The sequence below is a fragment of the Phenylobacterium sp. genome, assembly GCF_004299445.1.
Lineage (GTDB): Bacteria > Pseudomonadota > Alphaproteobacteria > Caulobacterales > Caulobacteraceae > Phenylobacterium.
On sequence record NZ_SCTC01000043.1, the window covers coordinates 1 to 109,258 of the forward strand.

Sequence of the window (109,258 nt, forward strand, 5' to 3'; positions counted from 1 at the left end):
CGCGGGCGCAATGCGTTCGAGGGATTCTCCACCGAGCGGATCTACACGCTGGTGGCCCGCGGCAAGGTGTTCGAGGACCTGACGGAGGAGCCGCGCGTCCTGGCGATCCTGGATCGGTTCCTGCAGCCCGGCTATCTGCTGACCGCCAGCCAGTCGATCCAGATCCTGCCGGGCGAAGCGGCCCAGGACCTCCACACCGACGACGGCTTCTACCGCCAGCCCCGCCCGCGGCCGCCGATCAGCATGACCGTGATCGCCGCGGTGGACGCCTTCACCGCCGAGAACGGGGCCACCGAAGTCATCCCGGGCAGCCACCTGTGGGGCGACCTGGGCGACTGCGTGCGGGCGAAGGGGGCCGAGACCATGGAGTCCCAGCTGGTTCCGATGGAGATGCCGGCCGGGGCGTGCCTGGTCATGGCCGGAACCTGTGTCCATCGCGGCGGCGCCAACCGCACCGAGCGACCGCGGCTGGCCTTCACCAATCAGTATTGCGAGCCGTGGGGGCGGACACAGGAGAACTTCTTCCTGGGGGTGCCTCCCGAGCGGGCGCGGGCGATGTCTCCCCGGCTTCAGACCCTGCTGGGCTACGACATCCATCCGCCGTTCATGGGCATGGTGAGCTCTGTCCATCCGCGCAAGGCGCTGGAGCCGAACTGGCTTGCCCCCGTGGTGGCGCAGGACCCTCGCTCGGCCTGACGCGCGGTCAGGCTTTACTGCCGCTGCGGCGCCGGCGCTGCCATGCGGGCCAGGAGGAACCCTCATGGCAGACCAACCGATCCTGCTTACCGACAGCCCCGCCCCCGGCGTGCGGCGGCTCACGCTGAACCGCCCGGAGAAGCGCAATGCGCTCTCGAACCAGCTGCGCGGCGAACTGTTCGCGGCGCTGGAGGCCGCCGACAAGGATCCCGAGGTGCGGGTGATAGTCCTGCGCGGCGCCGGGACGTGCTTTTCGTCGGGCTACGACCTCGCGGGCCTGGGCGAGCTGCCGTTCCACACGGCCGGGGCGCAGGGCCAGTGGGCCCGCCACGTGGTCGAGGGTTGCTTCCGGATGTGGGACCTGGCCAAGCCGATCATCGGCCAGGTGCACGGCTGGTGCCTGGCCGGCGGTTCCGAACTCGCGTTCGCCTGCGACCTCGTCTACATCGCCGAGGACGCACAGGTGGGCTACCCGGCCGTGCGTACGATGAGCTCGCCAGACAACCAATTCTATCCCTGGCTGATGGGGATGCGCGCCGGCATGGAGCTGATGCTGACGGGCGACTCGATCTCCGGCGTCGAGGCGGCCCGGCTGGGCTTCGCGAACCGCGCCTATCCGCTCGACGAGCTGGAGCCCGCGGTCACCGCCATGGCCGAACGTATCGCCAAGGTCGACCCGGAGCTTGCCCAGCTCAACAAGCGTCTGGTCCACCGTCAGATGGAGGCGATGGGCCTTCGCGCGGGGCTGCGGGCCGGCACCGACCTGCACGCTCTGGGTTGGCACACCAAGGCCAGCCGCGAATTCATGGCCCAGATGCGGCAGGGCGTGAAGCAGGCGCTGAACACCCGGGATTCAACCTTCGGCGACTACCGCACGAAGGAGGAGTGACGCCTAACCCAGATTCCGCTGGAAGAGGGCGAACAATCGCTCCCAGTGCCGCTCGGCCGCGGGCTTGTCGTAGACCGCGCCGCGCTGCGGGAAGGCGAAGCCGTGGTGGACGCCGGGATAGAGCTCGACCTCGGCGTTGACCTTGGCCTGCTTCAGCGAGGCGTCGAGGGCCTCCACCATCTCCAGGGGCGCGTAGGTGTCGTGCTCGGCGCAGGCGAAGTAGAGTTCGGCCTTGGCCTTCTGCGCCGCCAGGTGCGGGCTGTCGGGACGGTCGGTGACCAGTTGGACGCCGTAGAGCGAGGCGGCGCAGGCGATGCGCTCGGGATGGCGGGCCGCCGCGTTGATCGCGTACTGGCCGCTCATGCAATAGCCGATGGCCCCCGCCTTGCCGGGGCTGGCCGCCGGGTCACGATCGGCGAACGCCAGGAGCGCGTCGGCGTCGTCCATGACCATCGGAATGTTGATCGAACCCATCAGCTCGAACATCCGCGCCCGCGCCTCGGCCTCGGGCAGCGGCGGCAGGTCGGCGAGTTCCAGCACGCCCTTCCGGTAATAGAGGTTGGGCAGCATCACGTAGTAGCCCGCGGTGGCGATCCGCCGGGCCATGTCGCGCAGCTCCTCGCGGATCGCCGGCGCATCCATGAAGAACAGGATGATGGGATGGGGCCCGTTCCGCTCGGGATGGACGATGAAGGTCGTGGTCTTTCCATCGCGCGTGGCGATGTCGACGGTCTGTTCGATCATGAGGTCTGCTCGATCAACGGGGGCTCAAACCAGCTCGGACGGCTTGATCCCCAACTCTTGCAGCATCGGGGCCGCGTGGTCGATGCGGCCTGTCATGGTCTTCGGGTCGCCGACCGAGAGCTGGTAGACGGCCTCGGCGATGTATTCGATCGGCGTGACCCGGTCCTTGGTGGCCTCGGTGATCAGGCCATGGACCGCGACCCCGGGGGTGTCGACGAGGCCGGGCGAGATGACGTTGACCGCGACGTTGTCGTCGTAGACCTCGGAGGCCAGGCCGGTGGAGAAGCGCTCCAGCGCGGCCTTGCACATGCCGTAGATCGTGCCGCCGCCGCGGCGGTTGTAGGGCTGCTTCGGGTGGATGGCGGCGCCGGACGAGATGTTGGTGATCCAGCCCTGCTTGCGCTCGCGCATCGACGGCAGGACCAGCTGGGTCAGGTGGAGCGGCGCCCAGACCTGGACCTCGAACATCAGGTCGAAGCGCTTCTTGGGGAAGGTCTCCACGGGGATGAAGAACGTGACGGCGGCGTCGTTGACCAGGATGTCGACGGGCCCGTAGGCGGCGACCGTCTCCTCGACCAGACGGATGCGGTCGGCTTCAAGCGACAGGTCGGCCTTGACCGCCGTCGCCTCGCCTCCGGCGGCCCGGATCCGCTCGACGGTGGCGGCCAGCGTGCCCGGAAGCTTGCTCTCACCGGGCTCCGCCGTGCGGGCCGAGGCCACGACCTTGGCGCCTTCCATGGCCAGGCGCACGGCGATGGCTTCGCCGATGCCGCGGCTGGCGCCCGTCACCAGCGCCACCTTGCCCTTCAGAGTCCCGTTCGGATTCACGCCCGCCATCGTCGTCCTCCCATACCGCGTTTTCTGATTGGCGGCAGGGTCGCGCGGCTGGCGCGCGGGCGCAAGGGGTCGGCGCTCAGTCCTGTTCGCGCACGGTGAGCCGGCCGACCGTCAGTTCGTCCACGTCCAGGCGGCGGAGATGCACGCGCCGGACCGTCAGCCGACCGATCGCGAGCCGGCCGATCGCCAGCGCGCCGACGGCGATGGCGCCGAAGGCGAGCGCGCCGAGCAAGGCCGAGCCCAGGGCCGCCGTCCCCACGGCGGTTGCGCCAGTGGCCGAGGCCGGGACCGTCGCTGACGACTTGGATGCGGACATCTAGGCGGCCTTCTGCAGTTCCTGCTTCACCCGCTCGGCCAGGGTCTTGATATCGATGGGCTTGGGCAGGAACGACACGTTGCGCTCGCCCTCCAGCAGGTCGGAGAACTCGCTCTCGGCGTAGCCCGAGATGAACATCACAGGGGCGGCGCCCAGATACTGGCGCGCCTGTTTCAAGAGGTCGGGCCCCTGCATGCCCGGCATGACCACGTCCGAGATCATCAGGTCGATCTCGCCGGCATGGGTCTCGGCGTACTCCAGGGCCTCTTCGCCGCTGGCGGCTTCGATGACCTCGTAGCCGCGGGCGCGCAGCAGCTTGGCGGCGACGCCGCGCACGGCGTCCTCGTCCTCGACGAACAGGATCCGGCCGGCGCCCGACAGGTCGCGGGCGGCGGGGCGCTTGGGCGCGACCGGCTCGACGGCCGGAGCCGCAGCCTCCTGGGCCGGCGCCACGTGGACCGGCAGGAAGATGCGGAAGGCCGCACCCTGGCCCGGCTTGGAGTCGACCGCGATCCAGCCGTCCGACTGCTTGACGATGCCGTAGACCGTGGCCAGGCCCAGACCCGTCCCCTCGCCCACCGCCTTGGTGGTGAAGAAAGGCTCGAAGATCTTTTCCTTCACCTCGGGCGGGATACCGGGACCGTCGTCGCTGACGTCGATCAGCGCGTGATCGCCCTGGGCGGTCGGATAGCCCAGGCTGCGGGCCTCCTCCTGGGTGACCCGGGCGGTTCGGATGTTGATCACCCCGCCGCCATGGCTGCGGATGGCGTCGCGGGCGTTGACCACCAGGTTCATCACCGCGGTGTCCAGCTGGCCGCGGTCGGCGCGGACGTGCGGCAGGTTGCGGCCATAGTCGGTGACCAGCTTGATGTCCTCGTGCAGCAGCCGGCGCAGCAGCACTTCGGATTCCGAGATCATCTCGCCCACGTCCAGGATCTCGCGCTGGACCGTCTGCTTGCGCGAGAACGCCAGCAGCTTGCGCACCAGGTCGGCGGCCCGCATCGACGTCTGCTTGATCTCGTTAAGGCCTTCGTAGGAGGGATCCCCGACGGGGTGGCGGGTGGACAGCACGTCCAGCTGCATGAGGATGGCGGTCAGCAGGTTGTTGAAGTCGTGCGCCACGCCGCCGGCCAGCTGGCCGATGGCCTGCATCTTCTGGCTCTGGGAGAGCTGCAGCTCGACCTGCTTCTGCTCGGAGACGTCCACCAGGTAGGCCACCCAGCGATCGCCGGTCTGGGTCAGGTAGAGGTGGGCGATGCGGGCCGGGTCGTGGGCCAGGCGCACTTCGAGCGGAGCATGGCCGTCGCGGTGGTCGGCCAGCCGCAGGCCGGCGTCGAGGCGGCTGGCGGGCTCGATCAGCGCGCCGAACACCTGCCCCGCCTCGCCACCCTTGGCGAGGGCGGCCAGCGCGGGGTTGGCCTCGATGATGCGGGCCTCGAAGGGGTCGTCGCCCTCCAGCAACGCCGCGCCGAACGGCGAGGCGGCGGCGAACGCGTCCAGCACCTTGGGCGGCGGGGCCTTGGCGGTGGCCACGGCGTTCAGGACTTCCAGGGCCGACGACGGCAACGCCAGCGGACCGCCGCCGCGGCCGGCCAGCCGCACCAGGAAGCGGCGGGGACCGATGGGCGAGACCATGGCCTCGCGCTCCTGGCCGCCGGCCTTGATGGGCGCGCGGCCAAGTTCTCCACGACGGGCTGCGGCCAGGGCGCCGAACAGGCTCGAGGCGGCCGCGCCGCTCTTGGGCAGGCGCGGGTGCGCGCCCATCGTCTCGCGCCAGGCCGAGTTGGTGGTGAGCAGCCGCCCGTCGGGCGCGACCACGGCGGCGGGCTCCTCCAGCGCGGCCAGGAACGCCTCGGCGCCGGCCTCGGCCTCCTGCGGGGCCTCGGGCGAGCCGCGCAGCACGAACAGGCCGATGCAGGCGACGCCGGCCAGGCCGATCAGCAGCAGCGAACTGCCCAGCGCCTCCAGCGGCGCATTCAGCAGGGGCGCGCCGGCGAAGATCACGGCCAGCAGGAAAAACAGCACCGCGAACGCGGTGAAGACGTCGGCCTTACGGGTCTTGGACGGCGGCTCGGCCATGTGAGGGCTCAGCGCTTCCGGCGATTCGATGCTCTGCATTCTGTCACAAGGCCAACAACTTAGTGAGAAATGGGCGCCGGGGGCGGCCGACGGTCTAGAGAGGCCTGGCCGCCGGGCGGCGACGCTGGGCCGAATTCAGGATGAAGCCGATGATCTTGGCGACGGCTTCATAGTGGGCCGCCGGGATCATATCGTCGATGTCCACCGAGGCGTAGAGCGCCCGCGCCAGGGGCGGATCCTCGATCACCGGCACCCCGGCCTCCTCGGCGACGCCCCTGATCTTGAGGGCGAGGGAGTCGAGGCCCTTGGCGACGCAGGTGGGCGCGGCGCTCTCGCCCTGCTCGTACTTCAGCGCCACCGCGTAGTGGGTCGGGTTCATGATCACGACCGTCGCGTTGGGCACAGCCTGCATCATGCGCTGGCGTGCGCGGGTGTAGCGGATCTGCTTCTGGCGCGCCTTCACGTGAGGGTCGCCTTCGCTGTTCTTGTAGTCTTCCTTGACCTCTTCCTTGGTCATCCGCTGGCGGACCATGAAGCGCTGGCGCTGCCACAGATAGTCGCCGGCCGCCACGACCAGGGTCAGCGCCAGGACCGCGAAGACCAGCCGGCGGAGAATCTCGAGGCACAGCGGCAAGATGGCCGACGGGTCCAGCGCCGCGAGCGAGGCGAACTGCGGCATGTAGGGCTTCAGCACCCACCACACGAGGATGCCGATGACGATGACCTTCACCGTCGACTTGGCGAACTGCATCAGGCTGTCGGGGCCGAACAGCCGCTCGAAGCCCTTTCCCAGCGAGACCTTGGAGAAGTCGGGCTTCACCTTGTCGGGCGTGAAATGCAGGCCGGTCTGGATCAGGTTGGCGCCGGCGCCCGAGATGGCGGCCGCCGCCATCACCGCGACCAGGATCGGCGCACTGGCCATCATCGCATAGCGGAAGATCTCGACGCCCCCGTTCCCGTGCAGCGACATGGCGTCGGGCCGGGCGATGAAGGGCAGAAGCTGGGCGGCCAGGTTGCGCGACAGCCAGCCGCCGGCCAGCAGCACCACGCCCGACACCGCCGCCAGGGTGGCGAAATGCGCCAGATCCATGGTCTTGGGGATGTCGCCCTTTTCCCGAGCCTTCTCAAGCTTCTGGGGTGTCGCCTCTTCTGTTTTTGAGTCTTTTTCCGGAGCTTCGCTCATGTGCCGAGGAACGTCCCCAGCAGGCCGCGGTAGCGGTCGATCCAGATGATGCCGATCGAGCCCAGGCTAAGGGCGAAGACCGACAGGCCCAGAAGCACGATCAGCGGGGTGGCGGCGAAGAACACCTGAAACTGCGGCATCACCCGCCCGACAAGGCCGGCGGCGACGTTGAACACCAGCGAGAAGACGATCACCGGCGCCGAGAGCTGGAGCCCGAGCGCGAACGAGCTTCCAAGGGTCTGGACGGCGAGCTGCCCCGCATCGGCGACCGGAACGTCGCGGCCGAACGGGAACAGGTCGAACGACCGGACGATGGCGGCGATGAACAGATGGTCCAGGTCGGTGGCGAAGATCAGCACGATGCCGATGAGGCCCAGGAACGTGCCCAGCGTGGTGGACGGCGCCGCCTGCATCGGGTTGGCGGTCTGGGCGAACGAGAGGGTGGTCTGCAGCGACACGATCTCGCCCGCGGTCGCCAGCGACGTCATGAAGAGACGCAGGATGGCACCGATCAAGAGGCCGATCACGACCTCGCGGATCACCGCCAACCCGAAGTCGCCCGCGCCGGTCGCCAGCAGCGGGACCTTGCCCGCCAGCAGCGGGAACAGCATCAGCGACAGGGCCAGCGCGAACGACAGGCGGATGCGCGCCGGAATGAACGTCTCGCCCAGGCCGGGCATGAGCATGACGATGGCGCCCAGCCGCGCGAAGATGAGGCCGGCGGCGTAGACCTGTTGGGCCGTGGCGTAGGATTCCACTCGCCCGGCCGCCTACATGCCCGCGATGCGGGCCGCGATATTGCGCATGAAACTGCTCATCAGCGCGCCCATCAGCGGCAGGAAGACCAGCAGCGACACGAAGATGGCGACGATCTTGGGGGCATAGACCAGGGTCTGTTCCTGGATCTGGGTCAGGGCCTGCAGCAGGCCGATGCCGACGCCCACGATCAGGCCCACCAGCAGCACCGGCGCGCACAGTTGAATGGTCAGCCAGATGGCGTCTCGCCCGACGTCCAGAACCTCGGCGCCGCTCATCGAAAACCTCATGCGGAAGACAGGGACTCGGCGGTCGCCCCGCCGGTGCCCCAATCTCGCCGGTCATGGTTAACGAAAGGCTAGAGGGGGTTAACCATGACCCAAACGACTCGCTCCCTCCCTCCTTGCGGGGAGAGGGCCCTCAAGGGAGGGCGAGGGCGCGCGCCGCCTCGGCCGGGGTCACCTTCCCCGCGTCGCGGTCGACGCTGTAGTTGGCCGCGCGCATCGCCTCGACGGAGACGGCGCCGACCAGAGGCTGCAGGGCGTCGAGCAGCCGCCGATCCTGCGCACGCCTGGGCGAGACCAGGATGACCGCATCGTAGGGCGGGATGGCGCCCCGGGGGTCGCTCAGCACCACCAGCCTGTCGGCGGCGATGCGGCCATCGGACGAGAAGGCGCTGATGACGTCGGCCTCGCCTGAGCCGAGGGCCCGGTACATGAAGGTGGGCTGGAACGAGCGCTCGGCCTTGAAGGTCAGGTTGTAGGCCGCGTCGACCGCCTTCCATTCGGGCCGCGAGAGGAACTCGACGTCCGTCCCCAGGGTGAGGTTGCGCGCCTCGCGGGCCAGGTCGTCCAGGGAGGTCACGCCCAGGGCCTTGGCCCGGTCGGCGCGCATGGCGAAGGCGTAGGCGTTCTCGAAGCCCAGCGAGCCCAGGACGACCACGCCGTCGCGCTTCTTCAGCTCGGCGGTCAGCTGGGTCAGGATGGCGGCGCGGCCGGGGTTGTCGGTTCGGCCCAGGACGCTGGTCCAGAGGGTGCCGGTGTAGTCGACGTAGACGTCGATCTCGCCGGCGGCCAGGGCGCGGTAGGCCACGCTGGAGCCCAGGTTCTCCTTGCGCTCGACCTGGGCGCCGGTGCGTTGGAGGCGATCGGCCATCAGCGCGGCCAGGATGTACTGCTCGGAGAAGTTCTTGGCGCCGACCACATAGGCCGCGGGCCGCCCGAAACTGGCCAGCGGCAACAGGGCCGCCGCGGCGCCGACCAGCAGGGCGACGAGGCCCCCGAGGACCATGCCGCGCCGCCGGGTGCGCAGACCCGTCTCAACGAGGCCCAGCAACTGATCGGTCGTCATGGCCAGGACCGCCGCCGCGGCGCAGCCGAACAGCACCGAGACCCAGTTCTCGGTCTGCAGGCCGGCGAAGATGTAGTTTCCCAGGCTGGTCTGGCCCACGGGGGTGGAGAGCGTGGCGGCGCCGATGGTCCACACGGCGGCGGTGCGCACGCCGGCCATGATCACCGGCGCGGCCAGCGGCAGCTCGACCTGGATCAGCTTCTGGCGGCGGGTCATGCCCACGCCGTCGGCGGCCTGTGAGATCGCCGGATCGACGCCCGTGATCCCGGTCACCCCGTTCCGCAGGATCGGCAGGATCGAATAGAGCGTCAGCGCCAGCAGCGACGGCAGGAAGCCCAGGGCCGAGAACCCCTGCCCCAGCAACGCCTGGGACGCAGCCGAGAGGGCGAGGAGCAGCGGATAGAACAGCGCCAGCAGGGCCAGGCTGGGGATCGTCTGGATCAGGCTGGCCAGCGCCAGCACCGGCCAGCGCAGGCGCGGGCTCCGGCTGGCCGCCACCGCCAGCGGAAGGCTGATCACCAGGCCCAGGGCCAGCGCGCTGACGCTGAGCAGCACATGCCAGCCCAGGTATTCCGGCAGAAGCTCGAAGGCGGCGGCCAGTTGCGGGCTCATGCGCCAAGCCTCTCGCGCAGCCGCTCGGCCTGGCGCTTGGGAGCCTCCAGCAGGGCCAGCACCTGGGGATCCTTCGACGAGGCGAGCAGTTCGGCCGGCGCCCCATCGGCCAGGATGCGCCCGCCCGCCAGCACCACGATGCGGTCAGCCAGCAGCACCGCCTCGGCCATGTCGTGGGTGACCATCAGGGTGGTCAGGCCCAGGCGTTCGTGGAGGGCGCGGTAGTCGGCCCCCAAAGCGTCGCGGGTGACGGGGTCGAGCGCCCCGAAAGGCTCGTCCATCAGCATGAGGCGAGGCTCGGCCGCGAGTGCGCGCGCCACCCCCACCCGCTGGCGCTGGCCGCCCGACAGCGCCGCCGGCGCGCGGCCGGCCACGTCCGCCGGCAACGCGACCAGCTCCAGCAGCTCGGCCACGCGGGCGGCCATCCTGGATGCGTCCCAGCCCAGCAGCCTGGGCGTGATGGCGATGTTCTCGGCGACCGTCAGGTGCGGGAAGAGGCCCACCTCCTGGAAGACGTAGCCAATGCGCCGACGCAGCAGATGGGGCTCGGCCGTCGCCACGTCCTCGCCGGCCACGCTGACCCGCCCCGCGTCGGGGGCGATGAGGCCGTTCACGGTCTTGAGAAGGGTCGTCTTGCCTGAGCCGGATCCGCCCACCAGCGCCACGAACTGTCCGGCCGAGACCGCGAGGTCGACGCTGTCGAGGGCGGCGTGGGCGCCGTAGCGCTTGGAGACGCCTGTGAGTTCGATCAGCGCATCGGCCATAACCCCGCGTAGCACTCCCTCGGCGCTTGGGGGAGCCATCGCGCGCGGCTACACGTTGCAGATCGGTTCGAAACGGAGTTGTCCCCCATGCGCCGCCCCATCGCCCTCGCCGCCGCACTCGCCTTCGCCGCCACCAGCGCGATGGCCGCCCCCGTGACCGTGTCGCTGAAGACCGGCGCAGGCGCCGACGCCGGCAAGGCGACCCTGACCGAGGCGCCGAACGGCGTGCTCCTGCGGATCGAGGCCAAGGGCCTGACTCCCGGCTGGCATGGCCTGCATTTCCACGAAAAGGCGGACTGCTCGAAGGCCGACTTCACCTCGGCCGGCGCCCACACCCACGGCGCCGAGAAGGCCGTGCATGGACTTCTGAATCCCGCGGCCAACGAGACCGGAGACCTGCCGAACCTCTACGCCGCGGCCGACGGGACCGCGAACGCCGAGATGTTCAAGCGCGTCGTCACCCTGAAGGCGCTGCAGGACGCGGACGGCTCGGCCCTGGTGATTCATGCCAACGCCGACGACCACATGACCCAGCCGATCGGCGGCGCGGGGCCGCGCGTGGCCTGCGGCGAGATCAAATAGGCTAGATCGGCATCCGCATGATTTCCTGGTACGCCGAGATCACCTGATCGCGGACGGCGATGACCGTCTCCAGGCTGGCCTCGGCGGCCGAAATCGCGGTGACCACGTCGACCAGTTCGGTGCGGCCGGCCACCTGGGCGGCCATCTGGTGCTCGGCGTGTTTCGAGGCGGCCATCGCGTCGGTCATCGCCGACTTCAGGATCGCGCCGAACCCGCCCGGCGGGCCCGCGGCAGGGCTCGACAGCGACGGCATGCCGTCGGCCTCGCCGGGGCCTCCGACCCCGATCCCCTTCTGGGCGGACGCATAGGCCTTGGCGGCGGCAAGCGGGGTGATCATCGGCTAGCCCCTACTTCTTCAACAGATCGAGCGTGCGCTGTTCCATGCTGCGCGCGGTCTCGATGACGTTGAGGTTGGCCTCGTAAGCCTTCTGCGCCTGGCGCATGTCCATCGCCTCGACGAGAGAGCTGACATTGGGCAGTTTCACATAGCCCTTGGCGTCGGCCGAAGGGTGGCCGGGGTCGTACTCCTGCCGGAACTCGGTCTGGTCGGCCTCGACCTTCGACATCCTCACGCCGCGCGCGCCCGAGATGCGGGTCGGCTCGAACACCGGGGCCTGACGCCGGTAGGGGTCGCCGCCGGGGGTCTTGGACGTGGAGTCGGCGTTGGCCAGGTTCTCGGCGATGATCCGCATGCGCGCCTGCTGGGCGCGGAGCGCTGAGGCCGCGATCGCCTGGGTGACGCCGCCAACGGGCAGTCTGGAGTCGGCCATCTAGCTCTCCTGCCTCACGCGCCCGGCCGCTTGGTGGCCAGGCGCAGCATGCCCATGGACTTCTGATAGAAACTGATCGCCGCGTCGTAGTTCATCCGGGACTCGGCCATCTTGATCATCTCTTCCTCGAGCACGACCGAGTTGCCGTTGAGCGTGGTCTCGGAGTCGGGAGACCGCACCGTCTTGAACTGGCCGCCGAGGCGCGACTGAGGGCCTTTAGGCGCGATGTGGCCCGGCTGGGTCACCGACATGGCGCCCGACTGACCCGCCCGCTGCGCCTGGACCCGCGCGTCAAAGCTGAAGGGCTTCATGTCCTCGGGGATGTAGCGGGCGGTGTCCGTGTTGGCGACGTTCTGCGCGATGACCTTCTGGCGCTCGCTGAGATACCCCAGCCGGCTGCGCAGCATCGAGAAGAGAGGGATGTCGGCCAGGTTCATGCCCGGCGACTCTGAACAAACAGGGTTAATCCGCGCTTAAGGGATTCAGCGGCGAATGGGCCTCCTCAGGGACCCCGCCGCATGGACCTCGCCACCTTCGCCCGCGCCATATTCGCCCTCGTGCTCACGCTGGGCCTCATCGGGCTGGCCGCCGTGGCGCTGCGCAAGTACGGCCCCGATGCGATGGCCCGCTTCCAGGGCGTGCGCAAGGACCGCCGCATGCGGGTGGTCGAGACCCTGGTGCTGGACCCGTCCCGCCGGCTGCTCATCGTCGAGTGCGACGGGCAGGAACGCCTGGTCTTGCTGGGCGAGGGCCGCGTCGTCGACCTTAAGCCGCGGGACGCCGCCTGATGCGCGCACTGTTCGCCGCGATCCGCACCCTGCCGGCCGAGGACTGGCGCCGCGCGGCGCTGATCGCGCTGGTCACCACCTTCGCGGCCATGATCGTCCCGGCCGCCGCGGTGGCCCAGACGCTGAACGTCAACCTGGGCACCGGTGCGGGCCTGACCGAGCGCGTGGTCCAGCTGGTCGGCCTGATGACGGTGCTATCGCTGGCGCCGTCGATCGTGATCATGACCACCTCGTTCGTCCGCATCGTGGTGGTGCTCTCTCTGCTGCGCACCGCGCTCGGCCTTCAGCAGAGCCCGCCGAACGCCGTGCTGATCTCGCTCAGCCTGTTCCTGACCGCCATCGTCATGGGCCCCACCTTCGACCGCTCGTACAACGAAGGCGTCCGTCCCCTGCTGGAGCAGCAGATGGAGCTGCCGGCGGCGTTCGACGCGGCGGGCGGGCCGGTGAAGCAGTTCATGCTCAGCCAAGTGGACCAGGAGGACCTCGCCCTCTTCGTGCGCCTGTCGAAGGTGCCGCGGCCGGCCAACCTGCAGGAGCTGCCGATCCGCGTGGTCACGCCGGCCTTCATGATCTCGGAGCTGAAGCGGGCGTTCGAGATCGGCTTTCTGCTGTTCGTGCCTTTCCTGGTCATCGACCTGGTCGTCGCCAGCGTGCTGATGAGCATGGGCATGATGATGCTGCCGCCGGTGGTCATCAGCCTGCCCTTCAAGCTGATCTTCTTCGTCCTGGTGGACGGGTGGCGGCTGGTGGCCGGCAGCCTCGTCGAGAGCTTCCAGCGCGGCGCGCCGGGCGGATAGCGGCGACGCGGCCAAGCTCGCCTTCCCCGTGCAGTCGATCAGCGTGCGGGGGAATTCGCTCGCACGATTCACGTACCAGGGTTCAGTTAACTCGAACCTTGGGGAGAAAACTGTGCGCAACACCTTTGCGGCCGCGGCCGCCATCATCGCCTTCGCAGCCGCCGGCGCGGCTTCGGCCGATACCATCTACACAACTCGGGCTGCGTTCGACGGCGCCACGTCCGGGCAGTCGATCGCCGACTTCGACGGGGTCGCGGGCGCTGGCAGCTTCGCCAGCTATGGCAACGGACCCTATGTCGAGAGCGGCATGACCTTCACGGGCAACGGCAGCATGTTCGTGATCGATCCGGGCTACTACGGCTCCAGCTATGCGGGCGGCGGCTTCCTGAATTCGGACTACGCGAACCCCAACGTCATCACCGTCAACTTCGCGGCCAGCCAAGCGTTCGGCTTCGACTTCGGCGCGCTGACCGCCGGCGCTGTGCAGTTCTCGCTGGCGTTCTCGAATGGCTCGAACGTGGTGACCCAGGTGTCGCTGAACAGCATCGGCACTACGAACGCGCTCGACTTCTTCGGGATCGTCACCAATACGGCCTTCACGTCGGTGTCGATCACCATGAACGACGCGCCGCAGTACAACGCCCTCGACAACGTCACGATCGGCGGCGCGGTGCCGGAACCGGCGACGTGGGCGCTGATGATCGGCGGCTTCGGGCTGGCCGGTTCGGCGCTGCGCCGTCGCCGCGCAGTGACCGCCTAGATCATCCCTTGGCGGCGGGCTTGGGCGGCGAAGCCTGAGCCTGCCGTGCGGGCGGGGCGGCGGGCTTGCCGGTTCCGACCGGCGCGGCGCGGGTCTTGAAGCGGCCCTTCATCTTCTCGACCCAGCCGGCGAAGACCTCGTTGTCGGCCGAGACACGGCCGAAATCGCCCACGCTCAGGCGCCCGGTCGGCGCGCCGGACAGCGCGACACGCAGGGCCTCGGGGTTGTTGGCCTTCTCGTAGAAGCCCTGGTAGCGGCTCTGAAGGCGATCCAGCGAACCCTCGTCGCCCGCCAGGCTGTAGGCGACCCCGGCGCGCAGCAGGCGGCCTTCCTCATCCGACGAGAGCGGGGTCGCGGTCTTCCAGCGATCACCCAGGCTCTTCTCGAACAAGGGGGCGGCGGCGGCCCAGTTCTTCTGTTTCCAGAGGATTTCCGCGCGCAGGTCCTGGGCTTCCTTGCCCGTGTCGCGCTCGATGATCTCCAGGGCGCTGTCGTGACGTCCGAGGCTGCTCCAGGCGCGCGCTTCGACCAGGCGGCGTTCCGCGCTGAGCGCGAGGGGCAGCACCGTCGTGCGTGAGGCGTTGATCGCCTCCAGCGCCAGCTCGGGCTTGCGATCCATCAGGTATATCACGGCGAGGTCCGTGGAGACCTGGGCCTTGGGCACGCCGTCGAGACGGTTCTCGGCCTGATACTTCAGAAGGTCGGCGGCCTGGGGCAGCAGGTCCACGTCCACCAGGCGGCGAACGATCTTGCGGACCATCAGGTCGCCGTCGGCCCCCAGCGGGGCCAGCTCGCGGAAGTCGAAGAACAGCGCCAGCGCCTGGGTCGGCTCCAGGCCGTCGGCATGGCCATCCAGGAAGAGCCCGCGGAAGGCGGCGTTCAGGTCCGCCTGCAGCTGCAGCGCCTCGGGCAGATCGGGCAGGCGCACGCCGGCCGACCGAAGCGCCTCCAGCGCTTCGCGGTAGCGGCCCTGCGCCAGGTAAAGCTGGCCCAGCGCGCGAATGGTCTCGAGCTCGGTCGCGTCGCCGCGCCAGCGGTAGCGCAGGTTGTCGAAGACGAGCGCCGCCTGCGCGGGCTTGATCTGGCCCAGTTCGAGGCGGATCTGGGTCGAGCGCAGCACCGCCGGCGCCGAGAGCGACTCCACGGGCGCCGTGGCGATCGCGTTGTAGACCTTCAGCGCGCGGTCCTTGTAGCCCTGCAGCTCGATGATCCGGGCCTGGACCAGCCGGGCGCGCAGCTGTTCCTCGGGATCGACCTTTTCCTCCAGCGCCATGCGGATACGGGTGTCGGCGCCGATCAGGTCGCCCTGGGCCAGCGCGGCCTGGGCGTCGGCGCGGGCGAAGCGCGCCTTCCAAAGGGGCGACATCAGACCGTAGGCCTCGACGCCCTTCACGAAGAGGGCGCGCGCCTCGCCGTACTGGGCGAGCTGGGTGGCCACGTAGGCGCGCCAGAGGGCGGTCGACGGATCGTCCGCCAGCGACGGCGCCGAGAAGTCGGTGTCGGCCTCGGCATAGCGGCGCGACAGCGTGCGCGCCACGCCCCGCAGGCCACGGAACTCAGGGTCGTCGAGCATCTCGGGGTGCTCGCGCGCCAGGGCGTTCAGAAGGCCGATGGCCTCGTAGCTCAGCTCGGAGCCCACAAGGAAGCGGGCCATGGCCATGCGCGCGGCGACCGGCGCCTCGGGATCCTTGTTCCCGCTCTCGGCCGCGGCGGCGGCGAACAGGCTCTCGTAGCGGCGCAGGAACCCGCCTTCGCCGGTCTTGGCCCATTCGGCGGGCACGATGGCCGGCATGATCGCCGGCTGCGGGGCGCCCAGCTTGGCGTCTTCACGCTCGCGGGTGGCCCAGGCCGGCGAGAGGGTCAGGCCCTTGGCGCGGCTGATGCGGACGATCTCGCCGTCGCGCTGGACCGTCAGGTCCTCGACCAGCGACTCGATCGCGAGCCCCTGGATCGACGGCAGCAGCGCCGCGTCGACGAAGTCGCGGCGCGTGGGGATGCCCTTGGGCGGGCCCAGCGCGGTGACCACGGTCAGGGTGTCGCCCACCACCGGATCGACCATGTTGATGACGCGCGTGGCGCCGGCCACGGGCGCCTTCAGGGTGGCCGGGCCGCCAGCGGCGTCGCGGCTGACGCGCACGATCGAAGGCTGCGACTGCGGGCCGGGGCCCAGCGAAATGGTCCAGGTGTTTCCCTGCGAGGCCACGAAGACCGGGGCGTCGGGATCGGCGTCGATGCGGAGCGCCGCGTGGTCGGCGCCCTTGAAGGCCTGCACCCCGCGCAAGGGCCGGACGCCGCGGGGCGTGGCCGTCACGTCGAGGCTGGCAGGCGCGTCGAAGACCACCCAGACGGCGTCGCCGCGACGGAAGACCGCCGCGCCCGCGGGGTTGGCCCAGGTGAAGGCGAGCTGGGTCTGGCCGCCGGCCACCTTGGCGTCCATCCGCACCACGCCGCCAGGCGGCAGCGGGTCGGGCCGCGGCGGTTCGGCCTCGGCGACGGCCACGGTCTCGGCCGCGGCCGCAGGGTCAGCCGGCGCGGCCTCGGCCTTCTCGAAGACGTTGACGTAGGTGGCGCCGTCGGCCTGGCCGATGCTGACATCGGCGTTGTCGGCCAGGGTGAGGACGAGCTGGACGCCTTTGGCCGTTCGCTTGCGCTCGGCCGACTTGACCCACCTGGGCGGCGAGGTGAGCAGGCGGGCCACGTCGGGATCGCCCGACATGCTGATCGTGACTGTCTGACCCTGACGGCTGGCGAGCGCGCCGCCGCGGATCTCGATACGCGAGAAGGTCTCCGCTGTGGCCACACGAACGTCGGGGCCGCCGCGCTGGGCGACGGCCTTGACCGCGGGTGCGACGGCCCCGGCAGGAACCGCGACGCTGGCGATGCAGGCCGCGGCGACCCCGGAGCGGAGGGCCTTCTTGAGACTCATGCGCTAGCCGGACTTGGCCGGCGGCGTGGAGGCCGGAGCCGCGGCGGGCGATGCTGCGGCCGGCGCGGGCCCCGCGGCAGGCTTCGCGGCCTGCTGGGCGGCCGGGGCCTTCTTGCGCGGCGGGGCCTTGCGGGCGGGCGCGGGCTTCTTCTCCTCGGCGGTCGGATCGACGGAGGCCGTCTTGGCCGGCGTGGCCTTCTCGTCAGCGGCGGCGGCGGCCTTGGTGGCGGCGGCCTGGGCGTCGGAGTAGCGGCGCGCCAGCATCTCGGTCAGCTTCTTGGCGTCCGCGGCCGACATCTGGGCCATGATCGCCGAGAGCGCGCGCTCCTTCATCTTGGCGGCGATCTTAATGCGCACGCCATCGTCCAGCGCCGCCAGGCGCGGGGCGGCGTCCTTGGCCTTCATGCCCTCGAAGACCTTCACCAGGCGGTCGATCTCGGCCTGTTCCTTGGTGGTGGACTGGTTGAGCAGGCCGTTGACCTCGGCCTTCAGGCCGTTCAGCGCCTTGATCTTGGCGTCGAGTTTGGCCTCGGCGGCGGCCATCAGCGCGAGCTGGGTGTTGAGGTCGTTCTCGCGGGCGTCCAGGGCGCCGCGGCGCTGGCCCAGGCTCTGCAGCACCTGCAGTTCGGCCGGCGACAGGCCCGCCTGCTTCGCGAGCTCGGCGGCCGTCGGCGCGCAGACGGCCTTGGGCGCTATGCTGGGCGCGGGCAGGCCGGCCACAGCGTCCTTGGACTCGCCGGTCGCGGCCGCCTCGCCGGTCTTCGCATCCTTGCCGCCGACCTTCGCATCGGCCTTGGCGTCGGGCTTCGCGGCCTTCGTGGCCTCTTCGGCAAAGGCCTGCGCGCCGGTCAGCAGGCCGCTGAGGTCCTGGGCGCCCGACATGGCATTGACGACCAGGACGCCGCCGATGGCGACACCGACCAGGGGAAGGATGCGGGGGACGGACTTCAACGGCGCGCTCCGGCAAAGCGGTCGAACGCCGGGGGCGCGTCCTCGAACAGGTCGTCGTCAGGGGTCACGGCGATGCGGCGGCCGGGCAGCGGAGCGCGCCCGACCCGCGGCTCGCGCTCGACGGCCGGCGCGGCCTCGGGCTGGGCCTGGGCGGCCTCCTTGGCGGCGAGGCGCGAGCGGGCCATGGCCAGCAGGTTGGACAGCCGCTGCTCGGCATTATCCTCGACACGCGGCGCCGGAGTGACCGCCGGCATCGATCGCGGCTGCAGGCGCTCGGACGACATCGCGCGGGGCAGTTCCGGCGCGGCCGCCACCAGCTTCTCCAGCTTGGCGGCCAGAGCGCGGCCCTTCTCGATGCGGTCCGACAGCATGTCGGTGGCCTCGTCGGTGGCGGCGCGAAGGTCGGCCAGCCCCTGCTCGGCGCGGACAGCGGCGACGTTCAGTTCGCGCACGGCGGCCTCGAAGCCTTCATGGCTGTCGCGCAGGGCCTTGAGGCGCTTGTTGAGGCGCAGGCCGACGACCATGGCCGCGACCAGGAGGCCGGCGAGCAACAGGTTCATGCCGATGGCGATCAGGCTCATGACAACCTCTGGACGGCTTGCCGGGCGCTGGGCGAAAGCGGGGCTTCCACGCGGACGGCGATGTGGGCGTTGCGACGGCCCATGCGGCCGCGCGTGAGGGGGATGGTCCCGGCCCGAAGCTCGATCAGGCTGTCGGGACCCGCGTTCAGCATCAGGGTGTCGCCGACCTTCAGATCCAGCACCCGGCGGAGGCTGATCTGCTGCTCGTCGAGCACGGCGCGGACCTCGGTGTTGGTGGTCCACAGCTCGGTGGCGAGGTGGCTTTCCCAGATGTTGTCGCGGCCGAACTTCTCACCCATGAACTGCTGCAGCAGCATCTTGCGGATGGGTTCGAGCGTCGCGTAGGGCAGCAGCAGCTCGATGCGGCCGCCGCGGTCTTCCATGTCGATGCGCAGCTTCACCAGGATCGCCGCGTTGGCGGGGCGCGCGATGGCCGCGAAGCGCGGGTTGGTCTCCAGGCGGTCCAGCGTGAAGTGAACCGGCGTCAGCGGCTCGAACGCCTCCTTGGCGTCGGCCAGCACCACCTCGACCATCCGCTGCACCAGCACGCGTTCGATGGTCGTGTAGGGACGGCCTTCGATCCGCATCGCCGCCGTGCCGCGACGGCCGCCCAGCAGGACGTCCACGATCGAGTAGATCAGGTTCGAGTCGACCGTCAGCAGGCCGTAATTGTTCAGCTCCTCCGCCCGGAACACCGACAGGATGGCCGGCAGCGGGATCGAGTTCAGATAGTCGCCGAAGCGGATCGAGCTGATGTTATCGAGGCTGACCTCGACGTTGTCGGAGGTGAAGTTCCGCAGGGAGGTGGTCATCAACCGCACCAGGCGGTCGAAGACGATCTCCAGCATCGGCAGGCGTTCGTAGCTGACCAGCGCCGAGTTGATGATGGCGCGGATGCCGGTCCGCTCGGCGATCTCGTCGTCGGTGAGGTCGAAGCCCAGGAGGCTGTCGATCTCGTCCTGATTCAGGATGCGCTCGGCAGAGTTGGCCTCGGCCGCAGCCGCGGCCGCCCAGTCGGTCTCGCCGCTGGCTTCGAAACCGCTTGCAGCGCCTTCAGGAGGGAGTTCGTTCTCGTCGGCCATGGTCGTGTGTGATCATCCGCGCGGGCGCTAGTTGATCAGCATCTCCTCGATCAGGACGGCGTTGGCCTTGGACGGGGCGATCACCAGGTTGACCCGGCGCAGGATCTCCATGCGCAGCTGGTAGCTGCCCTGGCTGCCCGCCAGGTCCTCGGGACGCAGTTCGCGCAGGAAGGTCTGGAACATGTCCTGGAGCCGCGGCATGTTCGGGTCGAGTTCCTCGACCGCGCCCTCGTCCGGCAGCTCCAGCGTGAGCTTCAGCTTGAGGAAGGTGGGTCGACCGTCGGCGGTCTGCATGTTCACCACGACGTCGGGCATGGTGTAGAAGACGATGCCGTCAGGGCCTTCGCGGACGACCGCCGCACCCTTCTCGCCTTCCTTGCCGCCCTTGCCCTTCTCTTCCTTCTTCTTTTCCTTCTTCTTGTCCTTGCCCTTCTCGCCCGCCTGAGCGGCCTCATCGGGCTTGGGCTTGAGGAAGACGAACGCAGCCGTGCCGCCGCCGCCCAGCACGACCAGGGCCGCGACGCCGCCGATGATCAGCATCTTCAGCGGGAGCTTCTTCTTCGCGGGAGCTTCGCCCTCCGCGCCCTCGGCGCCTTCGGGCGCTTCGCCCTCGGCCTCCTTGGGTTTCTTCTCCTTCTTCGCCACGTGCGCCCCAGTCCTTCAAGACCGTCTTTGAATTCCGGCGCGTCCTGAATGGCCCGCTTTAGTTAAGAAGCGGTTTTTAACACCTCTTAACGCGCCCATTTCCTGCCCGGCAAAATCCGCCGCGAGGCGCGCGTTAACCATCGTGTTTGTTGATTTTATTGACGTTTCAGACTGGCCCGACCTTTGCATGCCGGAAAGCCAGAAAGTCGCACCACCAGGTTGCCCGGTTAAAATGGAAAACGCGCTCTACGTCGGTCTGTCCCGCCAGATGATCCTCCGCAGGGAGATGGAGATCATCGCGAACAACATCGCCAACATGGACACCAACGGCTTCAAGGTGGAGTCGATGATCCAGAAGACCGACCCGTCGGAGCCGGCGGTCACGCTGGGCGGGCCGCGGCCGGTGAAGTTCGTCGCCCCCGACGGCGTGGCCCGCGACTTCGGCCAGGGCGTCCTGACCCGCACCGGCGGGGAACTGGACATGGCCATCGAGGGCAAGGGCTTCTTCCAGGTCCAGACGCCCCAGGGCCCCCGCTTCACCCGCGACGGCCGCTTCACCACCGACACGACCGGCCGACTGGTGACCCAGGGCGGACACGCCGTGCTGGACGCCAGCGGCGGCGAGATCGTCATCAATGCGGAGAAGGGCCAGGTCTCGGTGGGCTCGGACGGCTCGATGAGCCAGGGCAACGAGACCGTCGGCAAGGTGGGCATCTACACGTTCACCAATCCCGGCGCGCTCGAGAAGGCCGGCGACAACCTCTTCCGCAACGGATCGAACCTGGCCGCCAACCCGGCCGCCGAGGCCAAGCTGCGCCAGGGGTTCCTGGAAGGCTCCAACGTGAGACCGGTGCTCGAGATCACCCGCATGGTCGAGGTGAGCCGCGCCTACGAGAGCACCACCAAGATGATGGAATCCGAAGCCGAGCTCTCGCGCCGCTCTGTCGAGCGCCTGGGCCGGGTTCAGTAAGGGGATAGCGACCGATGCAGGCTCTACGCACTGCGGCCACCGGGATGGCCGCCCAGCAGATGAACGTCGAGGTCATCTCGAACAACATCGCCAACATGAACACCGTGGCGTTCAAGCGCCAGCGGGCCGAGTTCCAGGACCTCCTGTACCAGACCTTCCAGGCCGCCGGGACGCAGTCGTCCGACCAGGGCACGATCGTGCCGACGGGCGTGCAGGTGGGCGCGGGCGTGAAGGCGGGCGCGGTCTACCGGGTCCAGACCCAGGGCTCGCTGACCCGCACCGACAACCCGTACGATCTGGCCATCGACGGTCGGGGCTACTTCCAGGTGCTGACGCCGTCGGGGGAGACCGCCTACACGCGCGCCGGCAACTTCTCGACCAACGACCAGGGCCAGCTGGTGACGCAGGACGGCTACACGATCGAGCCGGCGATCACGATCCCGGGCGACGCGATCCGCGTGTCGGTGTCGAAGTCGGGGCAGGTCGAGGTGCTGCAGGCCGGACAGACCGCGCCCAGCGTCGTGGGGGTGATCGAGCTCTCCACCTTCGTCAACGAAGGCGGCCTCGAGGCCCTGGGCGGCAACCTCTACAAGGAAACCGCGGCCTCGGGCGCGCCGACGAACGGGACCCCGGGCTCGACCGGCATCGGCACCCTGACCCAGGGCTACACCGAAGCCTCGAATGTCGACGCGGTGGCGGAGATCACCGCGCTGATCGTCGCCCAGCGCGCCTACGAAATGAACTCCAAGGTCATCTCCACCGCCGACAACATGCTGGCCACCGCCAACCAGGTGAAGACCTAAGCTCATGAAACTGTTCGCGTCTCTCGCCGCCCTGCTGGCGATCGCAACGCCCGCCCTGGCTGGCGTGCCCGTCACGGTCAAGGCCGACATCGTCGACGCCGACGGCGTCGTGACCCTGGGCGAAATCTTCAGCGGCGCGGGCGCCGCCGGCCCCACCCCGGTGGCCAGCCGCGCCCAGGCCAGCGTGATGCTGAACGCCCAGGCGGTGCGTATCGCCGCCGCCCGCGCAGGTCTCGACTGGGCCAACGCCGAGGGCCTGCGCACCATCGTCGTGCGCGGCGAGACCACGGCGGCGGCCGGCGCGACCGCCGCCCGCGGCAACGTCGACGTGCTGACCTGGGCCCGTTCGATCCAGGCCGGCGAGATGATCCAGCCCGCCGACATGGTCTGGGGAAAGGCCGCCGCGGCCCCCGCCGACGCGCCCAACGATCCCGAGGCGGTGATCGGACTGGCCGCCCGCCGTCCCCTGCGCGCCGGCGCCGCCGTAGCCGGCCGCGATGTTTCGGCTCCGCAGGTCGTGCAGGCCAATGAAGTGGTAACCCTCACCTACGACAACGGTGGGGTCTCGCTCGCGCTCCAGGCCAAGGCCCTCTCCGGCGGCGCGGTCGGCGAGACGATCAACGTGCAGAACGTCACGTCGAAGAAGACCGTCCAGGCCGTGGTCACCGGACCCGGGCAAGCGGCGGTCGGACCCCAGGCGGAGCAGCTGAAGCTCAACCGCTCGACCCGTTACGCGCTCCGTTGAAGGAAGCTCACATGCGCCTGCGCAGCCTGGCCCTCGCCGCCCTCCTCGCCCCTCTCGCCGCCTGCTCGACCGTGAAGGAAGCCGTGCGCGGCCCCGACCTCGCGCCCGTCGGCTACCCGGCGTCGCTGGCGCCGATCACCCAGCCGATGGTGTCGGCCCGCGAAAGCGGTCCCCAGCCGGCCAGCGCCAACTCGCTGTGGCGCTCGGGCGCCCGCGCCTTCTTCAACGACCAGCGCGCCGGCCGCGTCGGCGACATCCTGACGGTGCAGATCGACATCGACGACAGCGCCAAGACCAACAACGCCACCACCAGCTCGCGGACGGCGGGCATGACGGCCGGCGTGCCGCACCTGCTGGGGCTGGAATCGAGCCTTGGGAAAATCCTGCCGGGCGGCTTCGATCCGGCGAACGCGATCGAGACCAACTCGGCCACGAACAACGCCGGCGCCGGTTCGGTGAACCGCCAGGAGAAGATCAACCTGACCATCGCCGCGGTGGTCACCGGCATCCTGCCGAACGGCAACATGGTGATCCAGGGCACCCAGGAGGTGCGCACCAACGCCGAGGTGCGCCAGCTCACCGTGGCCGGCATCGTGCGGCCCGAGGACATCTCTTCGGCCAACACCATCCGCCACACCCAGATCGCCGAGGCCCGCATCAGCTACGGCGGCCGGGGCGACATCAGCCGCGTCCAGAAGACCCCGGCCGGTCAGAGCCTGATCGAGAGATTCTCGCCGTTCTGATCGCCCCGTCCGCCTGACGCCCGTGCTGTCTGAGCCTCCGCGCAAGCGGAGGCTCTTTCATGTCAGGCGTGGGCCGGGCGGCCCCGTCGCAGGCCCGCCCCCGCGAGGCTGAAGCCCAGGATCATCAGCGCCCACGCGGCCGGCTCCGGAACGGCCCCCGGTGGAGCCGCGACCACGTCGAACGTCACATTGTCGAGGCCGGCCCCCAGATAGCTTGAGGTCAGCGCCGTGCTGGCCAGGAACGTCAGCCGCACCGAGGGTCCGGTCGCCACGAAATCGTAGGTGAAGCGCTGCCAGTCCGACCCGCCTGCGGTCAGGCCCAGGGTGTTGGTGAAGCTGCCGGCCAGGGCGTCGTCGAGCCGAAGATCCAGCGTCACGTCGCCATAGCTGCCCTGGCCGCGGATGAAGAAGGCTCCGACGTCAAAGCCGACGCGATAGGTCTTGCCGGCCACCGTATCGATCGCGTTGGATTTCACGCCCTTGCCCCGACCCACGACGCCCGTGAGCTCGAGGAAGTGGGCCCCCTCCGAACTGACCACGCCCAGGCCGCCGTAGGCCGCGCTGTTCTGGTAGGCGATCTCATCGTCGCCACCGGGCAGCGAGTCCACCACAGTCCAGCCCGGCAGGAACGTGCTGCCGTGATGGAGATAGACCACGTTGGCCGTGCCGGGCTGCTCGAAGCCCCCGTTCACCAGGCTCGCGGCCGAAGCCGGAGCCGCGATCGCGACCGCCGCGAACGCAACAAGCGCAACTCTCTTCATCAATGCACCTTTGGAGGGACAAGGCCCGCCGCCCTCCGCGCCGAGCCGCCTGTACGAGGCGGTCGGACTCTAGCCGCGACGCCCAGCGGCGCTCCTCCCCCGAAAGGGGGTCTGCGCACCGTCCAGTCCGTGGGTCATCGCGGCGATAGAGTCAGGCTGATCGCAGAGGGTGGTGGCCGGAGCGGCGACAGAACATAGCGCTCGGTGTTTAGGCCCGCCGCCCCGCGGTGCTGGCGTTGTCGACGCCGAGGGCGGAGAGCGCCGCCCGCACGATCCCGTCGGCGTCCAGGCCGGCCAGGGCGTACATGGCCTCGGGCTTGTCGTGGTCCTGGAAGATGTCGGGGAGGGTGAGCGTGCGCACCCGCAGGCCACGGTCCAGCGCGCCGTGTTCGGCGAGCGCGTGCAGCACGAAGCTGCCGAAGCCGCCGACAGCGCCCTCTTCCACCGTGATCAGCGCCTCATGCTCGCGGGCCAGCCGCAGCAGCATGTCGAGATCGAGCGGCTTGGCGAAACGGGCGTCGGCGACGGTGGCCGAGAGGCCACGGGCCGCCAGCTGGTCGGCCGCCTTCAGCGCCTCGCCCAGGCGCGTGCCGAACGACAGGATGGCGACGGCCGTCCCCTCGCGGACGATGCGGCCCTTGCCAACTTCGAAGGGGGCGGCCAGCAGCGGGATCTGAGCACCGGTGCCTTCGCCGCGCGGGTAGCGGAACGCGGACGGGCGGTCGTCGATGGCGGCGGCGGTCGCGATGGCCTGGGCCAGCTCGGCCTCGTCGGACGGCGCCATCAGCACCATGCCCGGCAGCGCGCCGAGGTAGCCGATGTCGAACGAACCGGCGTGGGTGGCCCCGTCGGCGCCGACCAGGCCCGCACGGTCGATGGCGAAGCGGACCGGCAGGCCCTGGATCGCCACATCGTGGACCACCTGGTCGTAGCCGCGCTGCAGGAACGTCGAATAGAGCGCGCAGAACGGCTTCATGCCGTCGGCGGCCAGGCCCGCGGCGAAGGTCACCGCATGCTGCTCGGCGATACCGACGTCGAAGCAGCGGTCCGGGAACTTCTGGCCGAAGAGGTCGAGGCCGGTGCCCGACGGCATCGCCGCCGTGATCGCCACGATCTTGGGGTCGCGCTCGGCCTGCTTGATCAGCTCCTGGGCGAAGACCTTGGTGTACTGCGGCGCGCCGGCCTGGGCGGGCTTGGCCTGCTGGCCGGTGACGACGTCGAACTTGACCACGCCATGGTACTTGTCGGCCGCGTTCTCGGCGGGAGCGTAGCCCTTGCCCTTGTGGGTAACCACGTGGACCAGAACGGGCTTGTCGTCGATCTTGCGGGCGTTCTGCAGGACGTGAACCAGGGCGTCCATGTCGTGCCCGTCGATGGGGCCCACGTAGTAGAAGCCCAGTTCCTCGAAGAACGTGCCGCCCGTGACCATGCCGCGGGCGTATTCCTCGGCCTTGCGGGCCGCCTCGCGCATCGGCCGCGGGAAGGCCTTGGCCACCGACTTGCCGAGGTTGCGGATCGACTGGTAGCCGCCGCCCGACACGAGGCGGGCGAAGTAGGCGCTCATCCCACCCACCGGGGGGGCGATCGACATGTCGTTGTCGTTGAGGATGACGGTGAGCTGCTTGTTGCCCCCGGCGTTGTTCATGGCCTCGTAGGCCATGCCTGCGCTCATCGAGCCGTCGCCGATGACGGCCACGACCTTGTTGTCCTCGCCCTTGGCGTCACGGGCCGCGGCGAAGCCCAGGGCGGCCGAGATCGAGGTGGCCGCATGCGCGGCGCCGAACGGGTCGTACTCGCTCTCGCTGCGCTTGGTGAAACCCGACAGGCCGCCACCCTGGCGCAAGGTGCGGATGCGGTCGCGCCGTCCGGTCAGGATCTTGTGCGGATAGGCCTGGTGGCCCACGTCCCAGATCAGGATGTCCCTGGGCGTCTCGTAGACATGGTGCAGGGCGACCGTCAGCTCGACCACGCCGAGGCCCGCGCCCAGGTGGCCGCCGGTCTGCGACACGGCGTCGATGGTTTCGGCGCGCAGTTCGTCGGCCAGCTGGCGAAGTTGCGGAATCGAGAGGCTGCGCGTGTCGGCGGGCGACGAGACCGTGTCGAGCAGAGGTGTGGCGGGTGGCAACGCGAAAAGTCCTGGTCTTACTGGCGGCGCTCTAACACGAAATCGACGCTGGCCCGCAGGAATTCGGCCCGGGGACCGAACGGATCCAGGTGGGATTTGGTCTGGGTTTTGAGCAGACCCAGGCGCTGTTTCGCCGCATCGACGCCCAGCAGCGTCACGAAGGTGGTCTTGCCGGCCTCGGCGTCCTTGCCGACCGCCTTGCCCATCAGGGCCGCGTCGCCCTCGGCGTCCAGCAGGTCGTCGACGATCTGATAGGCCAGGCCCAGGTCGTGGGCGAAGGCCATCAGGGCGTGGCGTTCAAAGTCCTGGGCATGGGCGATGGCCAGCGGCAGCTCGAACGCACAGGCGATCAGCGCGCCGGTCTTCAGCCGCTGCATGCGCGCCACCCCGCCCAGGTCCTCGCGCACGCCCAGCATGTCGATCATCTGGCCGCCCACCATGCCGCGGGCGCCCGCGGCCACCGCCAGCCGCGACACCAGCTCGGCGCGTACGCCGCCATCGGGATGGGTGTCGGGATGGGCCAGAATCTCGAAGGCGGCGGACTGCAGCGCGTCGCCCGCCAGCACCGCGGTCATCTCGTCGTACTGGATGTGGACGGTGGGCCGGCCCCGGCGCATGTCGTCGTCGTCCATGCACGGCAGGTCGTCGTGGATCAGGCTGTAGGCGTGGATGCACTCCAGCGCGCACGCCGCCCGCAGCACCGAGCGCTCATCCAGGTCGAACATCCGCCCGGTCTCGAGGGCGAAGAACGTGCGCAGGCGCTTGCCCTCGCTCAGGGCCGCATAGCGCATGGCCTCGGTCAGGCGGCTCTCGGGCCCCTCGGCCCTCGGCAGCAGCTCGTCCAACGCCACGGTGACGAGGTCGGCGGCCTCGGCCACGCGGCGGGCGAGGTCCATCAGCTGAACTCGGCGGGCTCGACGCCCGGCGCGCCGGCGGCGCCCATCACGATCTTCTCGACCCGCAGGCGGGCCGCTTCCAGGCGCGTCTCGCAGTGGGCCTTCAGGGCCGCGCCGCGCTCGTATATCCGGATGGAGTCCTCCAGGGGCGCCTGGCCGGATTCCAGCCGCGCGACGATCTGCTCGAGCTCGGACAGGGCCTGCTCGAACGTCATGGCGGAGATGTCGGCGGGTTCGGACATGGGAGGATGTCTAGCGGCGAGAAAAGTAAGGGTCCACCGGCATTTCCCGCTCCATCAAGAGACGGAGGGGCGCTCAAACCGCCGCATCGACCAGTACTTGTAGCCTTCGCTCTTGGTGAGCTTCCAGCCCAGCTTCTTGAGGGAGCGGCCGATCAGGTGGTTGAAGAAGCCGTGGGCCAGGACCACCACGTTCTCGCCGTCGGCGGCCAACTCGATCAGCATCGCCGCGGCACGATCGGCGCGAGCCTCGGCCTGGGCCCGGCTCTCCTGGCCGTCGTGGTGGTTGAAGAACCACCAGCAGAAGCGCGCCAGGAAGCCCCAGATCTTCGGCGACAGCTTGATCCAGCCGGGCAGCATCGGCGGCGGCAGGGGCGCCTCGATGAGAATCTCGTACCGCTCGAACGCGCGCGCGCCGGCCACGGTCTGGGCGCTCTCTATGGCGCGGAGACGGGTGGACGAGACCAACGTTCCGCATTCGGCGACGAAGGTCTTCAGCGCCCCGGGCGGCGTCTGGCCCGGCAGCAGGCCCATGACCTCGTAGCGGGCCCAGAAGTCGACATACTGGGTCGCCGACAGGAGCACCTTGCGCGACAGCGCCGGCTCGCCGTGTCGCGCCAGCACGATGGTGCCGGCGTGCGGATGTGATTCCGCGGTCAAGACGCTCATCGATCCTGAGAACGCACCGGCGCCCCGTCCCTCACCCTTCGCCGAGCGCTCTGACATGCGCGAGCGCGGACCGGCCTAGAGCTTGGAGGTCGTAACCGCCCTCAAGCGAGGACACAACCCGGCCCTTGGCGTGCCGGTTGGCCACCGAGGCGATGGCCCGGGTGGCCCAGGCGAAGTCGGCGTCGTCCAGGTTCTGGCCGCCGCCGCCGACCGGGTCCCATTTGTGCGCATCGAAGCCCGCCGAGATGATGATCAGGTCGGGCGCAAAGGCGTCCACGCGATCCATCAGGGTCTCGAACCCCCGCTTCCAGACCTCGACCGGCGCACCCTCAGGCGAGACGGCGTTGACGATGTTGTCGGGGACCGCCTCGTCCGGATGGCCCGTGCCCGGCCACATGGGCCACGACTGGATCGAGGTGAAGAACATGCCCGGCCGGCCGGCCAGCGCCGACTGCGTGCCGTTGCCGTGGTGGATGTCGAAGTCCACGACCGCGACCTTGGCCAGCCCCGCCGCCTGGGCCGCGTGCGCCGCCACCGCGACGTTGGAGAAGATGCAGAAGCCCATGGAAGCGCCCGGCTCGGCGTGATGACCCGGCGGGCGCACGGCGCAGAACGCCCGCTGCGCCTTGCCCGACGCCACGTCCCGCACGGCCTGCACGGTCGCGCCGGCCGCCCGGCGCGCGGCCGCAAGGCTGCCCGGCGACATCGAGGTGTCGGGATCGAGATTGACCCGACCCTCGCGCGGCGACAGGCGGACGATCTGGTCCACATAGGCGCGGTCGTGCACCTTGAGCAGGTCGGCCTCGTCCACGAACGGGGCTTCGTTGGGCGCCAGATCGAGGGTGGCGTCGGCCAGCGCATCCATCACAGAGCGCAGCCGCTCGGGGCGCTCCGGGTGCCGGTCGCCGGGACGGTGGTCGAACATGTCGTGATGGGTGTAGAGCGCGACAGTCATGAGCCATCCTAACCCAACTTCGCCCGCCGCCCAGTCGCAACCGGTGATCCGCCGGGCCGGGCCGGGCGACGCCGAGACCCTGGCGGCCCTGGGCGCCCGCACCTTCAGCGAGACCTTCGCCCACCTGTACGACCCCGAGGATCTGCGGATGTTCCTCTCTGAGGCCTATGGCCTGGAGCGCACGCGGGCCGATCTCGCAGACCCCACAAAAGCCTCATGGCTGGTCGAGGCCGACGGCCGGGCGATCGGCTATGCGCTGGCCGGACCCTGCGCCCTGCCGCACGACGAGGTCACGCCGGCCTGCGGCGAGCTCAAGCGGATCTACTTCCTGAAGTCGCATCAGGGCGGAGGTCTGGGCGGGGCGCTATTCGCCGAGACGATGGCTTGGCTGACAAGAGACGGACCGCGCGACATCTGGATCGGCGTCTGGTCCGAGAACTACGGCGCCCAGCGGTTCTACGAGCGGCATGGATTCAGCAAGGTGGGCGAGTACGGCTTCGAGGTTGGACGCACAGTCGACCGCGAGTTCATCCTGCGGCGGTCGATGGAGAATTTTTCCTCCCGAGGTCAGATTTGAAGACCATCCGACACAATTTGGCCCAAATCACGGCCCGTCGCGCCTACTTCATTGCCGAGATTTAACCTTGCGCTCTCTTGGCGGGATCGCCGCCATTTGGGACCTTAGCCGTCGTTCGGTGTGTGTTTTTCCAGGACGGCGGGTGGGGATGTTGAGGATCGGGTACGTGCGGCTGCGGGATCAGACCGCGCACGAAGACACCGCCCGTCTCAAGGCCGCCGGGTGCCAGGTCGTCCGCGCCGAGGAGCCGCATTCGGGCGGCCACACGCTGGGCTCCATTCTCGATTTCATCGGCGGCGGCGATCAGCTGGTCGTGACCCGGCTCGAGCGCCTGGCGCTCACCAGCCGCGGACTGCTGGACGCGATCGACCGGCTCGAGGCGCGAGGCGCCAGCCTGTTCGTCCTGGAGCCCGAACTCTCCAGCCAGGGCCCCGAAGGCCGCGCCCTGCGCGCGGTGCTTGAGGCGGTCGCCGATCTCGAGCCCAGCGGCCATCGCCGCCGACGGCCCGCCGCAGCCGCCCACGAGATCTTCGCCCTGCAGCGCGCGGGCGTGGGCCCGGTCGAGATCGCCCGCCGCCTCGGGGTCTCGCGCATGACGGTCTGGCGGAAGCTCAAGGCGGTGGAGGCCGAAGGCGCCGACGCCTGAGGCCACGCCGGAAAGAACCGCCCCCAAACGGGGGGAGGCGCCGCTCGATCTCTGATGAATGTTCGCACCCGCAAGCATTTTGGGGGTGTCGTTATGTCTGGCGTTTTCGTTGAGAGGCGCGTCCCTCGGGGCGCCACATGGATTGGCGCAGCTGTCGCGATGGTGACCGCGCTGGGGGCGACAACAGCGGCCGATGCGGCAACCGTGCACTATCGGTTCGACGCGACGGTGACATCGACCAATGGCGCATTCGCCTCGCCCACCTTCAGCTACTTCAACCTGTCGGACGCCGGCGTCTCGCTGAACCAGGTGCGACTCTACGGCGGTCCGCCCTGGGACTATGTGCTGAACGGCGTGAACGGCATCGTGCCGATCAACCCGAACGGCGGCGGGCGGACGCTGCTGGAGGGCGAGGAGCGGAGTTTCAACCCGAACAACGGCTGCACGGCGGGCATCACCTACGGCTATTCCAGCTTCGACACCGGCGACAGCGCGAGCTTCGTGGCCGACCCCGAGACCGCGGGCTGCGGCAACGCGGTGGTGGACGTGCAGCCCTGGTTGGACGGGACCGGCGCGCAGCTCACGCTAGACGCGCATTTCGGCGGTGGCGTCAGCCTGACCGGCGATGACTGGATCCTGGAAGCCATCAACCCGAACGTCGGTCTCTCGGTCGTATCCAACCGGCGCTACCGGCTCACGATGACGACGACTCGCACGGTCGACGATCCTCCGCCGGTAGCCGGAGTCCCCGAGCCGGCGACCTGGGCCCTGCTGATCCTGGGCTTCGCAACCGTGGGAGCGGCCCTCCGGCGGCGGACGGTCGCCGCCTAGCCGCGACGCCGCGCCTGCGCGCCCACGCCATACTGGACATCGGGGAGCCCAGACCCCATCCTTCGCGTTCAAACGATCGTTCGACGCCAAGGGGCCGCCCCCGATGTTCATGCGCTTTTTCACCGAGCTCCGCGAAGCCAAGGTTCCGGTGACTCTCAAAGAGTACCTGATCCTCATGGAGGCGATGGACAAGCAGGTCATCGACCGCACGGTCGACGACTTCTACTACCTCTCGCGCTCGGCGCTGGTGAAGGACGAGAAGAACCTCGACAAGTTCGACAAGGTCTTCTCCCACGTGTTCCAGGGCCTCGAGAAGCTGGGCGACGACGTGGCCGTCGACATCCCGGCCGAGTGGCTGAAGCGGCTGTCCGACAAGTTCCTCACCGAGGAAGAGAAGGCGCAGATCGAGGCCATGGGCGGCTTCGAGGCGCTGATGGAGGCGCTGGCCCAGCGCGCCCGGGACGCCAAGGAGGGCAAGGGCGAGGGCGAAGGCGAGCGCGGCGGCCGTCCCGACGGCTCGAACCCCTTCGGCGCCAACGGCTATCACCCTGAGGGCATCCGGGTCGGCCAGGAGAAGGGTCGCCACGGCCGGGCGATCAAGGTCTGGGACAAGCGCGAGTACAAGAACCTCGACGACTCGGTCGAGTTGGGCACCCGCAACATCAAGGTCGCCCTGCGCAGGCTGCGCAAATGGGTCCGCGACGGCTCGGTCGAAGAGCTCGACATGGACAAGACCATCAAGGGCACGGCCGAGAAGGGCTATCTCGACATCAACATGCGCCCTGAGCGCCGCAACAAGATCAGTGTCCTGCTGTTCCTGGACGTGGGCGGCTCGATGGATAGCCACATCAAGATCTGCGAGGAGCTGTTCAGCGCGGCCCGCAGCGAGTTCAAGAACATGGAGTTCTTCTACTTCCACAACTGCCTCTATGAGGGCGTCTGGAAGGACAATCGGCGTCGTCACACCGAGAAGATGAACACCTACGACATCCTCCATAAGTACCCGCACGACTACAAGGTCATCTTCGTGGGCGACGCCACGATGAGCCCCTACGAGATCACCTATCCGGGTGGCTCGGTGGAGCACTGGAACGAGGAAGCCGGCGCCGTCTGGATGGACCGGGTGAGCCAGATCTACGACTCCGTCGTGTGGCTGAACCCCACCGCCGAACGGCACTGGGACTACACGCCCTCGATCGGCCTGGTGAAGCAGCTGGTCGGCGACCGGATGTTCCCGCTGACCATCGACGGGCTGGAGAAGGCCATGAAGGAGCTCTCGCGCTGAGCGCGTTCGCGCTACGCTTTTTTGGGCTCGACACGCCGTCCGGGCTGCGAACCGGCGTCCGCTTCGCCTGACGGCGCGTTGATCAGTCGCGCATCCGTCACGATGCGCCTAAGCTGAGAGAGTGCTTTAGGGATTCGCATGACCGATCCCCTTCTTCAGGACCCGTCCGAGACCGACGAGGCCCAGGCCGCGACCAAGGCCGCGGTGTTCAACGCGGCTGAGCGACTGTTCGCGCTCCACGGCTTCCAGAACGTCTCGGTGCGCGACATCACGGCCGAGGCCGGCGTCAACCTGGCCAGCGTGAACTATCATTTCGGCTCGAAGGACGCCCTGCTGTTCGAGATCTTCCGGCGGCGCACGTCCGAGCTGAACCGCGAACGGGCGCGCATGCTGCACGAGGCGGCCACGCGAAACGGCGGCAAGCCCACGGTCCGCGACATCCTCGAAGCGTACTTCGCCCCGCCGATGCGCTGGGCGGCGCCCGACAACGACCGTCGCATTTCGATGCAGTTCATCATCCGCGCCCGGTCCGAGGGGACGGCCGACATGCGCGACGTGCTGCGCAACGATGTCTCGCACCTTGAGCGGTTCGCCGGCGCCCTGATGGCCGCGCGCCCCGACCTGCCGAAGGAAGACGTCTACTGGCGGCTGCACTTCGTGCTGGGCATGGTCCACAACAACCGCTTCGCCGAGTTCGACCGGCTGCACCACCTCTCGGGCGGGATCACCCGCGAGGGCGACACCGACGCCCTGCTGCGCCGGATGCTCGACTTCGCCGAAGCCGGCTTCACGGCCTGACGGTCGCCGATGAGCGGCCTGGTCTGGAAGGCCGCGACATACCGGTTCCTCGACACCTTCGTCCTGATCTTTCCGTTCTACACGGTCATGTTCGCCGAAAACGGCATGGGTCCGGCGCAGATCGGCATAGCGCTTGCCGCTTGGTCCTTGACGGGCGTGGCGCTGGAGATCCCGACCGGCGCGCTCGCCGACCGGGTTTCTCGCCGCTGGCTGCTGTTCGCCGCGCAGGTGTTCCGCGGCGGGGGTTTCCTGGTCTGGGCGCTGTGGCCGGGCTTTTGGGGATATCTCATCGGCTTCGTACTCTGGGGCGTGAAGAGCGCGCTCGTGTCGGGCACGTTCGAGGCGCTGCTGTTCGATGACCTCAAGGCCGAGGGCCGCGAGCAGGACTATGCCAGGGCCATCGGCCGCGCCCAGACCGGGCGATTCATGGGCCTGATGTCGGCGGCGCTGATCGCTTCGGCGATCGCCGGCGTGGGAAACTATGCGCTCACGTTGATCAGCTCGGCGTCCAGCCTCGTGGGTGCGGCCTCGGCTCTACTCTTGCCCAAGGCGCCACGAGCAGCGCGCGCTCAGCGGGCCGACTATCTGGGTGTCATGCGACGGGGCGTCGTGGAAGCGGTGCAGCGGCCCGGCGTGTTGTCGATCCTGCTGTTCATCGCGCTGATGCAGGCCCTGCTCGCCGCCTGCGACGACTACTGGCAGATCTTTGGCCGTGATGTGGGGTTGGAGCGCTCCCAGATCGCCCTGTTCGTGGCGGCTTTGGGCGCCGGTCAAGCTGGCGCGGCCGTCATCGCGCACCGGGCGCCGCTGACCAGGTCTTGGGCCCTGCCCGTCTGGGTCGCGACCGCGGGGCTGGTGCTGACAGCAGCGGCCGGGGTGTTCGAGCCCTGGGTGTCCGTTCCGCTGGCTGTTCTGTTCACCGCCATGTGCATCGTGGCCCTCGTACAGGCGGATGCGCGGTTCCAGCATGCGCTGTCAGGCGAGGCGCGGGCCACGGTGGCTTCCGTGAAAGGCTTCGCCAGTCAGTGCAGCATCACCCTGCTGATCCTGAATTTCGGCCTGGTGGCCCACGTCAGCGACTATCGAACCGCCTTCCTGGTGCAGGGAGTGGCCTTGACGCTGCTGGGTTCGGCTTATGTCTGGCTCACTCGCCGGCCTGCGGCGACGTAACGCCAGCGGCCATCGCGGCCGCCTGGCAGTCGGCGGTCTCGCGGGCGCGCCAGGCCGAGGCGCTGGCGGGGTCCCTGGCGTCCTCGTAGGCCAGCGCCACCAGCTTGGCCTTCACACAGCGGTCCAGGGGCGCGCTGGCCGAAGCCTTCTCGTAGTCGTTCATGGCGTCGCGGACCTTCAGCGCATGCGCCGACTGGGCCTGGGCGTCCAGGGCGTCGGCGCAGCCGCCGAGCAGAACCAGAGGGGGCATGAGCATCGCGACGATGAGCAGGGTTCGCATGGCGGCCAAGCATACCCGTCATGCCGCCAGCTTCCAGGCCAGCTTCAGGTCGTGGACGAAGGCCGCGTAGGCGTCGGCCTTGGCGTCCTCGTCGGGCAGCCGCAGCAGATAGGACGGATGGTAGGTGACCACCGCCTGGGCTTGATCCGAGAGCTGGAGGGCCTGGCCGCGGACCTTGCTGACGGGCGTGACCTTTCCGAAGACCGCGTGCGCGGCCGTGGCGCCCATCGCCACGATCACGCGAGGCCGCACGATCCGCCGCTCGGCGTCCAGCCACCAGCGGCAGGCGCCGACCTCGCGCGTCGTCGGCGTCTGGTGGATGCGGCGCTTGCCACGCAACACATGCTTGAAGTGCTTCACGGCGTTGGTGACGTAGGTCTCGGCGCGCGGCACGCCGGCCTCGGCCATCGCGCGGTCGAACACCTGACCGGCGGGTCCCACGAAGGGGCGGCCCGCCAGATCCTCCTGGTCGCCGGGCTGTTCGCCCACGAACATCAGCCGCGCCTTGCCCGGCCCCTCGCCCGCCACGCCCTGAGTCGCGTCCTGCCACAGGTCGCAGCGGCGGCAGTGGTCGACGCCGGCGGCCACCTCGGCCAGCGTGGTCGCCGAGAGGCCCTCCCACGGCGCATCGCGGCTGTTGCGGATGGCGGCCTTCACGACGCGGCGGCTGGGTTCGGTGGCGGGCTTGGCGACCATCTCGGCGGTCCGGCTGCGGGCGTTTGCGACCAGCTCGGGAATGAGCGCCGCCTCGGGCAGGTTCCGCCAGTAGCGCCGCGGCATCTCCTTCGTCATGGCGTCGGTGTTGAGCCGGGCCGGATTGAAGATCGAGGCGTAATAGGTCTTCCAGAACTCTTCCAACTCGTCGGCGCGGGGCGCGTCCGCGGGATCGGCGCCGGGCGTGAAGGCCAACTCGGCAAGGTTCCAGTGCACGCAGACGTCCGGCGTCAGGATCGACCAGCGGGTGTTGGCGAAGCGGGTGCGGAAGAACGGCGCCGTCAGCTCGGCCACCCGGTGGGCCGGCTCGAACCAGGCGACGAAGGCCTCGCCCAGATCGTCGTAGGCGCCGCGGAAGCGGACGAACGCCTTCATCTTGTGGGCGGCCTTGTCGACGTCGCGGCTGAGCTGACGCGCGAGAAGCACGTCGGGGTCGGAGGCCACCTGCAGCAGCTGGGGCCGATCCTGCAGTCGCCAGAGCAGCCGGTAGAGCAGTGCGAACCGCTCGTCCGAGCGATGCAGCACCACCCGCTGGGCCAGATCTACGAAGGCGCGCGGCGCGGTGAAGGACGCGGCCGACGTAGACGTCTGCGCCCCGCCATCCTCGGGTCCCGCTTCCGAGACGGCAGAGGGCGCGAAGAGCGAGGCCTGTCCATCTACGGTCCAGAGCGTGTCGGGCGGCCCGACCCCGGCCAGGCGCAGCCGCCGGGCCGCGGCGCGCCAGCCGTCGAAGTCGGTCTCATGAGCCAGCCGGACCACCTGCATCAGAAGAGGTCCAGCTGCCTGGGCTCGAGGCGGGCGCGCAGGTCGGCGCGGTCAGTGAGCGCGCCGGGCGACCAGTCGGCGCAGACCAGGAACGGCTTCAGCGTGTTGACCCTGCGCGACAGGCGGCCGACGTCTGCCAGGGTCAGGCGAGTGTGGCGGCGCGTGCCGATGATGCGGTCCACCACCTTCACGCCCAGGCCCGGTACGCGCAGCAGGGTCTCGCGCGGCGCGGTGTTCACGTCGACGGGAAAGTCCCCGCGGTTGCGCAACGCCCAGGCCAGCTTGGGGTCGATGGCGAGGTCCAGGTCGTCGGCCTCGCCCACGATCTCGGCGCGCCCGAACCCGTAGAACCGGATCAGCCAGTCGGCTTGGTAGAGCCGGTGCTCGCGCATCATGGGCGGGCGCGACAGTGGCAGGCGCGAGGTGGCGTCCGGGATCGGCGAGAAGGCGGAGTAGTACACCCGGCGCAGGCGGTAGGCGCCGTACAGGCTCTCGCTGCGCTTGAGGATCGCGCCATCGGTGGCGCTGTCGGCGCCCACGATCATCTGGGTCGACTGGCCGGCCGGCGCGAAGCGGGGCGCCCGGGTCTTTCGACCCTTGTCCTTGGAGGCGTCCTCGGACATGCACACCGCGCCCATGGCCTTGCGGATGCCGACGGCGTCCTTCTCGGGCGCCAGCGTCGCCAGACTCTCGTCCTTGGGCAGTTCGATGTTGATGGAGATGCGGTCGGCGTAGAGGCCAGCCTCGTTGACGAGCGCCGGCGAGGCCTCGGGGATCACCTTGAGGTGGATGTAGCCGCGGAAGTCGTGGTCCTGGCGCAGGGTGCGCGCCACCCGCACCATCGCCTCCATCGTGTAGTCGGCGTTCTTGATGATGCCCGACGAGAGGAACAGGCCCTCGATGTAGTTGCGCTGGTAGAAGCCCAGGGTGAGCTTGACCACCTCGTCCACCGAGAACCGCGCCCGCGGGGTGTTCGACGTCACCCGGTTCACGCAGTAGGCGCAGTCGTAGACGCAGAAGTTGGTCAGCAGGATCTTCAGCAGGCTGATGCAGCGGCCGTCTGGCGCGTAGGCGTGGCAGATGCCCATGCCGCCGTCGGTCGACCCCATCCCCTTCCCGCCCACCGAGTCGCGCTTCACCGAGCCGGACGAGGCGCAGGAGGCGTCGTACTTCGCCGCGTCCGACAGGATTTCGAGTTTGCGCTTCAGCGTGAGAGTGGCCACGCGGGGACAGTAATGTTCCTCATTTGTTCGCACAAGCGGAGCTATGGCGATTTTGCGCTGAGAGGACCCCGACCTGTCTGCACCGCCAGGTCGGGGCTCGCGTCACCTGGGTGTCGGGGGCCCGGGATGTGACACGATCTCAAAAGCTTGGTTGAAGGCCTCCGGATCAACCGGAGGCCTCCGCACACCCGAACCGATCGCTCGAGGGACAGGAACGCTCGATCGGCCCAATGGCACAATGGCGAAGCTGGCGGATGGTTCCGCAATTCCCGATATGGCGATGCGTGGTCAGTTCAGACGCCAGATCTCGAAATTGAGCAGTGAGGCGAAGGCGACCCACGCCGTGTAGGGCGCGAACATCAGACCGGCGGGACGGTCGATGCGCCAGAACGTCAGGCCCGTCAGGACGACGGCCACGAGCAGCACGGCGATCTCGGCCAGGGCGAGGCCGGGCTGGCGAAGGCCGAAGAAAAGCAGGGACCAGCCGAGGTTGAGGGCAAGTTGGACCGCGTAGAGGCCAATGGCCCGCCGGCGCACCGCCCCCGACGAGGCCTGCCAGACCCGCCAAGCGGCGATGGCCATCAGGGCGTAGAGCGTGGTCCAGACCGGCGCGAACACGCCGTTGGGCGGGTTGAAGGCCGGCTTCTGGAGCGTCGTGTACCAGGTCTCGACGCTGGACGCGGTGGCGAGGCCGCCCAGCGCCGCGACCCCGAACGCGGCCGCCAGGGACACCAGCGCGGCGATCACCGCGCCGCGCAGGGGGCCGGACTTCTGGACGTCGGTCGACATGGGGTGGCCTCGCTCGGAATTGCTGACGTCGCCAACGCCGCCCGCCGCGTTCCGATCCGGCGTCGGGTCAGGCGCGCAGAAAGCGGAGCGCAGCCTCGCGCTGCGGATCCGACCTTAGCGCAAGATCGGCCGCGCGGGTGCGTACGAGATGGTCCGGCGCGATCCCGGCGTCCGGCTGCGGCGGCGTGGGAAAGGTGGCGATCAGCGGGAGGTCCAGCGCGAGGCCGCACTGGGGCAGCCGCAGGAGCCACGCGGCGGAATCGCGCCACTCCTGATTGTATCTCTTCGCAGATGCCCGCGATCGTGTTTGACTGGCGCCTGCGGTACAGCCATCCGCGTTGGGACTTGTCACGCCATGGGTTGGTCGAGTTCGGAGTGGGCTGCGAGCCATGAGCCTAGCGGTGGGCCTGGCCCAGGACCGAAGGGTTGGCGGGCCCGGGGCGATGACCTCCTGGTGAACGCCCGCATCCTGGTGGTCGAGGACGAAATGCTGGTGGCGGCGCTGCTGGAGGACCGGCTTGCGGCGCTGGGGTGCCGGGTCATCGGTCCAGCGACCGCTGTGGCCGAGGCCCTGGAGCTGCTGAAGGCGGAAGAGATCGACGCTGCGGTGCTGGACGTGAACATCGGCGGCGAGAAGGTCTTCCCGGTCGCAGACGTGCTGGCGGCCCGCAACATCCCCTTCCTCTTCGCCACGGCTTATGGCTCGGCCGGTGTCGCCCCGCCGCACAACCGCCGCGAGGTGCTGGACAAGCCGTACCAGACGCGGGCTCTGGAACACGCCCTGCGCTCGGCCCTCCAGAGCCGGCAGCGGCACTAGACGGCCCGCTCACTTCGCGTTCCGGGGCATCGTGTATGGCGATCGCCGCGAAGTCCTTCCGCCGCAGCGCGCGCGTCCGCTAAGGTCGGCCCATGGGTAACGCGTTCCGTGACAAGCTCGAGCTCGCGCTGAAGGCGCTTTCGATCAGCCGCGGTCAGCTGGCGGCCGAGCTGGCCGTCGACAAGTCGGCGGTCGGGCGCTGGGTGACCGGGGCGGCGGTCCCCACCGGCCACAACCTGGTGCGGCTGACGGCGGCGGTCGCGCGGAGGGTCGAGGGCTTTACGGCCCTGGACTGGGACCGCGACGTGCACGATCTGGCGCAGCGGCTTGGCGCGGGCGCCGCCGTCGCCCCGGCGCCCGCAGGCCTGCCGCTGGTGGTGCTGGACGAGGCGCGCGCCAACACCGTGGTGAGGGCGGCGGCCTATGAAGGCTTTTTCCGTTCGACCAGGCCCTATCTGCTGCAGCCCGGCCGGTTCATCCACGACCATGGAATGATCCGGCTGGACCCCGCGACGGGCCTGCTGGCGCTGCGGATCGGCTCTGGCGGCAGCTTCGCCGAGGGCTGGATGCTTCCGCTGCACAACCAGCTGTTCGCGATCGCGGCCGACGCCTCGGGCGGGGCGGTCCTGACGGGCCTGTTCAACGGTGTGTCGGCGCCCAAGGTCGACGTGGTGGACGGTCTGGTGCTGGGGCCCGCCCTGGACCCCGGCCGCACGCCCACCGCCTATGCCATGGTGTTCGAGCGGATCGGCGAACTGAGCGGCGACGCGGCGGCCGACCATGCCACCTTCGAGCGCCTGGCGTCGCAGGACCCGCTGGCGCCCGAGGGTTCGGTGCCTGAGGCCGTGGCCAGGCGCCTGCTGCGGGACATCGGTCCGGCGCAGGCGCAGCTGGGCGGCGACCTGCTCCTGCGCATGCCCATCGAACGATCGATGGCCCGCGGCGCCGCCTATCGCGAAGCCTCGCAGGGCTGACAGACGAACCGATGCATCGCGATGCATCGCGGCGCAGGCCGGCGCGCCTTCCCGCGCCGCTGTGAGCACGGTCTTCTGACGACAGGATCCTTGGCCTCGGCGGCGTCAGATGCACGCCCCCCAGGCAGGACGGCGGATCGCGGTCCCCCCGCGCCCCGAGCGGGGCGAGGCGCGGCCGCCGCCCCAGGATCCGGCCAGCGCAGCCCGGGCCCGACCGCCCGGATGCGGGGCTGGGGTGGCGCGCCTTCCGGTGCAGGAGGGCGCGCCACACCTCTGCTTCGACTTGCCGCAGGCAGAGTTAACACGCCGACAACCGATCATGGCCCACATACCCCGGTCGAAGATCGAGGGCGGCATGCCGGGTAGGCTTCAGTCGTGGGCAGGCTCTGAGGCGGCGCGACTGCTCGCGCTCGCGCTGAGCGCCTGTGGACTGGCCGTCGTCTGCCTCGCCTTCACCGGCTCCCAAGACCATGTGGCCGCGATCTGGCCCGCCAACGGGCTCGCCCTCGCCGTCATCCTGCGGTCCCCGCCGCGCCTGTGGGCCGCGTACGCCGCGTCGGCCGCGGCGGGCATGATGGTCGCCAACCTGGCCGTGGGCCACTCCGAGGGCCGGGCCCTCTTACTGGCGGCCTGCAACGGCGGCGAGATCCTGATCGCCGCAGCCCTGGCAAGCCGCCTCGCCGGCCCCGACCTGGACGTGACCAAGCCGCGCCAGTTGCTGTCGCTGAGTTGCGTGGCGCTCGTCGCGCCTGTGGTTCCGGCCCTGATGGCGAGCGCCGTACTGGGCGATGCGAGCATGGGCACCCTGATCCGCTGGTACCTGGCCGACGCCCTCGGTCTGGCGGTCGTCACCCCGATGGTTCTGGCGCTGGTCACGGACGCGGGCTCGCTCAAGGCCGCGTTCTGGCGCAAGCGCAACCTCGCTCCCCTGACCGCCCTGGTCGCGGCCTGGGCGCTGGCCTTCGGTCAGGAGTCCTACCCCCTCCTGTTCCTGCTGTTCCCGCCGCTGGTGTGGTGCGCGATGACACTGCCCAGCGCCGGCAACGCCGTGGCGCTTCTGCTGACGGCGGTGGTGGCCGTGACCGCCACCCTGACCGGCCACGGCACCGCCGGGCTGATTCACGGCGACATGCAGGTGAAGCTGGCGGTCCTGCAGGGGCTGCTGGCGACCATGACGTTCGCGACCCTGCCGCTGACCGCGGTTCTGGCCGAGCGGCGCCGCCTGAACGCCTCGCTGCGCGAAGCGCTGGCCCAGGTGGGCAAGAGCGAGGAACGCTATCGTGTGCTGGCCGACAACGCCTCGGACATTGTCATCACGATCGATGACCGGGGCATCCTGACCTACGTGTCGCCATCGATCCGACATCTGGGTCATGCGCCCGAGGACATGATCGGACGGTCGCCGCTGCCGTTCATCCACCCCGACGACCGCGAGGCGGTGGGGACGCGGATGCGCGAGCGCAGGCAAAGCGGCGCGGTCGACGATATGCCCCATCAGACCTATCGGATCCTGAAGAAGGACGGCGGCTTCGTATGGGTCGAAGGAAAGCCGTCGGTGATCCGCAATGCCCAGGGCGGGATCGCGGCGGTGATCTCGCAGCTTCGCGACATCACCGGGCGCATGGAGGCCGAGGCGGCGCGGGCCGAGAGCGAAGCCCGCTACCGGATGCTGGCGGACCACTCGTCGGACATCATCCTGAAGGTCGATGCCGAGGACACGATCCTCTACGTCTCGCCGTCTGTGAGCCGCTATGGCTATACGCCCGACCAGCTGATCGGCGTCAGCGGCTATTCCCTGGTGCATCCGGACGATCTGTCGGAGGCGCAGGCCAGGATGGCCGAACTGTTCCGGGCCGGCGTGGTCGATCCCAGCCGGGACCGCACGCACCGCATCCGCACCGCCAGCGGTGACTATGTCTGGATGGAAGGCAACCCGTCGCTGGTGCGCAACGCGAAGGGCGAGGTGGAGGCGGTCATCTCGCAGATGCGCGACGTGAGCGCGCGCAAGGAACTTGAGGCCGAATTGCTGGCGGCGCGGGATGAGGCGCAGGCGGCGGCGGCCACGAAGGCCGAGTTCATGGCCAACATGAGCCACGAGATCCGCACGCCGCTGACCGCCGTCCTCGGTTTCACGAACCTGCTTTCAAGCCGCGACGACCTGGCCACGGACGCGCGCCGCCAGGTGGAACGCATCGGCGCAGCCGGCCAGGCGATGCTGGCCATCGTCAACGACGTGCTCGATTTCTCGAAGCTGGAGGCGGGGCTGATGCCGGTCACCCCCAGGCCGACCGCCCTGCTGGAGCTGCTGGAGACGGCCCTCGCACTGTTCGAGCCGCAGGCCGAGGCCAAGGGGCTGCGGCTGTCCTTCGCCGCGTCGGATCTGCCGGCCCACGTCGACATCGACCCGGACCGCACCCGCCAGGTACTGCTCAACCTGATCGGCAACGCCGTGAAGTTCACCGATGATGGCGAGGTGGCCGTCACCGCGAGCTACGCCGAGGGCCGGCTGAAGGTCGCGGTCCGCGACAGCGGGGCCGGGATGACCGAAGCCCAGCAAGCCCGGCTGTTCCAGCGCTTTTCGCAGGTCGACGGCGATGCGGCGCGGGCCGGCGGCGGCACGGGCCTGGGCCTCGCCATCTGCCGCGGGCTGGTGGACGCCATGGGCGGCGAGATCGGATTGACCAGCGCCCTGGGCGAGGGCTCGACCTTTGCATTCGAGATCCCGGCGCCGGCCTGCGCCGCGGCCGAGGGCCTCGACGCGATCTCTCCGCTGGCGGGCGTCGCGGGACTACGGGTGCTGGTGGTCGACGACAACCCCACCAACCGCGAGCTGGCGCATGCGGTCATGACGCAGTTCGGGATCGAGGTGACCGACGCCAGCGACGGCGCCGGAGCGGTCGAGCTGGCGGCGCAGCTGCCCTACGACGTGATCCTGCTGGATATCCGCATGCCGGTGATGGACGGGCCCACGGCGGCGCGCCGCATCCGCGGCGAACCGGGTCCGAACCGCGACACCCCGATCCTGGCCTTTTCGGCCGACCATCAGCTGGACGAGGCGTCGGCCGGCCTGTTCGACGGCCATGTCCGCAAGCCGATCGAAGTGGCGCCCCTCCTTGAGGCGCTGATCCAGGTGACGGCCTGGGAAGAGGCGCTGTACGCGGCCGAGGGGTAGTCGCCCCTCGCCCCGAGGGCTGGTCAGAACTTCCGGCGTCGCGCGTCCTTCAGCATCTCGGCCGCCGCGTTATGGCCAGGAGCGCCGGTGACGCCGCCTCCGGGGTGCGTGCCCGCGCCGCACAGGTAGAGGCCGCGGATGGGGCTGCGGTAGTCGCCGGCCCCCAGGACCGGACGGGCCGAGAACAGCTGATCCAGGCTGAGGCGGCCGTGCATGATGTCGCCGTTCACGAGGCCGAAGGTGCGCTCGAGGTCCAGAGGCGACAGCACCTGGCGACCCAGCACCGACTTCGCAAATCCGGGGGCATGCCGGTCGACCGTGGCGATCATCAGGTCGGCGACCTCGTCGCGATGGTCGTCCCAGGATCGGCCGCCGGGCAGGTCATGCGCGACGTGCTGGCAGAACAGGCTGGCCACATGCCGGCCGGCCGGGGCGAGGCTGTCGTCCAGCGTGGACGGAATCAACATCTCCACGATGGGTTCCCTCGACCAGCCGTGGGCGCGGGCGTCGTCGTAGGCGCGCTCCATGTAGGCGAGCGAGGGCGCGATGATGATGCCGGCGGTCAGATGGTCGCCGGGTTCGGGCTTGACCGTGAAGCGGGGGAGTTCGCTTAGCGCCACGTTCATGCGGAAGGTGCCCGAGCCGGAGCGGTAGCGGGCGACGCGTTCCTGGAAGTCGGCCGGCAGGACGGCCGGCGCCATCAGCTTCCCGAAGGTGAGCTGGGGGTGCAGGTTGGAGACCACCGCACGCGCTTTCAGCGTCTCGCCCGAGGCGGTGACCACGCCCGTGGCCCGGCCCTTCTCGGTGAGGATCTCAGCCACGGCGACGTCCGTCCGGAGATCGACCCCGCGCTCACGGCAGCAGGCGGCCATCGCCTGAGTTATCGCCCCCATGCCGCCGATGGCGTGGCCCCAGGCGCCCTTCTTGCCGTTCACCTCGCCGAACACGTGGTGCAGCAGGACGTAGGCCGAGCCCGGCGTGTAGGGGCTGGCGAAGTTGCCGACGACGCCGTCGAAGCCGTAGGCCGCCTTGATCGGCGCGCTCTCGAACCAGCCGTCGAGCCAGTCGCCGGCCGACTGCGAGAACAGGGCCAGGAGGTCGCGCTTGGCGGTGAGGTCCAGCTTGGACAGCTTGCGGCCAAGAACGGCGCTCTTCAGCAACTCGGGCAGCGCCTGGGCGAAGCCCCCCTCGACCAGGTTGGGCGGCGTGACGAGGACCAGCTCGCGCAGCACGTCGGCGATACGGTCCAGGCGGTCCCAGTAGGCGGGCAGCCGCTCAGCGTCCGCCCTCGAGAACCGCGCGGTCTCGGCCTGGGTGATGCCGTCGCCGACGCTGAAGTGGTCGCCGTCGAGGGGCAGGAAGTTGGACACCTTGCGCTCGACCACCTTCAGGCCGTGGCGGCGCAGGTCCAGGTCGGCGATCACCCGCGGGTTCAAGAGCGAGACGGTGTAGCTGGCCACGGAGTTGCGGAAGCCAGGGTGGAATTCCTCGGTCACCGCCGCGCCGCCCAGAACGCCGCGACGCTCCAGCACCGTCACCTTCAGCCCGGCCTTGGCCAGGTAGGCCGCGCAGGTGAGTCCATTGTGGCCCCCGCCGACCACGATCACATCGGTTGTCATGGCCGCCGGATGACACGGCGGCGGGCGGCGGGCAACTGGGGGCCGGTTTCGCTTGCCCGTCGGGCGGTCCGCGATATCCTGGCGACAGGTATCGGGTCGCACATCGCGACCGGGCTGGCGCCGCCGCAGCGAATCCAGGCTGTCGCAGCGAATCCAGTCAGGCGTCCGTCGATAACCTGGCGCCACGACCGCTAACCCCAACCGGGAGGCCGCCGTGGCGCGCAAACTCACGTTCGAATTCCTCCGCACCGAGGCTGCATCGGCCGGCGTGCTCGCGGCGGCCGCCGTGGCCGCGCTGATCGTGGCGAACTCGCCGCTGGCGGGGGACTACTTCGCCCTGCTGAAGAGCAAGCATGCCCTCGCCCTGGGCCCCCTGTCGCTGACTCTGTCGGTGTCGGACTGGATCAAGGAAGGGCTGATGTCGCTGTTCTTCCTTGTCGTCGGCCTGGAGATCAAGCACGAGATCCTGCGGGGCGAACTGAGCGATCCGCGCAAGCTGGCCACGCCAGTGATCGCCGCGCTCGGCGGGATGATCGGGCCGGTCGTGGTCTACCTGACCCTGTCGGGCGTCCTGGGCGCGCCCCATGCCGGCTGGCCGATCCCGGTCGCCACCGACATCGCCTTCGCCCTGGGCGTCCTGGCGCTGGTGGGTCGGGGACTGCCCCCGTCCCTGCGGATCTTCCTGCTGACCCTCGCCATCGTCGACGACCTCGGGGCCATCGTGCTGATCGGCGCCCTCTACAGCGGCGGGACCGACTGGACGATGGCCGGGGCGGCGGCGGGAATGCTGGCCGCCATCGCGCTGGCGGCCCGCCTGGGCAAGATGCCGTCGCCGTTCTGGATCATCGGATTTGCGGCCATCTGGTGGTGCACCGTCCTGTCGGGATTGAGCACCTCGCTGGCCGCCGTCGCGTTCGCCGTCATCGTGCCCCTGAAGCCCCGGCGCGAGGATCACCAGAGCCCCCTGCAGGAAGCCATGCACGACCTGCACCCCTACAACGCCTTCCTCGTGCTGCCGCTTTTCGCCTTCGCCAAGGCGGGGGTTTCGATGGCCGGGCTGGGGATGGAGCAGGCGCTGGCCCCGCTGGTCATCGCCATCGCCCTGGGGCTGTTCCTGGGGAAGCAGACCGGCGTGCTGGGCGCCGTGTGGCTGGTCACGAAGCTGAGGCTGGGCGAGCGGCCCGCCGGCGCCACCTGGCTCGAGCTCTACGGCGTGAGCCTGCTGTGCGGCATCGGGTTCACCATGAGCCTGTTCATCGGGGCGCTGGCGTTTCCCGGCCAAGCCACCGACCTGCAGACCGAGGTCAAGCTGGGCGTGCTCGGCGGCAGCGTGCTGTCGGCCATCGCCGCCGCGGTCGTACTGACCTTCGCGCGCCGGGCCAAGGCGGCGGTGCCGGCGTAGGCTGGCTAGAGTCCCGTGGTCGCAGCGGTCAATCCGCGAAGAGCGCCCGGGCCGTGAACGTCGCTGCGACGGCGCCCGCGAGCTGGGCGGCGATGAAGGCGGGGGCGGACGACGGGTCGATGCCGGCAAAGGTGTCGGAAAGGCTGCGAGCTACCGTCACCGCCGGATTGGCGAAGGACGTCGAGGCGGTGAACCAGTAGGCGGCGGTGATGTAGAGGCCGACGGCGACGGGGGTGAAGTCCGGGCGGAAACGGATCGTCCCGAGGATCGTCAGGACCAGGCCGAAGGTGGCCAAGGCCTCGGAGAAGGCCTGAGCCGGACCGTCGCGCAGCTTGGTCGACACCTGCAGGATCGGCTCTGCGAACATCACGTGGGCCGCGTAGACGCCCGCGATGGCGCCGGCGACCTGGGCGGCGAGATAGGCCGCCGCGAGCCCCCAGCCGATCTCGCGGCGCAGCGCGAACACGAGGGTGACCGCGGGGTTGAAGTGGGCGCCCGACAGCGGCCCGAAGATGGTGATCAGCACCACCAGCGCTGCGCCCGTGGCCAGGGTGTTGCCCAGCAGCGCGATGGCGACGTTTCCGCCGGCCAGCGTTTCGCCCATGATCCCGGAGCCCACGACCACCGCCAGAAGCAGCGCCGTGCCCAGCGCCTCGGCGGCGAGGCGGCGGGCGGGACCGAAGGGTTCGCGCGGCGGCTCCAGGCTGGCCGCAGTGTCGTCTGGCGTCATCCGGCAGGCTGGGTCTGCGCGCCGCCGATCTCGTCCAGCTGCTTCTGGAGCGACATCCGGTCGAGCTTGGCGAGAGGCAGGTTCACGAAGAGCGAAATCCGGTCGCTAAGCCTCCGATAGGTGTCGGCGAACGCCAGGGCGATCTCCGCCTCGTTGCCCGTGGCGCGCGCCGGATCGGGCATGCCCCAGTGCGCGGTCACCGGATGGCCCGGCCACCAGGGGCAGACCTCGCCGGCGGCGTCGTCACAGACGGTGAAGATGAAGTCGAGCTCGGGCGCGTCCGGGTTGGTCTCGCGCGAGAACTCGTCCCACGACTTGGAGCGGAAGCCGCTGGTGTCGTGATTGAACGTCTGCAGCAGCGCCAGCGCGTTGGGATTGACCTGGCCCGTCGGGAACGAGCCGGCCGACCAGGCGCGGAAGCGGCCGGCGCCCAGCTGGTTCATAAGCGCCTCGGCGATGATCGAGCGGCAGGAGTTGCCGGTGCACAGGAAGAGGACGTTGTAGGGTCGATCGTTCATCGTCGTCTCTGTCAGCAGCGAGCGCCTTCGGCGGCGCACCCGGCGCTGGCCTGGGCCGCCAGCGGCGCGCAAATCTCGGGCTTGCCGGCGCAGCAGTCCTCCATGAGGAAGGCCAGCAGGCCGCGCATCTGTTCGTAGGCGGCGCGATAGATGATCGAGCGTCCGTCGCGGCGCGAGACGATCAGGCCGGCGTTCGACAGGATCGTCAGGTTGGCCGAGAGGCTGCTCTGCGGACTGCCGGTGGTCCGCGCGATCTCGCCGGCGGCCATCCCGTCGGGCCCCGCCTGAACGAGCAGGCGGAACACGTCGAGACGACCGGGATGGGCGAGCGCGCCGAGACCGCGGATCGCTTCTTCTTTTTCCATTGTTCTGGAATATCAGAACAATTGAGTCGCAGCCCAGAGCTTTTGTGTCAGCAGCAGGCGCTGGCGGTGGCCGGGACCGACTCGGCCTTCGGGGCCGGGGCGCCGCAGCAGGCGGCCGCTGGCTTCTGGGCCTCGAGCGCCGCCAGAGCATCGCTTGCGCCGTAGGTGGTCGCCTCGCCGAACGTATAGAACGTTTCCCAGCGCAGGCCGGCCGGATCGGCGACCCAGCTCTTGTCCGACTGGGCGTAGCAGCAGGTGGTGGCTTCCTCGTCGAAGGTCTGGGCGCCGGCGGCCTTCAGGCGGCCCGCAAGCTCGGCAAGCTCGGCGTTCGAATCCACCTGGATGCCCACGTGGTCGAGGCCCGCGGCGCGGTCGCGCTGCGAGATGGCGAAGTTCACCTTCGGGTCGTCGAGCATCCACTTGGCGTAGTCGTCCTTCACCACCGTGGGCTTCGCCCCGAAAAGGGTCTCGTAGAACTGGATCGACTGGTCGAGGTCGGGGACGCTGACGTGCAGATGGAGGCGCTTCATGGTGTTGGGCTCCGGTTTCGAACTGTATCCATTCTATATTTCTAGAAGTTTGGAATAGTCAAGAGGCGCCGAGCGCGCGCCGCCGGTGAACCTGGGCTGACGACGAAGCGGAACAACGCGGCTCGTCGGCCATTCCGCGTGCATGGCCCGGCTCGCGATCCGACACGAAACCTTCTACGGCTACGACCGACCGGTCTCGTTCGGCCTGCACCGGCTGCTGGTGCGGCCGCGCGACAGCCATGCGATCCGGGTGGCCGACGCCGTGCTGACCGTCTCGCCGCCCGGCGAGACGCGGTGGGTCTACGACGCCCTGGGCAACTCGGTTTGCCGCTTCACGCCTCAGGGCCAGTCGAGCGGGCTTTCGATCGTCAGCGAACTGGTGATCGAGCGGTTCCCAGCCCAGCTGTCGGACGTGCGCATCGAGGATCCGCAGACGGCCACGCCCATCGTCTATGCGCCGACCGACCGCGCGGTCCTGGCCCCCTTCCTCGATCCGGTCACCGAGGACGCCAACGGCGACTTGCTGAAGTGGCTCCGCAACCTGGTGGGCAGCCCGTACGAGCCTGCACTGGATTCGCTGATGCGGCTGAACCAGTACATCCACAACACCTTCGAGTACGAGCCCCGCGACATGGGCGCGGCCCAGGACCCCGCCCACACCGTGCGCATGGGCTCGGGCACGTGCCGCGACTTCGCCTGGCTGATGGTCGAGTCGCTGCGCCGGCTGGGCTACGCGGCGCGGTTCGTGACAGGCTATCTCTATTGCCCGGCGAATTCGGGGATGCGCGGCGCCGGCGCCACGCATGCGTGGTGCGAGGCCTTCCTGCCCGATCTGGGGTGGACCGAATTCGACCCGACCAACGCGCTGGTCGAGAGCCCAGACCTGATCCCCGTGGCGGTGGCGCGCACACCGGCCGAGGCCGCGCCGGTGTCGGGCACGATCTATGGCGATCCGGGCGGCGCCTATCTCAGCGTTCACGTGGATGTGCAGGCCGCCGATTCGATTCCCGGAGCAGCTTCGGGCATGAATTTCAGCGGCGAAGACAGATGGAAGGACAGTCGCCATGACTCACGGCTTCCAACAACAGGCCTCCATGCTGGGACTGGCGTTCCCGAAATCGGCCGCCATGCCGCAACACGGGCAGAAGCCCCCTGAGAAGCCCCTGCCCGTCCGCGCGCCGCGCAGCTATAAGCCGCGTCCGGGACATTGATCCGTCCGTAAAGACGGCGAGCCCGAGTTGGCCGCGAAAGAGGATGACAGCATGAGCCTGGTTTTGGGTCGTCGCGAACTGCTGACAGCGGGCGTCGGTCTGCTGGTCCCCAGTGCGGCCCTGGCGGCGCCGCCGCCGCGGCTGGCCTTCGCGGTGTTCCGCAATGGGAACAAGGTGGGCGAGCACGTCATCAATTTCTCGGGCGACGACGATGCGCGCACGCTGACCACCGATGTGAACATGGTGGTCAAGGTCGGACCGGTGCCGGTCTACAAGTACAAGCACACGGCGGTCGAGAAGTGGGCCGGCGGCAAGTTCGTCAGCGTCGACACCACCACCAACGGCAACGGCAAGATCACCAAGGCCTCGGCCCGGGCCATGGGCGGGTACGTCGCGATCACCGGCCCCACCGGCGCCTCCCGCGGGCCGGCCGACGCAGCGCCGCTGAGCCACTGGAACCAGGCCAGCTTCGGACGCCCCCTGTTCAATCAGCAGGAAGGCAAGATGCTGAAGGTCACCTGCACCCGTGTGAAGCCGGGCCACTGGCAGATCCGCGGCGAGGCCGAGATCGACGACTTCTACGACGCGAACGGCAACTGGCTGGCGCTGCGGGGCAAGCTCGAGGACGGCTCGAAGCTGGAATACAAGCGCATCTGATGGCTGGGCCCGAGGCGTCGGACGCCCGGTCCCTATTGCGCCGGGCGGTGGCCTGGGTCGCCATCCTAAACCTGGCCTATTTCGGGGTCGAGTTCGCCGCAGCGCTGGCGATCGGCTCGGTGTCGCTGTTTGCGGACTCGATCGATTTCCTCGAGGACGCCTCGGTCAATCTCCTGATCCTGCTTGCGCTCGGATGGGCCGCGGCGGCTCGGGCGCGGCTGGGCATGGTTCTGGCCGCGATCCTGCTGGCGCCGGGCGTGGCCACCCTGTGGACCGCCTGGGAGAAATTCAACCAGCCCGTGGCGCCTGACCCGGTGGCGCTGTCAGTGACCGGTCTCGGGGCGCTGGCGGTGAACCTGACCTGTGCATTCCTCCTGGCGCGACACCGGGCCTCCGGCGGCAGCCTGACCAGGGCGGCGTTCCTGTCGGCGCGCAACGATGCGTTCGCCAACCTGGCGATCATCGCCGCCGGCCTCGTCACCGCCTTCCTCTGGCGCTCGGCGTGGCCGGACCTGGCGGTGGGCCTTGCCATCGCCGCCATGAACGCTGACGCGGCGCGCGAAGTTTTCCAGGCCGCCCGCGAGGAGCACCGCGCAGCCTTGCCCGGCGACCCTGGCCGTGCCTAACTCGGGCTTATGTGCACCGAGCGCCTGAGGGACTAGCTCCCACCCGTCGAACCTGATGGCCGCCGCCGCGGAACGCGGCGTTGCGCCAGTGTACATGCGCGTGCCCCGGGGGCATCTCTTTCATGAGCTTCTTCTCCAACGCGGCGGTGAACCGCCTCAATCTGCATTCCGGCATCCAGACGCTGGCCCAGGAGGCCGGCGGCATCTTCATCCTCGTCTTCCTGCTGAAGGCCGGCGTGCCGGCGCCGCTGGTGCTGTGTTCGATGGCGGCGATGACCGCCCTTCGCTTCATCCTGCGACCCTTCGTGCTGCCCTTCGCCCGGCGCTTCGGCCTGCGGACGACGCTGGTCCTCGGCACAGCCCTGGAGGCCGCCGTCTTCCCGATCCTGCCGTTTGTGAAGGGCGTGGACGGGGCGTTCCTGGCCATGGTGCTCGTGAGCCCCTTGGGCAGCGTGCTCTACTGGACCTGCTATCACGCCTACTTCGCCGCCGTGGGCGACGCGGAGCACAGGGGCGGTCAGGTCGCGATCCGTACGGCGCTGTTGGCGCTGGTGGGCATCGGAGCGCCGCTTCTGGGCGGATGGGCGCTGTTCCTGGGCGGTCCGTGGCTGGCCTTTCCCGCCGCCGGCATGGTCCAGGTGCTGGCGGCCCTGCCACTGCTGGGTGCGCCGCAGGTGGCCGTGGCCGACGACGCGCCGGGCGGCTTCCGCGCCGCGTGGCTGGGCTCGGCGCTGATGGCGTGCGACGGCGTCTTCGCCGGCGGCTACCACTACGTCTGGCAGGTCGCACTGTTTATCGCCCTGGGGGAGAGCTTCACCGCCTATGGCGGGGCGATGGCGCTCTCCGCTCTGGCGGGGACGGTCTTCACACTCTGGATCGGCAAGCACATCGACGCCGGCAAAGGGCGATCGGCCATTGTCATCGCCTTTGTCGTGGCCGCCGGCGTGCTGGCGCTGCGAGGCGTCAGCCTGGGTTCGCCCTGGCTCGCCGTAACCGCCAATGCGCTTGGGGCGCTGGTGGTGGCGGTTTGGGTCCCGGCCCTGATGGCCCCGATCTACAACCTGGCCAAGGCCTCACCCTGCCCGCTGCGGTTCAGCGTGGCGACCGAGGGCGGCTGGGACATCGGCTGCGGGCTGTCGTGCCTGGCGGGCGCGGCGATCGTGGCGAGCGGAGCGACCTACGCCGCGCCGATCCTGATCGGCCTCGTCGGCGTGACGATGGCGTCGGGGCTGCTGTGGCGGGGCTACGGCGCCTCGGGCCCCACGGCCTTGAGCACATAGGCGTCGAAGGCGGCCCGGGCGGTGGTGAGGCAGCCGTCGACCTGGGCCACCGAGACGATGCCATCGAAGCGGGTGAGATCGGCGTCGGGGCAGACCTTGCCCATGCTGGGCGCGGCGCGGCGGACGCGCGCCGGGGCCACCAGCAGCTTCAGCACCTGGACGCGGCTTTCGTTCACGCTTGCCAACTGGGTGCGGGGCGCACGAACGGGCGACGCCCCGCCGGCCAGCCGGGTCACCTGGCCCGCGGTGTCGACCAGCACGACGCTGCGGCCCTGGGCGATCTGCAGGCTCTCGCCGCTGGCCACCTCGCGGCCGCGCGCGATCGCAGGGTCGGTAGACGAGACGACGACGAAATCAGCGGCGGCGGCGCCGCCGGCAAAGCCGGCGGCCAGCGCCAGGCCGAGGATCAGACTACGCAAGGGCGCCTCCACTGGACCGGCGGCGACTCTGGCGACCGCGCGCCGCCCGTCAAGCGCTTGCCCCGGTCGGGCGACGCCGCGGAAACCGAAAACTTCGTACGGCGAGGGGCGCTCTGGGCGTTGCGCCACCGGCAAATCCCCCTAGCATTGGGACAGGGCGGCCCGCGCGCGGACCGCACCTTCGAAATTTCGCCGCTTTCAGGGAGCCGTGGGGCCGGGCGCAAGAACCCGGCGGTGCGGGCTAAGTTTTGGACGCCAAGATCGAGGAAACCGAAGATGCGGCCCAGGTGGCCGCCGACGACGATCTGGCGGTCCGCGAGGCGGCCTATGAGAAGTTCGTCTGGGACAACCTGAAGCGCAACTACATCGGCAACTACCTGCACGGCATGCTGGGGATGACCGGCTTCCGGCTGGTCAATGCGCCGACCTTCCTGCCGGCCTACCTCCACGCCGTCTCGGGCTCGAACGCCATCGTGGGCCTTGCGCTGGCGCTGCAGCAGCTGGGCGGGGTGATCTCGCCCATCGTCGGCGCCACCAAGATCGAGCACCGCACCAAGGTGATGCCCGCCGCCATCTGGATGGGCAGCCTGGGGCGCCTGGCGATTCTGGGGATGGCGCTGGCTGGCTGGTTTCTGACAGGCCAGGCGCTGGTCGGCGCTCTGCTGTTCTGCATGCTGATGTTCGGCATCTTCATGGGCGCACAGCGGGTGGTGTTCAGCCTGCTGATGTCGAAGGTGATCCCGATCAGCCGGCGGGGCCGGCTGCAGGCCTGGCGCAACGCCACCGGCGGGGCCATCGCCGCCGTGCTGGCGGGCGTCGCAGGAACATACTTCATCCAGCCGAACCTGTTCGGGAACGGCTATTCGACCACCTTCCTGTTCGCCTTCGTGCTGACCAGCTTCGGGCTGTGGGCGCTGCAGCTGCTGCTGAAGGAGCCCGCGCCGCCGACCGTGCGGGCGCAGGCGCGCATCCGCGACCGGCTGAAGGACTTCCCAGCCCTCATCGCCCAGGACAAGGCGTACGGCTTCTTCCTGGTCGTGCAGATGCTGGCCACGTCGGCGCGCATCGCGACGCCGTTCTACATCCTCTACGTCGGCAAGGTGATCGGGGCGGACGGGGCGACGCTGGGGCTGCTGTCGTTCGCCTTCCTCGGGGCGGACACGGCCTCAAACCTGGTCTGGGGTTATCTGGGCGACAAGACCGGCTTCCGGCTGGTGCTGGTGCTGTCGATCATCGGGTGGGTCGCGGCGACGCTCATGCTGCTGAACCTGCACGAGCCCACCTGGATCTTCGCGTCCTTCGCCGTGCTGGGCGCCTCGCTCAGCGGCTACATGATGGCCTCGCAGACCATGATCCTGGAGTTCGGCAACCGCGACGACCTTCCTATGCGCATCGCGGTGTCGGCCACAGCCGAGAGCATCACCGCCACCGCCGGGCCGCTGATCGGCGGCGTTGTGGCCGAGGTCTACGGCTACGACGTGGTGTTCATGGCGTCGCTGGGTTTCCTGGCGGCGGCGCTGCTGATTTTGCTGTCGGCGGTGCGAGAACCCCGCCGCCGCCTCGCGGGCTAGTCGCGGAACCGCAGCGCTGGAGCTGCATTTGGCTTTTCGGGGCAGCGGGGCCGCACAGGCCGTCACACGCCGAGGAGCAATGACCACGACTTCGGAAACGCGCGGCGACGCCAGGACAGGCATCGTCGGGCTCGACGACATTCTTGGCGGCGGGCTCAAGCGAAATCGCGTGTTCCTCTTTGAGGGCAGCCCGGGCACGGGCAAGACCACCGCCGCCCTGAGCTATCTGATGGCCGGCGCGGCGGCGGGCGAGAAGGTGCTGTACGTCACCCTGTCCGAGACCGAAGCCGAGCTGCGCGACACCGCCGCCTCGCACGGCTGGAGCCTGGAAGGCGTCGAGGTCTTCGAGCTGGTTCCGCCCGAGAACCTGCTGGACGAGCACCAGCAGCAGAGCCTGCTCTATTCGTCGGACCTGGAGCTAGGCGAGACGACCCGGATGATCCTGGACGCCGTCGAGCGGGCCGAGCCCAGTCGCGTGGTGATCGACAGCCTTTCCGAAATCCGCCTGCTGGCGCAGGGGTCGTTGCGGTATCGCCGCCAGGTCCTGGCGCTGAAGCACTACTTCGCCAAGCACGGCGCGACGGTGGTGTTGCTGGACGATCTCACGGCCGAGATCTCGGACAAGACAGTGCACAGCGTCGCCCACGGCGTGGTGCGCCTCGAGGAGCTGGCCCCCGAATATGGGGCCGAGCGCCGGCGCGTGCGGGTCACGAAGTACCGGGGCCGCAAGTTCCGGGGCGGGTACCACGACTTCACGATCAAGACCGGCGGTCTGGAGATCTACCCGCGGCTGGTCTCGTCCGAGCACCGGAGCGCGTTCGACCGAACGCCGCTCAGGAGCGGCATCTGCGGCCTGGACGAGCTTCTGGGCGGCGGCCTCGATCGCGGCTCCAGTTGCCTGATCCTGGGCCCGGCCGGCACCGGCAAGTCGCTGATGGCGCTCCACTTCGCCATCTCGGCGATCAAGCGCGGCGAGAAGGCGGCCCTGTTCATCTTCGACGAGGAGCTGGGCCTGCTGTTCCAGCGGGCCAAGGGCCTCGGCTTCGATCTGCAGACGCTCTGCGACAACGGCAGCCTCATGATCCAGCAGGTCGACGCCGCCGAACTGTCGCCCGGCGAATTCACCTCGACGGTGCGGCACTGCGTCAAGGACAAGGGCATCCGCACGGTCGTGGTCGACAGCCTGAACGGCTATCAGGCCGCGATGCCGGAGGAGCACTTCCTGCTGCTCCACATGCACGAGCTGTTGCAGTTCCTGAACCGGCAGGGCGCGACCACCTTCCTGACCGTCGCCCAGCATGGGCTGGTGGGTGAGATGAAGGCGCCGGTGGATGTCACCTACCTGGCCGACACGGTGCTGCTGCTCCGCTACTTCGAGGCCGTGGGCGAGGTGCGTCGGGCGGTGTCGGTGATCAAGAAGCGTTCGGGCCAGCACGAGAAAACGATCCGCGAGTACGAGATCGACCAGACCGGCCTGAAGGTCGGCCCGCCCCTGACCGAGTTCCAGGGCGTCCTGCGCGGCGTGCCCAACTTCGTGGGCCCGGGCTCTGGCCTGCTCGGCGAACGGTCCGCATGACCGCGGCTTCCAGCGCGGGCTCCGAAAGGACAATCGTCCTGGCGCCCATGGGGCGCGACGCCCAGATCGCGGCGGCCATCCTGGGCGAGGCGAAGATCGAGACGGCGATCTGCCCCGACATGGCGTCTCTTTTGCCGGCGGTGAACGCCGGGGCCGGGCTGGCGCTGATCGTGGAGGAGGTTCTGCACGAGCAGGACTACGGCGACTTCGCGCGCTGGGTCGAGGCCCAGCCGGCATGGTCGGACTTTCCGGTGATCGTGCTGGCCCAGCGCGGCGGCGGCATCGAGCGCAACCCGGCCGCCGGCCGGTTCATCCAGGCGCTGGGCAACGTCAGCTTCCTGGAGCGGCCCTTCCATCCGACCACCTTGGTCAGCATCGTCCAGACGGCGCTGCGTGGCCGGCGGCGGCAGTACGAGGCCCGCGAGCGCCTGGACACGCTGCGCGCGGCCGTGCGTCGCCAGCAGCAGGATCAGGCGCACCTGCGGCTCCTGATCAACGAACTGAACCACCGGGTGAAGAACACCCTGGCCACTGTGCAGTCGCTGGTCGCCCAGACCCTGCGCAGCGCCGACGTCTCCACGCGAACCCGCGACGCGCTCACTTCGCGCATCGTGGCGCTGTCGAAGGCGCACGATGTGCTGACCAACGAGCAGTGGGCGGGCGCCGATCTGGCCGAAATCGCCGGCCAGGCGGCGCAGCCGTTCCGGCTGGGCCTGGGCGAGGAACGGATCCTGATGCGCGGTCCCCACGTGCGGGTTCCCCCCAAGACGGCGATCGCCATGGCCCTGGCCCTGCACGAGCTGGCCACGAACGCGGTGAAGTACGGCGCCCTTTCGGCATCGGGGGGTCGGGTCGAGTTCACCTGGCGCCTCTCGGGCCGCGCGGCGTCGCGTGAGCTGATCGCCGTCTGGCGCGAGCTCGACGGACCGCGGGTCAGCCCGCCCACGCGCGCCGGCTTCGGCACCCGGCTCATCGCCCGCGGGCTCGCCGCAGACCTGAATGGCGAGGTCACGATCCACTACCCCGCCGAGGGTGTGGTCTGCACAATCCGCGCCCGGCTGGACGCCGCCGACCTGGACGCCGTCGAGGCCGAGCGTCCGCCCGGCCTGCGCCGTCGCCCCTCGGCGAGCTCCGGGGATCAGGCCGAAACCCCCTCTCCCGCCTAGCCGAGCCTTGGGGCTGAGCGCTCAGCCGTGCTATGGCGCGGCCATGGTCCGCCGCAACGCCAACCCGTCCGGTTGCTCGAACGCCACCCTCGCGGGGCGTCCGGCCGGTCGTGTGCGCGTGAGCGCCTAGCCTTCCAGACCCAAGCCCCGCCGGACCGGCCGGGGTTTTGGATCACATCAGGAAGGCGCATCCCCGGCCTCCGGCTCACTCGAAGAGAGAGACCCGAGATGGACGACCGAAGACCCCTGCCCCCCACACCTGTCCTCGAGACGGAACGGCTGGTGCTGCGCCCGCTGGCCGAAACCGATACGCCGACGATCCAGCGGATCTTCCCGCAGTGGGAGCTGGTGAAGCATCTCAACGCCCTGGTGCCCTGGCCTTACCCGGACGATGGCGCGGCCACCAATATGGCCGATTGCCTCGCGAAGCGGGCGCGGGGCGAGAAGTTCTTCTGGGCGATCACCTTGAAGGGCGACGACACCCTGCGCGGCCGGATCGACCTGTGGCCGCACGACGGGCAGACCCGCGACTCGCGGGGCTTCTGGCTGGACCCCGAACTGTGGGGCCAGGGGCTGATGCTCGAAGCCGCCGATGCGGTGACCGGCTACGCCTTCGAGACCCTGGGCTGGACCGAACTCTACCTGACCAACGCCCAGTCGAACGCGGCCTCGCACCGAATCAAGGAGAAGCAGGGCGCCGAGCTCGTGGACCTGACGCCGAACGTCTACGTCAGTGGCCCGGACCTGCGCGAGACCTGGATTCTGCGCCGTGACGCCTGGCTCGCCCGGAAGGGGAAATGAGTGTTTTGCCCGGTTTTTCGGCATGAATTGCCCGAAAAACCGGCGAAATCGACGTCGGACGGGTGCGCACGCGGGCGCCCGTCCGATAGGCGGTTGGCCGCACACTTGCCCACTGCCTATGCAGACCTTGCCTCGCGTCTAGGCAGATCGGCGGAGACTCGTCGGCGACGCGGGGTCGAGGGGGAGACGCCATGACCCGGGCGCGCGTGCTGGCCGGACTTTCGACGCTGATTTTCGCGGCATCCGGCGCGGGCTCGGCCCTGGCGCAGGACGCTCCGCCCACGGCCGACCCGGCCAATACGGCCTGGATCCTGGCGGCGACGGCGCTGGTGCTGTTCATGACCCTGCCGGGGCTGGCCCTGTTCTACGCTGGCCTGGTGCGGGCCAAGAATGCGCTCAGCGTGATGATGCATTGCGTGGCGATCGCCTGCCTGGCCTCGGTGCTGTGGCTGCTGGGCGGCTATAGCCTGGCCTTCTCGGGCTCGAACCCCTTCATCGGCGACCTCGCCAAGTTCGGCCTGCCCGGCGGCCGCGACACCGTCAGCGGCACGCTGCCCGAGACGGTGTTCTTCGCGTTTCAGATGACGTTCGCGATCATCACGCCGGGGCTGATCGTCGGCGCCTACGTCGAGCGCATCAAGTTCGGGGCGGTGCTGATGTTCTCGGGCCTCTGGCTGCTGCTGGTCTATGCCCCGGTCTGCCACTGGGTGTGGGGCAGCGGGTGGCTGGCCCAGATGAAGGTGATGGACTACGCGGGCGGCCTGGTGGTGCACGCCACGGCCGGCGTCTCGTCGCTGGTGGCGGTGGCGATGCTGGGGCCGCGCGACGGCTTCCCCGGCGACCTGCACCCGCCGCACAATCCCGGCATGACGATGATGGGCGCCGGCATGCTGTGGGTGGGCTGGTACGGCTTCAACGCGGGCAGCGCGCTGGCGGCCGACGCGGCGGCGGGCTCGGCCCTGGTGGCGACCCACCTGTCGGCGGCGACCGCGGGCCTGGTCTGGGCGCTGATCGAGCGCGTGAAGTTCGGCCGCACCAGCATGATCGGCGTGGTCACCGGCGTGGTGGCCGGCCTGGCCACCGTGACCCCGGCCTCGGGCTTCGTGGGCCCGGTCGGCGGCGTCGTGCTGGGCGCGCTGGGCAGCCTGATCTGCTTCCACTGCGTGGGCCCGGTGAAGTCGAAGCTGAAGCTGGACGATAGCCTGGACGTCTTCGCCGTGCACGGCGTGGGCGGCATCCTGGGGACCCTGGGCGTGGCCGTGTTGGCCTCGGCCCAGCTGGGCGGCGCGGGCTACGCCGAGGGCATGACCATGGGCAGCCAGGCCGGCGTGCAGGCGCTGGGCGTGCTCACCGTCTGCGCCTGGTCGGCGGCGGCCTCGGCCGTGATCCTGCTCCTCTGCAAGTTCACCGTGGGCCTGCGCGCCACCCCGGAAGCCATCGAGGACGGGCTCGACCTCTCGACCCATGGCGAGCGGGCGTATCAGAACTAGGCTATGGTGCGCACCCGGGGAGGGTCGTCATGCCGTCCATGCACCGTCGACAGTTGCTGGCCGCAGGGACTGCGGTCCTGGGGATGGGCTTAGCAAGCGCCAAGGCTCCGGCCGCCCAACCCTTCTTTCGGCGAACCGGGCTGCCCATCGGCCTGCAGCTCTACACGCTCGGGCCGGACGTGGCGGCCGACCTGGAAGGGACCCTCGCAGCCGTCGCAGCCATCGGCTACCGGCGCGTTCAGCCCTCGAGCTTCTTCGGCCGTTCACCCGACGAATTGCGGGCCGCGATAGATCGGGCCGGACTCACCTGCCGCAGCGTCCACGTGCAGCCCCGCACGCTGGATGGCGATCTCGGAAAGCTGGCGCAGGACGTCCTTACGCTGGGCGCGACGGAGGCCGCCCTCTCCATTCCCAACCTGCCGCCCCGGTTCGGCGGTCCGGCGTCGGGCGAGGCCCCCGGGACGTTCCTTCGGCGCGTCGTGCCGCAACTGACTGCCGACGACTGGAAAGGGAACGCGGACCTGCTCAACGCCAGGGGCGCGGCGCTGAAGCAGGCTGGGGTCAGGCTGGGCTACCACAATCACAATTTCGAATTCGCGCCCCTGGCCGGCGGCGGGACCGGCTTCGATATCCTCCTTCGCGAGACCGACCCGACGCTGGTGAATTTCGAGCTGGACGTGGGGTGGGCCGTCGCGGCCGGCATGGATCCCGTGGCTCTGCTGAACCGGTACAAGGGGCGGTTCAGCCTGATGCACGTCAAGGACGTGAAGGCCTCCACGCGGGCCAATCATGTCCTGCAGATGGACCCGACGGAGGTCGGCTCCGGCGGGATTGACTGGGCGCGGGTGTTGTCCGCGGGCTACGTCGCCGGGGTGCGCGGCTTCTACGTCGAACAGGAGCCACCGTTTGCGTTCCCGCGGCTGCAGTCGGCCAGGATCAGCTACGACTACCTGGCCCGCCTCGCCGCCTGAAGCAGCTTGACCTTGGCGCTTGCCGCGCGGGTGGGAACCCGCGATGGTCATCCCGCGAGGCGTTCGATTGGGGGATCGACATGGCCTACCTCAACACCAGGGCGCGCGGGTCGACGGGGTTCGACGCCATCGTCGTCGGCAGCGGCATCAGCGGCGGCTGGGCCGCCAAGGAACTCACGGAAAAGGGCCTTCGCACCCTTGTCCTGGAGCGGGGCCGGATGCTGCGCCACCCCGAGGACTACACCACTGCGCTCAAGCCGCCCTGGGAAGAGCGCTACCCGCGAGGCCGCCTCCCGCGTGCGGAGTTGGACGCGCACTACAAGGTGCAGAGCCGCACGGGCTACACGATCACCGAGTCCACGGCTCACCTGTTCGTGCGCGATGACCAGCACCCGTACAACGAGACGCAGCCTTACACCTGGGTGCGCGGCTACCAGGTGGGTGGCAGGTCGCTGATGTGGGCGCGCCAGAGCTATCGCCACAGTGACCTCGACTTCGAAGGCAATGCGCGCGAGGGCGTCGGCGTCGACTGGCCCATCCGCTACGCCGACCTTGCCCCCTGGTACGACTACGTCGAGCGGTTTGCCGGCGTGAGCGGCCAGAAGGAGGGGCTGGCGACGCTGCCGGACGGCATCTTCCAGCCGCCCATGGACATGAACTGTGTGGAAAAGGCGTTCAAGGCGGCGACCGAGAGCCGCTATCCTGAGCGCCGGGTCACGATCGGGCGCGTCGCCAACCTGACGGCTCCGACGGACGAGCAGCTCGCCCTTGGCCGGGGCAAGTGCCAGAACCGGAACCTGTGCATGCGCGGCTGCCCTTTCGGCGCCTATTTCAGCTCGAACAGCGCAACTCTCGTGGCCGCCGAGCGCACCGGAAACCTGACGATCCGGCCGAACTCCATCGTGGCGTCGCTGATCTACGACGAGAAGGCCGGCCGGGCGACCGGTGTGCGCGTCGTCGACGCAATCACGCGCGAGGAGCTCGAATTCCACGCCGAGGTGATCTTCCTCTGCGCCTCCAGCAACGCGACCGCTGCGATCATGCTGAACTCGACGAGCCGCCGCTTCCCGAACGGCATGGGCAACGACAGCGACCAGCTGGGCCGCAATCTCATGGACCAGCACTCTCGGGTCGGCGCCTCGGCGGACGTTCCGGGCTATCTCGACACCTACTACTCCGGACGGCGGCCGAACGGGCTCTATATTCCGCGCTTCCGCAACCTGGGGGACCGGGCCACGGCGCGGACGGACTACCTGCGCGGCTTCGGCTACCAGGGCGGCGCGGCTCGGCTGGGTTGGGAGCGCAGCCTGCCGGGCGAAGGTTTCGCGGCGGCGCGCAAGGCCGAAGGCCCGTCCGGCTTCGGCGCCGAACGCAAGGCAGCCCTCAGCCAGCCAGGGGCGTGGTCGATGCGGCTCAACGGCTACGGCGAAATCCTGCCGCATCCCGATAACCGGGTCACCCTGAACCGCGACGTCCTCGACCCCTATGGCCTACCGACACTGACATTCGACGCCCGCCTGCGGGAGAACGATCGAGCCATGCGCAAGGACATGCAGGTCGCGGCCGCCGAGATGCTGGAGGCCGCGGGCTTCAAGAACATCCAGACGTTCGACAACCCCTACGCCCCCGGCATGGCGATCCACGAGATGGGTGCGGCGCGCATGGGGCGCGATCCGAAGACCTCGGTGCTGAACGCCCACAATCAGGTGCATGCCTGCCGCAACGTGTACGTGACCGACGGAGCGGCCATGACATCGGCATCGGCCGTAAACCCATCCCTCACCTACATGGCGCTGACGGCCCGGGCCGTGGCCCACGCGGTCGAAGCCCGACGGAGGGGTGAGCTGTGAACCTCCGCTCAACCTTGGCCGGGATGGACCGGCGATTGGTCCTTGGCGGCGGGCTCGTGCTTGGATCGCTGGCGTTCACGGCCGGCCCCGTCACACCGGCGATCGCGGCCCCCGCCCCGCTGGCCTGGACGCCTCGGGCGCTGTCCCTTCAGCAAGCGCAGGTGCTGGACGCGGCCGCCGAGCTGATCATCCCGGAGACCGACACGCCGGGCGCGCGCCGCGCCGGCGTGCCGCAGTTCGTCGATCGCGCGCTCGCCGACTACTACCCGCCCCCCGAGCGTCAGCGGATCGCGCGGGGACTGGACCAACTGGATGCGGACGCGCGGGCCGCGCACGGCGCCGGATTCGCTGCGCTGAACACGGAGCAGCAGACGGCGATCCTCAATCGCCACGACGCCGCCGAGGCGGCCGCGGGACCCGGGTTCTTCGCCGCCCTGCGTGACATGGTTACCACCGGCTACTTCACGTCAGAGCCAGGCGCGACCCTGGCGCTGCGTTACGATCCCGTGCCTGGCGAGTACCGCGCCTGCGTGCCCCTTTCGGAAATCGGCCGCGCCTGGGCGACCTCCTAGAGCCGCGCCAGAATCTCGGCCACGCAGGCCGCCACACTCCGCCGCGCCGTGTCGACTACCAGGCGGTCACGCGTCCAGGGGCGATAGTCGCGGCCCACGACTTCCTCCCAGATGGGCGGGGTCAGGCCGGGCACGTCCACGGTGCGGGTCTCGACGCGGCGCCGATGTTCGGCGGGATCGCTGCAGACGACCTCTATCTCAAGCACGTCGGCGCCGGCGGCCAGGCCGGCGTCGCGCCAGGAGTCCCGAGTCTTCATCCAAGGGTTCACGCTGTCGCCGACGACGTCGAGGCCGAGGCGAAGGTTGTCCACGGCCAGGGCGCAGGCAGCGCGGTAGCCCTCGTCGGTGATCGGGGTCGCCTCGTCGGCTATGGCGGTCTCTATCGTGTCGATGCGGAGCCAGACGGCCCGTAGCTGGCGGGCCAGCTCGCGGGCGATGGTGGATTTCCCGGTTCCCGGCAGGCCGCTGAAGACGACGAGCCGGGGCAAGGGATCAGGCCGCCGCCTGCTTGCGCACGGCGCCGACGATGCGGGCCCGGGCGATTTCGTTGGCGACTTCGTGGGTGGGGCGGCGTTCGTGCTGGGCCTGGTCGAGGACTTCCTCGAGGGTCAGCATCAGGCGGTCCAGCTTGGCGTCCACCCAGGCCGGGTCGAAGGCTTCGTCGCGGTCGAGGGCGCGGATCTCGCCGGCCACGTTGATGATGCCGCCGCCGTTGATGACGTAGTCGGGGGCGTAGAGGACACCGCGGTTGAAGAGTTCGCGGCCCGCGTCGGCGGAGGCCAGCTGGTTGTTCGCGGCGCCGGCGATGATCTTCGCCCGGATGCGCGACAGGGTGTCGAGGCTGATGGCGCCGCCCAGGGCGCAGGGGGCGAAGACGTCGGCATCGACGTCGAAGATGGCGGAGGGGGCCACGACCTCGGCGTTCGTCTCGGCGGCCACGCGGCGCAGGGTCTCGCCGTTGACGTCGGTGAGGATGAGCTTGGCGCCGGCGGCGTGCAGCTTCTTCGCCAGGTATTCGCCGACGTGGCCCACGCCCTGGATGGCGACACGGACGCCGCCCAAGTCGCGCTTCAGCGCGCGCTGCACGCAGAGGCGGACGCCGCGGAACACGCCCTCGGCGGTGACCGGGCTGGGGTCGCCCGAGGCCGCGGCGTGGCCGTCGAGGCCGGCGACGTAGCGGGTCTGGGTGCGGGCATAGGCCAGGTCGACGGGCGAGACGCCGACGTCCTCGGCGGTCCAGTACTTGCCGCCCACGTCTTCGACCGCGCGGCCGAAGGCTTCGAACAGCTGGGGCGTCTTCTGGGTGCGGCTGTCGCCGATGATGACCGACTTTCCGCCGCCCAGCTCGAGGTCGGCCATGGCGTTCTTGTAGGACATGGCGCGCGAGAGACGCAGCGCATCGACCAGGGCCTCCTCCGAGGACGCGTAGGGCCACATGCGGCAGCCGCCGGCGGCGGGGCCGCGCGCGGTGGAGTGGACGGCGATGATGCACTTCAGGCCGGATTTTTCATCCGAGAAGGCGTGGACGCCTTCATGTCCCTCGAATGCCGGGGAATCGAACAAGGTCATGCCGTGAACTCTATGTCCTGGGGGAGGAATTTCGCTGCATCTACGCCTCGCCGGGTCATCTCACAACCCCGCTGCGCGGCGCGAAGCGTCGCGGCTGGCGTCCCTGGCGGCGCCGGGGATCGGCGGTGCGTCGGACGGCAGGGGCGCGTCGGGGTCGCGGATGAAGCTGAGCATGTCGGCGATCACCACCGCGCGCTGCTTGTCGCGGGTGAGCAGGTGATGGCCGGCGGCGTAGTAGGCGCTGCGGTCCGAGGGCTGGAGGCGCTTCACGGCCTTGAAGGCGGCGTTCTTGGGGATGATCTGGTCGTTGGCGCCGTAGAGGTAGAACGTGGGCACGTGGTCGTCGCCGACCCGCGTGGCCGCCTTGTCCATCAGCTTCACCAGCCCGTAGAGCGTGTCGGACCGCGCGCCCCAGATCATCAGCCGGTCGCGGCCCATGGCGATCAGCTCGTCGCGATTGTCGGTGGGGTAGATGCGGTTCGTGACCCAGCGGGGCGGCGTGTAGACCTTGCCGGCGGTGAAGTTGGCGGCCAGCCACAGCAGGGTCTTGTTGGGCAGGGGCTGCGACTTGAAGCCCCAGACGCCGGGGGCCAGCAGCAGCAGGCGGTCGGCCGGCGGCGGGTTGTCGCCCGCGAACGCGACGGCGGCCACCGAGCCGCCCATGCTCTCGCCCACCACGGCGATGATGGCGTTCGGATGCCGGGCGCGGGCCAGGGCGGTCACCGTGCGCAGGTCCTGGCTCATCAGCTCGGCGCCGGCCCACACGCCGCGGCCGGGCGAGCGGCCGAAGCCGCGCTGGTCGTAGGCATAGGTCGTCACGCCCTGGGCGGCCCAGGCCTCGGCGGCGAAGTGGAAGGCGTTGGCATAGTCGTTCATGCCGTGGGCGGCGACGATCACGGCCCAGGGCTCGCCCTGAGCCTGCCACGTCGTGAGCCCCAGCCGCGCGCCGTCGAAGCTGACTACCGCGCCGCCTTCGAAGCGGGGCCCCTGGAAACCCGCGGCCGGGGTCAGCGGCTGCTGCCGCAGCATGGGCGAGCAGGCCGATAGCGTCAGCAGCACGATGGCGAGGACGAGACGCATCATCACGGGGAACTATAGAGCCCGCCCGTTAACCCTGAGAAAAGGGCGACCTTGCGTCGCCCCAATCTTCGGGGATGGGCGACTTTGCGTCGCCCGGGCCTCACGCGATGCCGAACATCGCCCGCTCCTGGGCCACGATCGGCGCGAAGGAGGGCCGCGCCAGGATCGCGTCGACGTACTTCGCCGTGCGCGGATAGGCCTGGGCGTCGATCGCGTGGCCGCAGAGCACCAGGTTCTGGAAGGGACTGGCCACGGCGAGGTCGGCGAGCGTGATCCGGTCCTCCAGCAGGAAGCCCGACTCGGGGATCGTCTTCTCAAGGTAGCCAAAGATGCCCGGGAGCTGAGCCTTGCCCGCCTCGACGGCCGCCACGTTGGTCTCCTGCTTGAGGAAGCGGGGCGCGACCACGAGGTTGAAGAACATGGCGCCGGCCGCGGCCACCAGGATGGTGTCGGCGAATTCGTCGTACCAGATGGCCCGCGCCCGGGCCTTGGGCTCGGCGGGGATCAGGTTCGGCTCGGGCTGGATCGCTTCGAGGTAGGTGACGATGGCCGACGAGTCCGAGATCAGGAAGTCGCCGTCCCGGAAGCCCGGCATCTTGCCGAACGGGCTGGCGTCCTTGAACTCGGGCGGGCCCCCGCCCATCCCGGCCTGCTGCAGATCGACGGCGATGCCCTTCTCGGCCGCGAAGGCCAGGGTCTTGCGGACAAAGGGGCTAAGCGTCGAGCCGTAGACGATCATGGGGTTTCCTCTGTCTCCGCGCCCGGCAGGCGCATGCGCCAGACGCCCCGGAACGTGTCGGGGTCGGCCGGCTTGTTGTGGCGCAGGATCACCAGCTTGTCCTGGCGTGCGAGGCCGATGGCGACCGCGCGCACCTTGCCCAGTTCGCGCTGCCAGCGCTCTTCGCTCAGCGCGCGCGCCACCTGCTCGGGCGAGATCGACTTGCCGGCCGGAACCTTGGCCAACAGGTCGAGGATGACGGCCTCGACCGGATCCATCAGCCGCCCCGCTTCAGCGTCTCGCGGGCGATGATCACCTGCTGGATCTGGCTGGTGCCCTCGTAGATGCGGAAGATGCGCACGTCGCGGTACAGCCGCTCGATCCCGTAGTCGGCGACATAGCCGGCGCCGCCGAAGATCTGGACGGCCTTGTCGGCCACGCGGCCCACCATCTCGGAGGCGAAGTATTTGGCGGCGGCCGCTTCCATGGTGACGTTCTGGCCGGCGTCGCGCTTGCGAGCGGTCTCCATCGTCAGCGCCTTGGCGGCCAGCACCTCGGTCTTGCAGTCGGCGATCATGCCCTGGAGCAGCTGGAACGACGACAGCGGCTGGCCGAACTGCTTGCGCTCGGACATGTAGGCCACGCAGTCGGCGATCAGGCGTTCCGCGACGCCGACGCAGAGGGCAGAGATGTGCAGGCGGCCCTTGTCCAGCACCTGCATGGCCACCTTGAAGCCCTCGCCCTCGGCGCCGATGCGGTTCTCGGCCGGGACCCGGACGTTGTCGAAGAAGACCTCGGAGACCGGCGCGCCCTGCTGGCCCATCTTCTTCTCGGACTTGCCGACGGTGACGCCCGGCGTCGAGCTTTCGACCAGGAAGGCCGACACACCGCCGCCGCCCGGCTTGTTCGGGTCGGTGCGGGCCATGACGGTGAAGAGATGCGCCTTGGCGGCGTTGGTGATGTAGCGCTTGGCGCCGTTGATCACATAGTGGTCGCCATCGCGGACGGCCCGCGTCTGGACGGCGCCGGAATCCGACCCGGCCTCGGGCTCGGTCAGGGCGAAGGAGGTGATGATCTCCCCCGAGGCGATCCCGGGAAGGTACTTCTCCTTCTGGGCCTCGGCGCCGAACATCACCAGCGCCTGGCTGCCGATGCCGACGTTGGTGCCGAAGGTGGAGCGGAACGCCGGGCTGGTGCGGCCCAGTTCGACCACCACCAGGCACTCGTCCTCCATCGACAGGTCCAGGCCGCCGTAGGACTCGGGGATCGACAGGCCGAACAGGCCAAGCGCCTTCATCTCCTCGACCACGTCGTCCGGCATGGCGTCGTTCTCGGCCACCTGGGCCTCGAGGGGGCGCAGCCGTTCGGTGACGAAGCGGCGGACGGTGTCGATGAGCTGGTCGCGAGTCTCGGCGTCGAGCGCCATGGGCGGGTCCCCCTCTGGAAAGCGGGCGGACCCTAGTGTCAGGCGCGGCGCATCGCAAACGGTTCCCGTCGCCGCGCTCAGCCGGCCGGCGGCTCGCAAGGCCGGGCGGTCGCGGTCGACTTGAAGCGCGTCAGGCCCACGGCGACGACCGGGCGCTTCCAGGTTTCGGTGCGGACAGCGCGAGCCGGCACGGCGCAGACGGGGGCCGGCAGGGGCGTCACCTTGCCCTGCCGCATGATCAGGGCGATGGCGCTGTAATCCAGCGCCTGACCGGTCTGGTTCCAGACCTTGAGGATCGTGGCCCGCACCTCGGCCGATCCGTCGAGGGCCACGGCGAACTCGCCCTCGGCGGGCGGCTCGAACGCCTCGGTCACCTCGCCCTCGGGATGGGCGGCGGCGAGCTTGCCCTCTTCCACCTTGGTCAGCAGCGGCAGGCCCTTGTCGTCCAGCCGGAACACCGCGCGCTGGCCCAACACGACCTGCAGGGTCTCGCCCTGAACCAGGGTCTTCTGCTCGACCGTCAGCGACCTGGCGGCGGCGACGGCTGCGGGCGCGGCCTTGGGTTCGTCGACCGGCTTCGCGCCGGCGGGCGGCGGCTCGACGGTCTTTTCGTCCAGGCCGGGAAGGTCGACCACCACCGCCTCGCGGGGCGCCGTCTGGACGGGGCCGTCGTCCTCCGGCGCGGGCTGGACGGCGAGAGCGAGGAAGAGAGCGAGGGACGCGAACATGAGCACGTAACGTACGGGCGGCTATTCGGTGACGACAAGACGCTTGCGGTCGCACGGCTCCAACCTGGCCAAGCGCCTCTTCCCCATCGCCCACCCCCGTGCTTAGACGCGCACCTTCAGACGGCTCAGTGAAGGTTGCAACGCGAATGGACGGCGCCGCGGACAGCGAGAACAACTACACCTCGAAGCTGGTCCAGGTGACCGAGGGCGAATGGGCGGGCTGGTCCTGCTATCCCGGCGGGGACCCCTTCGAGGACCTGGCGGGCACGTTCTATTTCAAGATTGAAGACGACGGGCGGCCGGTCTGCGCCTTCCGCGCCGAGCGCAAGCACCTGAACGGCGGCGGCTTCCTGCACGGCGGCTGCGTGATGACCTTCGCCGACTTCTCGCTGTTCGTGATCGCCCGCGACGCCATCGACGGATCGTCCACGGTGACGGCCACCTTCAACTGCGAGCTGGTCGGCACAGCGTTCGAAGGCGATCTGGTCGAGTGCCGCGGCGAGGTCGTGAAGGCCGGACGCAGCATGGTGTTCGTGCGCGGCATGATCACCAGCAAGGGCGAGCCGCTGGCCAGCTTCTCGTCGGTGCTCAAGAAGACCAAGCGACCCTCCTGAGGCCGAAAACCTGGCGGTGGCGCCCAGGACACACCTGTGACCCCGTTGCGTTACGGCCTTGAAATTGTCCGGGTCGCAGGCGACCTAAGCGCAACCATGATCCAGCGAACCCTGATTTCCGCCCTGATCGCCGCCGCCGCGGTCGCCGCGCTTCCCGCGTCGGCGAACGCGCAGGACGCGATCTATGGCGTGTGGCGCAACCCGAAGAACTCGGTGCACATCGATATCCAGCCCTGCGGCCAGTATCTGTGCGGCCGGGTAGTGTGGGCCAACGCCAACGCGCGCGAGGACGCCAGGAAGGGCGGCACCAAGGAGCTGATCGGCTCGCAGCTGCTGCGCAACTTCTCGCCCGGCAAGGGCGGCGCCTGGAAGGGCAAGGTGTTTGTGCCGGACCTGAACGTCACGGTCTCGGGCACCGCCGAACTGCTCGACAACAACACGCTGCGCGCCCGCGGCTGTGTCTTCGCCGGCATCGGCTGCAAGTCGCAGAACTGGAAGCGCGTCCAGAGCTAGCCATGACGCTGGCGCCGCTGACCCCGGCAGACATTCCCGAGGTGATGCGGATCGAGCGCCTGCCCGGCTATGGCGCCTACCTGGGCCGCTGGGACGCCGACGAGCACGCCGCCGAGCTGGCCTCGACCGACGCGCGCTACTTCGGCGTGCGCGAGGGCGCAGGTCTGGCCGGGTTTGTCATCCTGCAGAGGTTCCGCGAGCCCAGCGTGCGGCTGCGACGCATCGCGGTGGATGGGGTGGAGCGCGGACTGGGGACGCGGATCGTGCGCGACGTCATGGACTGGGTGTTCGAGCGTTCGGACGCCACGGCTCTGCACCTGGACGTCCACGTCGACAACGCCCGCGCCCGGCATGTCTACGCGCGGGAAGGCTTCATCGATCAGGGCCAGTTCGACGCGCAGCACCGCCTGATGGAGATCTCCCGCGCCGGCTGGACGGCGCGGCGCAGCGGCTAACTCCGGCAAGCTCGGCACTGGACACGCGGCCCCGGGTCGCCCAGCAATTGGGACCAGCCCGTCGATAGAACGGGGCTTCTGGGAGAGCCGAATGATCCAGGTCACCTGCCACTGCGGCGCCGCCGCCCTGACGGCCCCCTCGGCGCCGGTCGAAGTGACCGAATGCAATTGTTCGATCTGCCGGCGACTGGGCGCACGCTGGGCCTACTACAACCCCCTCGAGGTCACCCTGCCCGCGCCGGCCACCACCCAGGTCTACGTCTGGGGAGATCGGATGCTGGCCTTCCACCGCTGCAAGGCCTGCGGCGTGACCACCCACTGGCAGAGCCTGGACGGGGCCCGCGACCGCATGGCGATCAACGCCCGGCTGATGGACGATCTGGACTGGGGCGGCATTCGCATCCGACAGTTCGACGGCGCCGACACCTGGAAGTACCTGGACGAGTAGCGGGGCCGGCCGTACGGCTCGTCGCCCCGCCCCAACGGGTGAGCCGAAGTTGTGAGTGCGTCCATGAAGCTATCCGTGCTCGACCTCTCGCCGGTCACTGGCGATGCGACCCAGGCCGAGGCCGTGCGCCAGTCGATCGACATCGCCAAGGCGGCCGAGGCTCTGGGCTACCACCGCTTCTGGCTGGCCGAGCACCACAACATCGCCGCCCTGGGCTCGCCCAACCCCGAGATCCTGATCGCCGCCATCAGCCAGCACACCCAGCGCATCCGGCTGGGTTCGGGCGGGGTGATGCTGGTGAACTATTCGCCGCTGAAGGTGGCCGAGACGTTCATGGAACTGGAGGCGCTGGCGCCCGGACGGATCGACCTGGGCCTGGGCCGCGCGCTGGGCGCCGACGCCCGCACCGGCGGGGCGCTGCGCTCGGTGGGGTCGGACGCCTTTCCCCAGTATTTCCAGCTGCTGTCGGCCTGGCTGCTGGATGCGTCAGGCAAGGTCCCGATCCCGGAGGGCCACCCGATCTACGACATCAAGGCCAACCCCGCGGGCCCTTCGCACCCCGACCTGTTCGTGCTGTGCACGTCCGAAGAGAGCGCCACCTTCGCCGGCATGATGGGCGTGGGCATGGTGTTCGCAGAGTTCATCGCCCGCGCGGAGGCCGGACCGGCCATCGCCGCCTACCGCCGGGCGTTCCGGCCGTCGGCCTACCGCACCGAGCCCTGGGCCGGAACGGCGGTGATCGCCTATGCAGCCGAGACCGAGGAAGCCGGGTGGCGCGGCGACGCGCCGAGACGGGCCGGGACAGTGTCGATGCTGTCGGGCCGCCGCCGCCGCTTCACGAACATCGAAGACGCCGAGGCCTTCCTCGCCGAATGGAAGGGCACGCCGCTGCTGGCGGATGTCGAGGGCCGCAGTATCGCCGGCGAGGCCGGAGCGGTGCGCGCCCTTCTTGAAGGCAAGGCGAAACGCGTCGACGCCGACGAGGTGTTCGTGATGTCGGCGGGGCCGTCGCTGCCAGAGCGGATTCGATCGCTGGAGCTGCTGGCGCCTTAGCGGCGTCAGCGCCCCCGCCAGGCTAGTCGGACGCCTTCCAGACGCCGTCCACCTTGGTGAGGCTGGCCCATTCGCCGGGGCCCAGCATGACGGCGGCGGTCTCCCGACGGATGACCACGCGACGCGGCGCCTTCAGTTCGCGGATCATGCGGGTGGTGAAACGGGCCAGATCCTTCAGCACCTCGGGCGGGATGGTCTCCAGATTGCGCGCCGAGTCGGGCGTGGACAGGGCGGCGGCGGCCTTGAAGTCCTTGCGGCTAAGCGCCTCTGCGCGGGCCAGCAGCACCTTCGCCGGTTCGGAGGCCGCGGCCGCGGCGCCCTTGAGGTCGGCCTCTACAGCGTTGGTGAACACCGGGGCCGAGAACTCGAAGACCATGCTGTCGCTGGCGTCGGGCTTCAGCTCGCCCGATACACGCGTCGGGGTGGCGTCGAGGCGGGTCCAGAGGCCCTCGGTGTTGCTGATCGTGGTCGTGGCCATGGAGTAACCGGGCTCGGGCTTTGTCAGGATGGTCGCGACGAGCGAGGTCTTGTCCGCCGGATCGATCTTCAGCAGCAGGCCTTCCAGCCTGCCGTCGCGGGCCATGCCCCAGACCGGCGGGAACGCCAGGCCGCAGATGGCCGAGACTGGAACCTCGCGGTCGCTCAGCAACACGCGCAGGCCATTGCCCTCATCCGAAAAGCCCTCGGTATCATCGACCGCCAGCGCGATGGCGTGGGTCACCTTGAAGTCGGCCCCATCGTGGTTGTAGCGGCCCTCGGCGCGGCCGGCATCGATGGCGAAGGCGGGCCCGGCGGCCAGCGCCAGGCCGCCCGCGAGCACCGCGCGCCGATCCATCACGCGGGCCCCGTGGCTGGAGCTTTCTGGGGCATCCCCGCCTGGGCGGCCGGCCGGACGCGCATGGCGTCGGCCCAGCGCGCGACGTGGACAAGCTCCTCGGGCAGGCGGAACTTGATCATCCGGCCGAAGTCGAGGCTCACGAAGGCGATGATGTCGGCGATGGTCAGCCGATCGGCGGCGATCCACTCGCTGTCGGCCAGCCGCCGGTCCAGGACCTTCAGCGCCCGCGTGGCGCCGGCCAGGTTGTGTTCGCCGATCGCCGGGACCTGCGCCTCCAGCGCGCCCATGGCCGGATGGGTGTGGCGCACCCCCATCATCATCGGCGTGGCCAGCATCATCTCGGCGCGGCGCAGCCACATCTCGATGGTCGCGGTCTCTTCGGGCGTGCGGCCGAAGAGGCTGGGTTCGGGATACTTGGCTTCGAGATAGCGGCAGATCGCGACGCTCTCGGTGATGCAGTCGCCGTTCTCCATCTCCAGCATCGGCACGTTCGGCAGGCCGGCCTTGGCCAGATAGTCAGGCGTCTTGTGCTGGTTTTCGAACAGGTTGAGCGTGACGATCTCGACATCGTCGATGCCCTTTTCGGCCATGAACCAGCGGACCCGTCGCGGATTGGGCGCGAGCGGGGTGTCGTAGAGCTTCATCGTCAGCCTCCAGCTGCGCCGTGGGCGGGGGCCTCCGCCTTCCCGTCGCCGCGCAGCGCCGACCATAGCAGGCTCGCCGCGGCGTAAAGCACCACCACGATCACAAGCCAGCGCAGAGGTTCGATTGGCAGCGACTTGACCACCAGCGCCGCCACGAGCACCGCCGGAATGCCGCCCAGCGCCAGGCCCAACGGGATGCGCAGGTCGACGTCGGTCGTCTTGATGTAGCGCACGCAGGCGCCGGCCGCGGCCACGGCGCCGCCGCCCGCCATGATCGGGAAGCAAAGGCGCGGGTCCATGCCCATGAGGCTCAGCATGACCAGCATGGGCGCGTAGTGCCCCACGCCGAAACAGACGAGCACGCCGAAGACGAAGCTGCCGGCAATGGCGATCGCCGTCAGCGCGGGCGGCAAAGCGCTGGCCGTCCCGCCGACGGGCATCATCTCGAGGTTGGCCAGGGCATAGAACATGGCGGCGAGGATGAGCGCCCCGGCCACCACTGCCTGCACGGCCCGCACGGGCGCACGGGTGGCGAGATCGACACCGAAGCGGGTTCCGACCGTGAGGGCGGCGGCGCAACCGGTGAGCAGCACCGGATCGACCCCCACGCCCAGGAGCACCAGGAAGATCAGGGCCTGCACGAACGTCGGCGGCGTGTGGCCGATCAGCATCGTCGCCGGGATGAGGCGGTCGGGGACGTGCCGGCGGAACCTCAGCCAGGCGGCGGTAGGGGCGAACGAGCCGATGCCCAGGGCGTCGAAGAAGTTGGTCACGGCGCCGACGACGATCGCTTCGGGAAGCGGCCGCGCCGGCTTGGCGCGCAGCGCCTGAAACATGGTCCAGCAGAAGTAAGCGATCCCCAGGGCGATCGCGCCTATGAGCACAGCAAGCATGCGCCCCCCTTCCCCAATGCGGCACACTGGGCCGCCGCGGGGGGCGCGGCAAGGCTTAGCCGAACAGCCCGGCCGGCAGCAGGCCCACGATCGAGGCGGTGAGGCAGGTGGCGAGGAAGCCGGCCATCATGGCCTTCCAGACCATGCCCACGATCTCGTTGCGCCGCTCGGGCACCAGCACCGAGAAGCCGGCCAGGTTGATGCCCACCGAAGCGATGTTGGCGAAACCGCACAGCGCATAGGTCATCAGCACCCGCGAGCGCGGATCCATGGCCTCGACCGGGATCGCACCCATCTTGATGAAGGCGGTGAATTCCGTGAGGACCAGTTTCACGCCCAGCAGCGAGCCGGCGGTTGGCGCATCATGCCAGGGCACGCCGATGGCCCAGGCCAACGGGGCGAACAGCACGCCCAGTCCACGCTCAACCGACAACGGCGCGCCGGCCACGTCGCCGAACGCGCCCAGGATGTTGTTGACCATCGCCGTCAGGGCCACGAACACGATCAGCGTCGCGCCGACATTGAGCATGATCTGCAGACCGTCGGTCGTGCCCTTGATCAGCGCGTCGATCGAGCTGTCGTACTTCTTGGCGGCCAGCGGATCGTAGGCCTGGGCCTCCTCGATGGCGGCGTCGCGAGGCACGATGATCCGGGCCAGCAGCACGCCGGCCGGCGCCGAGACGATGGAGGCGGTCAGCACGTGCGCCGCCGCGCCCGGCAACACGCCGGCCAGGATCGTCGCATAGGCCACCATGGTGGAGCCCGAAACGCAGGCCATGCCGACCGCGATCAGCATAAACAGCTCCGATCGCGACAGGCTGGGCAGGTAGCTGCGGATGAAGATCGGCCCCTCGACCTGGCCCATGAAGACGGTGGCGGCGGTCGCCAGGGCCGGCGGGCCGCGCAGGCCCATCGTTCTTTCGAACACAACGCCGAACGCCTGGGTGATCCAGACCAGGATCTTCCAGTGCCAGAGCAGCGCCGCGAGCGCGCAGACCACCAGGATCACGGGCAGGACGCGGAAAGCGAAGACGAACAGCGAGCCGGGATCGGTCAGCGCGTAGGGCTGGTTCGGCGTACCGGCCAGGAAGCCGAACACGAAGGCAACGCCGGTCTGGGTGGACTTGGCCAGGCCGTCCACGGCGACGCCGACGCTCTCGAGGCCCGCGCGCACGGGCGGCAGGGCGAACAGCATGAGGACGAGGATCGCCTGGACCAGGATCGCGCCGATCGCCAGCTTCCAGGGGAAGCGCCGGCGGTTCTCCGACACCGCCCAGCAGATCGCGAGCACCAGGGCGACGCCGACGAGGCTCTGGGCGTTCTCAGGTCCGAAAGCGAGCATGCATCCCCCGACGCAGGCCGCGACTCCGCGGCTTGGCCGGCCAATCCACGCCGAAAGTGCTCAGGGCGCAAGGGCGGCGTGGCCACATCCCGGCGCAGGGGCGGCGCTATGCCGTGATGGAGGCGATCGAGCCCTCGCGGTAGGGCGTGGACGGCGCCGTCGGCGACTGGGCGGACGTGGGCGCGGGGGCCGGCGCTGTGGCCAGGACAGCCTTTGCGGCGTCGGAAAGCCTGACCTCGTCCTGCGGCGCGGCGCGGCCGAAGAGCTGGGAGACCGCCTGGGTCCATTCCGGCGAGTTGTTGTCGCTGCGCAGGGAGAGACGCAGCGCCGTGGCGAACTTCGGATCCTCGGCAGCCTTGGCCTGGGCGGCCTTCTGATCCAGCGCGCCGTTGGCGCCGACGACCCCCGCCGCCTTCATGAAGCCCACGACCTGGGCCTGGGCGTCGATGTTTGCCCGCCAGGCCGAGGCGTCCGCATACGGCTTGGCCCCGCTGCGGTCGGCGACGTTGATCGTGGTCCGGAAGAGCAGATCCCGGTCGGAAGAGGACAGGCGGTCGAAGCGGTCGGCCACCGCCTGCAGCGCCGCGCCCGGGCCGCCGGCCTGCCGTGCGGCGTTCATCGCCAGGACGAAATCGCGACCCAGGGCCTGGGCGCGCTGGCCGATGTCGCTGTCGTAGGTGGCCTGGTCCAGCACCTTGCGGCGCTCGGGATCGATCCCGGCCAGCTTGCCTCCGGCCGACATGGCCTGCAGCGCCTGGTAGGCCTCGACGCGCTGAGCCTCGCCGGCCTTGCCGCTGGCGTCGTTCACCGTGGCCGCCAGGGTGTCGAACTCGGCCATCCGGGTCGCGTAGTCGGCCGACGTGACGCCGCTCGCCGCCCGCACCGGGGTGACAGGGGTCGGGTAGGCGGAGGTGGCGACAGACGTGACGTACATTCGGATTGGGGCAAGCGTCGCAGTGGAGCCGCACCCTTGCGCACCAAGGCCTAAAGAAGTCCTGCACCGCCCTGCGACACGATCGCCGGCCCGGATTACGAAGGTTTAATCGGCCCCTCCGCATCTGACGGTTTCCCCTCGGGCCTCTAGTCGTTGAGCGCACATCGCGCGCCCCGATCGGGCCTGCCGTTACGGCGATTTAACTGGCTCCGATCGGGCGACGTGGCGAACTCCGCGCTCGAAGGTTGAGGGCTGACCGTCACAATGTCTCTGGCGCTTGCGACACTGCTTTACGAATGGCGGCGCTATAGCGCGGCCATGGTGGCGCTGGCGGTGGCCGGCCTGCTGATCCTGGCGCAGGTGGGCATGTTCACCGGCATTGTGAAGGGCGTGACCGCCACGCTCGACCGGTCCCGCGCCGACCTCATCATCATGCCGGCGAAGATGGAGAGCCTGATCAACTCGGGCGGCGGCTCGCTGCCGGCGCGTCTCCAGCCGCAGATGTACATGCACCCCGAAGTCGCCGAGGTCGCCGCGTGGGACATCGAGGGCGGCCGGTGGGTGAACCATCCCAAGGACGGCAAGAAGGCGGTCACCACCTTCGTCGACGTGAACCTGGTGGATACGCGGCCGGGCGCCGTGACCCTGCCGGTCGACTTCACCGAGGAGACCCGCCGCGCGCTGATGGAGCCCTACTCGGTGGCCGTCGACGAGAGCCAGCTGAGCCGGCTGGGCGTGAAGCTGGGCGACACCGCCTCGCTAAACGGCAAGACCATCAGGGTGCGGGCAATCCTCACCGGCTATCCCAACATCAACAACGCCTCGATCACCGTCTCGCGCGACACGCTGCGCCTGCTGGGCATGGTGCAGAAGAACGGCAAGACCGGCCCGCTGATGGTCCGCCTGAAGGATCCGGCCCGCGCCGAAGTCGTCCGTGACCAGCTGAACAAGAGCTCGAAGGGCGCCTACCGCGCCTGGACCCGCGGCGAGCTGGCCGAGGCCAACCAGGGCGCGCTCATGAAGGAACAGATCATTGGCCTGTTCATCACCGCCACGGTCATCATCGGGGCGTTCATCGGCGTCGCGATCACGTCCATGACCCTGCGCGGCGCGATCCTCTCCAGCATCAAGGAATTCGCCAGCCTGCGGGCGCTGGGCGTGCCCATGAACTCGCTGCGGGCGATCGTGCTGGAGTTGTCGCTGTGGGTGGGGGTGGCCGGCTTCATCGTCACCGCCATCCTGACCGTCGGCGTCTATCTGCTCGCCCTGAAGGGCGGGGTGCCGATGGGCTTCCCCCTCTTCTGGGACATCTTCGTCGCCATCCTCCTCCTCGTCATCGCCGGCCTCTCGGGCCTGTTCTCGATCGGCGTGCTGAAGAAGAGCCAACCTGCGGATCTGCTGCGATGAGCCTGACCAAGACCGCGATCTCGGCCCAGGGGCTGTACAAGCGTTTCAAGACGGGGCGCACCCACGTCGAGGTGCTGAAACGCGTCAACTTCGACGCCCTGCACGGCGACGTGACCATGGTCATGGGCCCCTCGGGCTCGGGCAAGTCGACGCTTGTGGCGGCGCTGTCAGGGCTGCTTAAGCCCGACGAGGGCCAGGTTAACGGCATGGGCCAGGACCTCTGGAGCCTGAAGCCCGGCAAGCTGGACCGGTTCCGGCTGGACCACTGCGGCTTCATCTTCCAGGGCTTCAACCTGTTCTCGGCGCTGACCGCGCTGCAGCAGGTCGAGATCATCCTGAAGTACAAGGGCGTGCCCAAGCGCGAGGCCCGCGAGCGGGCGGCCCACGCGCTGACTGAGGTGGGCCTGGAGAACAAGCTCAACCAGCGGCCCTCCGAGCTGTCGGGCGGTGAGAAGCAGCGCGTGGCCATCGCGCGCGCGCTCGCCAAGGACCCGCAGCTGATCTTCGCCGACGAGCCCACCAGCGCGCTCGACAGCGAGAACGGCCAGGTGGTGATCAAGCTGCTCCACCGCGCCGCCAAGCAGCATGGCGCGGCCGTGATCTGCGTCACCCACGACCCCCGCCTCGAGACCTTTGCGGATCGCGTCATCCATCTGGAGGACGGCCGCATCCTGGACGACCGGCGCACCGAACACGCGGCCAACGTTTCCGGCGCCGCCCACCTCAAACCCGCGCTCATCGGAGCCTGAAGACTATGCCTGCCCTCCTTCGTAACCGCTTCGTCTGGATCGTTGTCCTCGTCCTGGTCCTGGGCGGCGGCGGCTTCGTCTTCATGCAGGGTCAGGCCAAGGCCAAGAAGGCCGAGGAGGCCAAGGCCGCGGCCAATGTGAAGCCCAGTCCCTATGCGGCCATCGCCAACGGCAAGGCCGACGTGGAGGGGGGCCTGATCCAGGTGGCGGCCCGCCGCGCCGGCGTCATCCGCGAGGTGCTGGCCCAGGAAGGCGACATGGTCACCAAGAACCAGGTGCTGGCCCGCCTGGAAGACGACGAGCCCCGCCTGGCCGCCGCCCGCGCCGAGGCCGAGGTGCGTCAGGCGCGCGCGGCGCTGGCCCTGCTGCAGGTGCAGCTGTCGGCCGCCCAGCGCGAACAGCGCCGGATGGAAGGCCTGGCCCCGTCGAACTTCGTGGCCGCACAAAAGCTGGACCAGTCGCGCGACATGGTGCGCGAGGCCGAGGCCCGGATCATGGCCCAGCAGGCGCTGGTGGCCACCGCCCAGGCCCGCTTCAATGAGGCGCGTTACGACCAGGAACTGTCGGTCATCCGTGCGCCGGCCGACGGCCGCATCGTGCGCCGCTACGCCAACCCCGGCGCCGGCGCCTCCACCCTGAACGTCTCCAACATGTTCGACCTCGAGCCCGGCTCGGGCCGCATCGTCCGCGCCGAGATCCCCGAGGGTTCGCTGTCGGTGGTGAACGTGGGCCAGGCGGTCCAGATGTCGCCCGAGAGCGACCCGACCAAGGTCTACACCGGCAAGGTGCTGCGCCGCGCCGCCGTCTTCGGCGCCCGCAAGCTGCAGTCGGACGACCCCAACGAGAAGACCGACGACCGCGTGGTCGAAGTGGTCGTGGACTCCACGGGCGCCCCGTTCCTGATCGGCCAGCGCGTGCTGGTGAAGTTCGTCCGCGGCACGCAGCAGGCCGAAGTGGCGCGCGTCCCGGCGAGTTAAGGCGCTTTCCCTCCCCCTCGTGGGGAGGGTGTCGAGCGCAGCGAGACGGGTGGGGAAGTCATGATCCTCCCCACCCTCTGAGTTCGAGCCCACACTTCCCCACCCTGGCGGCTGCGCCGCCTGTCCCTCCCCGGCGGGGAGGGAAGGGTCCCGCTAGGCCAGCTTGACGCGTGGGTCCCCGCGCCGCACAACGCGCGCCGAATTTCGAACACGTGTTCAAGAGGGACTCCTGATGGCGGACATCCGCTTCGACGGCAAAGTGGCGATCGTGACGGGCGCCGGCGGCGGCCTGGGCCGGCAGCATGCGCTGGAACTCGCACGCCGGGGCGCCAAGGTCGTGGTCAACGACCTGGGCGGCTCGATGGACGGCTCGGGCGGCGGCTCGGACGCGGCCAACAAGGTCGTTGACGAAATCAAGGCGCTGGGCGGCGAAGCCATCGCCAACGGCTCGTCGGTCACCGACGACGCCGGCGTGGCCCGGATGGTCCAGGACGCCATGGACGCCTGGGGCCGTATCGACATCCTGATCGCGAACGCCGGCATCCTGCGCGACAAGAGCTTCGCCAAGATGGAGTTCGGCGACTTCCAGGTCGTGGTCGACGTCCACCTGTTCGGCACCGTGAAACCGGTGAAGGCGGTCTGGGAGATCATGCGCACCCAGAACTACGGGCGCATCATCGTCACCACCTCATCGTCGGGTCTGTACGGCAACTTCGGCCAGTCGAACTACGGCGCGGCCAAGCTGGGCCTGATCGGCTTCATGAACACGCTGAAGCTCGAGGGCCAGAAGAACAACATCCACGTCAACGCCATCAGCCCGGTGGCGGCGACCCGGATGACCGAGAACCTGGGCATGCCCGCCGAGGTGCTGCAGCAGCTGAAGCCCGAACTGGTGACGCCCGGCGTGGTGTTCCTCTGCTCGGAAGAGGCGCCGACGGGCCACATCCTGACGGCCGGCGCGGGCGCCTTCGCGCTCAGCCGCATCGTCGAGACCGAGGGCGTCTACCTGGGCGCCGGCGCGACAGTCGAGCAGGTCCGCGACAACTGGTCGAAGATCACCGACGAGGCCGGCCAGAAGGCCTATCTGAACGGCGGCGAGCAGTCGGCGAAGTTCTTCCGCAAGATGGCGGGCGGCTGACGGCGCCCTGGCCGCGCCGGCTCCGAGCGGAGGCGGCGCGGCCAAGTCGGCCCCCGCGCGCCGTCTTTCCAGTTTGTAACCCAATTCCTCTTGCGCCCTGCCAACTGAACGCGCGTAACCTGGGGCACGCGCCCGCTCCAGAGGCGCCGGAGGAGCAGGTCTAAGTGTCCAAGGGCCCCAAGAGCGCCGACGCAGCGCTGTCTTTACCTGCCGTCCTGGCGTTCGCGAGCGCCAGCATTCCGGTAGGGGCCCTGGGCCTCGCCGCCACGGTCCACCTTCCCCGCTACTTCGCCTCCGAGCTCGGTCTCTCTCTGGCGGTCGTCGGCACGGTCTTCGCGCTCGTGCGGTTCATCGACATCCCCATCGACGCAGGCATCGGCCTGGCCATGGACCGCACGAACACACGGTTCGGCCGCTATCGGATTTGGATGGCGTGCGGCGCTCCGGTGCTGATGCTGGGCTTCTACATGCTGATCCAAGCCAACAGCTCGGTGGGCGCGTTCTACCTCGGCGCCTGGCTGTTGGTGATGTACCTCGGCTACTCCGGCATCTTCCTGTCGCACCTGGCCTGGGGCGGGCGCCTCGCGGCGACCTATCAGGAGCGATCCCGCATCTTCGGAGCGATCACCGGCCTGGGCGTGGTGGGCGCCATGGCCGTGCTGCTGATTCCCGTGTTCATGACCCAAGCGGGCGCCAGCGACGCAGAGGGCGTCCGGGCGATGATCTGGTTCATCATCGGCAGCGCCGCCGTCACCTGCCTACTTGTGGTCGCCGTCTCACCGGAGCGGATCGCGCGGGACCACTCCACGCAATTCACGCTCAAGGACTACGCCTCGCTTTTCACCCGCGGGAACGTGGTGCGTCTGCTGGCGGCCGATCTGCTGGTGACCCTGGGCCCCGGCTGGATGGCGGCCATGTACCTGTTCTACTTCAAGGACAGCCGCGGCTTCGACACGGCCCAGGCCAATCTGTTGCTGCTGATCTACGTAGCGGCCGGGTTCGCGGGCGCGCCCTTGGCGGCCTGGCTGGCGAACCGGATCAGCAAGCACCGCGCGCTGATCGTCAACACCACCATCTATTCACTGGGCCTGATCGCGCTCCCGTTCTTCCCGCCCGGCGAGTTTCTGATCTTCGCGCCGGGCATGTTCCTGGTGGGCGCCATGGCGGCGGGCTTCACCGTGATGATCCGAGCGATCTGCGCCGATATCGCCGACGAACTGCGTTTGGAGAGCGGGCGCGAGTGGATGGGTCTGATGTACGCCGGCATCACCGCCACCTCGAAGCTGGCGACAGCCGGCTCGATCTTCCTGACGTTCAACGTGCTGGCCGCCATCGGCTACAAGGCGCAGGCTGGGGCCGTGAACACGCCCGAGGCCATCCGCGGGCTGGAGATCGCCTACATCGTGGGGCCTATCGTGTTCGTCATGGCCGCCGGCGCCTGCTTCATCGGCTACCGCCTGAGCGCCGATCGGCACGCCGAGATTCAGCGCAAGCTCGACGAGCGTGACGCCCTGGTCGACCCGGCCGCGGGCCTCGAGGCCATGACGGGCGACGACCTCGCCCCCGCTAACCGTCCCTCGTGACGGCGCAACGGCTGCCCTTAGGGCTGGCGGTCGCGTTCGCAGCCACCAGCCTGCCGCTGAGCGGCCTCGGGATCGCGGCCTCGGTCCATCTGCCGGCCTACTTCGCCGCCAGCTTGGGTGTGGAACTCGCCGTCGTCGGGGCGGCCTTCGCTCTGGCCCGCGGCATAGACGTGCCGATCGAACCGGCCATGGGCCTCGCCATGGACCGCACGCGGACACGTTGGGGTCGCTATCGCTTCTGGACCCTGCTGGGCGCGCCCTTCATGATGCTCGGCCTGTTCCTGCTACTGCAGGCGGACAGTTCGGTGGGCGTGACCGGCTTGGTGGCCTTCCTGCTGGTGGCGTACCTGGGCTCGTCGGCCTTGCTGCTGTCGCACTCGGCCTGGGCCTCGACCCTGGCGACCACCTACGACGACCGCGCGCGGCTGTTCGGCGTCATGACGGCGGTCGGCGTGATGGGCGCGCTCAGCGTGCTGCTGTTTCCGATCGTCATGGAGCAGATGGGCTACAGCGACGCCGAGGCCGTCCGCGCCATGATCTGGTATCTCGTCATCCTCACGCCGCTGGCGGTGGGTCTGGTGGTATGGCGAACTCCTGAACGCGTGATGGAGGACGTGCCCGGCGCGCGGTTCCGCCTTCGCGAATACGCCGAGCTGGTCTTCGACCGGAACATGTCACGCGTGATCCTGGCCGACCTCGCGCTGGGACTGGGGCCGGGCTGGATGGCCGCGCTCTACCTCTTCTACTCGCGCGACTTCATGGGCTTCACGTCGGGCCAGGCGAATATCCTGCTGCTGGTCTACATCGTGGCCGGGATCGTGGGCGCGCCGAGCATGGCCTGGCTGGCGACGCGATTGGGCAAGCACCGGGCGGTCATCGTCGCCGCGACGATCTATTCGATCCTGCTGGTCTCGCTGCCCTTCCTGCCCAAGGGCCAACTGCTGATGTCCATGCCGACCCTGTTCTTCACGGGGTTCTTCGCCGCCAGCTTCAACGTGCTCACGCGCGCCATGACGGCGGATGTAGCCGATGAGATGCGGCTGAAGCAGGGCAAGGAGCGCGGCGGGCTGCTCTATGCGCTGACGACGCTTACCAACAAGCTGGCCGGTGGGTTCGGGATCGCCCTGACCTTCTGGGTCCTGAGCCGGACCGGCTACGATCCCAAGCTTGGAGCGGCCAACACGCCCGAGGCGATCCAGTCGCTCATGCTGGTGTTCGTGATCGGGCCCGTGGCGTTCGTCTCGATCGGCGCCCTCAGCCTCCTGGGCTACGGACTCACGGCCGAGCGCGCGGCCGAGGTCCGCCGGCAACTCGACGCCCGTGAGGCCGCCCTGCTGGCCGCCGCCGGCGTCGACAGCCTCACCGGCCAGGAACAGGTCCCGCCGCGAAGGACCTGAGCACCGGAAGCCGACGCAACTCATTGCCAGCGTGACCGACATTTCTTACTCTTACTTGTAGGAGTATTACCATGCGCATCACCTCGAAAGGCCAGGTGACCATCCCGGCCGAGATCCGCGAGAAGGCGGGCTTGCTGCCTCACACCGACGTGGATTTCGAGTTCGACGGCCGGCACGTTCGCATCGTCCGGGCGGCGCATCAGAAGGACGAGGGCCGCGGCGCTCGACTCGTGGCCCACCTGCGGCGGCACGGCGGGGACGTCCGAATGACGACGGACGAGATCATGGCCCTCACGCGAGGCGACGAGTGACGACCGTGATGGTCGACAGCAACGTGTTGATCGACGTCGTCTCCGATGACCCGACCTGGGGCGCCTGGTCGGCTGGCCGGCTCGCCGACGCCGCGGAGACCGGACGCCTGATCATCAACGCCATCATCTATGCCGAGGTCTCGACGCGCTTTTCACGGATCGAGGACGTGGAACGCGCCCTGCCCCGCGACATGCTGGACCGGGAGGCGATACCGTACGAGGCGGCCTTTCTGGCCGCGAAGGCCTTTGTCGACTACCGGCGCCGCGGGGGCGCGCGCACCGCGCCCCTGCCCGACTTCCTGATCGGCGCGCACGCCACTATCGCCGGGCACAGCCTGCTCACGCGGGATGCGGCCCGCTACCGGACGTACTTCCCCAAGCTGGACGTGATTGCGCCGAGCTAGACGCTGCTAAGAGAGCTTGCGCGCCAGTTCCATGAACGCCTGGGCTGCGGCGCTCTCGGTGTTGGTGGCGACCAGGGGGCGGCCGGCGTCGCAGGCCTCACGCAGCGGCACCTCGATCGGGATTTCCGCCAGCAGGGGCACGCCCAGGCGCTCGGCCTCGGCCCGGGCCCCGCCAGACCCGAAGATCGGCACTCGCACGCCCGACGAGTCGGCGAAGTAGGCCATGTTCTCGACCACGCCCAGGATGGGCGCGCCGGTCTTCTCGAACATGGTGGCGGCCCGGCGCGCGTCGATCAGGGCGATCTCCTGCGGCGTCGAGACGATCACCACCCCGTCCATCTTCAGCTTCTGGACCAGGGTCAGCTGGATGTCGCCGGTGCCGGGCGGCAGGTCGAGGATCAGCACGTCCAGCGGCTCTTCCTCGCTGCCCCAGTTCGAATTCAGCAGTGTCCGCAGGGCCGACGAGGCCATGGGGCCGCGCCAGATGTTGGCCGTGCCCGGCTCGACGATGAAGCCGATGGACATGACCTTCACGCCCCAGGCTTCCATCGGATTGAGGCGCTTTTCCTCATCGAAGGTGGGGTCGCCGTCGAGGCCGAACATGGTGGGGGCCGAGGGTCCGTAGATGTCGGCGTCCAGCAGGCCCACGCGCTTGCCCAGCCGGGCGAAGGCGGCGGCCAGATTGGTCGAGACGGTCGACTTGCCCACCCCGCCCTTGCCCGAGGCGATGGCGATCACCTTCTTCACGTGCGGCGGCTTCACCGCATCGACCATCGGGTGGAGTTTCGCCTGGGGGTCCTCAGCCACCCGCGCGCGGCCGCCCCGGCCGGCGGGGGGAGCCTGGCGACGCGGCGTGACCTGGAGGCTGGGCATGGACGGCGCCTGCACCTCGGAGGTCAGGACAACCTGGGCCAACTCCACCCCATCGGCGTTTGCCAGGATCTCCTCGGCGCGATCGCGGACCGGACGGTAGAGTTCGATGTCGGCGGGCGCCACCTCAAGCATGAACGCTGCGCGTCCGCCGCGCAGCACCAGGCCCCGAACCAGGCCGGCGCTGGTCAGGCCCTTGCCCGACTTCGGATCGACGATCGCGTCCAGCGCCTTCAGGATCGCTGTCCGATCTGGGCCTTCGTTCATACAGGTATATCCCGCCTTGGTCTTGCGCTTGGTAGGGTGGGCGTCTCATATCCGGCTGACGGCATCGCTTTACAAGCCCACAGGGGGTTTTGAACCGAGCCGAGAAACACCAAGTAAGGTCCCGCTTGAGAACTGCCGGCTGATGCCCTGGAACGACAACGCCAACCCCGGCCCCTGGGGCTCTCCCGGCGGGGGCGACGATCGCCGTGATCCGCCACGCGGCCCCTCCGGCGGCGGCCCGCGCCGACCCGGCGGGCCCGGCGGCCCCGACTTCAATGCCGGCTTCGAGCAGCTGAGCAATCGCCTGCGCGACCTGATGGGCGGCTCGGGCGGGCGGCCCCGCGGCCAGCTCCTGGCCATCGTCGGCGGCGGGTTGGTGCTGGCCTGGCTGGCGTCGGGGTTCTACGTCGTGCAGCCCGGCGAGCAGGCCATCGTGACCACTTTCGGCGCCTATTCGCGCACCGGCGCGCCGGGCCCGAACTATCACCTCCCCGCGCCGATCGAGCACGTGGAGAAGGTGGCCGTCACCAAGCTCAACAACACCCTGGTAGGGGGCAGCGGCCCTGACGCCGACTCGCCGGCCGAGAGCCAGATGCTCACCGGCGACGAGCAGATCATCGACATCGACTTCAGCGTCACCTGGCGGGTCGCCGATGCGGCCAAGTTCCTCTTCGCCACGCGCGATCCCGAGGCGGCCCTGAAGGCCGTGGCCGAGAGCGCCATGCGCGAGGTGGTGGGCAAAACCCAGCTGCAGCCGATCATCTCGACCGGCCGCGGCGCCGTGCAGCAGCAGACGGCCGAGCTGATGCAACGGACGCTCGACGGGTGGGGCGCCGGCATCAGCATTGTGGAAGTCCAGATTCGCTCGGCTGGTCCGCCGCCCGAGGTGGTCGGCGCCTTCCGGGAAGTGAACAACGCGCAGCAGGATGCCGACAGCGCCGAGAACGAGGCGAACACCTATCGCAACCGGGTGATCAACGAGGCCAAGGGTGACGCGTCCCGCATCACCAACGCAGCTCAGGGCTACCGCGAACAGGCCGTGCGCGAGGCGACCGGCGAGGCGGCGCGGTTCAACCAGATCTACGCCGAGTATCGCAGAGCCCCCGGCGTGACCCGCGACCGGCTCTACATCGAGACGATGCAGCGCGTCCTGCAGAACTCGAACAAGGTGGTAATCGACGCGAAGGGCGCGACCGCCCCCATCATCCTGCCACCCGACGCCTTCCGGCCCAAGGCGCAGACGCCGCCGCCGGCCCCGGCGCCGGCCGCCCCGCAGCAGCCCGAACGGAAGGGCGCCCAATGACCCCGCGCTACATCGCTTATGTCGTTGCGGCTCTGGCTGTTCTGATTCTGGCTTCGCAGACCTTCTTCGTTGTCGACCAGAGGCAGCAGGCGCTCGTGGTGGCGCTGGGCGACCCGGTCCGCGTAATCAATCAGCCGGGCAGAAACGAGGCCGGCCTGCACCTGAAGGTCCCGTTCTTCCAGCAGGTGTTCAAGTTCGACCGCCGCAACATCGCGCTGGAAGCCGACAAGGAAGAGATCATCACCGCGGGCCAGGAGCGGCTCGTGGTGGACGCCTTCATCCGCTACCGGATCTCGGATCCGCTGCAGTTCTACCGCACCCTGCGGGACGAAACGACGGCCGCCGACCGGATCGAGCGGCTGGTGAACTCCTCGCTGCGTCAGGTTCTGGGCGCCGCCAGCGCCACCGACATCATCTCGGGCCGCCGCGCCCAACTGATGCAGCAGGCCAAGCTGGATGTCGCCCGCCGCGCCAAGGCCTCGCGCCTCGGCATCGAGGTGATCGACCTGCGGATCCGCCGCGCCGACCTGCCCACATCGAACCGCGAAGCCGTCTTCCGCCGGATGTCGACCTCGCGCCAGCAGGTCGCCGCGCAACTGCGGGCCCAGGGCGAACAGCGCAAGCGCGAGATCATCGCCGAGGCCGACAAGGAAGTCGCCATCACCCTGGCCACCGCGCGCGAGCAGCAGGGCCAGATCATGGGTGAAGGCGACGCACTCCGGACCCGGATCTTCGCCAACAGCTTCGGCAAGGACCCGTCCTTCGCGGCGTTCTTCCGTTCGATGCAGGCCTACGAACAGTCGCTGGGCGACGGCCAGACCACCATGGTGCTGTCGCCCGACAGCGCGTTCTTCCGGTATTTTGAGCGGGGGCCGACCGGCGGGCGCTGACTCAGCTTGACCGGTTAAATTACGGGCGTACCATCCCAAGAGTCATTCCAGGGAGGCTGAGTGACCCGTCTGGCCCTCTTCGTCGTTCTCGCCGCCATGGCCGCGACGCCCGCGCTTGCGCGCGAGCGTCAGACGCTCATGGCGATGCGCCTCGAAGTGAACCGCCTGGACGGCGACGCCGCCATGTTGCGTCGACTGAACGTGACTGCGCGAGCCATGTGCGCCCGCATCAACTCCCCGCTCTTCCCCGGCAACGAAGGCCGCGCGTGGAAGTGCCGCCGCGAAGCCGTCGCCGCCGCCCTGGGCCGACGCGGCGCGGACGTCGACGCCTAGCTCAGAGCAGCCAGCCGCGAACCTCGTGCAGATCGCGGGCGATGCGGACGCAGAGCGTTTCCATCTCCTGCGTGGGATCCAGCATGTCGGGCACCATGACCGTCATCATGCCGGCGGCAGAGGCGGCGCGGACGCCGTTGTGGCTGTCCTCGAGGGCCAGGCACTCGGCCGGATCGACCCCCAGCGCCTCTGCGGCCTTCAGGAAGGGCTCGGGATGCGGCTTGCCGCGGGTCTGTACGTCGCGGGTGATCAGGGCGTGAAAGCGGTCGACAAGACTGTGCGGACCCAGACTCGCGTGCACGCTCTCCAGGCTGGAGGAGGTGGCGATCGCACGGGGCAGGTTCAGGTGGTCCAGGGCGTCCAGGATCTCGACCGCCCCGGCCTTCAGTGCGATGCCCGCGTCCAGTTCCTCGCGAAAGTGGGCGCTGACGGCGGCGGACCAGGAGGTCAGGTCGAACCCCTCGCCGAAGTGCTCGATCAGGATCAGGTCGCTGGCGGCATGCTGCAGGCCCACCATCCGCTGGAAGGTCGTGAACGGCATCTCGGACGAGATCGCGCCCGCCGCCCGCTGCATGGCGCGGAACACCACCGTCTCGGTATCGACCAGCAGGCCGTCCATGTCGAAGACGACCGCCTTGGGCGCGCGGGGAAGAGCCATGGCGCGATCTAGCCGACTCGCCGTGCAGGCCCAAGTCACGGTCGGCGCCGGTTCGTTGCAGGGCGTGCCTAGTCGCGAACGAACTCGGCCGCGCGATAGCCCTGGAAATAGAGCAGCGCGGTGAGGTCGGCGTGGTCCACTTTGGCGTGCGCCTGGGCGGCGACGATGGGCTTGGCGCGATAGGCGACGCCCAGGCCAGAGGCCTCGATCATCGCCAGATCGTTGGCGCCGTCGCCGACCGCCAGCGTGGCCGACAGCGGGATCCCCAACTCGGCCGCCAGTTCCTGAAGCGACGCCAGCTTGGCCTCCTTGCCCAGAATCGGATCGCCCACCCGGCCGGTCAGCGCGCCGCCCTCCTCGATCAACGTGTTGGCGCGGTTGAGGTGGAACCCGGCGGCCTCGGCCACACGGCTGGTGAAGAAGGTGAAGCCGCCCGACACCAGCGCGCAGCGGGCGCCGTTCTCGGCCATGGTGCGGACCATCGTCCGTGCACCGGGGTTCAGCCGGACGCGCTCGTCGTAGGCCTGCTGAAGCGCAGTTGTGGCCAGGCCCTTGAGCATCCCGACCCGCTCGCGCAGGGCGCCCTCGAAGGCCAGTTCGCCGCGCATGGCGCGCTCGGTGATGGCGCTGATCTCGGCCTTCAGGCCCGCGAAATCGGCCAACTCGTCCAGGCACTCGACGTTGATGATGGTCGAGTCCATGTCGGCGATCAGCAGGCGCTTCTTGCGACCGGCGGCGGCCTGGACGCACGTATCGACCGGCAGGCCGTCGAGTTCGGTGGCGACCACGGCCTCGACCGCGGCCCGCTCGCCCAGCATCGGCAGGTCGAACGCCCCCCCGCCCAGCGGCTGGGGCGCCTTGACGGCCACGCCGGCGCCTGCGAGCGCTGACCTCGCGCGATCGGCGGCGAGGGTCGCGGTGGCGGCGTCGGGACTGACGAGGGTGAGGACGAGTTCCATGACGGGCCGCATCTGGCTGATCGCCGGACCCACCGCAAGCGGCAAGTCGGCCCTGGCGCTCACCTTGGCCGAGGCCGTGGGCGGGGAAATCGTCAACGCCGACTCCATGCAGCTCTACGCGGGCCTGCGGGTGCTGACCGCCGGACCGTCGCCCGACGAGGTCGCTCGCGCGCCGCACCACCTGTTCGGAACGGTGGATCCGGCCGTGGCCTGGTCGGTCGGTCGATGGCAGCGGGCGGCGAACGAGATCCTGGCGCAGGTCGCCGCGCGGGGCCGCGACGCAATCGTGGTCGGCGGCACCGGCCTCTACTTCCGAGCCCTGACCCACGGCCTGGCCGAGATCCCCGCCGTACCGGCCGACGTGCGCCGGTCTGTCGGCGCCGAGTTCGAGGCGATGGGCGAGGCGGCCTTTCGCGCGCGGCTCGCCGAAGCGGACCCGGCCGCCGCGGGCCGCATCGCGCCGGGCGACCGCCAGCGACTGGCGCGGGCGTGGGAGGTCTATGTCGCCACCGGGACGTCGCTCACCGATCACCAGGCCGGCGCCCAGGGCGCCCTGCCCGCCGGCTCATGGTCGGCCGTGGCGATCGACCCACCCCGGGACGCGCTCTACGCGCGCTGCGATGCGCGACTGGCAGCGATGATCGAGCACGGCGCGCTGGACGAAGTGGGCGGCCTCATGGCCCGCAACCTCGCCCCCGACCTGCCGGCGATGAAGGCCGTCGGCGTGCGCGAACTGGCCGCCCACCTGCGGGGTGAAACCTCGCTGGACGCGGCGCTCGCCGCCGCCCAGCAGGAGACGCGCCGCTACGCCAAGCGCCAGACGACGTGGATGCGCGGACAGATGGCGGACTGGCCGCGCCTCACCGGCTTGGACGCCCGCGACCATTGGAGGCAGTTTCTTGCGCTGAACCCCGGCTTGACGGCCTGAGCGGGGCATGCGACACGCCATTCCCATCAATCGCGGGAAATCTCGTGCGCAACACTCTTGTACTCGTAAGGCGACCGTAGCGGACTGACTTGAATGTCAGGACCGACCGGTCGCTTGCACCAGGCCCCTCGCGGGCCTTTTTTATTACCTAGAAGCCCAGGCCCACCCCATGACCGCCCATCAGACGATCGAAGCCGAAACCACCACCATCTCGGGCGCCGAGATGGTCGTTCGCGCCCTCATCGACCAGGGCGTAGAGGTGCTCTTCGGGTATCCGGGCGGCGCGGTGCTTCCGATCTATGACGCGCTGTTCGCCGAGCCGCGGCTGCAGCACGTCCTGGTCCGCCATGAGCAGGGCGCGACCCACGCGGCCGAGGGCTATGCCCGCTCGACCGGCAAGCCGGGCGTCGTCCTGGTCACCTCGGGCCCCGGCGCGACCAACGCGGTCACCGGCATCGTCGATGCGCTGATGGACTCGATCCCGATGATCGTGATCACCGGCCAGGTCGCCACCCACCTGATCGGCACCGACGCCTTCCAGGAATGCGACACCATCGGGATCACGCGTCCCTGCACCAAGCACAACTACCTGGTGAAGGACGTAGCTGAGCTGCCGCGGATCCTCCATGAGGCGTTCCACATCGCCACCTCGGGCCGTCCCGGCCCCGTGGTCATCGACATCCCGAAGGACGTGCAGTTCGGCAAGGGCGTCTATCAGGGCCCCACCGAGGTGAAACACAGCCACAACTATGCGCCGCGCACCAAGGGCGACGCTGGCAAGATCGCCGAGGCGGTGGCGATGATCGCCAAGGCCAAGAAGCCGATCCTCTATACCGGCGGCGGCGTGATCAACGCGGGTCCCCGCGCCTCGGCGCTGCTGCGGGAATTCGCCGAGCTGACCGGCGCGCCGGTGACCTCGACCCTGATGGGCCTGGGCGCCTTCCCGGCGTCCGATGACAAGTGGCTGGGCATGCTGGGCATGCACGGCAGCTTCGAAGCCAACAACGCCATGCACGACTGCGACGTGATGGTGGCCATAGGCGCCCGCTTCGACGATCGGGTGACCGGCCGCCTGGACGCGTTTGCCCCCACGTCGCGAAAGATCCACATCGACATCGACGCCAGCTCGATCGGCAAGAACGTTCGCGCCGACATCGGTATCGTGGGCGACGCCGCCAGCGTGCTGGAAGACCTGATCGCCGCGTGGAAGAGCCGCAACCTCTCGACCGACAAGGCCGCGCTGAAGACCTGGTGGACCCAGATCGACGCGTGGCGGGCGCGCAACTCGTTCGGCTACAAGCCCGACGCCAAGCTGATCAAGCCGCAGTACGCGATCCAGCGCCTGTACGAGCTGACCAAGGACCGCGACACCTATATCACCACCGAGGTGGGCCAGCATCAGATGTGGGCCGCCCAGTTCTACCGCTTCGAGGAGCCCAACCGCTGGATGACCTCGGGCGGCCTGGGCACCATGGGCTATGGCCTGCCGGCGGCGGTGGGCGTGCAGATGGCGCATCCCGACGCGCTCGTCATCGACATCGGCGGCGACGCCTCGGTGCAGATGACGATGCAGGAGATGTCGACCGCGATCCAATACGACCTGCCGATCAAGATCTTCATCCTCAACAACGAGTGGATGGGCATGGTCCGGCAGTGGCAGCAGCTGCTGCACGGCGAGCGCTACAGCCATTCGTATTCCGCCGCGATGCCCGACTTCGTGAAGCTGGCCGAGGCCTACGGCGGCGTGGGCTTCCGCGCCGAGCATCCCGACGAGCTGGACGACAAGATCCGCGAGATGATCGAGGTGAAGAAGCCGGTGCTGTTCGACTGCCGGGTCACCAAGGAAGAGAACTGCTTCCCGATGATCCCGTCCGGCAAGGCGCACAACGAGATGATCATGGCCGAGGAATCCCGCGACCTGGGCTCTATCATCGACGACGCCGGCAAGCGGCTGGTCTGATGGCGCAGCTGCTGACCGGAGGCTGCCTCTGCGGCGGCGTCCGGTACGAGGTGGCGGGGCCGCTGGCCCCGATCCAGCTGTGCCACTGTGGCCAGTGCCGCAAGGCGCAGGGCGGGCCGTTCGGGGCGAATGCGCCGGTGGCGACAGCGGACGTCCGGTGGCTGAAAGGCGAGGACCTTATGCGCGAGTATCGGGCCTCTGCCGGCAAGCGCCGCGTGTTTTGCGCCACCTGCGGCGGCCCGCTGTTCAGCCAGCGCGACGAAGCGCCTGAGCTCCTGCGCCTGCGCGTGGGGACGCTGGACGGCGACGGCGCCGGGCTGGAGATCGGCTTCCACATCCAGACCGCGTCAAAGGCGGCCTGGTGGCCGATCGAGAACGACCGGCCGGCCTATCCGAACGCCGGCCCTTAGGCTCGCCGCCGTGTCGAAGACGACCCCCGCAACCCTCGCCCTGGACAAGGCCGGCGTGGCCTACACCCTGGCCACCTACGACTACGACCCCAACGCGGAACGGGTAGGGTTGCAAGCGGCCGAGGCGTTGGGCGCGCCGCCGTCCGAGGTGCTGAAGACCCTGATGGTGAAGGCCGACGGCAAGCCGGCGTGCGTCGTGCTGGCCTCGGACCGCGAGGTGTCGATGAAGAAGCTGGCGGCGGCGCTTGGGGCAAAGTCGGCCGAGATGATGAAGCCCGCCGACGCCGAACGGGTCACCGGTTACCGGGTGGGCGGCGTCAGCCCCTTCGGCCAGAAGAAGCCGGCGCCGACCGTGATCGACGCCGACGCCGCGGCGCTGCCCGAAGCCTACATGAACGGCGGCCAGCGCGGCCTGCAGGTCCGGCTCGCGCCCAGCGAACTGGTGCGGGTGCTGGGCGCCAAGGTGGCGGCGGTCGCGGCCTGACGCGCCGTCGGCTTACCGCTTCAGGCGCATCGCGCCCATGTAGTCGCGCTTGCCCAGAGGCACGCCGGCCTGGCGCAGGATGTCGTAGGCCGTGGTGGCGTGGAAATGCAGGTTCGGCGTCGAGAACGAGAGCAGGAAGCCCTCGACGGTGAAAGGCATCTGTACCGAGCCCAACTGGAAGACCATGTCCTTGCCTTCGAGCGCGTCCACCTCTTCGGGGGTCAGCGCCTTCAACGCCGCCTCGGCGTCGGCCACCCATTTCTGAAGGTCGGCGTAGGTGGGCTCGCCAAAGGGGCCCGGCGGATGGAACACACCGGCCTTGGCGCCTGCCAGCGCGCCGCTGGAGTGGTGGGCCACCGAGGCGATCTGGAACGCGAACGGCAGCATGTCGTCGTGCAGGCGGGTGGCGACGAGGGCCTCCGGGTCCTTCCCGGCCTCGACCAAGTGAGCGCGACCCTTCTCCAGGAACTTGCCGACGGCCCCCAGCACCTGGAGGAAGGACTTCACGCTGCAGTCGTAGAGAGAGATCGCCATGGCCGGCCCCCGCGTTTGATTTGGAGCCCAGCTTGGCCCGACCGCCCTCAGGTCAGCCAACCCGAAATTCTAACAGCGCTCAGCGCGCGCCCAGGCGGACCAGCACCTCGCGAGGAATGCCGTAATGGGCGATCACGGCGTTGCGGTCGCGCAGCCCCATCACCTCACGCTGGACGAAGAAGCCCCAGACGGCGTCGGCGGCGGCCTTGAGCACGACAGCTCTGTCTTCGCCGCCGGGATGCTCGGCCAGGGCCTTGAGCGCGGTCTCCACCTTGCGGCCGGCGCGGCCCAGCGAATTGGCCTGCTCCTCCATCAGCTCGTGACGGATGACGGCGTCGGCCGGCTCGCCTCCGAGGCGGCGGAGCAGGCTCTGAGGCATGCGCAGTGAGGACATGGCCGCCCATGTTGGCGGCCCGCCCGCGCTTGGCAAGGCCCTCGCGTGGCGAGCGCCGCGCGGATGGCAGCGTTCGGGGACTAGTCGTCCCCGAACGCCTCCGCCACGTCCTCCTCGACCGGCCAGTAGCGATAGCCGCGACCCACATCGTCGCGCAGCAGCCGATCGAGCGACCAGCCGCTGCGCCCCACATGCACCCCCATCAGCGAGAGGTCCGAGAGGATGTCCTCGCGCACATCCGCCGGAACCGCGGCGTTGCGGAACGTGCGCGCCTCATCCATCCGCCAGCCGAACACGTGGTCGCGGGTGATGGCCACGACCGCCCCCGGACGGCCCTGCCACTCGTAGAACGCCGCCCAGCCCGTGGCCGCGTCCGAGCCCCGGTCCTTCAGGCAGTTGCCGTAGCGCCGCGCCGCGTCCTTCATCGCCGCCTTCGTGGCCAGCGGCTTCAGGCGGGCGGTGCCCGGATGCGGCGGCGCCATCGGCTCGGGGGTCAGGTCGTCGCGCACGCGCTCGAACATCGCCTTGGCGCTGGGCGCCCGCGCCCAGCCGCCTGCGGCCGCCTCCGCCGCGGCGGGACCGTCGCGGAGACTCAGGGCGTCGTAGGCTTCGCGCAGCACGATCACGCCCTCGGGCGTCAGCGACGCCGCGACGGCCGCCGCGGGCTCCATCGGCTCGGGCAGGCCCGCCAATCGGCGGACCAGATCGGCGTCCAGGCTCTGCGCGTGCCGCAGCACCTTCGCGGGCGGACCGCGATCCAGCAGACGGATCAGGGCGCGGTAGGCGTCCGCGTCCCAGGCCGTCTCGCCGGCGCGGGCCAGGGCTCGCTCCAGCCCCGACGGCGCGTCATCCATCACCAGGCGAATCGCGACGCGCAGGCGCGCGCCCAGCAGCGCCTCGGACAGAGCGCAGAGGTCGCGGCCCAGCGCGATGGCCAGGCACACCAGGTGCCGCCGAACCGCGGGCGCGGCGAGGAACGACGTGTGGGGCTCAGGCCACAGCGCCGCCACGCGCGGCGCGAAGTCGCCGGCCAGCAGTTTCAGAAGGGTCGTCTGTCCAGGGCTCCCGGCCTTGGCCGAGCCGCCCGGAAAGCGGGTGAACATCGTAAGCTCCCAGGGTTGCGCCGCAGCCCTTGGGAGCGCGGCGCGTCAGCGGTGGCGCGCGCCCAGGTCGGAGACGGCGCGCAAGCGTGCGAGGGCCGGAGGCCGCTCCCGTTCGCTCGTGTGGTTTTGCGTCGTCATTCGGTGACTCTCGTTCGAGAAGGGGCGGCGTGTCTCACAGGACGCGGGCGCCGGGCAAGGCCGAGCTTGGCCTGGAGTGCGATTGGCGCGCGGCCTGTGGCCGCGGAACCACGATCACCCCGGCGAGGCGCTGATCCCGCCATCCACCGTGAACACGACGCCCGTCGTGTAGGCGCTGCGGTCGGAGGCCAGGAACGCCATGAGGTCGGCGATCTCGCGCGGCTTGGCGGGGCGTCCCCGCGGGTAGTTGGCCATGAGTTCGCGGTAGCGGTCCTCGTCGCCGAAACGGCGCTGGGCGGCGGTCTTCATCAGGGTGACGATGCGGTCGGTCTCCACCGGCCCGGGGCTCACGCCCACCACGCGGATCCCGTCGCGCAGCGACTTGCCGCCCAGCGCGCGGGTGAAGGCGTAGAGCGCCGCGTTGCCGGTGGAGCCCGCGATGTAGCCGGCGTCCATGCGCTCGCCGGCGGCGCCGATGTCGTTGATGATCACGCCCGAGCCACGAGCCTTCATGTGGGCATAGATGGCGCGCGTGAGGTTGATGTAGCCGAACACCTTCAGCTCCCAGGCGTGGCGCCATTTCTCCTCGTCCACCGCCTCCAGCGTGCCGCCCGGGATGTCGCCGGCGTTGTTGACCAGGATGTCGGCGTCGCGGCCGGCCTCGGCCAGGGCCTTGAGCTGTTCGGGATCGCGGATGTCGGTGACCACGGCGCGGGCCTGGATCTGATGCTGGCTGCGAAGCCGCCCGGCCAGCGCCTCCAGCGCCTCGCCGCTGCGCGCCGCGAGGATCAGGTCGCACCCCTCCTCCGCAAACGCCTCGGCCGCCGCCGCCCCGATGCCCTTGGAAGCGCCGGTGATCAGGACGGTGCGTCCCGTGAGGTTGAGGTCCATGCGGCGTCTCCGGTTGCGATGGCGCCTATCCTGTGACACCTGAGCGGCACCTGCCCAAGGACCTGTTGCTCATGACCGACGCCACCCAACCCGCCTCCGTCTACGATCTGGCCCACACCGACCAGGAGGAGAGCCGCGCCACGTTCGCGGTGCTGGTGGACAACGAGCCGGGGGTGCTGCACCGGGTGGTCGGGCTGTTCGCGGCGCGCGGCTACAACATCGACAGCCTGACCGTGGCCGAGACCGACTCCACGGCCCACACCAGCCGCATCACCATCGTCACCCGCGGCACCCTGCAGGTGCTGGCCCAGATCGAGGCCCAGCTGCAGAAGATGGTTTCGACCCGCCACGTCCAGGACGTGACCCGCGATCCCAACGGCATCGAGCGCGAGCTGGCGCTGGTGAAGGTGAGAGGCACGGGCGTCGAGCGCGTGGAGGCCCTGCGGGTCGCCGACATCTTCCGCGCCAAGGTGGTGGACACCACCCACGAGAGCTTCGTGTTCGAGCTGACCGGCGCGTCGGCCAAGATCGACAAGTTCGTCGACCTGATGCGGCCCCTCGGCCTGGTCGAGGTGTCGCGCACCGGCGTGCTGTCGCTGCAGCGGGGTGTCGAGGTCTTCTAGGACCGAGGCGGAACCCGCAGGGCCGGCCGCTTCTTTCATGGCGTGTCCGTACGCGCCGCCCTGACTGCGATCCTTGTGCTGAGCCTGGCTACCCCGGCGACGGCGCAGGTTCCTTTGATCGTGCCGATCCCGCGCAAGGCCAAGCCGCCCCCCGAGGGGCCGCGTCCGCCGCCGTCCGACCTGCCGCCCGCCGAGGCCGCGGTATGGCCCTTCCCAGCGCCCGACCCCAAGACCTGGTGGGACGACAAGCGGCCCAAGGCGAGCGAGGCCGCCGACCCGCTGGGCGGACGGCGCATGCGCCGGGGCGAGCGGTTGCCGATGCCGGACAACGGGGTCGATGCGTCAACCTATCGGCTCTGGGGCCTGTTGCCGCTGCAGTGGCAACTGGTGCGGGGCGACGAGATGATCCTGGAACTCTGGACGCGGCCCTCGAACAGCGTGCGCCAGACGGTGACCCGGATCGTGGTGCGCGGCGGCGACGCCTTCGTGCAGGCGCGCGCGGGCCTGGCCTGCTGCGAGGCGGGGATCGGGCGGCGCGTAGGCTTCGACGAACAGCTGCCCGAGGGCGCGGCGGCCCGATTCCGCGCGCTGGCGCAGCTTCCGCTCTGGCGATCGCCGCGTGACGTACGCGTGGAGCAGCCCGGCCTGGCCGACGCCTTGTGCGTCGACGGCACCGGATACGACCTGACCCTGGTGACAGCCGGACGATCCGCCGTCCTGCACCGCGCCTGCGATCCGGCCGAGGTGGGCGAGGTCGGCGAAGTGCTGGAGGCGATGCTGGGCGCGGCGCTGGGCCGCGACGGGCGCTTCGATGTGATCTTTCCCAAGGGCGCCAGCTTCGCGGGACCCCGCGACGCCTACCACGCCCTGCTGGCCGAGGGCGGCCGGCTCAAGCCCAATCCTGATGCACGAGCTCCTGCACCCGGCGCGGAGCCTGCGCGGTCGGCGGAGCCAGACGCGGACGCCCCGGCGACCGCGCCGTCCCGGCCCTGACCTCAGGCCGCGCTTGCCAGCGTCGCCTGCTCGGCCCGGATCTCGCGGATCGATGCGGCGCGCATGTGGACGTACTGCACGCCGAACAGCGCCAGCTTGGACGTGATCGGGAAGATCGCCTTGTAGAGCGGCCAGTGCTCGGGCAGCGCGATCGCGAAGACCAGGTTCATCCCGGCGCTCAGCGCCATCAGCCCGGCCCAGACATAGCCGTAGGCGATCACGACGCCCGGGGCCCGGCCCCGCGCAATCGGCGGCATGTAGCGGATCATCCACCCCTTGCGCAGCATGAACGCGGCCAGCACGAGATAGATCACCGTGGGCTTGGCCATCAGGAAGCGCGGGTCGTGCACGACGAGGCTGGCCCCGCCGAACACCAGCACCAGGCCCAGGCTGGCCCACTGCAGCGGCGCGACCTGGCGGCGTAGTCCCAGCATCAGGACGACGTGGCCCACGCCGGTCGCCATCGCGATGATGGTGGCGGTCAGCGGATCGACGCCGGCAATCAGCAGGCCTGCGAACAGCAGGCTGGAGAAGAGGTCGTTGACCAGGGGCTTGGCGGCTTGGGCGAAGGTGTTCACGGGGTCTGGCTCCAGGGGTCTCGATATGGCGCCTGAAGGCTAGCGGGCCGGCGTCGAACGTCGTGAATCCGCTCACGAAGGGCCAGTGGCGATCCACGAATGCGCGCACGCCGTTGGCGCTTCGCGAGTCGCTTCCCGGCCGGAAGGGATGCGGAAGTCCTTCAGTTCTCGCGCCCAACCCCCTATATGTGAGGCGTCGGGTTCGCCCGACTATGGAGATAAACGCGCGCATAATAAGCGGACTGGACCCGGGTGCGATTCCCGGCGGCTCCACCAATCTTCTCTCGGGTTATCGCCGAGGCAGTGCGGGGCCGATCAGCATCGACAGACGTGTAAAGGCGTTGCTTTCTCTCGGCATGACCCACCGTCCCGGGTCTTTAAACTAAGTGCGAACGATAACTTCGCTGAGGAAGTCCGCCTCGCCGCGTAATGCGGTTCGGTGACATCCGACCTAAGTCCTAGGGGTTCAGATCCTTAGGCGGGGCCCGGGAGGCGCCTGCCAACAGAAGCCTCCCACCTTCCTCCCGACGGTTCCTGGCGCCTCCCTTTTGCAAGGCAAGGGTTTGGAGGCGCCTGCCAACAGAAGCCTCCCACCTACTTCCTAGGCGCGCTTCCCGCTCCAGCAAGCACTTGCGAGAGGCCTGCCGAAGGAAGCCTCCCACTCACATCGCTCTCCTGGTCCTGGCATGGGTCGACAAGGTCATCATGTCCGCGTCGCTGGCTGACAAGACTTGCGTCATGAAGACGACCCGGGACGGACATGGGTCATCCGGCCTTGCACCGCCCTCATCAAACGTTACCTTCGACATGTTCCGTGGTTTGGAGTTTTGCGCGTGGCCCAGGATCCGCCGGTCCAGGATCTGATGAACTACGAAGCGATGGCGCAGGATGCGCTGCGCGGCGTGGCGAAGGCTGCCCTGAAGCGCGCCGCCGCGCCCGAGGGCCTGCCGGGCTCGCATCATTTCTATATCACCTTCAAGACCGATGCGGCTGGGGTCTCGGGACCGCAGGACCTGTTGGGCAAGTACCCCGACGAGATGACCATCGTTCTGCAGCACCAGTACTGGGATCTGGCGCCGGGCGAGACGTTCTTCTCGGTGACCCTGCAGTTCGGCGGCCAGCCCAAGCGTCTGTCGATCCCGTACGGCGCAATCACCCGCTTCTACGACCCCTCGGTTCAGTTCCTGCTGCAGTTCGAGCCGCCGCCGCCGGCCCCGCCCGAGGCGCGCGCCGAGGCGCCCGCCCCGAAGGAGGCGCCGGTCGCGCCGAAGGCGACCGAGGCCACCGTCGTGTCCCTCGACCAGTTCCGGAAGAAATAGCCCTCATGACCGATGTGGCGGCCACGACGGCCAACGCCGAACCTGAAGCGCTGACAGACGAGGCGATCCTCGCGCGCTTCCTCCGCACGAAGAACCAGCCCACCGGCTCGCAGACCCTGGGCTTCCGCATGGTCTCGGTGAGCCAGGCGACGAAGTCGGTCGAGGTGGAGTTCGACGCCAAGGCCGAGTTGTTGCTCAACCCGATGAAGCAGATCCAGGGCGGCTATCTCTGCGCCATGCTGGATGAGGCGATGAGCGTGGCCTGCATGGTGGCCTCGGGCATGACCGCGGTCGCGCCAACCCTGGAGATGAAGACCAGCTTCTTCCGGCCGGGCGCGCCGGGGAAGATCAAGGGCGTCGGCCGCGTCGTGAAATGGGGCCGACAGGTGGCCTTCACCGAGGGCGAGCTCTACGACCCCGAAGGGCGGCTGCTGGCCAAGGCGACCGGGACAGCAATCCCGACGCCGTTCCAGAACTACAAGAAGTAGTCGGCGTGCGCCGGCTCGTTCTGCTCTTCGCGGCCCTCTGGCTCGCGGCGGCGGGCGGGGCGCGGGCGGCGGCGTTCGCCGATTGGTCGGCCGTGGTGGTGGCCGGAGACTGGCACGCGAGCGACGGCGGCGCGACCGAGGGCTTCGACAACGCCCGTCGCGACGTGACCCTGGCCCTGGGCCGGGCGGGCTTCCAGCCGGCCAACATCCGCCAATTCTCCGTGCGGCCCGAGCGCTACAAGGACACCAACCCGGGGAAGTCCGACCTGCGGGGCATCTACGAAGCCATGGTGGATGTGTCCGGCAAGGCGCCGGGCGGATGTCTGTTCTACCTCACCTCACACGGGCTGCCGCAGGGCGCGCAGGTCGATCAGCGAATCCTCGCCCCCGGCGTGCTGGCCACGATGTTGGACCAGACCTGCGGCAAGCGGCCCACGGTAGTGGTGATCTCGGCCTGCTTCTCGGGTGTCTTCGTGCCGGCGCTGGCGAAGTCGAATCGCATGGTGCTGACGGCGGCCCGGCCCGACCGGACCTCGTTCGGCTGCGGCCAGGCGAACAAATACCCCTACTTCGACGACTGCTTCCTGGCCTCGATGCCACAGGCGCGAGACTTTGGAGCGCTGGCCAACGCCACGCGCGACTGCGTGCGCACACGCGAGATCGCCGAGAAGATGAGCCCGCCGTCCGAGCCGCAGATCTGGGTCGGCGCCGAACTGCGCCCCATGCTGCCGCTCTACGCCTTCGAAGCGCCGGGGACGGCCAGAAAACCCTAGCGACGCCGGTCGCGATCCACCCGGATGGGAACGGGCGCCAGCTTGCGACGGCGCAGCGCCGCGCCCGCCAGGCCGAAGCCTGCGATCATCAGGGCCCAGGTCGTAGGTTCCGGCACTGCGTTCATGCGGAAGTCGTCGACCAGCAGGAAGCTGGGGTTTTCGCCATCGACGCCGTTCGCGACGCCCGCTTCGAGCGTATAGGTTCCGGCCGCCAGCACGGTGGAGAACGACGTCCAGTCGGTGTAGCCGAACGCGCCGACGCCGACGCCGGGCCCGCCGGCGATGTCGCGGTAGAACAGCTCGATCACATTGCCGCCGCTGATGAGGCGCACGTAGCCGTAGTCGTTATAGTCCGCATAGTCCTCGGCGAGGAACGCGGCCGAGCCTGAGAATGTCCCGCCCTTGGTGGTGAACGTCTGGGTGATGAACATCGGCGAGGTGTCGAAACCGGCCTGGATCACGCCCAGCATCGAGCCATGGACCGGCGTGTAGACCTTGCCGTCCGGGACGCCGTTCTCGTCCTTGTGCTCGAACACGCCCGGCGTCTGGAAGAGGCTGGCGTCTGCCGCCCAGTCGTTGAGGATGTCCTCGAAACTGCCGTTGAAAAGCTCGGCGGCGCCGGCCGGCGCAGCGAAGCCTGCGGCGGCGAGCGCCAGCGCGGCGATGATTGACGACCTTGCACCCATATGGCCTCCGAGCGCCACGCGGCGCTTTCGACCCGTTAAACATAGCGGATTTGCCACGCGCCGCCACGCTTCACCTCGTCGCGGCGAGTTCGCGGTCCACGACTCAACCCAAATGATATGGTCGCGAGCTATCTGGGGAGATCGAAGAGCAATGCGTAGCCTCGGCAAGGCGGTGCTGGCGACGCTGGTGCTTCTGGTCGCGCCCGCGGCCGCGCAGGAAGCACCGCTTCTCAAGGCGCCGATCACTCAGGTCGCAGCGACGGCGGAACCGTCGACGCCGCCTGTTCGCGTGATTCCTGGCGCGCGGCTGCCTGTCGGCCAGACGATCGCGCCGGCGGAACTGGAGGCCTTCGTCGACGGCTGGATGACCGACGCCATGCGCCGCGAGCACGTGGCCGGCGCGACCGTGTCGGTGGTGCAGAATGGCCAGGTGGTGCTGAAGAAGGGCTACGGCTTCTCCAACCTGGAGCCGCGCAAGCCCGTGGATCCGGACCGGACGCTGTTCCGCATCGGCTCGATCTCGAAGACCTTCACCTGGATTCTGTTGATGAAGGAGGTCGAGGCCGGACGTATCCGCCTCGACGCCCCAATCAATCTCTATCTGAACGAAAAGGTCCGCCTGACCGGCAAATCGCGCGATGTCACTGTGCGCAGCCTCATGGAGCACACGCCCGGCTTCGAAGACCGGGCGCTGGGCCAGCTGTTCGAGCGCGATCCGCGCCGCGTCCGCCCCCTCGACCTCTACCTGCGCCAGGAGCGCCCGGGCCGCGACCGCAAGCCGGGACTGATCTCCAGCTATTCCAACTATGGCGTGGGCCTGGCCGGCGCGGCGGTGACCTTCGGCAAGGGCAAGACATTCGAGCGGATGGTCGAGGACGAAATCACCGTTCCGCTGGGCATGAACCGCACCACGTTCCGCGAACCCCGACCCGAGCGGCGCGGTCTGCCGGCGGCGATGCCCCAGCGGCTGCGGAGCGACATCTCGACCGGGTACAGCTGGCGCAACGCGGGGTTCGCGGCGAACGACTACGAGTACATCGGCCAGGTGGCGCCGGCCGGCTCCGCATCGTCCACCGCGGGCGACATGGCCCGGTATATGCTGATGCTGCTGGGCGACGGACAGTGGAACGGCAAGACCGTGTTCGGGCCACGTGCGGCCCGCGCCTTCCGCTCGCAGCTGCGCCAGACTCCGGACGGCGTGAACGGGTGGGCCCACGGCTTCATGGTCTTCAGCCTGCCGGGCGACTTCAAGGGCTATGGCCACGGCGGCGATACGCTGGCCTTCCACTCCAACATGATGGTGATCCCCGAGCTGGGACTCGGCATCTTCGTCAGCACCAACAGCGAGAACGGCGCAAAGCTCGCCGGCCCCCTCCCCGAGTCGATCGTGCGGTACTTCTACGCCAAGCCCGAGGCGTTCCCGCGGCCGGGCTCGGCGGCGCTGGCCCGGGCGGGCGACCTGTTCGATGGGGCGTACCTGTCCACCCGACGTGCGAATGGCGGGCTGGAAGGCTTTGTCGGCCTGATCGCCGGGTCGTCCGAGGTCGAGGTCACCTCCGGCGGCCGGCTGATCACCCGCAGCCCGCTGGGTGACGAGCGGGCCTGGGTCCCCGACGGACCGGTGGCCGAGGGCCGCTTCATCTCCACCCTCGGCGACAGCCGGCTGATGTTCCACATGGAGCAGGGCCGGGCCGTGAGCTACCGCGGCGCGATCAACGCCCAGACCGAAAAGCGCGCGCCCTTCACCGAACGGCTGAGCACGCTGACGTGGATGGCGGGGCTCACTCTGTTCGCCGCCCTGGCCAACTTCGCAGGCCTTGCGCTGCGCAACCGTCGCGAGGTGCGGCAAAACCAGATCCAGGCCAGGGCCGCCATCGTTCAGACCATGCAGGCGGGCCTTTGGCTGGCGTCCTTCGTCCTGTTCGGTCTCTGGGCCAGCGGCGCATCGGACATCCAGGCGCTCATGTACGATTTCCCCGGCCTGCTCCTGGTGACCGCGTCGGCCTCCGCCCTCGTCGCCTCGGCGCTGGGCCTGCTGACGATCGCCGCGCTGCTGTCGGTCTGGCAGGGCGGTCGCCGGGTCGATTCGTGGTCAGCCTCCCGAAAGACGTTCTTCACGATTTCGGTGCTGATCTACACGGCCTTCTCCGTGCTTCTGGCGATGAACGGGGCCCTCGAGCCCTGGAGCAGCTAGGGCGCAGTCCACGCCGGTTCGGCGTCCAGATTGTGCTCCGGACTAAGGCGCCGAGCCTCTTTGCCCCGATCAGGCCCCGCCTGATCGGGAGAGGCTTGGGGAACAGCCTGCGACCGCTGGTCGCGACGTGAAAGGCCTCGGCTACAGCCAAGTCTAAACCCCCCCTTAACCAAGGACTGGGAAATTGTTGCCTACCTGGAGGGGAGACGCGTCGGCGCGCCCCTTCGCGTGTCGGGGGGGCGAGGGGCCTTGAACCAGTTTACGGCCATGCTGCAGAGGTTTGGGATCGGCCGTCTGGCCGCGATCCTGGGCCTTGCCGCCGGCGTCGCCGCTGTCGCCGCCGCCATCTTCCTGAACCTGGGCCAGCCCAAGTCCCTGTTGTACTCGAACCTCGATCTCAAGGAGGCGGGGTCCATCACCGCCGCCCTGGACCAGGCCGGCGTGAAGTATGAGGTGAAGGGCGATGGTTCGACCATCCTGGTGCCCCGCGACGAGGTGGCGTCCACCCGCCTGATGCTGTCCAGCAAGGGCCTGCCGACGGCAGGCTCGGTCGGTTATGAGATCTTCGACGAAGCCAACGCCCTGGGGCAGACCGACTTCGTCCAGCAACTGAACCGCCAGCGCGCCCTGGAAGGCGAACTAGCCCGCACCATTCAGGGCCTGGACGGGATCAGCTCGGTGCGCGTGCACCTGGTTCTGCCCAAGCGCCAACTGTTTGAGGAGGAGGCCGAGCAGCCCTCCGCCTCGGTGACGATCGGTGTCGGCGGCCGCGAGCCGACGCCCGATCAGGTGCGCGCCATCCAGAACCTGGTGGCCGGCGCTGTTCCCAACATGAAGCCCGACCGCGTGACGGTCGTCGACCAGCACGCCAAGACGCTCTCGGGCGGCGACGTCGGCATGGCCGCCGAGGCCGACGGCCGCAAGTCGGAGGTCGAGCAGCGCATCGCCAAGCAGGTGAGGCAGCTGGTGGAGGGCGTGGTCGGCGCCGGCAAGGCCCGTGTCAACGTCACCGCCGACTTGGAGTTGGCGCGGGTGACCGTCCAGCAGGAGACCTTCGATCCGGACGGTCAGGTGATCCGTTCGGAAAGCACCGCTGAAGAAAGCAGCCGCGACAACGATCAGGCCGGTTCGGGCCAGGCCTCGGTGGCCGCCAACGTCCCTGGCGCCGGGGGCGACGCGGCCAACAACAGCTCGTCCAGCGGCCGCACCGATTCGACCACCAACTACGAGATCTCCAAGACCGTCCGCACCGAGGTGCAGGAGCCCGGCACGGTGAAGCGCCTGTCCGTCGCCGTGGCGGTCGACGGGGCCACCGGAGCGCCGGGCAAGGACGGCAAGCCCGGCGCCTACACGCCTCGCTCGGCCCAGGAAATGCAGCAGATCGAGCAGCTGGTCCGCTCGGCCGTCGGCTTCAACCAGGAGCGCGGCGACCAGATCAGCGTGATCAACGTGCGGTTCCCCACCGCCGACACCAGCGGCGGGGTCGAGGCCGCCAATCCCCTGATGGGCTTCGACAAGAACGACATCATGCGCGCGGCCGAACTGGCGGTGCTGGCGATCGTGGGGATCCTGATGATCTTCTTCGTCGCCCGCCCCCTGCTGGGCGCCGGTGGCGGCAAGAAGGGCAAGAACGGCGGCCCGGCGATGATCGCGCCCGCCCAGATTCAGCGCGTCATGGTCGCCGCGGACGGCCAGCAGATGCAGCTTTCGGGGGACAACCAGCTGGCGCTGCCCGGTCCGATGGGCTCCGAGGACCCGAACCACCGCATCGACATGGCCCGCGTCGACGGCCAGGTCCGCGCGAGCGCGGTGAAGAAGGTTTCCGAGTTCGTGGAACGTCACCCCGACGAGTCCGTGGCGATCCTCCGCTCCTGGCTGCATGAGACGACCTGATGGCGCGTTCTCCCGGTAAGAACATCGTCGATCCCTCCCGCCTGAACGGGGCGGAGAAGTGCGCCGTGGTCCTCCTCGCCTTGGGCGAAGAGCACGCCCACGTCTGGCAGGCCCTGGACGAGGAGGAGATCAAGGAGATCTCCCAGGCCATGGCGTCGCTGGGCAACGTGACCGCCGCGGTCGTCGAGGACCTGTTGGTGGAGTTCGTGTCCGGCGCGGCCGGGACGGGCTCGATCATGGGGTCGTTCGAACAGACCCAGAAGCTGCTGGCCTCCATCATGCCGCCTGAGAAGGTGGACCAGCTGATGGAAGAGATCCGGGGTCCGGCCGGCCGGACCATGTGGGACAAGCTCGGCAACGTGAACGAGGCCGTGCTCGCGAACTACCTGAAGAACGAATACCCGCAAACCGTCGCGGTGGTGCTGTCGAAGATCAAGTCCGAGCACGCCGCTCGGGTCCTGGCCTCGCTGCCCGAGGACTTCGCCCTGGAGTGCGTCATGCGCATGCTGCGCATGGAGCCGGTGCAGCGCGAGATTCTGGACAAGATCGAGCAGACCCTGCGCAACGAGTTCATGTCGAACCTGGCGCGCACCTCCAAGCGCGACAGCCACGAGATGATGGCCGACATCTTCAACGCCTTCGACCGCCAGACCGAGACCCGCTTCATCACCGCCCTGGAAGAGCGCAACCGCGAGGCGGCCGAGCGCATCCGCGCCCTGATGTTCGTGTTCGAAGACCTGTCCAAGCTCGACCCGGGCGGCGTGCAGACCCTGCTGCGCGGCGTCGAAAAGGATCAGCTGGCCCTGGGCATGAAGGGCGCCTCGGACAGCCTGCGCGAGATGTTCTTCTCCAACATGTCGGAACGCGCCGCCAAGATCATGCGCGAGGACATGGAGACCATGGGCCCCGTCCGTCTCAAGGACGTCGACCAGGCCCAGATGGCCATCGTCCAGGTCGCCAAGGACCTCGCCAACAAGGGCGAGATCATGCTGGCCGGCTCGGGCAGCGACGATGAGTTGATCTACTGATGTCCGAAGCGCTCCAGAAATTCAGCTTCGACACCGAGTTCGACGGCAAGGGCGGCGTGGCCTACCAGGCGCCGCGCCCCAAGCGGCTGTACCCGCTGGAGGAGGTCGAGCAACTGCGCGAGGCCGCGCGCGCCGAGGGCGAGCGCGCGGCCATGGCCAGCATCGCGGCCCAGCAGGCCAACGCGCTCAGCCAGATCGCGGCGGCCTGCAACCAGGCCCTGCCCCGGTTGGCCGAGGTGGCTCATGAGCACCGGCTGGGCTCGGCGGCGCTGGCCCTGGCCTGTGCGCGAGCGATCGCCGACGCCGCGCTCGAGAAGTTTCCCGAGGCGCCGGCGCAGGCCGCCCTGGCCTCGCTGGCCCGCGAGATCGACGCCCAGCCGCGATTGGTCGTCTCGGCCGACCCGGTCCTGGCGGAGAGGCTGCAGAGCGTCCTGGACGACACCGCCCGCAGCCTTGGCTTCGAGGGCGCGTTGATCGTGAAGCCCGACGGAAGCTTCGGCCCAAATGCCTTCACCCTCGACTTCGGAGACGGCCAGGCGGCCTACGATCCCGCCTTGGCCGCCCAGCGCGTGACAGCGGCGCTTGAAGCCGCCCTCGCCTCTGAAGGCCTCCACGCCGAACCCCTTATTCCCGGTTCAGAAAGCTAAGACCCATGGCCGACGACGAACTGAAACTCGACGAGTTCGCGCCTTCAGAAGACGCCGACAACGTCCTGGCGAGCCTGCTCAGCGAAGAGCGCACGGCCGGCGACCTGGCCCCGGTCTTCGACGTGCCCGTGGCCATCTCGGCCGTGCTGGGTCGCTCTTCGATGTCGGTGGCCCAGCTGCTTCAGCTCAGCCAGGGCTCGATCCTGGAGCTGGACCGAAAGGTCGGCGAGGCGATCGACATCTACGTGAACAACCGCCTGGTGGCCCGCGGCGAGGTCGTCATCGTCGACGAGCGCTTGGGCGTGACTATGACGGAAATCATCAAGGACGGCGACGCACAGGCCTGAGGCCTGGCGGACAGGGGAGTTAGAGAATGCGGCTTCTGGTCGTCGGAAAACTGAGCGGACAGCTCGCCACCGCCGTGAAGATGGCGATGAGCGCCGGGGCGAAGGTCAGCCACGTGGAGACCATCGAGGCGGCGACGCACGCGCTGCGCTCGGGCCAGGGGGCGGACCTCCTGATGGTCGACTACGACCTCGATATCGCCGGCCTGATCGCCGCCAACGAGGATGAGCGGATACGCGTGCCGGTCGTGGCCTGCGGCATAGCCGCCGATCCGCAGCGCGCCGCCGCGGCCATCCGGGCCGGGGCCAAGGAATTCATCCCGCTGCCGCCGGAAGCCGAGCTGATCGCGGCGGTCCTGTCTGCGGTGAGCGACGACAACCGCCCGATGGTGGTCCGCGACCCGTCGATGCAGGCGGTGATCTCGCTGGCCGATCAGGTGGCGCCTTCGGACGCCTCGATCCTGATCACCGGAGAGAGCGGCGTCGGTAAGGAAGTCATCGCCCGCTACGTCCACCAGAAGTCGCGCCGGGCCAATCGGACCTTCATCTCGGTCAACTGCGCGGCCATCCCCGAGAACCTGCTCGAGAGCGAACTGTTCGGCCACGAGAAGGGCGCCTTCACCGGCGCGCTCGCCCGCCGCATCGGCAAGTTCGAGGAGGCCAATGGCGGCACCCTGCTGCTGGACGAAATCAGTGAGATGGATACACGGCTGCAGGCCAAACTGCTGCGCGCCATCCAGGAACGCGAAATCGACCGCGTGGGCGGCTCCAAGCCCGTAAAGGTCGACATCCGCATCCTCGCGACCTCGAACCGCGACCTGACCCAGGCGGTGAAGGACGGCACGTTCCGCGAGGACCTGCTCTACCGCCTCAATGTCGTGAACCTTCGCCTGCCGCCGCTGCGCGAGCGTCCGGGCGACGTGCTGGCCATGGCCGAGTTCTTCGTGAAGAAGTACGCCGCCGCCAACGGCATGGCCGAGAAGCCGCTGGGCCAGGAAGCCAAGCGTCGTCTGGCCGGCCACCGCTGGCCCGGCAACGTGCGTGAGCTCGAGAACGCCATCCACCGCGCGGTGCTGCTCTCGGTGGGACCCGAGATCGACGAGAACGCCATCCGCCTGCCCGACGGCCAGCCGCTGGCGGCCGTGGACGCGCACGCCCGCACGGCTCAGGCGGCCGCCTCGGCCGCGGACATCGCCACCCGCTCGTTCGTCGGCCAGACCGTCGCCGAGGTGGAGCAGACGCTGATCATCGAGACGCTGGAGCATTGCTTCGGCAACCGCACCCATGCGGCCAACATCCTCGGCATCTCGATCCGCACGCTGCGCAACAAGCTGAAGGAATACACCGAGGCCGGCGTCTCCGTGCCGGCCCCGCAGATGGGCGCGAACGCGGCTTAACCTTCGATGGCGGACACCGGCTCCACCTACCGATACAATACCGCGCCCTCACCCAAGGACGTGTGGGGCATGCTGGCGCGTGGCGAAGTCGCCATGGCGCTCGGCATCGTCGGCATCGTCGTCCTGCTGATCCTGCCGATCCCCGCCTTCGTCCTGGACTTCCTGCTCACGATCTCGATCGGCTCTTCGATCCTGATCCTGATGACGTCGATCCTGCTCAAGCGGCCGCTGGACTTCACGTCGTTCCCGACCGTGCTGCTGGTCGCGACCCTGTTCCGGCTGGCCCTCAACATCGCCACCACCCGGCTGATCCTCAGCCATGGCCACGAGGGCGCCCACGGCGCCGGGGCCGTGATCGAGACGTTCGGCAAGCTGATGATGGGTGGCAACTTCGCCATCGGCGTCATCGTCTTCATCATCCTGGTGATCGTGAACTTCGTCGTGATCACCAAGGGTTCCGGCCGGATCGCCGAGGTCGCGGCCCGCTTCACCCTCGACGCCATGCCCGGCAAGCAGATGGCGATCGACGCCGACCTGTCGTCG

The 109,258-nt window shown here is 69.3% G+C and carries 118 protein-coding genes and 1 other RNA gene (1 of these 119 cut by a window edge); 65 read left to right on the plus strand and 54 right to left on the minus strand.

Annotated elements, in window-relative coordinates:
* Positions 1–696, plus strand: a 696-nt coding sequence (locus EPN98_RS11435; protein WP_293362829.1) for a phytanoyl-CoA dioxygenase family protein, incomplete at its 5' end; no start/stop codon positions are given.
* Positions 697–760: 64 nt separating this feature from the next.
* On the plus strand, positions 761–1,585 hold the full coding sequence (locus EPN98_RS11440) for an enoyl-CoA hydratase-related protein (protein ID WP_293362830.1): 825 nt from the start codon (positions 761–763) through the stop codon (positions 1,583–1,585).
* A 3-nt stretch (positions 1,586–1,588) separates the two neighbouring features.
* Here the strand turns inward: EPN98_RS11440 and EPN98_RS11445 are convergent, their stop codons facing one another.
* The 9 genes from EPN98_RS11445 to EPN98_RS11485 all read right to left on the minus strand — a co-directional run bounded on the left by EPN98_RS11445 (position 1,589) and on the right by EPN98_RS11485 (position 10,226).
* The gene (locus EPN98_RS11445; RefSeq protein WP_293362831.1) at positions 1,589–2,329 is read right to left on the minus strand and encodes a dienelactone hydrolase family protein; all 741 of its coding nucleotides are present in this window, start codon (positions 2,327–2,329) and stop codon (positions 1,589–1,591) included.
* A gap of 24 nt (positions 2,330–2,353) precedes the next feature.
* On the minus strand, positions 2,354–3,166 hold the full coding sequence (locus EPN98_RS11450) for an SDR family NAD(P)-dependent oxidoreductase (protein WP_293362832.1): 813 nt from the start codon (positions 3,164–3,166) through the stop codon (positions 2,354–2,356).
* Positions 3,167–3,242: 76 nt separating this feature from the next.
* Entirely contained in the window at positions 3,243–3,482 is a 240-nt protein-coding gene (locus EPN98_RS11455; RefSeq protein ID WP_293362833.1) for a hypothetical protein, read from the minus strand.
* Entirely contained in the window at positions 3,483–5,600 is a 2,118-nt protein-coding gene (cckA, locus tag EPN98_RS11460) for a cell cycle histidine kinase CckA (RefSeq protein WP_293362834.1), read from the minus strand.
* 55 nt (positions 5,601–5,655) lie between these two features.
* The gene (gene flhB / locus EPN98_RS11465; RefSeq protein WP_293362835.1) at positions 5,656–6,744 is read right to left on the minus strand and encodes a flagellar biosynthesis protein FlhB; all 1,089 of its coding nucleotides are present in this window, start codon (positions 6,742–6,744) and stop codon (positions 5,656–5,658) included.
* Complete coding sequence (gene fliR, locus EPN98_RS11470; protein WP_293362836.1) at positions 6,741–7,502, minus strand: flagellar biosynthetic protein FliR; 762 nt, start codon at positions 7,500–7,502, stop codon at positions 6,741–6,743. Before fliR ends, flhB begins: the two co-directional genes overlap by 4 nt.
* Positions 7,503–7,514: 12 nt before the next feature.
* Complete coding sequence (fliQ, locus tag EPN98_RS11475; protein ID WP_293362837.1) at positions 7,515–7,778, minus strand: flagellar biosynthesis protein FliQ; 264 nt, start codon at positions 7,776–7,778, stop codon at positions 7,515–7,517.
* 142 nt (positions 7,779–7,920) lie between these two features.
* Entirely contained in the window at positions 7,921–9,462 is a 1,542-nt protein-coding gene (locus tag EPN98_RS11480; protein WP_293362838.1) for a glycine betaine ABC transporter substrate-binding protein, read from the minus strand.
* Positions 9,459–10,226 carry an ABC transporter ATP-binding protein gene (locus EPN98_RS11485; protein ID WP_293362839.1) on the minus strand — a complete coding sequence of 256 codons (768 nt, stop codon included), beginning with the start codon at positions 10,224–10,226 and terminating at the stop codon, positions 9,459–9,461. Before EPN98_RS11485 ends, EPN98_RS11480 begins: the two co-directional genes overlap by 4 nt.
* 87 nt (positions 10,227–10,313) lie before the next feature.
* Here EPN98_RS11485 and EPN98_RS11490 point away from each other — a divergent pair, with 87 nt between their 5' ends.
* Complete coding sequence (locus tag EPN98_RS11490) at positions 10,314–10,808, plus strand: superoxide dismutase family protein (RefSeq protein WP_293362840.1); 495 nt, start codon at positions 10,314–10,316, stop codon at positions 10,806–10,808.
* 1 nt (position 10,809) lies between these two features.
* Here the strand turns inward: EPN98_RS11490 and EPN98_RS11495 are convergent, their stop codons facing one another.
* Genes EPN98_RS11495 through flgB form a run of 3 tightly spaced genes read right to left on the minus strand, consistent with a single transcriptional unit; the run spans position 10,810 to position 12,015 of the window.
* Entirely contained in the window at positions 10,810–11,145 is a 336-nt protein-coding gene (locus EPN98_RS11495; protein WP_293362841.1) for a flagellar hook-basal body complex protein FliE, read from the minus strand.
* A 10-nt stretch (positions 11,146–11,155) separates the two neighbouring features.
* Positions 11,156–11,578, minus strand: coding sequence for a flagellar basal body rod protein FlgC (gene flgC, locus EPN98_RS11500; RefSeq protein WP_293362842.1), 423 nt, complete (start codon positions 11,576–11,578; stop codon positions 11,156–11,158).
* 14 nt (positions 11,579–11,592) lie between these two features.
* On the minus strand, positions 11,593–12,015 hold the full coding sequence (gene flgB / locus EPN98_RS11505) for a flagellar basal body rod protein FlgB (RefSeq protein ID WP_293362843.1): 423 nt from the start codon (positions 12,013–12,015) through the stop codon (positions 11,593–11,595).
* Positions 12,016–12,096: 81 nt separating this feature from the next.
* Between flgB and EPN98_RS11510 the strand changes: the two genes are divergently transcribed.
* The 3 genes from EPN98_RS11510 to EPN98_RS11520 all read left to right on the plus strand — a co-directional run bounded on the left by EPN98_RS11510 (position 12,097) and on the right by EPN98_RS11520 (position 13,923).
* Positions 12,097–12,366, plus strand: coding sequence for a flagellar biosynthetic protein FliO (locus EPN98_RS11510; RefSeq protein ID WP_293362844.1), 270 nt, complete (start codon positions 12,097–12,099; stop codon positions 12,364–12,366).
* The gene (gene fliP, locus EPN98_RS11515) at positions 12,363–13,163 is read left to right on the plus strand and encodes a flagellar type III secretion system pore protein FliP (protein WP_293362958.1); all 801 of its coding nucleotides are present in this window, start codon (positions 12,363–12,365) and stop codon (positions 13,161–13,163) included. The genes EPN98_RS11510 and fliP overlap by 4 nt, the downstream gene beginning before the upstream one ends.
* A 112-nt stretch (positions 13,164–13,275) precedes the next feature.
* Positions 13,276–13,923, plus strand: coding sequence for a PEPxxWA-CTERM sorting domain-containing protein (locus EPN98_RS11520; protein ID WP_293362845.1), 648 nt, complete (start codon positions 13,276–13,278; stop codon positions 13,921–13,923).
* A 1-nt stretch (position 13,924) separates the two neighbouring features.
* Here EPN98_RS11520 and EPN98_RS11525 read toward each other — a convergent pair whose 3' ends face one another.
* From EPN98_RS11525 to EPN98_RS11545, 5 genes are read right to left on the minus strand one after another with little or no spacing between them, the layout of a single operon-like run.
* On the minus strand, positions 13,925–16,849 hold the full coding sequence (locus EPN98_RS11525) for a tetratricopeptide repeat protein (protein ID WP_293362846.1): 2,925 nt from the start codon (positions 16,847–16,849) through the stop codon (positions 13,925–13,927).
* 3 nt (positions 16,850–16,852) lie between these two features.
* On the minus strand, positions 16,853–17,800 hold the full coding sequence (locus tag EPN98_RS11530) for a hypothetical protein (RefSeq protein ID WP_293362847.1): 948 nt from the start codon (positions 17,798–17,800) through the stop codon (positions 16,853–16,855).
* Complete coding sequence (locus tag EPN98_RS11535; protein ID WP_293362848.1) at positions 17,797–18,381, minus strand: DUF6468 domain-containing protein; 585 nt, start codon at positions 18,379–18,381, stop codon at positions 17,797–17,799. The genes EPN98_RS11530 and EPN98_RS11535 overlap by 4 nt, the downstream gene beginning before the upstream one ends.
* Positions 18,378–19,463, minus strand: a complete 1,086-nt coding sequence (gene fliM / locus EPN98_RS11540; RefSeq protein WP_366558476.1) for a flagellar motor switch protein FliM — start codon at positions 19,461–19,463, stop codon at positions 18,378–18,380. The genes EPN98_RS11535 and fliM overlap by 4 nt, the downstream gene beginning before the upstream one ends.
* 27 nt (positions 19,464–19,490) lie before the next feature.
* Positions 19,491–20,108: a flagellar basal body-associated FliL family protein gene (locus EPN98_RS11545; RefSeq protein ID WP_293362849.1), complete on the minus strand. Its 618-nt coding sequence runs from the start codon at positions 20,106–20,108 to the stop codon at positions 19,491–19,493.
* 232 nt (positions 20,109–20,340) lie between these two features.
* Here EPN98_RS11545 and flgF point away from each other — a divergent pair, with 232 nt between their 5' ends.
* From flgF to flgH, 4 genes are read left to right on the plus strand one after another with little or no spacing between them, the layout of a single operon-like run.
* A complete protein-coding gene (gene flgF / locus EPN98_RS11550; RefSeq protein ID WP_293362850.1) occupies positions 20,341–21,078 on the plus strand; it encodes a flagellar basal-body rod protein FlgF in 738 nt (245 codons plus the stop codon).
* Between the two features lie 14 nt (positions 21,079–21,092).
* Positions 21,093–21,881 (plus strand): flagellar basal-body rod protein FlgG, encoded by a 789-nt coding sequence (gene flgG / locus EPN98_RS11555; RefSeq protein WP_293362851.1) that lies wholly within the window; start codon positions 21,093–21,095, stop codon positions 21,879–21,881.
* A 4-nt stretch (positions 21,882–21,885) separates the two neighbouring features.
* Positions 21,886–22,626 carry a flagellar basal body P-ring formation chaperone FlgA gene (gene flgA / locus EPN98_RS11560; RefSeq protein ID WP_293362852.1) on the plus strand — a complete coding sequence of 247 codons (741 nt, stop codon included), beginning with the start codon at positions 21,886–21,888 and terminating at the stop codon, positions 22,624–22,626.
* Between the two features lie 11 nt (positions 22,627–22,637).
* Positions 22,638–23,369, plus strand: coding sequence for a flagellar basal body L-ring protein FlgH (gene flgH / locus EPN98_RS11565; RefSeq protein ID WP_293362853.1), 732 nt, complete (start codon positions 22,638–22,640; stop codon positions 23,367–23,369).
* Between the two features lie 62 nt (positions 23,370–23,431).
* Here the strand turns inward: flgH and EPN98_RS11570 are convergent, their stop codons facing one another.
* The 6 genes from EPN98_RS11570 to EPN98_RS11595 all read right to left on the minus strand — a co-directional run bounded on the left by EPN98_RS11570 (position 23,432) and on the right by EPN98_RS11595 (position 29,014).
* Positions 23,432–24,130: a PEPxxWA-CTERM sorting domain-containing protein gene (locus EPN98_RS11570; protein WP_293362854.1), complete on the minus strand. Its 699-nt coding sequence runs from the start codon at positions 24,128–24,130 to the stop codon at positions 23,432–23,434.
* 208 nt (positions 24,131–24,338) lie between these two features.
* Positions 24,339–26,255: a 1-deoxy-D-xylulose-5-phosphate synthase gene (gene dxs, locus EPN98_RS11575; protein WP_293362855.1), complete on the minus strand. Its 1,917-nt coding sequence runs from the start codon at positions 26,253–26,255 to the stop codon at positions 24,339–24,341.
* Between the two features lie 17 nt (positions 26,256–26,272).
* Positions 26,273–27,154 (minus strand): polyprenyl synthetase family protein, encoded by an 882-nt coding sequence (locus EPN98_RS11580; protein WP_293362959.1) that lies wholly within the window; start codon positions 27,152–27,154, stop codon positions 26,273–26,275.
* Positions 27,151–27,393 carry an exodeoxyribonuclease VII small subunit gene (locus tag EPN98_RS11585; protein WP_293362856.1) on the minus strand — a complete coding sequence of 81 codons (243 nt, stop codon included), beginning with the start codon at positions 27,391–27,393 and terminating at the stop codon, positions 27,151–27,153. Before EPN98_RS11585 ends, EPN98_RS11580 begins: the two co-directional genes overlap by 4 nt.
* Positions 27,394–27,447: 54 nt before the next feature.
* Positions 27,448–28,059 carry a histidine phosphatase family protein gene (locus EPN98_RS11590; RefSeq protein WP_293362857.1) on the minus strand — a complete coding sequence of 204 codons (612 nt, stop codon included), beginning with the start codon at positions 28,057–28,059 and terminating at the stop codon, positions 27,448–27,450.
* 31 nt (positions 28,060–28,090) lie between these two features.
* Positions 28,091–29,014, minus strand: a complete 924-nt coding sequence (locus tag EPN98_RS11595) for a histone deacetylase family protein (RefSeq protein ID WP_293362858.1) — start codon at positions 29,012–29,014, stop codon at positions 28,091–28,093.
* Between EPN98_RS11595 and EPN98_RS11600 the strand changes: the two genes are divergently transcribed.
* The 6 genes from EPN98_RS11600 (at position 29,013) to EPN98_RS11625 (ending at position 34,321) form a co-directional block, all read left to right on the plus strand.
* On the plus strand, positions 29,013–29,591 hold the full coding sequence (locus EPN98_RS11600; protein ID WP_293362859.1) for a GNAT family N-acetyltransferase: 579 nt from the start codon (positions 29,013–29,015) through the stop codon (positions 29,589–29,591). The genes EPN98_RS11595 and EPN98_RS11600 overlap by 2 nt on opposite strands.
* Positions 29,592–29,739: 148 nt before the next feature.
* Complete coding sequence (locus EPN98_RS11605; protein ID WP_293362860.1) at positions 29,740–30,237, plus strand: recombinase family protein; 498 nt, start codon at positions 29,740–29,742, stop codon at positions 30,235–30,237.
* 159 nt (positions 30,238–30,396) lie between these two features.
* On the plus strand, positions 30,397–31,068 hold the full coding sequence (locus EPN98_RS11610) for a PEPxxWA-CTERM sorting domain-containing protein (protein ID WP_293362861.1): 672 nt from the start codon (positions 30,397–30,399) through the stop codon (positions 31,066–31,068).
* A 103-nt stretch (positions 31,069–31,171) separates the two neighbouring features.
* A complete protein-coding gene (locus EPN98_RS11615) occupies positions 31,172–32,353 on the plus strand; it encodes a VWA domain-containing protein (protein WP_293362862.1) in 1,182 nt (393 codons plus the stop codon).
* A gap of 138 nt (positions 32,354–32,491) precedes the next feature.
* Complete coding sequence (locus tag EPN98_RS11620) at positions 32,492–33,151, plus strand: TetR/AcrR family transcriptional regulator (protein ID WP_293362863.1); 660 nt, start codon at positions 32,492–32,494, stop codon at positions 33,149–33,151.
* Between the two features lie 9 nt (positions 33,152–33,160).
* A complete protein-coding gene (locus EPN98_RS11625; protein WP_293362864.1) occupies positions 33,161–34,321 on the plus strand; it encodes an MFS transporter in 1,161 nt (386 codons plus the stop codon).
* Here the strand turns inward: EPN98_RS11625 and EPN98_RS11630 are convergent.
* The 4 genes from EPN98_RS11630 to EPN98_RS11645 form a co-directional block, all read right to left on the minus strand.
* Positions 34,296–34,601 carry a hypothetical protein gene (locus EPN98_RS11630; protein ID WP_293362865.1) on the minus strand — a complete coding sequence of 102 codons (306 nt, stop codon included), beginning with the start codon at positions 34,599–34,601 and terminating at the stop codon, positions 34,296–34,298. The genes EPN98_RS11625 and EPN98_RS11630 overlap by 26 nt on opposite strands.
* A gap of 18 nt (positions 34,602–34,619) precedes the next feature.
* A complete protein-coding gene (locus EPN98_RS11635) occupies positions 34,620–36,080 on the minus strand; it encodes a UdgX family uracil-DNA binding protein (RefSeq protein WP_293362866.1) in 1,461 nt (486 codons plus the stop codon).
* The gene (locus tag EPN98_RS11640) at positions 36,080–37,303 is read right to left on the minus strand and encodes a putative DNA modification/repair radical SAM protein (RefSeq protein ID WP_293362867.1); all 1,224 of its coding nucleotides are present in this window, start codon (positions 37,301–37,303) and stop codon (positions 36,080–36,082) included. Before EPN98_RS11640 ends, EPN98_RS11635 begins: the two co-directional genes overlap by 1 nt.
* A 288-nt stretch (positions 37,304–37,591) precedes the next feature.
* Positions 37,592–38,092 (minus strand): TspO/MBR family protein, encoded by a 501-nt coding sequence (locus tag EPN98_RS11645; protein ID WP_293362868.1) that lies wholly within the window; start codon positions 38,090–38,092, stop codon positions 37,592–37,594.
* A 454-nt stretch (positions 38,093–38,546) separates the two neighbouring features.
* Here EPN98_RS11645 and EPN98_RS11650 point away from each other — a divergent pair, with 454 nt between their 5' ends.
* From EPN98_RS11650 to EPN98_RS11660, 3 genes are all read left to right on the plus strand, one after another.
* Positions 38,547–38,909: a response regulator gene (locus EPN98_RS11650; RefSeq protein ID WP_293362869.1), complete on the plus strand. Its 363-nt coding sequence runs from the start codon at positions 38,547–38,549 to the stop codon at positions 38,907–38,909.
* A 92-nt stretch (positions 38,910–39,001) separates the two neighbouring features.
* Positions 39,002–39,883: a hypothetical protein gene (locus tag EPN98_RS11655; RefSeq protein WP_293362870.1), complete on the plus strand. Its 882-nt coding sequence runs from the start codon at positions 39,002–39,004 to the stop codon at positions 39,881–39,883.
* Between the two features lie 355 nt (positions 39,884–40,238).
* Positions 40,239–43,055, plus strand: coding sequence for a PAS domain S-box protein (locus EPN98_RS11660; protein WP_293362871.1), 2,817 nt, complete (start codon positions 40,239–40,241; stop codon positions 43,053–43,055).
* 23 nt (positions 43,056–43,078) lie between these two features.
* On the opposite strand, the gene EPN98_RS11665 is transcribed toward EPN98_RS11660, so the two are convergent.
* Positions 43,079–44,674 (minus strand): NAD(P)/FAD-dependent oxidoreductase, encoded by a 1,596-nt coding sequence (locus EPN98_RS11665; protein WP_293362872.1) that lies wholly within the window; start codon positions 44,672–44,674, stop codon positions 43,079–43,081.
* Between the two features lie 214 nt (positions 44,675–44,888).
* Here EPN98_RS11665 and nhaA point away from each other — a divergent pair, with 214 nt between their 5' ends.
* Positions 44,889–46,076, plus strand: a complete 1,188-nt coding sequence (gene nhaA, locus EPN98_RS11670; RefSeq protein WP_293362873.1) for a Na+/H+ antiporter NhaA — start codon at positions 44,889–44,891, stop codon at positions 46,074–46,076.
* Between the two features lie 28 nt (positions 46,077–46,104).
* Here the strand turns inward: nhaA and EPN98_RS11675 are convergent, their stop codons facing one another.
* From EPN98_RS11675 to EPN98_RS11690, 4 genes are read right to left on the minus strand one after another with little or no spacing between them, the layout of a single operon-like run.
* The gene (locus tag EPN98_RS11675) at positions 46,105–46,806 is read right to left on the minus strand and encodes an MIP/aquaporin family protein (RefSeq protein WP_293362874.1); all 702 of its coding nucleotides are present in this window, start codon (positions 46,804–46,806) and stop codon (positions 46,105–46,107) included.
* Complete coding sequence (locus EPN98_RS11680; RefSeq protein ID WP_293362875.1) at positions 46,803–47,324, minus strand: arsenate reductase ArsC; 522 nt, start codon at positions 47,322–47,324, stop codon at positions 46,803–46,805. The genes EPN98_RS11675 and EPN98_RS11680 overlap by 4 nt, the downstream gene beginning before the upstream one ends.
* A gap of 11 nt (positions 47,325–47,335) precedes the next feature.
* Positions 47,336–47,689, minus strand: coding sequence for a metalloregulator ArsR/SmtB family transcription factor (locus EPN98_RS11685; RefSeq protein WP_293362876.1), 354 nt, complete (start codon positions 47,687–47,689; stop codon positions 47,336–47,338).
* A gap of 47 nt (positions 47,690–47,736) precedes the next feature.
* On the minus strand, positions 47,737–48,219 hold the full coding sequence (locus EPN98_RS11690; RefSeq protein WP_293362877.1) for an ArsI/CadI family heavy metal resistance metalloenzyme: 483 nt from the start codon (positions 48,217–48,219) through the stop codon (positions 47,737–47,739).
* Positions 48,220–48,361: 142 nt separating this feature from the next.
* Between EPN98_RS11690 and EPN98_RS11695 the strand changes: the two genes are divergently transcribed.
* From EPN98_RS11695 to EPN98_RS11710, 4 genes are all read left to right on the plus strand, one after another.
* Positions 48,362–49,375: a transglutaminase family protein gene (locus EPN98_RS11695; RefSeq protein WP_293362878.1), complete on the plus strand. Its 1,014-nt coding sequence runs from the start codon at positions 48,362–48,364 to the stop codon at positions 49,373–49,375.
* 106 nt (positions 49,376–49,481) lie between these two features.
* Positions 49,482–50,087 (plus strand): DUF6134 family protein, encoded by a 606-nt coding sequence (locus EPN98_RS11700; protein WP_293362879.1) that lies wholly within the window; start codon positions 49,482–49,484, stop codon positions 50,085–50,087.
* Entirely contained in the window at positions 50,087–50,713 is a 627-nt protein-coding gene (locus EPN98_RS11705) for a cation transporter (protein ID WP_293362880.1), read from the plus strand. Before EPN98_RS11700 ends, EPN98_RS11705 begins: the two co-directional genes overlap by 1 nt.
* Before the next feature lie 122 nt (positions 50,714–50,835).
* Entirely contained in the window at positions 50,836–51,993 is a 1,158-nt protein-coding gene (locus EPN98_RS11710; RefSeq protein WP_293362881.1) for a hypothetical protein, read from the plus strand.
* On the opposite strand, the gene EPN98_RS11715 is transcribed toward EPN98_RS11710, so the two are convergent.
* Positions 51,957–52,412, minus strand: coding sequence for a hypothetical protein (locus EPN98_RS11715; protein ID WP_293362882.1), 456 nt, complete (start codon positions 52,410–52,412; stop codon positions 51,957–51,959). The genes EPN98_RS11710 and EPN98_RS11715 overlap by 37 nt on opposite strands.
* A gap of 248 nt (positions 52,413–52,660) precedes the next feature.
* Between EPN98_RS11715 and EPN98_RS11720 the strand changes: the two genes are divergently transcribed.
* From EPN98_RS11720 to EPN98_RS11755, 8 genes are all read left to right on the plus strand, one after another.
* Positions 52,661–53,983, plus strand: coding sequence for an MFS transporter (locus EPN98_RS11720; RefSeq protein WP_293362883.1), 1,323 nt, complete (start codon positions 52,661–52,663; stop codon positions 53,981–53,983).
* Positions 53,984–54,062: 79 nt separating this feature from the next.
* Positions 54,063–55,559, plus strand: a complete 1,497-nt coding sequence (locus tag EPN98_RS11725; protein WP_293362884.1) for an ATPase domain-containing protein — start codon at positions 54,063–54,065, stop codon at positions 55,557–55,559.
* Complete coding sequence (locus EPN98_RS11730; RefSeq protein ID WP_293362885.1) at positions 55,556–56,725, plus strand: HWE histidine kinase domain-containing protein; 1,170 nt, start codon at positions 55,556–55,558, stop codon at positions 56,723–56,725. The genes EPN98_RS11725 and EPN98_RS11730 overlap by 4 nt, the downstream gene beginning before the upstream one ends.
* Positions 56,726–56,953: 228 nt before the next feature.
* On the plus strand, positions 56,954–57,526 hold the full coding sequence (locus EPN98_RS11735) for a GNAT family N-acetyltransferase (RefSeq protein WP_293362886.1): 573 nt from the start codon (positions 56,954–56,956) through the stop codon (positions 57,524–57,526).
* 191 nt (positions 57,527–57,717) lie between these two features.
* Positions 57,718–59,016 carry an ammonium transporter gene (locus EPN98_RS11740; protein WP_293362887.1) on the plus strand — a complete coding sequence of 433 codons (1,299 nt, stop codon included), beginning with the start codon at positions 57,718–57,720 and terminating at the stop codon, positions 59,014–59,016.
* A gap of 29 nt (positions 59,017–59,045) precedes the next feature.
* The gene (locus EPN98_RS11745) at positions 59,046–59,987 is read left to right on the plus strand and encodes a sugar phosphate isomerase/epimerase (RefSeq protein WP_293362888.1); all 942 of its coding nucleotides are present in this window, start codon (positions 59,046–59,048) and stop codon (positions 59,985–59,987) included.
* Between the two features lie 80 nt (positions 59,988–60,067).
* Positions 60,068–61,837, plus strand: coding sequence for a GMC family oxidoreductase (locus EPN98_RS11750; protein WP_293362889.1), 1,770 nt, complete (start codon positions 60,068–60,070; stop codon positions 61,835–61,837).
* Positions 61,834–62,409 (plus strand): gluconate 2-dehydrogenase subunit 3 family protein, encoded by a 576-nt coding sequence (locus EPN98_RS11755; protein ID WP_293362890.1) that lies wholly within the window; start codon positions 61,834–61,836, stop codon positions 62,407–62,409. The genes EPN98_RS11750 and EPN98_RS11755 overlap by 4 nt, the downstream gene beginning before the upstream one ends.
* Here EPN98_RS11755 and EPN98_RS11760 read toward each other — a convergent pair.
* From EPN98_RS11760 to EPN98_RS11790, 7 genes are all read right to left on the minus strand, one after another.
* Positions 62,406–62,897 carry an AAA family ATPase gene (locus tag EPN98_RS11760; RefSeq protein WP_293362891.1) on the minus strand — a complete coding sequence of 164 codons (492 nt, stop codon included), beginning with the start codon at positions 62,895–62,897 and terminating at the stop codon, positions 62,406–62,408. The genes EPN98_RS11755 and EPN98_RS11760 overlap by 4 nt on opposite strands.
* 4 nt (positions 62,898–62,901) lie before the next feature.
* Positions 62,902–63,978, minus strand: a complete 1,077-nt coding sequence (locus EPN98_RS11765) for a Glu/Leu/Phe/Val dehydrogenase dimerization domain-containing protein (protein WP_293362892.1) — start codon at positions 63,976–63,978, stop codon at positions 62,902–62,904.
* Between the two features lie 60 nt (positions 63,979–64,038).
* A complete protein-coding gene (locus EPN98_RS11770; protein WP_293362893.1) occupies positions 64,039–65,061 on the minus strand; it encodes an alpha/beta fold hydrolase in 1,023 nt (340 codons plus the stop codon).
* A 97-nt stretch (positions 65,062–65,158) separates the two neighbouring features.
* On the minus strand, positions 65,159–65,797 hold the full coding sequence (locus EPN98_RS11775; protein WP_293362894.1) for a glutathione S-transferase family protein: 639 nt from the start codon (positions 65,795–65,797) through the stop codon (positions 65,159–65,161).
* Positions 65,794–66,054: a DUF3253 domain-containing protein gene (locus EPN98_RS11780; RefSeq protein ID WP_366558477.1), complete on the minus strand. Its 261-nt coding sequence runs from the start codon at positions 66,052–66,054 to the stop codon at positions 65,794–65,796. Before EPN98_RS11780 ends, EPN98_RS11775 begins: the two co-directional genes overlap by 4 nt.
* Positions 66,054–67,202, minus strand: coding sequence for an acyl-CoA dehydrogenase family protein (locus tag EPN98_RS11785; RefSeq protein WP_293362895.1), 1,149 nt, complete (start codon positions 67,200–67,202; stop codon positions 66,054–66,056). The genes EPN98_RS11780 and EPN98_RS11785 overlap by 1 nt, the downstream gene beginning before the upstream one ends.
* A gap of 77 nt (positions 67,203–67,279) precedes the next feature.
* Positions 67,280–67,930 carry a hypothetical protein gene (locus EPN98_RS11790; RefSeq protein WP_293362896.1) on the minus strand — a complete coding sequence of 217 codons (651 nt, stop codon included), beginning with the start codon at positions 67,928–67,930 and terminating at the stop codon, positions 67,280–67,282.
* A 146-nt stretch (positions 67,931–68,076) separates the two neighbouring features.
* On the opposite strand from EPN98_RS11790, the gene EPN98_RS11795 reads away from it, so the two are divergent.
* The 5 genes from EPN98_RS11795 to EPN98_RS11815 all read left to right on the plus strand — a co-directional run bounded on the left by EPN98_RS11795 (position 68,077) and on the right by EPN98_RS11815 (position 71,013).
* Positions 68,077–68,544 (plus strand): PaaI family thioesterase, encoded by a 468-nt coding sequence (locus EPN98_RS11795; RefSeq protein WP_293362897.1) that lies wholly within the window; start codon positions 68,077–68,079, stop codon positions 68,542–68,544.
* Positions 68,545–68,640: 96 nt separating this feature from the next.
* Complete coding sequence (locus EPN98_RS11800; RefSeq protein ID WP_293362898.1) at positions 68,641–69,057, plus strand: DUF2147 domain-containing protein; 417 nt, start codon at positions 68,641–68,643, stop codon at positions 69,055–69,057.
* Between the two features lie 2 nt (positions 69,058–69,059).
* A complete protein-coding gene (locus EPN98_RS11805; RefSeq protein WP_293362899.1) occupies positions 69,060–69,512 on the plus strand; it encodes a GNAT family N-acetyltransferase in 453 nt (150 codons plus the stop codon).
* Between the two features lie 91 nt (positions 69,513–69,603).
* The gene (locus tag EPN98_RS11810; RefSeq protein WP_293362900.1) at positions 69,604–69,960 is read left to right on the plus strand and encodes a hypothetical protein; all 357 of its coding nucleotides are present in this window, start codon (positions 69,604–69,606) and stop codon (positions 69,958–69,960) included.
* Positions 69,961–70,023: 63 nt separating this feature from the next.
* A complete protein-coding gene (locus tag EPN98_RS11815; protein WP_293362901.1) occupies positions 70,024–71,013 on the plus strand; it encodes an MsnO8 family LLM class oxidoreductase in 990 nt (329 codons plus the stop codon).
* Between the two features lie 22 nt (positions 71,014–71,035).
* On the opposite strand, the gene EPN98_RS11820 is transcribed toward EPN98_RS11815, so the two are convergent.
* The 5 genes from EPN98_RS11820 to EPN98_RS11840 form a co-directional block, all read right to left on the minus strand.
* Positions 71,036–71,848, minus strand: coding sequence for a hypothetical protein (locus EPN98_RS11820; RefSeq protein ID WP_293362902.1), 813 nt, complete (start codon positions 71,846–71,848; stop codon positions 71,036–71,038).
* Positions 71,848–72,495: a glutathione S-transferase gene (locus EPN98_RS11825; RefSeq protein WP_293362903.1), complete on the minus strand. Its 648-nt coding sequence runs from the start codon at positions 72,493–72,495 to the stop codon at positions 71,848–71,850. The genes EPN98_RS11820 and EPN98_RS11825 overlap by 1 nt, the downstream gene beginning before the upstream one ends.
* A 2-nt stretch (positions 72,496–72,497) precedes the next feature.
* Positions 72,498–73,388: a permease gene (locus EPN98_RS11830; protein WP_293362904.1), complete on the minus strand. Its 891-nt coding sequence runs from the start codon at positions 73,386–73,388 to the stop codon at positions 72,498–72,500.
* A 55-nt stretch (positions 73,389–73,443) separates the two neighbouring features.
* Positions 73,444–74,730: a nucleoside transporter C-terminal domain-containing protein gene (locus tag EPN98_RS11835; protein ID WP_293362905.1), complete on the minus strand. Its 1,287-nt coding sequence runs from the start codon at positions 74,728–74,730 to the stop codon at positions 73,444–73,446.
* Positions 74,731–74,836: 106 nt separating this feature from the next.
* Entirely contained in the window at positions 74,837–75,664 is an 828-nt protein-coding gene (locus tag EPN98_RS11840) for a hypothetical protein (RefSeq protein WP_293362906.1), read from the minus strand.
* 264 nt (positions 75,665–75,928) lie between these two features.
* On the opposite strand from EPN98_RS11840, the gene EPN98_RS11845 reads away from it, so the two are divergent.
* The 8 genes from EPN98_RS11845 (at position 75,929) to EPN98_RS11880 (ending at position 83,630) form a co-directional block, all read left to right on the plus strand.
* Positions 75,929–77,071, plus strand: coding sequence for an ABC transporter permease (locus EPN98_RS11845; RefSeq protein ID WP_293362907.1), 1,143 nt, complete (start codon positions 75,929–75,931; stop codon positions 77,069–77,071).
* Positions 77,068–77,820 carry an ABC transporter ATP-binding protein gene (locus EPN98_RS11850; protein ID WP_293362908.1) on the plus strand — a complete coding sequence of 251 codons (753 nt, stop codon included), beginning with the start codon at positions 77,068–77,070 and terminating at the stop codon, positions 77,818–77,820. The genes EPN98_RS11845 and EPN98_RS11850 overlap by 4 nt, the downstream gene beginning before the upstream one ends.
* A gap of 5 nt (positions 77,821–77,825) precedes the next feature.
* The gene (locus EPN98_RS11855; RefSeq protein WP_293362909.1) at positions 77,826–78,797 is read left to right on the plus strand and encodes an HlyD family efflux transporter periplasmic adaptor subunit; all 972 of its coding nucleotides are present in this window, start codon (positions 77,826–77,828) and stop codon (positions 78,795–78,797) included.
* A gap of 232 nt (positions 78,798–79,029) precedes the next feature.
* A complete protein-coding gene (locus tag EPN98_RS11860) occupies positions 79,030–79,935 on the plus strand; it encodes an SDR family NAD(P)-dependent oxidoreductase (RefSeq protein ID WP_293362910.1) in 906 nt (301 codons plus the stop codon).
* A 164-nt stretch (positions 79,936–80,099) separates the two neighbouring features.
* Positions 80,100–81,518, plus strand: a complete 1,419-nt coding sequence (locus EPN98_RS11865) for an MFS transporter (RefSeq protein ID WP_293362911.1) — start codon at positions 80,100–80,102, stop codon at positions 81,516–81,518.
* Entirely contained in the window at positions 81,515–82,915 is a 1,401-nt protein-coding gene (locus EPN98_RS11870; RefSeq protein WP_293362912.1) for an MFS transporter, read from the plus strand. Before EPN98_RS11865 ends, EPN98_RS11870 begins: the two co-directional genes overlap by 4 nt.
* Positions 82,916–82,986: 71 nt before the next feature.
* The gene (locus EPN98_RS11875; protein ID WP_293362913.1) at positions 82,987–83,226 is read left to right on the plus strand and encodes an AbrB/MazE/SpoVT family DNA-binding domain-containing protein; all 240 of its coding nucleotides are present in this window, start codon (positions 82,987–82,989) and stop codon (positions 83,224–83,226) included.
* Between the two features lie 8 nt (positions 83,227–83,234).
* Positions 83,235–83,630: a type II toxin-antitoxin system VapC family toxin gene (locus tag EPN98_RS11880; protein WP_293362961.1), complete on the plus strand. Its 396-nt coding sequence runs from the start codon at positions 83,235–83,237 to the stop codon at positions 83,628–83,630.
* Positions 83,631–83,636: 6 nt separating this feature from the next.
* Here EPN98_RS11880 and EPN98_RS11885 read toward each other — a convergent pair whose 3' ends face one another.
* Complete coding sequence (locus tag EPN98_RS11885) at positions 83,637–84,767, minus strand: Mrp/NBP35 family ATP-binding protein (RefSeq protein ID WP_293362914.1); 1,131 nt, start codon at positions 84,765–84,767, stop codon at positions 83,637–83,639.
* Between the two features lie 142 nt (positions 84,768–84,909).
* Between EPN98_RS11885 and hflK the strand changes: the two genes are divergently transcribed.
* From hflK to EPN98_RS11900, 3 genes are read left to right on the plus strand one after another with little or no spacing between them, the layout of a single operon-like run.
* On the plus strand, positions 84,910–86,070 hold the full coding sequence (gene hflK, locus EPN98_RS11890; RefSeq protein WP_293362915.1) for an FtsH protease activity modulator HflK: 1,161 nt from the start codon (positions 84,910–84,912) through the stop codon (positions 86,068–86,070).
* Complete coding sequence (locus tag EPN98_RS11895) at positions 86,067–86,960, plus strand: protease modulator HflC (protein WP_293362916.1); 894 nt, start codon at positions 86,067–86,069, stop codon at positions 86,958–86,960. Before hflK ends, EPN98_RS11895 begins: the two co-directional genes overlap by 4 nt.
* A 60-nt stretch (positions 86,961–87,020) precedes the next feature.
* Positions 87,021–87,293, plus strand: a complete 273-nt coding sequence (locus EPN98_RS11900; protein WP_293362917.1) for a hypothetical protein — start codon at positions 87,021–87,023, stop codon at positions 87,291–87,293.
* A 1-nt stretch (position 87,294) separates the two neighbouring features.
* On the opposite strand, the gene EPN98_RS11905 is transcribed toward EPN98_RS11900, so the two are convergent.
* Positions 87,295–87,951: an HAD family phosphatase gene (locus tag EPN98_RS11905; protein ID WP_293362918.1), complete on the minus strand. Its 657-nt coding sequence runs from the start codon at positions 87,949–87,951 to the stop codon at positions 87,295–87,297.
* A gap of 68 nt (positions 87,952–88,019) precedes the next feature.
* Positions 88,020–88,910, minus strand: coding sequence for a phosphoserine phosphatase SerB (gene serB / locus EPN98_RS11910; protein WP_293362919.1), 891 nt, complete (start codon positions 88,908–88,910; stop codon positions 88,020–88,022).
* Here serB and miaA point away from each other — a divergent pair.
* The 4 genes from miaA to ybaK all read left to right on the plus strand — a co-directional run bounded on the left by miaA (position 88,909) and on the right by ybaK (position 92,692).
* A complete protein-coding gene (gene miaA / locus EPN98_RS11915) occupies positions 88,909–89,838 on the plus strand; it encodes a tRNA (adenosine(37)-N6)-dimethylallyltransferase MiaA (protein WP_293362920.1) in 930 nt (309 codons plus the stop codon). The two genes, serB and miaA, sit on opposite strands and share 2 nt — an antisense overlap.
* A 169-nt stretch (positions 89,839–90,007) precedes the next feature.
* Complete coding sequence (locus EPN98_RS11920) at positions 90,008–91,798, plus strand: acetolactate synthase 3 large subunit (protein ID WP_293362921.1); 1,791 nt, start codon at positions 90,008–90,010, stop codon at positions 91,796–91,798.
* A complete protein-coding gene (locus EPN98_RS11925) occupies positions 91,798–92,208 on the plus strand; it encodes a GFA family protein (RefSeq protein ID WP_293362922.1) in 411 nt (136 codons plus the stop codon). The genes EPN98_RS11920 and EPN98_RS11925 overlap by 1 nt, the downstream gene beginning before the upstream one ends.
* A 10-nt stretch (positions 92,209–92,218) precedes the next feature.
* Positions 92,219–92,692: a Cys-tRNA(Pro) deacylase gene (gene ybaK / locus EPN98_RS11930; protein WP_293362923.1), complete on the plus strand. Its 474-nt coding sequence runs from the start codon at positions 92,219–92,221 to the stop codon at positions 92,690–92,692.
* A gap of 12 nt (positions 92,693–92,704) precedes the next feature.
* Here the strand turns inward: ybaK and EPN98_RS11935 are convergent, their stop codons facing one another.
* From EPN98_RS11935 to EPN98_RS11950, 4 genes are all read right to left on the minus strand, one after another.
* On the minus strand, positions 92,705–93,226 hold the full coding sequence (locus tag EPN98_RS11935; protein WP_293362924.1) for a DUF1993 family protein: 522 nt from the start codon (positions 93,224–93,226) through the stop codon (positions 92,705–92,707).
* Positions 93,227–93,305: 79 nt separating this feature from the next.
* Positions 93,306–93,620 carry a DUF6665 family protein gene (locus EPN98_RS11940; RefSeq protein ID WP_293362925.1) on the minus strand — a complete coding sequence of 105 codons (315 nt, stop codon included), beginning with the start codon at positions 93,618–93,620 and terminating at the stop codon, positions 93,306–93,308.
* Positions 93,621–93,700: 80 nt separating this feature from the next.
* Positions 93,701–94,723, minus strand: a complete 1,023-nt coding sequence (locus tag EPN98_RS11945; protein ID WP_293362926.1) for a hypothetical protein — start codon at positions 94,721–94,723, stop codon at positions 93,701–93,703.
* A 252-nt stretch (positions 94,724–94,975) separates the two neighbouring features.
* On the minus strand, positions 94,976–95,752 hold the full coding sequence (locus tag EPN98_RS11950; protein ID WP_293362927.1) for an SDR family oxidoreductase: 777 nt from the start codon (positions 95,750–95,752) through the stop codon (positions 94,976–94,978).
* A 71-nt stretch (positions 95,753–95,823) separates the two neighbouring features.
* Between EPN98_RS11950 and ilvN the strand changes: the two genes are divergently transcribed.
* Complete coding sequence (ilvN, locus tag EPN98_RS11955) at positions 95,824–96,375, plus strand: acetolactate synthase small subunit (protein ID WP_293362928.1); 552 nt, start codon at positions 95,824–95,826, stop codon at positions 96,373–96,375.
* Between the two features lie 42 nt (positions 96,376–96,417).
* Positions 96,418–97,368, plus strand: coding sequence for a hypothetical protein (locus EPN98_RS11960; RefSeq protein ID WP_293362929.1), 951 nt, complete (start codon positions 96,418–96,420; stop codon positions 97,366–97,368).
* Positions 97,369–97,370: 2 nt separating this feature from the next.
* Here EPN98_RS11960 and EPN98_RS11965 read toward each other — a convergent pair whose 3' ends face one another.
* Entirely contained in the window at positions 97,371–97,946 is a 576-nt protein-coding gene (locus EPN98_RS11965) for a septation protein IspZ (RefSeq protein ID WP_293362930.1), read from the minus strand.
* Between the two features lie 156 nt (positions 97,947–98,102).
* Between EPN98_RS11965 and ssrA the strand changes: the two genes are divergently transcribed.
* From ssrA to EPN98_RS11985, 4 genes are all read left to right on the plus strand, one after another.
* Positions 98,103–98,464, plus strand: a transfer-messenger RNA (tmRNA) gene (gene ssrA, locus EPN98_RS11970).
* A gap of 315 nt (positions 98,465–98,779) precedes the next feature.
* Entirely contained in the window at positions 98,780–99,265 is a 486-nt protein-coding gene (locus EPN98_RS11975) for a ClpXP protease specificity-enhancing factor SspB (protein ID WP_293362931.1), read from the plus strand.
* 5 nt (positions 99,266–99,270) lie between these two features.
* On the plus strand, positions 99,271–99,753 hold the full coding sequence (locus tag EPN98_RS11980) for a PaaI family thioesterase (RefSeq protein ID WP_293362932.1): 483 nt from the start codon (positions 99,271–99,273) through the stop codon (positions 99,751–99,753).
* A 5-nt stretch (positions 99,754–99,758) separates the two neighbouring features.
* Positions 99,759–100,526 (plus strand): C13 family peptidase, encoded by a 768-nt coding sequence (locus tag EPN98_RS11985; protein WP_293362933.1) that lies wholly within the window; start codon positions 99,759–99,761, stop codon positions 100,524–100,526.
* Here EPN98_RS11985 and EPN98_RS11990 read toward each other — a convergent pair.
* Positions 100,523–101,212: a PEPxxWA-CTERM sorting domain-containing protein gene (locus tag EPN98_RS11990; protein WP_293362934.1), complete on the minus strand. Its 690-nt coding sequence runs from the start codon at positions 101,210–101,212 to the stop codon at positions 100,523–100,525. The two genes, EPN98_RS11985 and EPN98_RS11990, sit on opposite strands and share 4 nt — an antisense overlap.
* Positions 101,213–101,363: 151 nt before the next feature.
* Between EPN98_RS11990 and EPN98_RS11995 the strand changes: the two genes are divergently transcribed.
* The 7 genes from EPN98_RS11995 to flhA form a co-directional block, all read left to right on the plus strand.
* The gene (locus EPN98_RS11995; protein WP_293362935.1) at positions 101,364–103,406 is read left to right on the plus strand and encodes a serine hydrolase domain-containing protein; all 2,043 of its coding nucleotides are present in this window, start codon (positions 101,364–101,366) and stop codon (positions 103,404–103,406) included.
* A 267-nt stretch (positions 103,407–103,673) separates the two neighbouring features.
* Positions 103,674–105,299: a flagellar basal-body MS-ring/collar protein FliF gene (gene fliF, locus EPN98_RS12000; protein WP_293362962.1), complete on the plus strand. Its 1,626-nt coding sequence runs from the start codon at positions 103,674–103,676 to the stop codon at positions 105,297–105,299.
* A complete protein-coding gene (gene fliG / locus EPN98_RS12005; protein ID WP_293362936.1) occupies positions 105,299–106,327 on the plus strand; it encodes a flagellar motor switch protein FliG in 1,029 nt (342 codons plus the stop codon). The genes fliF and fliG overlap by 1 nt, the downstream gene beginning before the upstream one ends.
* Positions 106,327–106,974, plus strand: a complete 648-nt coding sequence (locus EPN98_RS12010) for a flagellar assembly protein FliH (protein WP_293362937.1) — start codon at positions 106,327–106,329, stop codon at positions 106,972–106,974. The genes fliG and EPN98_RS12010 overlap by 1 nt, the downstream gene beginning before the upstream one ends.
* A 5-nt stretch (positions 106,975–106,979) precedes the next feature.
* Entirely contained in the window at positions 106,980–107,321 is a 342-nt protein-coding gene (gene fliN / locus EPN98_RS12015) for a flagellar motor switch protein FliN (RefSeq protein WP_293362938.1), read from the plus strand.
* A 26-nt stretch (positions 107,322–107,347) separates the two neighbouring features.
* Positions 107,348–108,715: a sigma-54 dependent transcriptional regulator gene (locus EPN98_RS12020; protein ID WP_293362939.1), complete on the plus strand. Its 1,368-nt coding sequence runs from the start codon at positions 107,348–107,350 to the stop codon at positions 108,713–108,715.
* Between the two features lie 6 nt (positions 108,716–108,721).
* Positions 108,722–109,258 carry the 5' portion of a flagellar biosynthesis protein FlhA gene (gene flhA / locus EPN98_RS12025; protein ID WP_293362940.1) on the plus strand. It continues 1,557 nt past the right edge of the window, so the window shows 537 of its 2,094 coding nt (coding positions 1–537); its start codon is at positions 108,722–108,724; the stop codon falls past the right edge of the window.

What these genes read in the sequence shown, in the direction of transcription:
- fliF (WP_293362962.1), top strand. Translation starts at nt 103,674, where the DNA reads ATGCTGCAGAGGTTTGGGATCGGCCGTCTGGCCGCGATCCTGGGCCTT.
- flgF (WP_293362850.1), top strand. Translation starts at nt 20,341, where the DNA reads ATGGAAAACGCGCTCTACGTCGGTCTGTCCCGCCAGATGATCCTCCGC.
- EPN98_RS11680 (WP_293362875.1), bottom strand. Translation starts at nt 47,324, where the DNA reads ATGAACGATCGACCCTACAACGTCCTCTTCCTGTGCACCGGCAACTCC.
- EPN98_RS11895 (WP_293362916.1), top strand. Translation starts at nt 86,067, where the DNA reads ATGACCCCGCGCTACATCGCTTATGTCGTTGCGGCTCTGGCTGTTCTG.
- EPN98_RS11675 (WP_293362874.1), bottom strand. Translation starts at nt 46,806, where the DNA reads ATGACGCCAGACGACACTGCGGCCAGCCTGGAGCCGCCGCGCGAACCC.
- EPN98_RS11685 (WP_293362876.1), bottom strand. Translation starts at nt 47,689, where the DNA reads ATGGAAAAAGAAGAAGCGATCCGCGGTCTCGGCGCGCTCGCCCATCCC.
- EPN98_RS11990 (WP_293362934.1), bottom strand. Translation starts at nt 101,212, where the DNA reads ATGGGTGCAAGGTCGTCAATCATCGCCGCGCTGGCGCTCGCCGCCGCA.
- EPN98_RS11740 (WP_293362887.1), top strand. Translation starts at nt 57,718, where the DNA reads ATGACCCGGGCGCGCGTGCTGGCCGGACTTTCGACGCTGATTTTCGCG.
- EPN98_RS11790 (WP_293362896.1), bottom strand. Translation starts at nt 67,930, where the DNA reads ATGTTCGCGTCCCTCGCTCTCTTCCTCGCTCTCGCCGTCCAGCCCGCG.
- flhB (WP_293362835.1), bottom strand. Translation starts at nt 6,744, where the DNA reads ATGAGCGAAGCTCCGGAAAAAGACTCAAAAACAGAAGAGGCGACACCC.
- EPN98_RS11995 (WP_293362935.1), top strand. Translation starts at nt 101,364, where the DNA reads ATGCGTAGCCTCGGCAAGGCGGTGCTGGCGACGCTGGTGCTTCTGGTC.
- EPN98_RS11735 (WP_293362886.1), top strand. Translation starts at nt 56,954, where the DNA reads ATGGACGACCGAAGACCCCTGCCCCCCACACCTGTCCTCGAGACGGAA.
- hflK (WP_293362915.1), top strand. Translation starts at nt 84,910, where the DNA reads ATGCCCTGGAACGACAACGCCAACCCCGGCCCCTGGGGCTCTCCCGGC.
- EPN98_RS11445 (WP_293362831.1), bottom strand. Translation starts at nt 2,329, where the DNA reads ATGATCGAACAGACCGTCGACATCGCCACGCGCGATGGAAAGACCACG.
- EPN98_RS11450 (WP_293362832.1), bottom strand. Translation starts at nt 3,166, where the DNA reads ATGGCGGGCGTGAATCCGAACGGGACTCTGAAGGGCAAGGTGGCGCTG.
- EPN98_RS11710 (WP_293362881.1), top strand. Translation starts at nt 50,836, where the DNA reads ATGAGCTTCTTCTCCAACGCGGCGGTGAACCGCCTCAATCTGCATTCC.
- EPN98_RS11490 (WP_293362840.1), top strand. Translation starts at nt 10,314, where the DNA reads ATGCGCCGCCCCATCGCCCTCGCCGCCGCACTCGCCTTCGCCGCCACC.
- EPN98_RS11765 (WP_293362892.1), bottom strand. Translation starts at nt 63,978, where the DNA reads ATGACCTTGTTCGATTCCCCGGCATTCGAGGGACATGAAGGCGTCCAC.
- EPN98_RS11805 (WP_293362899.1), top strand. Translation starts at nt 69,060, where the DNA reads ATGACGCTGGCGCCGCTGACCCCGGCAGACATTCCCGAGGTGATGCGG.
- EPN98_RS12010 (WP_293362937.1), top strand. Translation starts at nt 106,327, where the DNA reads ATGTCCGAAGCGCTCCAGAAATTCAGCTTCGACACCGAGTTCGACGGC.
- fliM (WP_366558476.1), bottom strand. Translation starts at nt 19,463, where the DNA reads ATGGCCGACGAGAACGAACTCCCTCCTGAAGGCGCTGCAAGCGGTTTC.
- flgA (WP_293362852.1), top strand. Translation starts at nt 21,886, where the DNA reads ATGAAACTGTTCGCGTCTCTCGCCGCCCTGCTGGCGATCGCAACGCCC.
- EPN98_RS11860 (WP_293362910.1), top strand. Translation starts at nt 79,030, where the DNA reads ATGGCGGACATCCGCTTCGACGGCAAAGTGGCGATCGTGACGGGCGCC.
- fliN (WP_293362938.1), top strand. Translation starts at nt 106,980, where the DNA reads ATGGCCGACGACGAACTGAAACTCGACGAGTTCGCGCCTTCAGAAGAC.
- EPN98_RS11815 (WP_293362901.1), top strand. Translation starts at nt 70,024, where the DNA reads ATGAAGCTATCCGTGCTCGACCTCTCGCCGGTCACTGGCGATGCGACC.
- EPN98_RS11665 (WP_293362872.1), bottom strand. Translation starts at nt 44,674, where the DNA reads ATGACAACCGATGTGATCGTGGTCGGCGGGGGCCACAATGGACTCACC.
- EPN98_RS11570 (WP_293362854.1), bottom strand. Translation starts at nt 24,130, where the DNA reads ATGAAGAGAGTTGCGCTTGTTGCGTTCGCGGCGGTCGCGATCGCGGCT.
- EPN98_RS11920 (WP_293362921.1), top strand. Translation starts at nt 90,008, where the DNA reads ATGACCGCCCATCAGACGATCGAAGCCGAAACCACCACCATCTCGGGC.
- EPN98_RS11820 (WP_293362902.1), bottom strand. Translation starts at nt 71,848, where the DNA reads ATGGATCGGCGCGCGGTGCTCGCGGGCGGCCTGGCGCTGGCCGCCGGG.
- miaA (WP_293362920.1), top strand. Translation starts at nt 88,909, where the DNA reads ATGACGGGCCGCATCTGGCTGATCGCCGGACCCACCGCAAGCGGCAAG.
- EPN98_RS11635 (WP_293362866.1), bottom strand. Translation starts at nt 36,080, where the DNA reads ATGCAGGTGGTCCGGCTGGCTCATGAGACCGACTTCGACGGCTGGCGC.
- EPN98_RS11610 (WP_293362861.1), top strand. Translation starts at nt 30,397, where the DNA reads ATGGTGACCGCGCTGGGGGCGACAACAGCGGCCGATGCGGCAACCGTG.
- EPN98_RS11885 (WP_293362914.1), bottom strand. Translation starts at nt 84,767, where the DNA reads ATGAACGAAGGCCCAGATCGGACAGCGATCCTGAAGGCGCTGGACGCG.
- EPN98_RS11840 (WP_293362906.1), bottom strand. Translation starts at nt 75,664, where the DNA reads ATGTACGTCACGTCTGTCGCCACCTCCGCCTACCCGACCCCTGTCACC.
- EPN98_RS11730 (WP_293362885.1), top strand. Translation starts at nt 55,556, where the DNA reads ATGACCGCGGCTTCCAGCGCGGGCTCCGAAAGGACAATCGTCCTGGCG.
- EPN98_RS11925 (WP_293362922.1), top strand. Translation starts at nt 91,798, where the DNA reads ATGGCGCAGCTGCTGACCGGAGGCTGCCTCTGCGGCGGCGTCCGGTAC.
- EPN98_RS11750 (WP_293362889.1), top strand. Translation starts at nt 60,068, where the DNA reads ATGGCCTACCTCAACACCAGGGCGCGCGGGTCGACGGGGTTCGACGCC.
- EPN98_RS11455 (WP_293362833.1), bottom strand. Translation starts at nt 3,482, where the DNA reads ATGTCCGCATCCAAGTCGTCAGCGACGGTCCCGGCCTCGGCCACTGGC.
- EPN98_RS11745 (WP_293362888.1), top strand. Translation starts at nt 59,046, where the DNA reads ATGCCGTCCATGCACCGTCGACAGTTGCTGGCCGCAGGGACTGCGGTC.
- EPN98_RS11940 (WP_293362925.1), bottom strand. Translation starts at nt 93,620, where the DNA reads ATGTCCTCACTGCGCATGCCTCAGAGCCTGCTCCGCCGCCTCGGAGGC.
- EPN98_RS11585 (WP_293362856.1), bottom strand. Translation starts at nt 27,393, where the DNA reads ATGTCCGAACCCGCCGACATCTCCGCCATGACGTTCGAGCAGGCCCTG.
- EPN98_RS11495 (WP_293362841.1), bottom strand. Translation starts at nt 11,145, where the DNA reads ATGATCACCCCGCTTGCCGCCGCCAAGGCCTATGCGTCCGCCCAGAAG.
- EPN98_RS11850 (WP_293362908.1), top strand. Translation starts at nt 77,068, where the DNA reads ATGAGCCTGACCAAGACCGCGATCTCGGCCCAGGGGCTGTACAAGCGT.
- ilvN (WP_293362928.1), top strand. Translation starts at nt 95,824, where the DNA reads ATGACCGACGCCACCCAACCCGCCTCCGTCTACGATCTGGCCCACACC.
- EPN98_RS11625 (WP_293362864.1), top strand. Translation starts at nt 33,161, where the DNA reads ATGAGCGGCCTGGTCTGGAAGGCCGCGACATACCGGTTCCTCGACACC.
- EPN98_RS11480 (WP_293362838.1), bottom strand. Translation starts at nt 9,462, where the DNA reads ATGAGCCCGCAACTGGCCGCCGCCTTCGAGCTTCTGCCGGAATACCTG.
- EPN98_RS11905 (WP_293362918.1), bottom strand. Translation starts at nt 87,951, where the DNA reads ATGGCTCTTCCCCGCGCGCCCAAGGCGGTCGTCTTCGACATGGACGGC.
- EPN98_RS11645 (WP_293362868.1), bottom strand. Translation starts at nt 38,092, where the DNA reads ATGTCGACCGACGTCCAGAAGTCCGGCCCCCTGCGCGGCGCGGTGATC.
- EPN98_RS11595 (WP_293362858.1), bottom strand. Translation starts at nt 29,014, where the DNA reads ATGACTGTCGCGCTCTACACCCATCACGACATGTTCGACCACCGTCCC.
- EPN98_RS11835 (WP_293362905.1), bottom strand. Translation starts at nt 74,730, where the DNA reads ATGCTCGCTTTCGGACCTGAGAACGCCCAGAGCCTCGTCGGCGTCGCC.
- EPN98_RS11600 (WP_293362859.1), top strand. Translation starts at nt 29,013, where the DNA reads ATGAGCCATCCTAACCCAACTTCGCCCGCCGCCCAGTCGCAACCGGTG.
- EPN98_RS11630 (WP_293362865.1), bottom strand. Translation starts at nt 34,601, where the DNA reads ATGCGAACCCTGCTCATCGTCGCGATGCTCATGCCCCCTCTGGTTCTG.
- EPN98_RS11440 (WP_293362830.1), top strand. Translation starts at nt 761, where the DNA reads ATGGCAGACCAACCGATCCTGCTTACCGACAGCCCCGCCCCCGGCGTG.
- EPN98_RS11620 (WP_293362863.1), top strand. Translation starts at nt 32,492, where the DNA reads ATGACCGATCCCCTTCTTCAGGACCCGTCCGAGACCGACGAGGCCCAG.
- EPN98_RS11605 (WP_293362860.1), top strand. Translation starts at nt 29,740, where the DNA reads ATGTTGAGGATCGGGTACGTGCGGCTGCGGGATCAGACCGCGCACGAA.
- EPN98_RS11825 (WP_293362903.1), bottom strand. Translation starts at nt 72,495, where the DNA reads ATGAAGCTCTACGACACCCCGCTCGCGCCCAATCCGCGACGGGTCCGC.
- EPN98_RS11775 (WP_293362894.1), bottom strand. Translation starts at nt 65,797, where the DNA reads ATGATCGTCTACGGCTCGACGCTTAGCCCCTTTGTCCGCAAGACCCTG.
- EPN98_RS11785 (WP_293362895.1), bottom strand. Translation starts at nt 67,202, where the DNA reads ATGGCGCTCGACGCCGAGACTCGCGACCAGCTCATCGACACCGTCCGC.
- EPN98_RS11660 (WP_293362871.1), top strand. Translation starts at nt 40,239, where the DNA reads ATGCCGGGTAGGCTTCAGTCGTGGGCAGGCTCTGAGGCGGCGCGACTG.
- fliG (WP_293362936.1), top strand. Translation starts at nt 105,299, where the DNA reads ATGGCGCGTTCTCCCGGTAAGAACATCGTCGATCCCTCCCGCCTGAAC.
- EPN98_RS11695 (WP_293362878.1), top strand. Translation starts at nt 48,362, where the DNA reads ATGGCCCGGCTCGCGATCCGACACGAAACCTTCTACGGCTACGACCGA.
- EPN98_RS11525 (WP_293362846.1), bottom strand. Translation starts at nt 16,849, where the DNA reads ATGAGTCTCAAGAAGGCCCTCCGCTCCGGGGTCGCCGCGGCCTGCATC.
- EPN98_RS11875 (WP_293362913.1), top strand. Translation starts at nt 82,987, where the DNA reads ATGCGCATCACCTCGAAAGGCCAGGTGACCATCCCGGCCGAGATCCGC.
- EPN98_RS11705 (WP_293362880.1), top strand. Translation starts at nt 50,087, where the DNA reads ATGGCTGGGCCCGAGGCGTCGGACGCCCGGTCCCTATTGCGCCGGGCG.
- flgH (WP_293362853.1), top strand. Translation starts at nt 22,638, where the DNA reads ATGCGCCTGCGCAGCCTGGCCCTCGCCGCCCTCCTCGCCCCTCTCGCC.
- EPN98_RS11845 (WP_293362907.1), top strand. Translation starts at nt 75,929, where the DNA reads ATGTCTCTGGCGCTTGCGACACTGCTTTACGAATGGCGGCGCTATAGC.
- flgC (WP_293362842.1), bottom strand. Translation starts at nt 11,578, where the DNA reads ATGGCCGACTCCAGACTGCCCGTTGGCGGCGTCACCCAGGCGATCGCG.
- EPN98_RS11950 (WP_293362927.1), bottom strand. Translation starts at nt 95,752, where the DNA reads ATGGACCTCAACCTCACGGGACGCACCGTCCTGATCACCGGCGCTTCC.
- cckA (WP_293362834.1), bottom strand. Translation starts at nt 5,600, where the DNA reads ATGCAGAGCATCGAATCGCCGGAAGCGCTGAGCCCTCACATGGCCGAG.
- EPN98_RS11935 (WP_293362924.1), bottom strand. Translation starts at nt 93,226, where the DNA reads ATGGCGATCTCTCTCTACGACTGCAGCGTGAAGTCCTTCCTCCAGGTG.
- EPN98_RS11880 (WP_293362961.1), top strand. Translation starts at nt 83,235, where the DNA reads ATGGTCGACAGCAACGTGTTGATCGACGTCGTCTCCGATGACCCGACC.
- EPN98_RS11535 (WP_293362848.1), bottom strand. Translation starts at nt 18,381, where the DNA reads ATGAGCCTGATCGCCATCGGCATGAACCTGTTGCTCGCCGGCCTCCTG.
- EPN98_RS11795 (WP_293362897.1), top strand. Translation starts at nt 68,077, where the DNA reads ATGGACGGCGCCGCGGACAGCGAGAACAACTACACCTCGAAGCTGGTC.
- serB (WP_293362919.1), bottom strand. Translation starts at nt 88,910, where the DNA reads ATGGAACTCGTCCTCACCCTCGTCAGTCCCGACGCCGCCACCGCGACC.
- EPN98_RS11810 (WP_293362900.1), top strand. Translation starts at nt 69,604, where the DNA reads ATGATCCAGGTCACCTGCCACTGCGGCGCCGCCGCCCTGACGGCCCCC.
- EPN98_RS11800 (WP_293362898.1), top strand. Translation starts at nt 68,641, where the DNA reads ATGATCCAGCGAACCCTGATTTCCGCCCTGATCGCCGCCGCCGCGGTC.
- EPN98_RS11590 (WP_293362857.1), bottom strand. Translation starts at nt 28,059, where the DNA reads ATGAGCGTCTTGACCGCGGAATCACATCCGCACGCCGGCACCATCGTG.
- EPN98_RS11615 (WP_293362862.1), top strand. Translation starts at nt 31,172, where the DNA reads ATGTTCATGCGCTTTTTCACCGAGCTCCGCGAAGCCAAGGTTCCGGTG.
- EPN98_RS11770 (WP_293362893.1), bottom strand. Translation starts at nt 65,061, where the DNA reads ATGATGCGTCTCGTCCTCGCCATCGTGCTGCTGACGCTATCGGCCTGC.
- EPN98_RS11485 (WP_293362839.1), bottom strand. Translation starts at nt 10,226, where the DNA reads ATGGCCGATGCGCTGATCGAACTCACAGGCGTCTCCAAGCGCTACGGC.
- flgG (WP_293362851.1), top strand. Translation starts at nt 21,093, where the DNA reads ATGCAGGCTCTACGCACTGCGGCCACCGGGATGGCCGCCCAGCAGATG.
- EPN98_RS11655 (WP_293362870.1), top strand. Translation starts at nt 39,002, where the DNA reads ATGGGTAACGCGTTCCGTGACAAGCTCGAGCTCGCGCTGAAGGCGCTT.
- EPN98_RS11690 (WP_293362877.1), bottom strand. Translation starts at nt 48,219, where the DNA reads ATGAAGCGCCTCCATCTGCACGTCAGCGTCCCCGACCTCGACCAGTCG.
- EPN98_RS11780 (WP_366558477.1), bottom strand. Translation starts at nt 66,054, where the DNA reads ATGGATCCGGTCGAGGCCGTCATCCTCGACCTGTTGGCCAAGGTTCCG.
- EPN98_RS11725 (WP_293362884.1), top strand. Translation starts at nt 54,063, where the DNA reads ATGACCACGACTTCGGAAACGCGCGGCGACGCCAGGACAGGCATCGTC.
- EPN98_RS12020 (WP_293362939.1), top strand. Translation starts at nt 107,348, where the DNA reads ATGCGGCTTCTGGTCGTCGGAAAACTGAGCGGACAGCTCGCCACCGCC.
- EPN98_RS11855 (WP_293362909.1), top strand. Translation starts at nt 77,826, where the DNA reads ATGCCTGCCCTCCTTCGTAACCGCTTCGTCTGGATCGTTGTCCTCGTC.
- flgB (WP_293362843.1), bottom strand. Translation starts at nt 12,015, where the DNA reads ATGAACCTGGCCGACATCCCTCTCTTCTCGATGCTGCGCAGCCGGCTG.
- EPN98_RS11980 (WP_293362932.1), top strand. Translation starts at nt 99,271, where the DNA reads ATGACCGATGTGGCGGCCACGACGGCCAACGCCGAACCTGAAGCGCTG.
- EPN98_RS11945 (WP_293362926.1), bottom strand. Translation starts at nt 94,723, where the DNA reads ATGTTCACCCGCTTTCCGGGCGGCTCGGCCAAGGCCGGGAGCCCTGGA.
- EPN98_RS11830 (WP_293362904.1), bottom strand. Translation starts at nt 73,388, where the DNA reads ATGCTTGCTGTGCTCATAGGCGCGATCGCCCTGGGGATCGCTTACTTC.
- EPN98_RS11700 (WP_293362879.1), top strand. Translation starts at nt 49,482, where the DNA reads ATGAGCCTGGTTTTGGGTCGTCGCGAACTGCTGACAGCGGGCGTCGGT.
- EPN98_RS11510 (WP_293362844.1), top strand. Translation starts at nt 12,097, where the DNA reads ATGGACCTCGCCACCTTCGCCCGCGCCATATTCGCCCTCGTGCTCACG.
- fliQ (WP_293362837.1), bottom strand. Translation starts at nt 7,778, where the DNA reads ATGAGCGGCGCCGAGGTTCTGGACGTCGGGCGAGACGCCATCTGGCTG.